At 62.8% G+C, this 114,709-nt stretch carries 94 protein-coding genes, 1 tRNA gene and 6 pseudogenes; 53 read left to right on the forward strand and 48 right to left on the reverse strand.

The genetic code is table 11. The annotated features are described in order from the left end of the window. The 4 genes from NKH29_RS23695 to NKH29_RS23710 form a co-directional block, all read right to left on the reverse strand. On the reverse strand, positions 1-446 hold a 446-nt coding region (locus tag NKH29_RS23695), incomplete at its 3' end, for an ABC transporter permease subunit (protein ID WP_352483946.1). Then, a complete protein-coding gene (locus NKH29_RS23700) occupies positions 446-1,177 on the reverse strand; it encodes an ABC transporter permease (RefSeq protein ID WP_036244431.1) in 732 nt (243 codons plus the stop codon). The genes NKH29_RS23700 and NKH29_RS23695, both read right to left, overlap by 1 nt. Positions 1,178-1,303: 126 nt before the next feature. Beyond that, positions 1,304-2,098, reverse strand: a complete 795-nt coding sequence (locus tag NKH29_RS23705; RefSeq protein WP_353000687.1) for a transporter substrate-binding domain-containing protein — start codon at positions 2,096-2,098, stop codon at positions 1,304-1,306. A gap of 54 nt (positions 2,099-2,152) precedes the next feature. After that, complete coding sequence (locus NKH29_RS23710) at positions 2,153-2,962, reverse strand: ABC transporter ATP-binding protein (protein WP_023718026.1); 810 nt, start codon at positions 2,960-2,962, stop codon at positions 2,153-2,155. A gap of 218 nt (positions 2,963-3,180) precedes the next feature. Here NKH29_RS23710 and NKH29_RS23715 point away from each other — a divergent pair, with 218 nt between their 5' ends. Genes NKH29_RS23715 through NKH29_RS23725 form a run of 3 tightly spaced genes read left to right on the forward strand, consistent with a single transcriptional unit; the run spans position 3,181 to position 6,371 of the window. Continuing rightward, positions 3,181-4,029 carry a dimethylarginine dimethylaminohydrolase family protein gene (locus NKH29_RS23715; RefSeq protein ID WP_031193690.1) on the forward strand — a complete coding sequence of 283 codons (849 nt, stop codon included), beginning with the start codon at positions 3,181-3,183 and terminating at the stop codon, positions 4,027-4,029. Next, positions 4,026-5,606 carry a 5-guanidino-2-oxopentanoate decarboxylase gene (locus NKH29_RS23720; protein ID WP_023718024.1) on the forward strand — a complete coding sequence of 527 codons (1,581 nt, stop codon included), beginning with the start codon at positions 4,026-4,028 and terminating at the stop codon, positions 5,604-5,606. Before NKH29_RS23715 ends, NKH29_RS23720 begins: the two co-directional genes overlap by 4 nt. Before the next feature lie 57 nt (positions 5,607-5,663). Further along, positions 5,664-6,371 (forward strand): SDR family NAD(P)-dependent oxidoreductase, encoded by a 708-nt coding sequence (locus NKH29_RS23725; RefSeq protein ID WP_023718023.1) that lies wholly within the window; start codon positions 5,664-5,666, stop codon positions 6,369-6,371. Positions 6,372-6,461: 90 nt separating this feature from the next. Here NKH29_RS23725 and rpsA read toward each other — a convergent pair whose 3' ends face one another. The 4 genes from rpsA to aroA form a co-directional block, all read right to left on the reverse strand. Further along, positions 6,462-8,159 (reverse strand): 30S ribosomal protein S1, encoded by a 1,698-nt coding sequence (rpsA, locus tag NKH29_RS23730; protein ID WP_352495728.1) that lies wholly within the window; start codon positions 8,157-8,159, stop codon positions 6,462-6,464. Positions 8,160-8,365: 206 nt separating this feature from the next. Beyond that, on the reverse strand, positions 8,366-9,016 hold the full coding sequence (gene cmk / locus NKH29_RS23735; protein ID WP_352591552.1) for a (d)CMP kinase: 651 nt from the start codon (positions 9,014-9,016) through the stop codon (positions 8,366-8,368). A gap of 111 nt (positions 9,017-9,127) precedes the next feature. Continuing rightward, entirely contained in the window at positions 9,128-9,325 is a 198-nt protein-coding gene (locus tag NKH29_RS23740) for a DUF6881 domain-containing protein (protein WP_352495730.1), read from the reverse strand. Further along, positions 9,322-10,680 (reverse strand): 3-phosphoshikimate 1-carboxyvinyltransferase, encoded by a 1,359-nt coding sequence (aroA, locus tag NKH29_RS23745; protein ID WP_353000689.1) that lies wholly within the window; start codon positions 10,678-10,680, stop codon positions 9,322-9,324. Before aroA ends, NKH29_RS23740 begins: the two co-directional genes overlap by 4 nt. A gap of 194 nt (positions 10,681-10,874) precedes the next feature. Here aroA and NKH29_RS23750 point away from each other — a divergent pair, with 194 nt between their 5' ends. The 3 genes from NKH29_RS23750 to NKH29_RS23760 all read left to right on the forward strand — a co-directional run bounded on the left by NKH29_RS23750 (position 10,875) and on the right by NKH29_RS23760 (position 11,927). Continuing rightward, positions 10,875-11,264: a TIGR02300 family protein gene (locus NKH29_RS23750; protein ID WP_023718020.1), complete on the forward strand. Its 390-nt coding sequence runs from the start codon at positions 10,875-10,877 to the stop codon at positions 11,262-11,264. A gap of 162 nt (positions 11,265-11,426) precedes the next feature. After that, a tRNA-Ala gene (locus NKH29_RS23755) sits at positions 11,427-11,502 on the forward strand. 221 nt (positions 11,503-11,723) lie between these two features. Further along, positions 11,724-11,927 carry a hypothetical protein gene (locus tag NKH29_RS23760; RefSeq protein WP_352548929.1) on the forward strand — a complete coding sequence of 68 codons (204 nt, stop codon included), beginning with the start codon at positions 11,724-11,726 and terminating at the stop codon, positions 11,925-11,927. A 131-nt stretch (positions 11,928-12,058) separates the two neighbouring features. Here the strand turns inward: NKH29_RS23760 and NKH29_RS23765 are convergent, their stop codons facing one another. Continuing rightward, positions 12,059-12,256, reverse strand: a complete 198-nt coding sequence (locus NKH29_RS23765; protein ID WP_031193688.1) for a hypothetical protein — start codon at positions 12,254-12,256, stop codon at positions 12,059-12,061. A gap of 1,287 nt (positions 12,257-13,543) precedes the next feature. Then, positions 13,544-13,951 (reverse strand): hypothetical protein, encoded by a 408-nt coding sequence (locus NKH29_RS23770; RefSeq protein ID WP_023718016.1) that lies wholly within the window; start codon positions 13,949-13,951, stop codon positions 13,544-13,546. Positions 13,952-14,137: 186 nt separating this feature from the next. On the opposite strand from NKH29_RS23770, the gene NKH29_RS23775 reads away from it, so the two are divergent. The 7 genes and pseudogenes from NKH29_RS23775 to NKH29_RS23805 all read left to right on the forward strand — a co-directional run. Further along, positions 14,138-19,843: a HAMP domain-containing protein gene (locus NKH29_RS23775; protein WP_352483997.1), complete on the forward strand. Its 5,706-nt coding sequence runs from the start codon at positions 14,138-14,140 to the stop codon at positions 19,841-19,843. A 52-nt stretch (positions 19,844-19,895) separates the two neighbouring features. Further along, positions 19,896-21,935 carry a PAS domain-containing hybrid sensor histidine kinase/response regulator gene (locus NKH29_RS23780; RefSeq protein ID WP_245278536.1) on the forward strand — a complete coding sequence of 680 codons (2,040 nt, stop codon included), beginning with the start codon at positions 19,896-19,898 and terminating at the stop codon, positions 21,933-21,935. A 78-nt stretch (positions 21,936-22,013) separates the two neighbouring features. Then, positions 22,014-22,901: an alpha/beta fold hydrolase gene (locus NKH29_RS23785; RefSeq protein ID WP_352640724.1), complete on the forward strand. Its 888-nt coding sequence runs from the start codon at positions 22,014-22,016 to the stop codon at positions 22,899-22,901. A gap of 203 nt (positions 22,902-23,104) precedes the next feature. Continuing rightward, on the forward strand, positions 23,105-24,604 hold the full coding sequence (locus NKH29_RS23790) for a helicase HerA domain-containing protein (RefSeq protein ID WP_352495732.1): 1,500 nt from the start codon (positions 23,105-23,107) through the stop codon (positions 24,602-24,604). Positions 24,605-24,983: 379 nt separating this feature from the next. Further along, positions 24,984-25,340: pseudogene (locus tag NKH29_RS23795) on the forward strand (serine hydrolase); the annotation flags it as partial. Between the two features lie 143 nt (positions 25,341-25,483). Then, a complete protein-coding gene (locus NKH29_RS23800) occupies positions 25,484-26,113 on the forward strand; it encodes a serine hydrolase (protein ID WP_353000718.1) in 630 nt (209 codons plus the stop codon). Positions 26,114-26,380: 267 nt separating this feature from the next. Further along, a pseudogene (locus NKH29_RS23805) lies at positions 26,381-26,850 on the forward strand (ATP-binding protein); the annotation flags it as partial. A gap of 288 nt (positions 26,851-27,138) precedes the next feature. On the opposite strand, the gene NKH29_RS23810 reads toward NKH29_RS23805, so the two are convergent. Together NKH29_RS23810 and NKH29_RS23815 are read right to left on the reverse strand one after the other, a co-directional pair. Then, complete coding sequence (locus NKH29_RS23810) at positions 27,139-27,978, reverse strand: hypothetical protein (protein ID WP_352495733.1); 840 nt, start codon at positions 27,976-27,978, stop codon at positions 27,139-27,141. A 418-nt stretch (positions 27,979-28,396) separates the two neighbouring features. Next, positions 28,397-28,791: pseudogene (locus NKH29_RS23815) on the reverse strand (ABC transporter permease subunit); the annotation flags it as partial. Between the two features lie 142 nt (positions 28,792-28,933). Here NKH29_RS23815 and NKH29_RS23820 point away from each other — a divergent pair. Both NKH29_RS23820 and NKH29_RS23825 read left to right on the forward strand, forming a co-directional pair. Next, positions 28,934-29,533, forward strand: a complete 600-nt coding sequence (locus tag NKH29_RS23820; protein ID WP_352483956.1) for an ANTAR domain-containing response regulator — start codon at positions 28,934-28,936, stop codon at positions 29,531-29,533. 2 nt (positions 29,534-29,535) lie between these two features. Continuing rightward, positions 29,536-30,771: a CmpA/NrtA family ABC transporter substrate-binding protein gene (locus NKH29_RS23825; RefSeq protein ID WP_353000691.1), complete on the forward strand. Its 1,236-nt coding sequence runs from the start codon at positions 29,536-29,538 to the stop codon at positions 30,769-30,771. A 243-nt stretch (positions 30,772-31,014) separates the two neighbouring features. Here the strand turns inward: NKH29_RS23825 and NKH29_RS23830 are convergent, their stop codons facing one another. Beyond that, positions 31,015-31,143: a hypothetical protein gene (locus NKH29_RS23830; protein ID WP_352448433.1), complete on the reverse strand. Its 129-nt coding sequence runs from the start codon at positions 31,141-31,143 to the stop codon at positions 31,015-31,017. Between NKH29_RS23830 and NKH29_RS23835 the strand changes: the two genes are divergently transcribed. The 8 genes from NKH29_RS23835 (at position 31,130) to NKH29_RS23870 (ending at position 42,376) form a co-directional block, all read left to right on the forward strand. Continuing rightward, entirely contained in the window at positions 31,130-32,446 is a 1,317-nt protein-coding gene (locus NKH29_RS23835; protein ID WP_353000693.1) for a CmpA/NrtA family ABC transporter substrate-binding protein, read from the forward strand. The two genes, NKH29_RS23830 and NKH29_RS23835, sit on opposite strands and share 14 nt — an antisense overlap. 84 nt (positions 32,447-32,530) lie before the next feature. Continuing rightward, positions 32,531-33,427, forward strand: a complete 897-nt coding sequence (gene ntrB, locus NKH29_RS23840; protein ID WP_352448435.1) for a nitrate ABC transporter permease — start codon at positions 32,531-32,533, stop codon at positions 33,425-33,427. 11 nt (positions 33,428-33,438) lie between these two features. Then, positions 33,439-34,236 (forward strand): ABC transporter ATP-binding protein, encoded by a 798-nt coding sequence (locus tag NKH29_RS23845; RefSeq protein WP_353000695.1) that lies wholly within the window; start codon positions 33,439-33,441, stop codon positions 34,234-34,236. Positions 34,237-34,783: 547 nt separating this feature from the next. After that, positions 34,784-36,085 (forward strand): MFS transporter, encoded by a 1,302-nt coding sequence (locus NKH29_RS23850; RefSeq protein WP_352483961.1) that lies wholly within the window; start codon positions 34,784-34,786, stop codon positions 36,083-36,085. Positions 36,086-36,104: 19 nt separating this feature from the next. Continuing rightward, entirely contained in the window at positions 36,105-38,555 is a 2,451-nt protein-coding gene (gene nirB / locus NKH29_RS23855; RefSeq protein WP_353000697.1) for a nitrite reductase large subunit NirB, read from the forward strand. Between the two features lie 66 nt (positions 38,556-38,621). Next, positions 38,622-38,951 carry a nitrite reductase small subunit NirD gene (gene nirD, locus NKH29_RS23860; RefSeq protein WP_352483963.1) on the forward strand — a complete coding sequence of 110 codons (330 nt, stop codon included), beginning with the start codon at positions 38,622-38,624 and terminating at the stop codon, positions 38,949-38,951. Between the two features lie 3 nt (positions 38,952-38,954). Further along, a complete protein-coding gene (locus NKH29_RS23865; RefSeq protein ID WP_353000699.1) occupies positions 38,955-41,786 on the forward strand; it encodes a nitrate reductase in 2,832 nt (943 codons plus the stop codon). Between the two features lie 104 nt (positions 41,787-41,890). Continuing rightward, on the forward strand, positions 41,891-42,376 hold the full coding sequence (locus tag NKH29_RS23870; protein ID WP_023717999.1) for a hypothetical protein: 486 nt from the start codon (positions 41,891-41,893) through the stop codon (positions 42,374-42,376). A gap of 27 nt (positions 42,377-42,403) precedes the next feature. Here the strand turns inward: NKH29_RS23870 and NKH29_RS23875 are convergent, their stop codons facing one another. After that, positions 42,404-43,435 carry a hydroxyacid dehydrogenase gene (locus NKH29_RS23875; RefSeq protein WP_352483965.1) on the reverse strand — a complete coding sequence of 344 codons (1,032 nt, stop codon included), beginning with the start codon at positions 43,433-43,435 and terminating at the stop codon, positions 42,404-42,406. A 177-nt stretch (positions 43,436-43,612) separates the two neighbouring features. On the opposite strand from NKH29_RS23875, the gene NKH29_RS23880 reads away from it, so the two are divergent. Continuing rightward, positions 43,613-45,049 carry an aldehyde dehydrogenase family protein gene (locus NKH29_RS23880; RefSeq protein ID WP_352483998.1) on the forward strand — a complete coding sequence of 479 codons (1,437 nt, stop codon included), beginning with the start codon at positions 43,613-43,615 and terminating at the stop codon, positions 45,047-45,049. A gap of 46 nt (positions 45,050-45,095) precedes the next feature. Further along, positions 45,096-45,677 carry a DUF1349 domain-containing protein gene (locus tag NKH29_RS23885; protein WP_352548921.1) on the forward strand — a complete coding sequence of 194 codons (582 nt, stop codon included), beginning with the start codon at positions 45,096-45,098 and terminating at the stop codon, positions 45,675-45,677. A 40-nt stretch (positions 45,678-45,717) separates the two neighbouring features. Here the strand turns inward: NKH29_RS23885 and NKH29_RS23890 are convergent, their stop codons facing one another. Beyond that, entirely contained in the window at positions 45,718-46,470 is a 753-nt protein-coding gene (locus tag NKH29_RS23890) for an SDR family NAD(P)-dependent oxidoreductase (protein ID WP_352483967.1), read from the reverse strand. Between the two features lie 330 nt (positions 46,471-46,800). Here NKH29_RS23890 and NKH29_RS23895 point away from each other — a divergent pair, with 330 nt between their 5' ends. Next, positions 46,801-48,072, forward strand: a complete 1,272-nt coding sequence (locus tag NKH29_RS23895; RefSeq protein ID WP_353000701.1) for an O-antigen ligase family protein — start codon at positions 46,801-46,803, stop codon at positions 48,070-48,072. Between the two features lie 124 nt (positions 48,073-48,196). Here NKH29_RS23895 and NKH29_RS23900 read toward each other — a convergent pair whose 3' ends face one another. Beyond that, complete coding sequence (locus tag NKH29_RS23900) at positions 48,197-49,438, reverse strand: polysaccharide biosynthesis/export family protein (protein WP_156948041.1); 1,242 nt, start codon at positions 49,436-49,438, stop codon at positions 48,197-48,199. A gap of 175 nt (positions 49,439-49,613) precedes the next feature. After that, on the reverse strand, positions 49,614-50,291 hold the full coding sequence (locus tag NKH29_RS23905) for a sugar transferase (RefSeq protein WP_292659405.1): 678 nt from the start codon (positions 50,289-50,291) through the stop codon (positions 49,614-49,616). A 557-nt stretch (positions 50,292-50,848) separates the two neighbouring features. Between NKH29_RS23905 and NKH29_RS23910 the strand changes: the two genes are divergently transcribed. From NKH29_RS23910 to NKH29_RS23945, 8 genes are all read left to right on the forward strand, one after another. Then, positions 50,849-51,169: an exopolysaccharide production repressor protein gene (locus NKH29_RS23910; protein ID WP_352790654.1), complete on the forward strand. Its 321-nt coding sequence runs from the start codon at positions 50,849-50,851 to the stop codon at positions 51,167-51,169. A 398-nt stretch (positions 51,170-51,567) separates the two neighbouring features. Further along, positions 51,568-52,590, forward strand: a complete 1,023-nt coding sequence (locus NKH29_RS23915) for a glycosyltransferase family 2 protein (protein ID WP_352483969.1) — start codon at positions 51,568-51,570, stop codon at positions 52,588-52,590. Positions 52,591-52,846: 256 nt separating this feature from the next. Then, the gene (locus NKH29_RS23920) at positions 52,847-53,248 is read left to right on the forward strand and encodes a hypothetical protein (RefSeq protein ID WP_023717989.1); all 402 of its coding nucleotides are present in this window, start codon (positions 52,847-52,849) and stop codon (positions 53,246-53,248) included. 136 nt (positions 53,249-53,384) lie between these two features. Then, positions 53,385-54,251, forward strand: a complete 867-nt coding sequence (gene exoK / locus NKH29_RS23925) for an endo-1,3-1,4-beta-glycanase ExoK (protein ID WP_352483971.1) — start codon at positions 53,385-53,387, stop codon at positions 54,249-54,251. 85 nt (positions 54,252-54,336) lie between these two features. Next, positions 54,337-55,668, forward strand: a complete 1,332-nt coding sequence (locus tag NKH29_RS23930; RefSeq protein ID WP_023717987.1) for a UDP-glucose dehydrogenase family protein — start codon at positions 54,337-54,339, stop codon at positions 55,666-55,668. A gap of 31 nt (positions 55,669-55,699) precedes the next feature. Next, positions 55,700-56,779: a glycosyltransferase gene (locus NKH29_RS23935; protein WP_023717986.1), complete on the forward strand. Its 1,080-nt coding sequence runs from the start codon at positions 55,700-55,702 to the stop codon at positions 56,777-56,779. A 187-nt stretch (positions 56,780-56,966) separates the two neighbouring features. Continuing rightward, entirely contained in the window at positions 56,967-58,136 is a 1,170-nt protein-coding gene (locus NKH29_RS23940; RefSeq protein ID WP_352548919.1) for a glycosyltransferase, read from the forward strand. Then, positions 58,133-59,596 carry a lipopolysaccharide biosynthesis protein gene (locus NKH29_RS23945; RefSeq protein WP_023717984.1) on the forward strand — a complete coding sequence of 488 codons (1,464 nt, stop codon included), beginning with the start codon at positions 58,133-58,135 and terminating at the stop codon, positions 59,594-59,596. Before NKH29_RS23940 ends, NKH29_RS23945 begins: the two co-directional genes overlap by 4 nt. A gap of 222 nt (positions 59,597-59,818) precedes the next feature. Here NKH29_RS23945 and NKH29_RS23950 read toward each other — a convergent pair. Further along, a pseudogene (locus NKH29_RS23950) lies at positions 59,819-60,871 on the reverse strand (polysaccharide pyruvyl transferase family protein); the annotation flags it as partial. A 291-nt stretch (positions 60,872-61,162) separates the two neighbouring features. Here NKH29_RS23950 and NKH29_RS23955 point away from each other — a divergent pair. The 6 genes from NKH29_RS23955 (at position 61,163) to NKH29_RS23980 (ending at position 68,775) form a co-directional block, all read left to right on the forward strand. Beyond that, positions 61,163-62,335 carry a glycosyltransferase family protein gene (locus NKH29_RS23955; RefSeq protein WP_353000704.1) on the forward strand — a complete coding sequence of 391 codons (1,173 nt, stop codon included), beginning with the start codon at positions 61,163-61,165 and terminating at the stop codon, positions 62,333-62,335. 11 nt (positions 62,336-62,346) lie between these two features. Continuing rightward, the gene (locus NKH29_RS23960; protein WP_352483973.1) at positions 62,347-63,342 is read left to right on the forward strand and encodes a glycosyltransferase family 2 protein; all 996 of its coding nucleotides are present in this window, start codon (positions 62,347-62,349) and stop codon (positions 63,340-63,342) included. Beyond that, positions 63,342-64,292 (forward strand): glycosyltransferase family 2 protein, encoded by a 951-nt coding sequence (locus NKH29_RS23965; protein WP_353000706.1) that lies wholly within the window; start codon positions 63,342-63,344, stop codon positions 64,290-64,292. The genes NKH29_RS23960 and NKH29_RS23965 overlap by 1 nt, the downstream gene beginning before the upstream one ends. Continuing rightward, a complete protein-coding gene (locus NKH29_RS23970; protein ID WP_352790637.1) occupies positions 64,282-65,232 on the forward strand; it encodes a glycosyltransferase family 2 protein in 951 nt (316 codons plus the stop codon). Before NKH29_RS23965 ends, NKH29_RS23970 begins: the two co-directional genes overlap by 11 nt. 76 nt (positions 65,233-65,308) lie before the next feature. Then, positions 65,309-66,205: a UTP--glucose-1-phosphate uridylyltransferase GalU gene (gene galU / locus NKH29_RS23975; protein ID WP_352790635.1), complete on the forward strand. Its 897-nt coding sequence runs from the start codon at positions 65,309-65,311 to the stop codon at positions 66,203-66,205. A 149-nt stretch (positions 66,206-66,354) separates the two neighbouring features. Continuing rightward, positions 66,355-68,775 carry a polysaccharide biosynthesis tyrosine autokinase gene (locus NKH29_RS23980; RefSeq protein WP_352591603.1) on the forward strand — a complete coding sequence of 807 codons (2,421 nt, stop codon included), beginning with the start codon at positions 66,355-66,357 and terminating at the stop codon, positions 68,773-68,775. A 65-nt stretch (positions 68,776-68,840) separates the two neighbouring features. On the opposite strand, the gene NKH29_RS23985 is transcribed toward NKH29_RS23980, so the two are convergent. After that, positions 68,841-70,121 carry a glucoamylase family protein gene (locus NKH29_RS23985; protein WP_353000708.1) on the reverse strand — a complete coding sequence of 427 codons (1,281 nt, stop codon included), beginning with the start codon at positions 70,119-70,121 and terminating at the stop codon, positions 68,841-68,843. A gap of 166 nt (positions 70,122-70,287) precedes the next feature. Between NKH29_RS23985 and NKH29_RS23990 the strand changes: the two are divergent. Beyond that, positions 70,288-71,353 (forward strand): annotated as a pseudogene (locus NKH29_RS23990) (sensor histidine kinase). A 164-nt stretch (positions 71,354-71,517) separates the two neighbouring features. After that, a complete protein-coding gene (locus NKH29_RS23995; RefSeq protein WP_352495744.1) occupies positions 71,518-71,706 on the forward strand; it encodes a hypothetical protein in 189 nt (62 codons plus the stop codon). A 109-nt stretch (positions 71,707-71,815) separates the two neighbouring features. Here the strand turns inward: NKH29_RS23995 and NKH29_RS24000 are convergent. Then, a pseudogene (locus NKH29_RS24000) lies at positions 71,816-72,148 on the reverse strand (BA14K family protein); the annotation flags it as partial. A 222-nt stretch (positions 72,149-72,370) separates the two neighbouring features. On the opposite strand from NKH29_RS24000, the gene NKH29_RS24005 reads away from it, so the two are divergent. After that, entirely contained in the window at positions 72,371-72,538 is a 168-nt protein-coding gene (locus NKH29_RS24005) for a Thivi_2564 family membrane protein (RefSeq protein ID WP_023717974.1), read from the forward strand. A 102-nt stretch (positions 72,539-72,640) separates the two neighbouring features. On the opposite strand, the gene NKH29_RS24010 is transcribed toward NKH29_RS24005, so the two are convergent. Beyond that, a complete protein-coding gene (locus NKH29_RS24010) occupies positions 72,641-73,405 on the reverse strand; it encodes a metallophosphoesterase family protein (protein WP_352640700.1) in 765 nt (254 codons plus the stop codon). A gap of 128 nt (positions 73,406-73,533) precedes the next feature. Beyond that, entirely contained in the window at positions 73,534-75,441 is a 1,908-nt protein-coding gene (locus tag NKH29_RS24015; protein ID WP_352790632.1) for a propionyl-CoA synthetase, read from the reverse strand. A gap of 171 nt (positions 75,442-75,612) precedes the next feature. Here NKH29_RS24015 and NKH29_RS24020 point away from each other — a divergent pair, with 171 nt between their 5' ends. Continuing rightward, the gene (locus NKH29_RS24020; protein WP_352790630.1) at positions 75,613-76,410 is read left to right on the forward strand and encodes a DUF2259 domain-containing protein; all 798 of its coding nucleotides are present in this window, start codon (positions 75,613-75,615) and stop codon (positions 76,408-76,410) included. Between the two features lie 282 nt (positions 76,411-76,692). On the opposite strand, the gene dhaK is transcribed toward NKH29_RS24020, so the two are convergent. From dhaK to NKH29_RS24090, 14 genes are all read right to left on the reverse strand, one after another. Further along, a complete protein-coding gene (dhaK, locus tag NKH29_RS24025; protein ID WP_352790629.1) occupies positions 76,693-77,679 on the reverse strand; it encodes a dihydroxyacetone kinase subunit DhaK in 987 nt (328 codons plus the stop codon). A gap of 26 nt (positions 77,680-77,705) precedes the next feature. Then, positions 77,706-78,128 carry a hypothetical protein gene (locus NKH29_RS24030; RefSeq protein ID WP_352790627.1) on the reverse strand — a complete coding sequence of 141 codons (423 nt, stop codon included), beginning with the start codon at positions 78,126-78,128 and terminating at the stop codon, positions 77,706-77,708. 9 nt (positions 78,129-78,137) lie between these two features. Further along, positions 78,138-79,739: a phosphoenolpyruvate--protein phosphotransferase gene (gene ptsP, locus NKH29_RS24035; protein ID WP_352790626.1), complete on the reverse strand. Its 1,602-nt coding sequence runs from the start codon at positions 79,737-79,739 to the stop codon at positions 78,138-78,140. After that, positions 79,723-80,025 (reverse strand): HPr family phosphocarrier protein, encoded by a 303-nt coding sequence (locus tag NKH29_RS24040; RefSeq protein WP_023717966.1) that lies wholly within the window; start codon positions 80,023-80,025, stop codon positions 79,723-79,725. Before NKH29_RS24040 ends, ptsP begins: the two co-directional genes overlap by 17 nt. A gap of 22 nt (positions 80,026-80,047) precedes the next feature. After that, complete coding sequence (dhaM, locus tag NKH29_RS24045) at positions 80,048-80,437, reverse strand: dihydroxyacetone kinase phosphoryl donor subunit DhaM (protein WP_172220312.1); 390 nt, start codon at positions 80,435-80,437, stop codon at positions 80,048-80,050. Then, entirely contained in the window at positions 80,434-81,036 is a 603-nt protein-coding gene (gene dhaL / locus NKH29_RS24050; protein WP_352483978.1) for a dihydroxyacetone kinase subunit DhaL, read from the reverse strand. Before dhaL ends, dhaM begins: the two co-directional genes overlap by 4 nt. Before the next feature lie 81 nt (positions 81,037-81,117). Continuing rightward, positions 81,118-82,761 carry a dihydroxyacetone kinase subunit DhaK gene (locus NKH29_RS24055; RefSeq protein ID WP_352483979.1) on the reverse strand — a complete coding sequence of 548 codons (1,644 nt, stop codon included), beginning with the start codon at positions 82,759-82,761 and terminating at the stop codon, positions 81,118-81,120. Between the two features lie 67 nt (positions 82,762-82,828). After that, a complete protein-coding gene (locus NKH29_RS24060) occupies positions 82,829-83,842 on the reverse strand; it encodes an ABC transporter ATP-binding protein (protein ID WP_352790624.1) in 1,014 nt (337 codons plus the stop codon). Then, complete coding sequence (locus tag NKH29_RS24065) at positions 83,835-84,947, reverse strand: ABC transporter ATP-binding protein (protein ID WP_352495753.1); 1,113 nt, start codon at positions 84,945-84,947, stop codon at positions 83,835-83,837. Before NKH29_RS24065 ends, NKH29_RS24060 begins: the two co-directional genes overlap by 8 nt. Before the next feature lie 3 nt (positions 84,948-84,950). Beyond that, positions 84,951-85,151 carry a hypothetical protein gene (locus NKH29_RS24070; protein WP_023717960.1) on the reverse strand — a complete coding sequence of 67 codons (201 nt, stop codon included), beginning with the start codon at positions 85,149-85,151 and terminating at the stop codon, positions 84,951-84,953. Beyond that, the gene (locus tag NKH29_RS24075; RefSeq protein WP_023717959.1) at positions 85,148-86,098 is read right to left on the reverse strand and encodes a carbohydrate ABC transporter permease; all 951 of its coding nucleotides are present in this window, start codon (positions 86,096-86,098) and stop codon (positions 85,148-85,150) included. The genes NKH29_RS24070 and NKH29_RS24075 overlap by 4 nt, the downstream gene beginning before the upstream one ends. Further along, positions 86,095-87,042 carry a carbohydrate ABC transporter permease gene (locus NKH29_RS24080; protein WP_031211681.1) on the reverse strand — a complete coding sequence of 316 codons (948 nt, stop codon included), beginning with the start codon at positions 87,040-87,042 and terminating at the stop codon, positions 86,095-86,097. The genes NKH29_RS24075 and NKH29_RS24080 overlap by 4 nt, the downstream gene beginning before the upstream one ends. Positions 87,043-87,164: 122 nt before the next feature. Continuing rightward, the gene (locus NKH29_RS24085; RefSeq protein ID WP_353000710.1) at positions 87,165-88,496 is read right to left on the reverse strand and encodes an ABC transporter substrate-binding protein; all 1,332 of its coding nucleotides are present in this window, start codon (positions 88,494-88,496) and stop codon (positions 87,165-87,167) included. Positions 88,497-88,708: 212 nt separating this feature from the next. Next, on the reverse strand, positions 88,709-89,398 hold the full coding sequence (locus NKH29_RS24090; protein WP_352483983.1) for a PIG-L deacetylase family protein: 690 nt from the start codon (positions 89,396-89,398) through the stop codon (positions 88,709-88,711). A gap of 26 nt (positions 89,399-89,424) precedes the next feature. Here NKH29_RS24090 and NKH29_RS24095 point away from each other — a divergent pair, with 26 nt between their 5' ends. The 5 genes from NKH29_RS24095 to nhaA all read left to right on the forward strand — a co-directional run bounded on the left by NKH29_RS24095 (position 89,425) and on the right by nhaA (position 96,302). Then, a complete protein-coding gene (locus tag NKH29_RS24095) occupies positions 89,425-90,315 on the forward strand; it encodes a DMT family transporter (RefSeq protein WP_352640679.1) in 891 nt (296 codons plus the stop codon). Positions 90,316-90,390: 75 nt separating this feature from the next. Then, a complete protein-coding gene (gene hrpB, locus NKH29_RS24100; protein WP_353000712.1) occupies positions 90,391-92,973 on the forward strand; it encodes an ATP-dependent helicase HrpB in 2,583 nt (860 codons plus the stop codon). A 91-nt stretch (positions 92,974-93,064) separates the two neighbouring features. After that, positions 93,065-94,390 carry an ActS/PrrB/RegB family redox-sensitive histidine kinase gene (locus tag NKH29_RS24105; RefSeq protein WP_352717814.1) on the forward strand — a complete coding sequence of 442 codons (1,326 nt, stop codon included), beginning with the start codon at positions 93,065-93,067 and terminating at the stop codon, positions 94,388-94,390. A 63-nt stretch (positions 94,391-94,453) separates the two neighbouring features. Continuing rightward, positions 94,454-95,017: an ActR/PrrA/RegA family redox response regulator transcription factor gene (locus NKH29_RS24110; protein WP_023676342.1), complete on the forward strand. Its 564-nt coding sequence runs from the start codon at positions 94,454-94,456 to the stop codon at positions 95,015-95,017. 91 nt (positions 95,018-95,108) lie between these two features. Then, positions 95,109-96,302: a Na+/H+ antiporter NhaA gene (gene nhaA / locus NKH29_RS24115; protein ID WP_353000714.1), complete on the forward strand. Its 1,194-nt coding sequence runs from the start codon at positions 95,109-95,111 to the stop codon at positions 96,300-96,302. 49 nt (positions 96,303-96,351) lie between these two features. Here the strand turns inward: nhaA and NKH29_RS24120 are convergent, their stop codons facing one another. The 7 genes from NKH29_RS24120 to NKH29_RS24150 all read right to left on the reverse strand — a co-directional run bounded on the left by NKH29_RS24120 (position 96,352) and on the right by NKH29_RS24150 (position 103,878). After that, the gene (locus NKH29_RS24120; RefSeq protein WP_352483988.1) at positions 96,352-97,779 is read right to left on the reverse strand and encodes a gamma-aminobutyraldehyde dehydrogenase; all 1,428 of its coding nucleotides are present in this window, start codon (positions 97,777-97,779) and stop codon (positions 96,352-96,354) included. Between the two features lie 25 nt (positions 97,780-97,804). Then, a complete protein-coding gene (locus tag NKH29_RS24125; protein WP_352483989.1) occupies positions 97,805-98,620 on the reverse strand; it encodes an ABC transporter permease in 816 nt (271 codons plus the stop codon). Then, the gene (locus NKH29_RS24130) at positions 98,610-99,560 is read right to left on the reverse strand and encodes an ABC transporter permease (protein ID WP_353000720.1); all 951 of its coding nucleotides are present in this window, start codon (positions 99,558-99,560) and stop codon (positions 98,610-98,612) included. The genes NKH29_RS24125 and NKH29_RS24130 overlap by 11 nt, the downstream gene beginning before the upstream one ends. Before the next feature lie 14 nt (positions 99,561-99,574). Next, positions 99,575-100,573, reverse strand: coding sequence for an ABC transporter ATP-binding protein (locus tag NKH29_RS24135; RefSeq protein ID WP_352483990.1), 999 nt, complete (start codon positions 100,571-100,573; stop codon positions 99,575-99,577). A gap of 182 nt (positions 100,574-100,755) precedes the next feature. Then, a complete protein-coding gene (locus tag NKH29_RS24140; protein WP_352483991.1) occupies positions 100,756-101,910 on the reverse strand; it encodes an ABC transporter substrate-binding protein in 1,155 nt (384 codons plus the stop codon). A gap of 198 nt (positions 101,911-102,108) precedes the next feature. Beyond that, positions 102,109-103,035, reverse strand: a complete 927-nt coding sequence (locus NKH29_RS24145) for a LysR family transcriptional regulator (RefSeq protein WP_023717947.1) — start codon at positions 103,033-103,035, stop codon at positions 102,109-102,111. Positions 103,036-103,101: 66 nt separating this feature from the next. After that, a complete protein-coding gene (locus NKH29_RS24150; protein ID WP_352484001.1) occupies positions 103,102-103,878 on the reverse strand; it encodes a DeoR/GlpR family DNA-binding transcription regulator in 777 nt (258 codons plus the stop codon). Between the two features lie 435 nt (positions 103,879-104,313). Between NKH29_RS24150 and NKH29_RS24155 the strand changes: the two genes are divergently transcribed. Together NKH29_RS24155 and NKH29_RS24160 are read left to right on the forward strand one after the other, a co-directional pair. After that, the gene (locus NKH29_RS24155) at positions 104,314-105,198 is read left to right on the forward strand and encodes a phosphotransferase family protein (protein WP_023717944.1); all 885 of its coding nucleotides are present in this window, start codon (positions 104,314-104,316) and stop codon (positions 105,196-105,198) included. Then, positions 105,195-107,648 (forward strand): GcvT family protein, encoded by a 2,454-nt coding sequence (locus tag NKH29_RS24160; RefSeq protein WP_352483992.1) that lies wholly within the window; start codon positions 105,195-105,197, stop codon positions 107,646-107,648. The genes NKH29_RS24155 and NKH29_RS24160 overlap by 4 nt, the downstream gene beginning before the upstream one ends. A gap of 18 nt (positions 107,649-107,666) precedes the next feature. On the opposite strand, the gene NKH29_RS24165 is transcribed toward NKH29_RS24160, so the two are convergent. Next, positions 107,667-108,299: a class I SAM-dependent DNA methyltransferase gene (locus tag NKH29_RS24165; protein ID WP_023717942.1), complete on the reverse strand. Its 633-nt coding sequence runs from the start codon at positions 108,297-108,299 to the stop codon at positions 107,667-107,669. A 104-nt stretch (positions 108,300-108,403) separates the two neighbouring features. On the opposite strand from NKH29_RS24165, the gene NKH29_RS24170 reads away from it, so the two are divergent. Next, on the forward strand, positions 108,404-109,306 hold the full coding sequence (locus NKH29_RS24170; protein ID WP_352483993.1) for a phosphotransferase: 903 nt from the start codon (positions 108,404-108,406) through the stop codon (positions 109,304-109,306). Here the strand turns inward: NKH29_RS24170 and NKH29_RS24175 are convergent. The 3 genes from NKH29_RS24175 to ilvD form a co-directional block, all read right to left on the reverse strand. Then, complete coding sequence (locus tag NKH29_RS24175) at positions 109,303-110,223, reverse strand: DMT family transporter (protein ID WP_352483994.1); 921 nt, start codon at positions 110,221-110,223, stop codon at positions 109,303-109,305. The two genes, NKH29_RS24170 and NKH29_RS24175, sit on opposite strands and share 4 nt — an antisense overlap. A 114-nt stretch (positions 110,224-110,337) precedes the next feature. Further along, positions 110,338-111,612: an amidohydrolase family protein gene (locus tag NKH29_RS24180; protein WP_352495764.1), complete on the reverse strand. Its 1,275-nt coding sequence runs from the start codon at positions 111,610-111,612 to the stop codon at positions 110,338-110,340. Positions 111,613-111,640: 28 nt separating this feature from the next. Next, positions 111,641-113,485: a dihydroxy-acid dehydratase gene (ilvD, locus tag NKH29_RS24185; protein ID WP_352483996.1), complete on the reverse strand. Its 1,845-nt coding sequence runs from the start codon at positions 113,483-113,485 to the stop codon at positions 111,641-111,643. A gap of 282 nt (positions 113,486-113,767) precedes the next feature. Between ilvD and NKH29_RS24190 the strand changes: the two genes are divergently transcribed. Next, the gene (locus NKH29_RS24190) at positions 113,768-114,241 is read left to right on the forward strand and encodes a VOC family protein (RefSeq protein WP_023717939.1); all 474 of its coding nucleotides are present in this window, start codon (positions 113,768-113,770) and stop codon (positions 114,239-114,241) included. 38 nt (positions 114,242-114,279) lie between these two features. On the opposite strand, the gene NKH29_RS24195 is transcribed toward NKH29_RS24190, so the two are convergent. Then, positions 114,280-114,709 (reverse strand): ISAs1 family transposase (locus NKH29_RS24195; RefSeq protein ID WP_353000716.1); only part of this gene is annotated, 430 nt, incomplete at its 5' end.

A 114,709-nucleotide genomic window follows, 5' to 3' on the forward strand; every position in this document is an offset into this window, starting at 1 on the left:
TACGAGATCGTCAGAGAAAGAACGGCGTAGGGCCATGCCTGCCTTAGAATGGGCCAGAGGAACGACTCGCGTATCCACGGAAATTGCGGAAACAGCGAACCCAGTCCGTAGTAGAGCAGCCAGAGCTGGAGCAGCAGCGGCGTGCCGCGAACAATCGTGCAGAACACCTTGGCCGGCACGCTCAAGATCGGCGGGCCGATCACCTGCGCCAGGCCGAGGGGGATGGCGAGCGCGATGCCCAGAGCCGACGTTACCACAAGCAGCCAGATGGTCCGCCATATGCCTTGCAAAGCCAGCGGCAGATAGGTGGGAAGCCAATCCCAGCGCATGAGGAAAATCGATGCCAGTACGACAACCAGCGCGATCAGGATCAGAGCTATGCGGTGTGGCTGCATCCAGAGCGAGGCCCGTGCGGCGGCGTCAATGACCGGGGTTTCGGTCGCCATCAGTGCGATCCCGCGATCGACGGCATGCCGCGTCGCGCCCAGCGCTCAACCCGCCCGATGACGACGTTGGAGACGAGGGTCAGAACGAGATAAAGCGCGCCCGCCGCCATGAAGAAGGTGAAATAAGCCTTCGTCGCGCCGGCTGCCGTCCGTGTGGTTTGGGTCAGTTCATTGACGCCGACGATCGCGAGAAGCGCGGTGTCCTTGGTGGCGATCAGCCACAAATTTGCCAGCCCCGGAATGGCGAAGGGCAGCATCGCCGGCAGCGTTATACGCCTGAGAAGCAGGCCGGGAGGCATTCCATAGGCCCGCGCGGCTTCGATCTGGCCTTGCGGAACGGCGCGGATTGCGCCGCGCAAGACTTCGGTGGAGTAGGCGCCCTGCACGACCCCGAGCACGCCTATGCCGGCGACAACCCCGTTGATGTCGATCGCGGCATAGCCGAGCGCGGTAAGCAACTGGTTGATGAGGTCGGTACCAGCGAAATAAAGCAGCAGGATCAGCACCAGCTCGGGCACGGCGCGGACCACTGTGGTGTAAACTTCCAGCAGGTCACGGACCACCGGCCCGCCATAGAGCTTGCCATAGGCGCCGCCGACGCCGATCAAAAGACCAACCCCAAAGGAACCGAAAGCAATTCCGACGGAGTTTGCCAGCCCATGCAGAAGGCTGAGACCCCTGCCGTTCGGCGGTTCGAAGGACAGCAATTCCAGCGAACTGGCTCCGAACATGGTGGCGAGAACGTCGCTCAGCTTATGTCCCCTGGACTTGCGGGTTGAGGCGCCAATGATGCGTCAAGCCGGACATGCCCACCGCGACGACGGCGGCTAGGCATGCCCGGCTTGACGCCGTTGCCGTCAGTTGGACTGCGACGCTTCGCCGTAGATGTCGAAATCGAAGTACTTCTTGGTGATTTCGGCATATTTGCCATTGGCCCGAATGGCCTTGATGGCGGCATTGATCTTGTCCTTGAGCTCGGTGTCGCCTTGGCGCATGCCGGCGCCGACGCCCGGCCCGAGCACTTCAAGGTCCGGCGCGACATAACCCTTGAGGTCGCAGCACGCCTTGCCTTGGTCCGACTTCAAAAACGCGTCGAGCGCGATCGAATCGGCCTGAGTGGCATCGATCCGGCCGGCGGCGAGATCCTGATTTGCCTCGTCCTGCGTCTGGTATTCCTTGATTTCCGCAGCGTCGGTGAAGTGCTTCTTGGCGTAGGCGGCGTGCACCGTAGACACCTGAACGCCGACTATCTTGGCTTTCAACCCCTCTGGCGTCGCATCGAATTTCTGATCCTTGGCGCCGATCACCGCAGTCGGCGTGTTATAGTATTTGTCGGAGAAGTCGATTTCCTTCTTGCGCTCGTCGGTAATGGACATCGAATTCATGATCGCATCGATCTTCTTGGTTTTAAGCGCCGGGATGAGGCCGTCCCACGGGACTGGCGTCAATGCGCAATCCAGCTTGGCTTCGCCGCAAATGGCGTTGACGATGTCGACTTCCCAGCCACCCCACTTGCCGGAAGCATCCTGCGAGTAAAACGGCGGATAGGCTTCCGGCGAAAAACCCACCTTGATCTGTTCGGCGCTTGCCGAAAATGCGCCCGACAATGCGATCAGCGTGGCCGCGAGCGCCGTTTTGAGAAAAGGTTTCATTTTTCAGTTCTCCCGTTTTTTGGTTTTGACGTTCCCGTCTGCTTTTCTCGCAAGTCATCCAACATTGCGCAGAAACTGCTTCAGCCTTTCGGATTTTGGTGCGCCGAAGATCTGTTCCGGCGGCCCTTCTTCCTCGACCAGCCCGTTATGGAGATAGACGACATGCGTCGCCACCTCGCGGGCAAACTTCATCTCATGCGTGACCAGCACCATGGTGCGGCCTTCGCGCGCCAGGTCGCCGATCACCTTCAGCACTTCGCCGACCAACTCCGGGTCGAGCGCCGAGGTCGGCTCATCGAACAGCATGACGCGCGGATTGATGGCCAGCGCCCTGGCTATCGCTGCGCGCTGCTGTTGGCCGCCCGACAGATAGGCGGGGTAGACGTCGCGTTTTTCGGCCAGGCCGACGCGGGCGAGCAGCTTTTCCGCCTCGCCGATCGCTACATCGCGCTTGACGCCGAGCACATGCACGGGAACCTCGATGACGTTCTCGATCAACGTCATGTGGCTCCAAAGATTGAAGTTCTGGAAGACCATGCCGAGCTTGGAGCGGATGCGTTCGATCTGCTTGCGGTCGGCGGGCACGGTGTGGCCGTGGCTGTCGGCCTTCAGCTTTATCTCTTCGCCATTGACGCGGATGATGCCGCTGGTCGGGTTCTCCAGGCAATTGATGCAGCGCAGCAGCGTCGACTTGCCCGAGCCGCTGCCGCCGATGATGGCGATCACCTCGCCATCGCGCGCCGACAGCGAAACGCCCTTCAATACGTGCAGCTTGCCGAAATTCTTGTGCAGGTTCTCGACGTGGATGGCTTCGGCGGCGCCGTTCTGCACCGTATGCTTCAGGGCGGTGGCCGGCGCTGTCATCGTCGCGGTGCCCCGCGGAGCAGCCGAGGCAGTCCTTGCTGGAATTTATTACCCATTACCCGTCACTGGACAGCGTTCCGATTCTCAAGATGGACCGTTCCGCTTGCCTCCGTCAACCGCAGTTTTTGGACCATTGATCACGGCCTGCCGAGTGGCTATTGGCAGGAGGGAGCGCGTTTCAGGAGAATTTAGTGGGCAAAGCATACGGGTCGCAGTCGATGGCCGGGCCGCTGCAGCGCGTGCTGATGCGCTCCGCCGCCAGCGCCATGCATCGGGCCGAAGCACTGGAATGGCACTACGGTCCCGGCTTCGATCCGCAAAAAGCGGCGGCCCAGCATGAAGCGCTGGCCGGGCTGATTTCCGGCTCAGGCGCCGAGATCGAATGGCTGAGCGACGCCGATGACGGGCTTGCCGATTCTGTCTTTACCCACGATCCCTCGCTGATGACCGACCATGGCGCGGTCATCCTTGCCATGGGCAAGGCGCTGCGCCGGCCCGAGCCCGGCCTGCACGAGGCAGCTTATGGGCGCATGGGCATACCTGTCCTCGGCCGTATCGAGACTCCCGGCCAGGTCGAGGGCGGCGACTGCGTGTGGATGGATGCAAACACACTGGCGGTCGGCCGCGGCGTACGCACCAATCAGCACGGCATCCAGCAGCTCTCCAACCTGCTTTCACCCAAAGGCATCCAGGTCTATGGCTTCGACCTGCCGCTCTGGCAAGGCGAGGACGCCTGCCTGCATCTGATGTCGGTGATCAGCCCGCTCGCCGACGATCTGGCGCTGGTCTATGGGCCGCTCCTGCCGGTCGCCTTCCACCAGATGCTGCGTGCGCATGGCATTCGCCTGGTCGAGGGCGACGCCGACGAATTCTTCGCCTCGAGCGGGCTCAGCCTGAACGTCCTGCCGACCGCGCCGCGCCAGGTTATCGCCGTTGCCGGTTTTCCGAAGACGGCGGCTGCCATGCAGGCCGCCGGCTGTACGGTCTCGACATTCGAGGCCGATGCGCTGTGCATTGCCTGCGAGGGCGGCCCAACCTGCCTCACGCGCCCGGTGCTAAGACAATGACGACGATCGGCGAAGCGCTCATCACCTTGCTGGAAGCGCACGGCGTCGACACCGTCTTCGGCATTCCCGGCGTGCACACGGTCGAGCTCTACCGCGGGCTTGCGCGGTCGAAGATCCGTCACGTCACGCCGCGCCACGAGCAGGGCGCCGGCTTCATGGCTGACGGCTATGCGCGCGCCAGCGGCAAGCCGGGTGTCGCCTTCGTCATCACCGGGCCGGGGCTGACCAACACCATCACCGCCATGGGCCAGGCGCGCGCCGATTCGGTGCCGATGCTGGTAATCTCGGGCGTCAACGCCACGCCGACGCTGGGCAAGGGCCTTGGCCATCTGCATGAACTGCCGGACCAGCGCGGCATGATGGAGAAGGTGGCGCTGTTTTCGCACCGTGTCACCGAGGCCGGCGAATTGCCCGGCGTGCTCGCCCGCGCTTTTGCACTTTTTTCATCCTCGCGTCCGGGGCCAGTGCATATCGAGATCCCGACCGATGTCATGACCATGCCCGCCACCGGCATCGTGGCGCTGCTGCGGAATTCGGCCCCGCCCGAGCCGGGCGCCGCGGTGATCGCTGAGGCAGCCAGGCTTTGCGCTGCCGCCCGCCGGCCGCTTATCCTGGCCGGCGGCGGCGCCAAAGCTGCCGAAGCGCCGTTGCAGCGCCTGGCCGAGAGGTTGGGAGCGCCGGTCGTCCAGACCGCCAATGCGCGCGGCCTGCTCTATCGCCATCCGCTTGGCGTGCCGGCCAGCCCCAGCCTGAAGGCGGTGCGTGCGCTGATGGCCGATGCCGACCTGGTCATCGCCGCCGGTACCGAATTCGGTCCGACCGATTATGACGGCTATGGCGACGGCGGTTTTGTCCTACCCGCCAATCTGATCCGCATCGACATCGGCGCCGACCAACTTACCAGGCGGCCGGCCCGGATTTCGATCCAGGCCGATTGTGGCGCAGCGCTCGAGGCGCTGCATGCCGAACTCGGCATGGGCCAGGCGCAATCAGGCGACGGCGCCGCTCGCGCGGCCGCGACGCGGCAAGCGGCCTTTGCCGAGATTGGCCCAGCTATGCAGGCGCAATTGCGCGCCGTCGAGACGATCCGTGATGCGCTGCCTGGCTCGATCATCGTCGGCGATTCGACCCAGCCGGTCTACGCCGCCAACCTCTATTACGATCACGACCGGCCGGGCGGCTGGTTCAACGCCGCTACCGGCTTCGGCGCGCTCGGCTATGGCCCGCCGGCGGCGATCGGTGCTGCCCTTGCCAGGCCTGAGGCGCCGGTCGTTTGTCTCACCGGCGACGGCGGCTTCCAGTTCACCCTGCCGGAACTGGGCGCCGCGCTCGACGCGGCGGCGCCGGTGATCTTCGCCGTCTGGAACAATCGCGGCTACCGCGAGATCGAAACCTCGATGCTCGATGTCGGCGTCGAGCCGGTCGGCGTCTCCCCGGCACCGCCGGATTTCTGCAAATTGGCCGAAGCCTATGGCATTGCCGCCGAGCGGATTTCCGGCGCCGGCGGCTTGGCGGACGCGCTACGGCGCGCGCGGGCGGCTGGACGACCCTACGTCATCGAGATTTCGGTTGAGTGATCGCGCGAAAGGCGCGACCTTCCGCATCGGCGGCGCGCAACGACGGAGCGGTCGAATATGACGGAAACACTGGACGGCAGACATATCGTGGTGACCGGCGGCACCGGGGCGCTTGGCGGCGCGGTCGTAGGGAAACTGCTGGAGCAGGGCGCGATTTGCCATGTGCCCAATGCCCACGCTGCCGCGCCTGCCCATTTTCCCTTCCCGGCACATGACCGCGTCAGGCTGGCGCACAATGTCGACCTCGCCGACGCTGCCAAGGTCGATGCCTTCTATGCTAGCGTTCCGGATTTGTGGGCATCGGTGCATCTGGCCGGCGGCTTCACCGCCGCACCGGTCGAGAAGATCGAGCCCGCCTCCTTTGCCGAGATGATGGACACCAACGCCCGCACCACCTTCCTGTGCTGCCGCGCGGCGATACGCTCGATGCTGGAATCTTCCGTATCGGGCCGCATCGTCAATGTCACCGCGCGAGCCGGGCTCGATCCGCGGCGCGGCTCCGGCAAGGTGGCTTACGCTGCCGCCAAGGCGGCGGTCGCCGCGATGACCGTGGCGATGGCCGAAGAGCTGAAGGGCAAGGGCATACTGGTCAACGCCGTGGCGCCCTCGACCCTAGACACGCCGGCCACCCGGGCTGACATGCCGGGCGCCGATTTCAGCAAATGGGTCAGCTTGGAAGCAGCCGCGGAGGCCATTGCCTACCTCGCTTCGCCGGCCAATCTGGCGATGAGCGGCACGCTGGTGCCGCTTTACGGCAGGGCCTGAAATTCAGGTCGGGTGCAAAAAAAGCCCCGCCGGATCGCTCCGGCGGGGCTTTTTGTTTCGTTTACAACCTGCGCGAGGCGCAGTGTTGGCTTAGCTGCCCTGCTTCTTCAGCGCGGCACCCAGGATGTCGCCCAGCGAAGCGCCGGAGTCAGTCGAACCGTACTGGGCGACCGCTTCCTTCTCTTCGGCGATTTCCAGCGCCTTGATCGAGACCTGCAGCTTGCGGGTCTTCTTGTCGAAGGCGATGACGCGGGCGTCGACCTTCTGGCCGACAGTGAAGCGCTCGGGGCGCTGCTCGTCGCGGTCACGGCTGAGGTCGGAGCGCTTGATGAAGGTCTCGATGCCGCTGTCGACCAGCCGCACTTCCAGACCGCCATCCTTCACGCCGATAACCTCGCAGGTGACGACTGCGTTCTTGCGCAGTTCGCCTGACGTCGCCGCTTCGCCGACCGTGTCCTTGGCCAGCTGCTTGATGCCGAGCGAGATGCGCTCCTTGTCGATGTCGACGTCGAGCACCTGCGCCTTGACCATGTCGCCGCGATTGTACTCCTCGATCACCTGCTCGCCCGGACGGGTCCAGTCGAGGTCGGAAAGGTGGACCATGCCGTCGACATCGCCTTCGAGGCCGATGAACAGGCCGAACTCGGTCTTGTTCTTGACCTCGCCCTCAACCTGGCTGCCGACCGGATGGCTGCGCGCGAAGGCCTCCCACGGGTTCTCCAGCGTCTGCTTGAGGCCGAGCGAGATGCGGCGCTTGGCCGGATCGACTTCGAGCACCACCACGTCGACTTCCTGCGTCGTCGACAGGATCTTGCCGGGATGCACGTTCTTCTTGGTCCACGACATTTCCGAAACGTGGATGAGGCCTTCGATGCCCGGCTCCAGCTCGACGAACGCGCCGTAGTCGGTGATGTTGGTGACAGTACCCTTGATCTTCTTGCCGATCGGGAACTTGGTGCCGATCTCGGACCACGGATCGCTCTCGAGCTGCTTCATGCCGAGCGAGATGCGGTGGGTTTCCTGGTTGATGCGGATGATCTGCACCTTGACCGTCTGGCCGATATTGAGGATTTCGGTCGGATGGTTGACGCGGCGCCATGCCATGTCGGTGACGTGCAGCAGGCCGTCGATGCCGCCGAGGTCGACGAACGCACCATAGTCGGTGATGTTCTTGACGACGCCTTCGACCACCTGGCCTTCTTCGAGGTTCTGCACGATTTCCGAACGCTGTTCGGCGCGGCTTTCCTCGAGCACTGTGCGGCGCGACACCACGATGTTGCCGCGGCGGCGATCCATCTTGAGGATCTCGAAGGGCTGCGGGTTGTGCATCAGCGGCGAGACGTCGCGGATCGGGCGGATATCGACCTGGCTGCGCGGCAGGAACGCAACGGCACCGTCGAGGTCGACGGTGAAGCCGCCCTTGACCTGGTTGAAGATGACGCCTTCGACGCGTTCGCCCTTGGTGAACTTCTCTTCGAGACGGACCCAGCTCTCTTCGCGGCGAGCCTTTTCGCGCGACAACATGGCTTCGCCAAGCGCGTTCTCGATACGCTCGACATAGACCTCGACCGTGTCGCCGACCTTGAGCGTCGTGTCCTTGCCCTTGACGCCGAATTCCTTCAGCGGCACGCGGCCTTCGACCTTGAGGCCGACGTCGATGATAGCCATGTCTTTTTCAATGGCGGTGATGACGCCCTTTACGACCTGACCTTCGCCGGAATGGCCGGCGGAAAATGATTCTTCGAGCAGGCTCGCGAAATCATCGCGAGTGGGATTTGCAACTGACATAGGTTCTCCTGGATTGCCCCGCAATCTGTCGCGAGGCGGGCGCCGTGGGTTAGTGTTGCGTTGGCCTGCCGGCGTTCCGGGCAAAAAGCCCTTGGCCGCCTTTGGGCGGCAATTCCGGCGCATGAAGAATGCTGGCAGGCTGGTTCATGCCCGATATGGGAATTCTTTTTGTCGCCGGCAATCGGCGGCGGCAGGAAAACCCAGCCTCAGGCATTGTTTCTCTTGGCCAGGACGTCGTCGATGATCGCCCGTGCTGCCAGAAACGCGGCTTCTATAGCCATTTCCGACGTGTCGAGCAAGTGCGCATCGGCTGCCGGTTTCAAGGGCGAGTCCATGCGGCCCATGTCGCGCTCGTCGCGGCGCACGATATCGGCAAGGATTTCCTCGAAATTGGCAGTGCCGCCAATGCTCTCGATTTCATCCAGCCGCCGCTTTGCCCGCACCTCGGCACTGGCCGTGACATAGAGTTTTACGTCGGCATCGGGACAGACGACGGTGCCGATGTCGCGACCGTCGAGCACCGCGCCCGGCGGGGCTTTTGCAAAGTCGCGCTGCTTGTCGACCAGTATGCGCCGCACTGACGGGATGACAGCCACTTTCGACGCCGCCTCGCCAACGGCATGTGCCGAAAGCACGGCGCGGTCGAGTTTTGCCAGATCGACCTGGCGAGCCGCGGTTTCAGCGGCCGAGACATTGTCGAGCGGCAGGCCCAGCCGAAGCAGCGAATGCGCTACCGCGCGATAGGTAAGGCCGGTGTCGAGCAGGTTCAGCCGGTAGTGATCGGCGAGCCGTCGGGCAAGGGTGCCCTTTCCAGCGCCTGCAGGTCCGTCGATGGCGATGGTGAAGCCTGTCGTCATTCGAAACCTCGATGCAAGTGCCTCACTCCATCGGCGCTCGAAGTCAACCGCGTTGACCTCCGAGGCCTCGAACTGATTGTCGGAGTTGATTTCTGTGAGATCGGGAAAGCCTTATACGGAATTTCTGGTGCCCCCGATCTCAATATCCTCCGACCCGTCGAGGGCAGCGCCGCGAATTGCAAAACCCACGGAGCCATCGGCATAGAACTCTATAGTCCGGTTCTGGAAATTGTCGTCGGCAACTTCATACCAGAGATGGGACGGCTCCTCCGGTATGCTATGTTTCCAATGAACGTAAAAGTATCTCACTCGATCGCCGCACCGAGCCTCTTCATCAGGCCCATGAATTCCGGAAAACTTGTCGCGATCATCGCTTGATCATCGATGGTCACGGGTTTTTCCGTCGCCAGCCCCATAACCAGAAAACTCATGGCTATGCGGTGGTCGAGATGGGTCTGGACGATGGTGCCCTGTCCGTTGGGGTGTTGGCCGAGGCCCTTGCCGCCAGGTTTTCCGCGCACGGCCAGCGTGGCCTCGCCCTCGCTGCAATCGACGCCGTTGAGCTTCAGCCCGTTGGCGACCGCCGACAGCCGGTCGGATTCCTTCACCCGCAGCTCTTCAAGCCCGAGCATGAGCGTTTCGCCCTCGGCAAAGCTCGCCGCCACGGCAAGCACCGGATACTCGTCGATCATAGTCGGCGCCCGTTCGGGCGGCACGGTGACGCCTTTCAGTTCGGAATAGCGTACGCGCAGGTCGGCGACGTCCTCGCCGCCTTCGTTGCGCGGATCGATTATGTCGACCCAGGCGCCCATTTCCTGCAGCGTCAAAAGAAGGCCCGTGCGCGTCGGGTTCATCAGCACGTTTTCGATGGTGATGTCCGAGCCCGGCACGATCAGCGCGGCCACCAGAGGAAAGCCGGCCGAGGAGGGGTCGCCAGGCACCGCGATGGTCTGGCCGGTGAGCTTGCCCTGGCCTTCGATGAAAATGTGGCGCACGCCGCGCTCGTCGGTCTCGACCGACAGATTGGCGCCGAATCCCTTGAGCATCTTTTCGGTGTGGTCGCGCGTCATCACCGGCTCGATGACCGTGGTGATGCCCGGCGTGTTCAGCCCGGCCAGCAGCACCGCCGACTTGACCTGCGCCGAGGCCATCGGCACGCGGTAGGTGATCGGCGCGGCGTGCTTGGGCCCGCGCAGCGTGATCGGCATGCGGTCGCCGGGTGTCGCCTTCAGCACCTGCACGCCCATCTGGCGAAGCGGTTCGAGCACGCGGCCCATCGGCCGGCCGGACAGCGAGGCGTCGCCGATGAAGGTGGTTTCCATGTCATAGGTGCCGACCAGGCCCATGGTGAGGCGGGAGCCCGTGCCGGCATTGCCGAAATCGAGCGGGCACTCCGGTTGCAGCAGCGCGCCATTGCCGGTTCCGCGGATCACCCACTCAGTGCCATGCTTCTCGATATGAGCGCCCATCGCCTTCATGGCAGCGCCCGTACGCATCACGTCCTCGCCTTCCAGTAGTCCGGTGATGCGGGTTTCGCCGGAGGCCAGCCCGCCAAACATGAAGGAACGGTGCGAGATCGACTTGTCGCCCGGCACCCGTGCCGCGCCGGAAAGACCAGATGATTTTCGGGCGGTGGCCTGCTTCGGGGCGGCAGTGTGCGACATGGTTCTTTCCTGGAAACGCCGGCGGCCGGCCATTTTCTTGTGGTTTGCGCGGTCTCCTATCATGGCGGATCGAGATGGTCATCCCCTTGGTACGAAGGCCTTCGAATTCAAGCTTTTTGGGACGCCGGCTTTTCGCTTTGACAGCGCCGTAAACTCTGGTTAAGGGGACCAAACTTTCATCGACGAGGCTTGCTGTGGCAAAACCCGAACTTGGCACCAAACGCATCGACCCGGAGACGGGTCGAAAATTCTATGACTTGAACAAGGACCCGATCGTCTCGCCTTACACGGGCAAGAGCTATCCGCGCTCCTATTTCGAGGAAGGCAAGATAGCCGCCCTCGAGGAGGAAGAGGAAGTTGCCGAGAAGGAAGTGGACGCCGAGGAGGAAGAGGGCGTCGAGGTCGTCTCTCTCGAAGAGGCGGACGAGGACGCGAAGGCCGACGAGCTTCCCGATCTCGGCGATGACGAGGACGACGTTGACCTTGGCGATGACGAGGATGACGCGTTCCTTGCCGACGAGGAGGAAGAAGACGACGACGTTGCCGACATGATCGGCGTCGGCGAAGACGACGACGAAGTCTGAGCGAACCGCATTCGCCGGCTTTCGCGGCGCTGCCTAGAAAAAGCGGTTCTTGAAGGCTTGATATTGACTGAAGGCGGGGTTAGAAGCCGCCTGCACTAACGACGCGGTCTCAACCCGCGCCGGATCTCTTCGCCGGAAACGGCGCCGGCGAACTGCCGGAGTGGGGCCATAGCTCAGTTGGGAGAGCGCTTGAATGGCATTCAAGAGGTCGTCGGTTCGATTCCGATTGGCTCCACCAAAAGTTCTTTCACGTTTTCAGAAAATTAGTTTCCACCCCCTGAGGGGCCCTTGCCTTGGAAAGGTCCGGGGCACCGCCAGCGCACCGCACAAAACATTTTTCAGGTCCGAAGCAGCAATGCCTGACAGCGGTGGACAAGATATCGATCTTGGCGCCAGTAGCTTGCGTTCATGCACGCCCGGCGGCAAGGATATCGCGGCAACATCGTATGTGGGGGCAATATGGAATCGGAAAACTCGCTGCTCGGGATCTTCATCTCCTGGATGCCGATGCTGATTTATCTCGCAGCAAGCCTTTGGGTTTCTATCTGGCTCACGTTCAAACTCATCCACGTTCAGCAAGCGATGGTGCAGGCGCAAGAAGGCATCTTGACCAAGTTGACTGATATCGACAACCGCATGTCTGGTAAGCCGAGCCAAGACTGAGGTCCGAAGCTACTGTTCCCCAACTGTTTTCAGCTGCAGCGGTCGACCGGGATACCGCTAATTATACCGGCCAATTGGATGCGGTGGCTCGACGGCGCCCGGTATCGCCACATGAAAATCGGTCTTTTGGACTAACGCTTCATTTTGTCGATACGCTCGCTAAGAGCCTTCACCGCTGCCGTATTTTCCCGAATTTCTTTGGCGATCTCTTTCGCGGCGTTTGCCATGACGATCCTTGAGCGGTTTGCCATCCAAAGCAGAAACGCCATAAGAATCAGGAAAGGGATGCCAACGAGAAGTGCTCGCATTATTGCAGCTTGGTGGCTCATTTCGCTTTCTCCGAGCCGTAGGCTGCCACGCCGTCGACGATCTTCGTGATGTGCTGAGCTTCTGCCATCGGTTCCCTCTTCAGCTGTGACGGACGCCAGCGATAATCGCGTTTATCGGTAGTCACCCCCAAGCCGGAATCGATTCCCTTTTGGGCCGAGGCCGAGCGGCTTCAATTCGTCCAGATCGAACACTGAACCACTTGACCCGTTGCCTGATCACGAACCCTTTTCGAAAACACGCGATGGAGGCCCATTGCGCGTGATCTAGCTTCCTTCGTCGCAACGTAATCGGGATAGCCGACATGCCACTGCCAGAGGAAGTTTGGTGGGGCAGGTTTCCACGTAACCTTGGATCCAAAGGCCGCATTGTCCGGATCTGTTCTATCGAACCGGCAGTCGACGGCTACGGGCATCATGCCCTTCTTAGCCATTGCGTCGGAAACCCCGTAAGCAGTTCGCTTCGTAAGCCATCCATCCGCGCCGCTAGTCGAAACTGTAGTGCACCCTGCCAGAGATATGCTCGACATCAAAAGCCCGATGGCCAATGCGTTGCCTGCGAATGATCGCCGAGGTGCCAACCTGATTCTGTTTCATACCCGATCCCCACAACTGAAAGTAGTGCAGGCTAGATGGGGATACGGCGCGAAACAAGGGAGCGCGCCTCTTCTTTGGTTCGGCCGGTCGTGCGCCGTGCGCGGTGCGACAGGCGAGCGGCGAGCGGCAAAATTTCAAACTGAGACACTATCTAACTGCCACCTAATACAGGTTCTTTGAGCTAACTCCCCCTGGCGCGCGTACTGGTCGCGAATCCCATTCGTCGCGCGCTATTGGAGTCTGGATATAGTGCGCCAGAATCCAGGGTCGCGTCCCGTCTGTTTCCGGTCTGTTTTCAGGCATGAAATTCCCTTGCCCGGGTCGCTGTTCCTTCACTGTTTTCAGTGCGCATCGGACACTGTTCCGCCGCTGTTTTCAGCGAGAGTGCCAACTGTTTCCTAACTGTTTTATCAGTTGCAGCGCTTAACCGAAATCGTCCATTAAATTGGACTAAGCCATCGTCGCATATAACTGGCTTGGAAATGACTCCCCCACTCTTTGCGCTCCCGGGCTGCCCGCCGCCTATCGCGGAACCTAGCTGAGACTAGTGTAGTCGGCCGCCCGGCTTGGGCTCGCCGGTCCAAAAGTAGTGAGCCCGTGCCCGGTCAGTGCATTTTTCTGGCTGTGGTTTGAACCGCGAGCGCCGGGTCTGAACCAGGCAGCGGGCTGAAATGACCGCTGAGCAAAACTCCGTTACTTGTTGCAGTTCTGCATATCCGACGTCATGGCGCCGCTGGGGGTATTGTTGTCGGTATCGCTGCCCGCCGTATCCTTGCAGCGGTCCTCCATACCGTTTGTCTGCGGCGTGGTGGCGTTCGTTGCGTTCGGATCGATGGTGTTCGGGGTAGTTGCGCTGCCGGTCCCGATGTTGCCGCCGGAAGTGCCTGTGTTGACGCCGGTATTGCCATCGGCGCTACCGGTCCCGGAGCCCATCGATTGTGCCATGGCAGATGTGGCCAGGCCGATAGCAAGTAGGAATGCAGAGAGAATTTTCATCATCTTAGTGTCTCCATCGAGTTGCATCGCTCTATCGCGATCTATACCCAACGAGAGTTTTTTCGAGATGTTCCGTTTGGCATAAATAGTGATCGATACAACCATTATGGATCTTTGTTGCTCGTCGTTTCGTGAATGCGGCTGCGAAATTCCTGCCGCATAGCGGCAATTTCGTCTGGAACCAAATCGAGCATGCCGCGTTATTGCGCTTGCGGGGAGTTGTGTCGGCCGCAGGGGACAGTTTCACCAGGACATTCAAGAAATCCGTGAGCTGGGAGGGGCGCTGTGAGCGTGCTTGCATCCACAAGGCAATTGGACCACCGTCAAATACTGAACGCGCTGAAGGCTTTTCGGAGCGGTGATTTCTCCGTTCGCATCGATAATGTCTACACCGGCCTCGATTCCGAGATCGCCGACACCTTCAACGAAATCGTAGAACTCAACGATCAGGTCACGCGCGAGTTCGAACGCCTCAGCAAGGTCGTCGGCAAGGATGGCCGGATCGGCGAACGCGGCCGTGTCCGCAACGCTACCGGCAGTTGGGAATCGAGCGTCCGTTCCGTCAACGATCTGATCGAGGACATGGTTCAGCCGACGGCCGAAGTGGCGCGCGTCATCGGCGCGGTCGCCAAAGGCGACCTGTCGCAGACGATGATGGTCGAAATCGACGGCCGGCAGTTGCGCGGCGAATTCCTGCGCATCGGCAAGATCGTCAACACCATGGTCGGGCAACTGGCCTCCTTTGCCTCGGAGGTGACGCGCGTGGCGCGCGAGGTCGGCACCGAAGGCAAGCTCGGCGGCCAGGCCCGCGTGAAAGGTGTGGCCGGGACCTGGAAGGACCTGACCGACAACGTCAACGCCATGGCGACGAACCTGACCGGGCAGGTGCGCAACATCGCCGAGGTGACGACCGCCGTCGCTTCCGGCGACCTGTCGAAGAAGATCACCGTCGATGTGAAGGGCGAAATCCTCGAGCTCAAGAACACCATCAACACGATGGTCGACCAGCTCAATTCCTTCGCCTCGGAAGTGACGCGCGTTGCGCGCGAGGTCGGTACAGAAGGCAAGCTCGGCGGCCAGGCGCGCGTCGAAGGTGTCGGCGGCACCTGGAAGGACCTGACCGACAACGTCAACCTGATGGCAGAGAACCTGACCGGCCAGGTGCGCAATATCGCCGAGGTGACCACTGCTGTGGCGCTTGGCGACCTGTCGAAGAAGATCACGGTCGACGTCAAGGGCGAGATCCTCGAGCTGAAATCAACCATCAACACCATGGTCGACCAGCTGAACTCATTTGCCGGCGAAGTGACGCGCGTCGCCCGCGAAGTCGGCACCGAGGGCAAGCTCGGCGGCCAGGCGCAGGTGCGCGGCGTTGCCGGCACCTGGAAGGACTTGACCGACAACGTCAATTCGATGGCCGAGAACCTGACCGGCCAGGTCCGCAACATCGCCGAGGTGACGACCGCGGTTGCTTCGGGCGACTTGTCGAAGAAGATTACCGTCGCCGTGCAAGGCGAAATCCTCGAGCTCAAGGACACCATCAACACGATGGTCGACCAATTGAACTCCTTCGCCTCGGAAGTGACGCGTGTGGCGCGCGAGGTCGGCACCGAAGGCAAGCTCGGCGGCCAGGCCGAGGTGAAGGGCGTCGGCGGCACCTGGAAGGATCTGACCGACAACGTCAACCTGATGGCCGCCAACCTGACCGGCCAGGTGCGCAACATTGCCGAGGTGACGACCGCCGTGGCCCGCGGCGACCTGTCGAAGAAGATCACCGTCGACGTCAAGGGCGAAATCCTGGAGCTCAAGGACACCGTCAACACGATGGTCGACCAGCTCAATTCCTTCGCCTCGGAAGTGACGCGTGTGGCGCGCGAAGTGGGATCGGAAGGCAAGCTCGGCGGCCAGGCGCATGTCGAGGGTGTCGGCGGCACCTGGAAAGATTTGACCGACAACGTCAATGCCATGGCCGGCAATCTGACCGTGCAGTTGCGCGACGTGTCCAAGGTGGCGACGGCAATTGCGACCGGCGACCTCACCCAGAAGATCACGGTCGATGCATTGGGCGAGATCCTGCAGATCAAGGACGTCATCAACACGATGGTCGACCAGCTGAATTCCTTCGCCTCCGAGGTGACGCGCGTGGCGCGCGAAGTCGGTTCCGACGGCAAGCTCGGCGGCCAGGCGCAGGTGCGCGGCGTTGCCGGCACCTGGAAGGACCTGACCGACAACGTCAATGCGATGGCCGCCAACCTGACCGGGCAGGTGCGCAACATCGCCGAGGTGACGACTGCGGTGGCGCTTGGCGATCTGTCGAAGAAGATCACGGTCGACGTGCGCGGCGAGATCCTCGAGCTGAAGGACACCATCAATACGATGGTCGACCAGCTGAATTCCTTTGCCTCGGAAGTGACGCGCGTGGCGCGCGAGGTCGGCACCGAGGGCAAGCTCGGCGGCCAGGCGCAGGTGCGCGGCGTTGCCGGCACCTGGAAAGATCTGACCGACAATGTGAATTCGATGGCCGAGAACCTGACCGGCCAGGTTCGCAACATCGCCGAGGTCACCACCGCAGTGGCGCGCGGCGACCTATCGAAGAAGATCACCGTCGACGTCAAGGGCGAGATCCTGGAGCTGAAATCGACCATCAACACCATGGTCGACCAGTTGAACTCCTTTGCCGGCGAAGTGACGCGTGTCGCCCGCGAGGTCGGCACCGAGGGCAAACTTGGCGGCCAGGCACGGGTGGAGGGCGTCGCCGGCACCTGGAAGGACCTGACCGACAACGTCAATCTGATGGCGACGAACCTGACCAACCAGGTGCGCGGCATCGCCGATGTCGTGACCGCGGTCGCGCAAGGCAATCTCAAGCGCAAGCTGACGGTCGATGCCAAGGGCGAGATCGCCTCGCTCGCCGACACCATCAACGGCATGATCGAGACGCTTGCGACCTTCGCCGACCAGGTCACCAACGTCGCCCGCGAAGTGGGCATCGAAGGCAAGCTCGGCGGCCAAGCCCGTGTGCCCGGCGCTGCCGGCCTTTGGCGCGACCTGACCGACAACGTCAATCAGCTCGCCGCCAATCTGACCACGCAGGTGCGCGCGATTGCCGAGGTGTCGACGGCGGTGACCAAGGGCGATTTGACCCGCTCGATCAGCGTCCAGGCCTCCGGCGAGGTCGCGGCGCTGAAGGACAACATCAACGAGATGATCCGCAATCTGAAGGACCAGACGCTGAAGAATGCCGAGCAGGACTGGCTGAAGACCAATCTCGCCCGGTTCTCGCGCATGCTGCAGGGCGAGCGCGACCTGGCCACGGTCTCGCGTCTCATCATGTCCGAACTCGCGCCGCTGGTGAATGCGCAATATGGCGTGTTCTACGTGACCAACCGCGACGAGGATGAATTCTATCTGGAACTCGCCGCCTCCTATGGCGCCGAAAGCAAGGCGGAGATCAAGCAACGCCTCGATCTGCGCGAAGGCCTTGTCGGGCAAAGTGCCGCCGACAAGCGCGCCATCATGCTGGACAATGTGCCGCCGAATTTCCTGCGCGTCACGTCGGGCCTTGGCAATGCCGCGCCGGCCAACGTGATCATTCTTCCGGCTCTGTTCGAGGACGAGGTGAAGGCCGTCATCGAACTCGCCTCGTTCAGCGAATTCCGCGACACGCACCAGTCATTCCTCAACCAGCTGATGGAATCCGTCGGCATCGTTCTCAACACCATCGCCGCCACCATGCGCACCGAAGGCCTGCTCAAGCAGTCGCAGCTGCTGACCTCGGAGCTGCAGGCGCGTCAGACCGAGCTGACCAAAAAGCAGGAAGAGCTGCACGCCACCAACGAGGAGCTGCAGGAAAAGGCGCAGCTGCTCGAGAACGAAAAGAAGCAGGTGGAGAACAAGAACCTCGAAATCGAGATGGCGCGCCGTGCGCTGGAGGAGAAGGCCGAGCAGCTGGCGCTTACCTCGAAATACAAGTCGGAATTCCTCGCCAATATGAGCCACGAACTGCGTACGCCGCTGAACTCGCTGCTCATCCTTTCAAACCTGCTCGCAACCAACCAGCAAGGCAATCTCAACGACAAGCAGGTCGAGTTCGCGCGCACCATCAACTCGGCCGGCACCGACCTTTTGAGCCTCATCAACGATATCCTCGATCTGTCGAAGATCGAATCGGGTACCGTCTCGATCGATATCAACGACATGCCGGTGGTGCATCTTCGCCAGCATATGGAGCGAACCTTCCGGCAGCTGGCGACCGACAAGGGGCTTGGCTTCGCCATCAACGTCGATCCCGAGCTTCCGGAGACCGTCCGCACCGACGAGAAGCGCTTGCAGCAGATTGTGCTCAACCTCTTGTCGAACGCGTTCAAGTTCACCTCCGAGGGCGAAGTCAGCTTGAATTTCCGGGCCGAAAAGACTGGCCGTCACAACGGCTCGGTGCAACCGATGGAAGCGCTCGCTATCGCGGTCACCGATACGGGCATCGGTATTCCGCAGGACAAGCAGAAGCTGATTTTCGAGGCCTTCCAGCAGGCCGACGGCACCACCAGTCGCAAATATGGCGGCACCGGGCTTGGGCTCTCGATCAGCCGGGAGATCGCCCGGCTGATCGGCGGCGAATTGCGGGTCGAGAGCACGCCGGGCAAGGGTTCGACGTTCACGCTGGTCATCCCGTTCGACGGACCTCGGATGGCCTTGGCCCCGCAAGCGGCCTTGCTGCCGGCGATGGAGGTGGTCGCGACGACGGCGCAGCCGAGCCCGCCATCCTCCGAATTGCTTGATGACCGCGATACGATCTCACCGGAAGATAGGGTCGTGCTGATCGTCGAGGACGACCCGACCTTTGGCGGTTTGCTGCTCGGCCTGGCGCGTTCGGCCCGGCTGAAGGGCGTCCTGTCGACCGCGGGCTCTGGCACGCTGGCTTTGGCCCGCAAGCTGGTTCCCGATGCGATCACGCTGGATCTCGGACTATCGGATATCGACGGCTGGGTGTTGTTCGATCTGCTTCGCCATGACCCGAAAACCAAGGACATTCCCGTCCATGTCATCTCGGGTGCCGAAGATATCGAGGTGCTTGCCCGCAAGGGCGCATCCACCATTTCAACCAAGCCCGTGTCGGCGGACGAACTGATGAAGGTCTTCCAGGACATTCACTCCAGAAAGCTCCGCGTCCAGCGCCGCGTTCTGATTGCCGATACCGATCCCGAGCGCCGTCTCTCGTTGATCGAGGCGATCCGCGACGGCGTCACCTCGGTCACCGCGATCGGCCGCGTCGCGGCGAATGCCGACGACATCGGCATCGCCGGCTATGATGCCGTTGTGCTCGGCCTTGGCCGCTCGGCCAAGGACAACGCCCAGATGCTGGATGAGATTGCCGTCCTGTTCGGGCAGTCCGTGTCGCGACTGTTGTTCTTCGCGCCGCATCCGGAAGCGCTGCAACAGTCGCTCGCCTTGCATCCGGCATTGGCGGACGTTCCGCGGGCGGAGAATTTCGCGCAGCTGGCTCTCCTGATATCCGCAACGCTCCCGGGGCGAGGCCACGACAGTTCGGCAGCCGAACAGCCGGATAAATTCGACCTCGCCGGCGCAAAGGTCCTCATCGTCGACGACGACATCCGCAACATCTATTCGCTCACCAGCGTTCTTGAGACCTATGACATCCAGGTGCTGCACGCGGAGCGCGGTAGGGAAGGTATTGCGCTTCTGGAGCAGAGCCCGGATATCGACGCCGCATTGATCGATATCATGATGCCGGAGATGGACGGCTACGAGACGATGCGGCAGATCCGCGGCATGCCGGCAATCGCCCATATCCCGTTGATCTCGGTTACCGCCAAGGCAATGAAGGGCGACCGGCAGAAGTGCCTCGACGCCGGCGCCTCTGACTATATCGCCAAGCCGGTCGACCTCGACCTGCTGCTGGCCTTGCTGCGTGTCTGGATCGGCCGCTCGCGATCCCGTGTCCATCGTCCGGAAAAGACGCTCATGGCAGTGAACTGACGGCCGCTCGATGCAGAAACTGTCGAGAAACGGGGCGAGGAAGCTGGAGGTTATGGCCCCGGCGACAGGGCCGGCAAAGGCGCGCATCCTGGCCGTGGATGACGACGAGCGCAATCTGCTGGCGATCGGCGAGGTTCTGGCCCCTGTCGGCGAAGTCGTCTGCGTGCAGTCGGGCGAAGAGGCGCTGCGCGCTCTGCTGAAAGAGGATTTCGCAGTCATCCTGCTGGATGTGCTGATGCCTCGGCTGGACGGCTACGAGACCGCTGGATTGATTCGCCAGCGCGAGCAATCCAGGCGAACGCCGATAATCTTTCTCACCGCCATCAACAAGGAAGACGCCCACATGCTGCGCGGCTATGACGCCGGCGCGGTGGATTACGTGTTCAAGCCCTTCGACCCGGCCATGCTGCGTTCCAAGGTAGCCGTGTTCGTCGAACTTCATGAGAAGACGCTCGAAATCCAGCAAAAGGCGGCTGCCGAGCAACGGCTGCTGGCCCAGGCACTGCAGGCGCAGCAGGAAAAACTCGAGGCCGAGCGGGCGCTGCGTAGCGCCCAGGAGCGGCAGCATGCCATTTTGAGCTCTCTTCCGGTCTGCTTCCACGCAAGGGCGGCGGAGCCGCCGTTCGGCGCCAGCTTTGTGACTGAAGGGGTCGAACGCTTGACCGGCTTTCCTGCCGAACGGCTGACCTCCGATCCAGGCTTCGGCCTAAGCCGGGTTCATCCCGACGATCTGCCGAGAGTGAGGCAAGCCCTGCTCGCAGCCAAGGCCATCGGCTCCTACACCTGCGAATTCCGCTGGCAATGCGCCGACGGCAATTACCGGATTTTCCTCGACCAGGGCGTCCTGTCGAACGGTTCCGATGGCCAGAGGCCCGAGATCCTCGGCACATTGCTGGACGTTACCGAGCGGCGCGAGCTTGAGAACCAGCTGCTGCAATCGCAGCGCCTCGACGCGATTGGCAAGCTTACCGGCGGCCTGGCGCATGATTTCAACAATCTGCTTGCCGCAATTCTCAGCGGATTGGGATTGCTCGAGCGCCACGCCGAGTTCGATGGACAGGCCAGGCAAGTTCTGGAACTGACGCGCCGGTCGGCAAAACAAGGCGCCGAGCTCGTCAACCGCATGCTTGCGTTCTCGCGCCGCCAGACACTGAGGCCGCAGGCCGTGCGCCTCGCTGCGCTTGGCGGCACCATGAACGGGTTGGTGGCCCCGGTTCTGGGCGGCCTGATCCGTTTCGATTGGCTTGTCGACGACACGGTGTGGCCGGCGCATGTCGATGCCGGCCAGCTGGAGCTGGCGCTGATGAACCTGGTTTTCAACGCGCGCGATGCCATGCCGTCCGGCGGCACGATAATCGTGGAGGCGCAAAATCGAACGCTAGGCAGTGCAGCCGAGGATATTTCGGCGGGCGACTATGTCGTGGTCACCGTCAAGGATACGGGGTCGGGCATACCGGCCGACATTCTCGCCAAGGTCGTCGAACCGTTCTTCACCACAAAACCGGTCGGCAAGGGCACTGGCCTCGGTCTGAGCACGGTGCATGGCTTCGTCAAGCAATCGGGCGGCACGCTCCGCATTGAGAGCACCGTCGGCAGTGGAACATCCGTCCAGCTCTGGCTGCCGCGTTCAATCGAGCGCCCGGTGGAAATCGCCGACAAGTCCGATGCCGACAACACCGTCGTGAATGCCGGCGAGGACTATCCGTCGGTCCTGCTGATTGACGACAGCAATGTACTGCGGGAACTGACGGCGCAATCGCTTCGCCAACATGGCTTTGCGGTTACCTGCGCCGGGGGCGGTGCGGAAGCGCTGGCGATGATCGAGCGGGCGCCGTACGATTTCGATGTCATCGTCACCGATTTTGCCATGCCGCTCGTCTCGGGGCTCGAGGTCATCCGGTTCGCCCGCAATCTGCGGTCCGATTGGCCGGCGGTGATGATAACCGGATATGCCGACGCCGACGCGATCGCCGACCGGCCCCCCGACGTGCCGCTGCTCGGCAAACCGCTGCGCGAAAAGGACCTGATGGAGAGCATTCTTGCAGCGGCTGCGCGCGCCGGATCGCCGAGGGCCAAGCAGGCCAGCCGGTGAAAGGCGGACCATTGGAACCTGATCCATGGGTTGCCGTTGGGTAGGTCTCTGGCTGCGCTAGGATCGGAGGAGAGACTGATGGCGACAGCGGACTGGCCTCTTCCTGAACGCTTCACCTTTCAAGGGAACTCGATCGCCTGGGGCGCGATGGGCGAGGGCTCACCCGCGGTATTGCTGCATGGCACGCCTTTCTCATCGTCGGCATGGCGTAGAATTGCGCCTTTGCTCGGCCAACAGAGGCGAATCTATTGCTTTGACATGCTCGGCTATGGTCGATCTGATAAACCCGATAGCGACGTGTCTCGTGGCATTCAGAACGAGCTTTTCGCGGCCCTTTACGATCATTGGGGCCTGCGTGCCCCCGATGTCGTCGCGCATGATTTCGGCGGCTCAACAGCGTTACGCGGTCATTTGCTCAATGGGCTCGACTATCGGTCGCTGGTGCTGATCGATCCGGTCGCAATCAGCCCGCAAGGCTCACCACTTGTTCAGGCCGCCAAGAAACACGAGGCGGTCTTTTCCGGCCTTCCGCACTACATTCATGAAGCAATCCTGCGCGCCTATATCGGCGCCGCCGTAGCGAATGCGCTGCGCGAGGAAGAGATGGCGCTCTACCTCGCGCCGTGGCTGGGAGCCGAAGGTCAAAAAGCTTTCTGGCGCCAGGTCGCTCAGATGGATGACAAATACTCGCAAGAGGTCGAGTGGCGCTACGGCGAGATTCGTTGCCCCGTTGCCATCCTGTGGGGCGAGGACGACCAGTGGATTCCCATCGATGACGGTCGCGAGCTCGCGCGCCGCATTTCGAGTGCTTCCTTCCATGTCGTGCCGAACGCGAAGCATCTTATGCAGGAGGACGCGCCGGAAGCGATCGTGGCGACAGTGCTTGGCTTCTGGCGAGACCTGGAGGAGCGGGCAAATGTCCGCAAAAAACCGGCTTCGGCCGCTCGATCTCCATCGCGTCAATGAAGGCTTTGGGCGATCGGTTTGATCCGGTTGCCGATGCCAAGGACAGGAATCCACCCCTTAGCGGCAGTCTCGAATCGAAACGGTACGTTTCGTATCTTTGACCCTAGCAGCATCCAGCCTGTGCGCAACACGGAGCGCCGGCCATGGCGCGCTCGACGGGCTGTGATGCGGTTGATAAGCCCTCTCCCCAAGGAGAGTCGGACATGACCGTTGCGATCGAGATGGGCCAGACGAGCGCGGGCGCCCCGGCGGCGCTGGATCTTGAGGAACTGCTGGCGACGCGGCTTCTGGTGCAGGGCAATTCGGGTTCCGGCAAATCCCATCTGCTGCGCCGGCTCTTGGAGCAGAGTGCGCCCTGGGTACAGCAGACCATCATCGATCCCGAAGGCGACTTCGTCACGCTTGGCGACCGTTTCGGCCATCTGGTGATCGATGCCGAGGAGCATACCGAGCGCGGCCTGCAGAGCGCCGGCGAGCGGGCGCGCATCCACCGCGTCTCCACGGTGCTCAATCTCGAAGGGCTCGACGCCGAGAACCAGATGCGGCGCGCCGCCGCCTTTCTCGGCGGGCTGTTCGAGGTCGCCCGCGACCACTGGTATCCGATGCTGGTGGTGGTAGACGAGGCGCAGCTGTTCGCGCCGGCGGTTGCCGGCGAGGTTTCCGACGAGGCGCGCAAACTCTCGCTCGGCGCCATGACCAATTTGATGTGCCGTGGCCGCAAGCGCGGGCTGGCCGGCATCATCGCCACCCAGCGGCTGGCCAAGCTCGCCAAGAACGTCGCCGCCGAGGCTTCCAATTTCCTCATGGGCCGGACTTTTCTGGACATCGACATGGCGCGCGCCGCCGATCTTCTCGGCATGGAGCGGCGCCAGGCGGAGGCTTTTCGCGACCTCGAGCGCGGGCAGTTCATGGCGCTCGGCCCGGCGCTGTCGCGCCGTCCGCTCGGTCTGCGCATCGGCCCGACCGATACGAGTCCGCGCAACGCGACCCCGCGCCTGATGCCGCTGCCGGAATCGGCGCTGGAGGATGCCCGCGCGATCATCCTGGCGGCCCCGCCGCCGGAAACCGTCCGGCCGCAGCGCCGCTCCTCGCCGGACCTGCTCGATCAGCTGATGGCGGCGAAATCGGCGGCGCTGGAAATCCGCCCCGAACCGGTGGAGCCGCCGATCAGCGCCGAGGATCTGGCGGAGCGGCGCGAGCGCGTCGACCGGGTGCTGCGCGCCGTGCTGGCGCAGCCCGATGCCGGCTTCCGCGTCATCGGCGTGCTCTATCAGGAGTTCGTCGTCCGCTGCCGCATAGAAGGCCTCGCCTCGGTCGTGCCGGACCTGCCGGAGTTCCGCCGCATGCTGACGCGCGCCCGCGCCGGGCTCGGCTCCGACATGATAGGCGACGATGCCTGGCAGGACGTCTCGGCGCGCGCCTCGCTGCTGCCCGAGGACATGCAAGGCGTCTTCATGATGATCGCCCGCGCGGCGAAGGAAGGCTGGCCCTGCCCGAGCGACGCCGCGATCGCCCGCGCCTACGGCTCGCACTCGCTACGCCGCGCACGGCGCCTGCTGACCTATATCGAGGAGCAGAGGCTGATCGTGTGTCAGCTTGACGGGGGCGGACGGCGGACGGTGACGCTCGTGGAGCTGGCCTGGGCGACGGCGCCGGGCGATCCGAATGCGGTGGAGGCGGAGCAGCGGAGTGCGGTGGGGTGAGGCGGCGGCCGAGCGCGGTCTTCATCATACGACGACGATTGGCGCGACGCAGATCCGCTATTGTAAGTTGTTCGACGCTACAGCACTCCCTCTTGCCGACGGCGCTTTACATATCTTCTAAATTACCAGCGGGTCGGTTTGTCAATGAAGAGATCAGCCGCGATCAACTGACGAAGACAAGAAATACGGCAGGACTGTAGCGCAAATATCCGCCGAACCTACGCTACCTCCGCCGATTACCCCTTCGGTTCATTCTGTTGACATCTCCTGCTTCTGGAGAGATGGTAAGATACTACGCGGCGGCCCTTTTTCCGAAGATTTTATTCTGCAGCTTTATCAAAGGATTTTGGCAATGCGTTTGTCTCGATCGCGCCGACTTATGGCCATCGCTTTGACGGCAATCGCAGCCGTCACCCTTCCCTCTTATGGACATGCCGAGGACAAGCTGCTGACGGAAGCGGTGCAGTTCAACGGTACGATCCTGTATCTCTCCACCAAGGTGCCTGGCCTGATCTTCGGCGCCGTCCGCAACGGCGAGACGGCCTTGGCCGGTTTCGGCAAGATTGCCGACGGGAGTGAAAAAGTGCCCGACGGCGACACAATGTTCCGCATCGCGTCCGTGAGCAAAGTGTTCTGCGGCGGTGTGCTTTCCTCGCTGGCGATCGACGGCAAGGTACAACTCACCGACCGGCTGCAGGATCGCCTTGGCTGGGACGTCACGCTCCCGGAGAAGGACGGCCGCGCCCTCCGCCTGATCGATCTCGTCGCGCAAGCTTCCGGCCTTCCGCGGGAGGTGCCAGTGGCCGAGGCGCCCCCTCAGACCCTTTCTCTACGAACACCAAAGAGGCGCAGATTGCCGCCCTCAAGGACAATCCGCTGCTGTTCGCGCCGGGCACCGCCGTTCTCTATTCGAACTTCGGATACGACCTCCTCGGAGCGGCGCTCGCGAATGTCTCTGGAAAGCCTTATGCCGAGGTCCTTCGAGAGCGTGTCCTCGATCCCCTCGGCATGAAAGACACGGTTTTCAACCCAAGACCGGAGGACGAGCCGCGCCTGATGCAGGGCCATAACTTCGACGGCAGCCCCATGCCAATCGTGCCGACGAGCACAGCCATGGAGTGCGCCGGTGGATTGTACTCGACCGCGGGCGACCTGCTGCGCTGGATGAACTGGCATGTCGACAACAAGCCTTCCGCGGCCGACGCCGAGTTGCGCCTTTTGAACCACGCGGCTTTTTTGTACCGGGACGGGCTCGCGTCGGTGATGGGGCTGGATGACGGTGGGCCGATGGACGCCATGGGTCTCGGATGGGTCATCATGCTCCCTAACGAGCATCGCCCGCTCATCCTCCAGAAGAGCGGCGGCCTGCAAGGGATGTTTCTCTATGTTGCGATTGCACCGACACGCGGCGTCGGCGCTTTCTTCGTCATGAACGAATTCAATGCCGCCGGCTTCATGGCTGGGGTCAAGACGACGAACGATCTCGTCGCAGAGATCGCTCCACGCTGATTTTCTCGCTGATCGGGAGGACGTGCGTGATGATTGGCGCTATGGAGGGGCCTGACGGACGGCATATTTCCCGGCAAGGCAAGCGCGACATCGGCTATTTCCGGCCGACCGCTTAGCCTCCTGAGGATGACCTTTGCCGGCTTCATCGCTGCTCACGGCCTGCTCATGCTGCGGCCAAGGTTCTGCCTCTCGCCTCTTCGGCATCCCGCTTTCGTAGCCGACCGCGAATGCCGCGCTGCTCGCAGTCCCGACACCATCAGCCGCCTCTTGGCGCAGCCTGATGCCGGCTTCCGCGTCATCGGCGTGCTCTATCAGGAGTTCGTCGTCCGCTGCCGCATCGAGGGCCTCGCCGCGGTCGTGCCGGACGTGCCGGAGTTCCGCCGCATGCTGACGCGCGCCCGCGCCGGCCTCGGCTCCGACATGGCAGGCGACGACGCCTGGCAGGACGTCTCGGCGCGCGCCTCGCTGCTGCCCGAGGACATGCAAGGCGTGTTCATGATGATCGCCCGCGCCGCTAAGGAGGGCTGGCCCTGCCCGAGCGACGCCGCGATCGCCCGCGCCTACGGCTCGCACTCGCTACGCCGCGCCTGCTGACCTACATCGAGGAGCAGGGGCTGATCGTGTGTCAGCTCGACGGGGTTGGACGGCGGACGGTGACGCTGGTGGAGCTCGCCTGGGCGACCGCGCCGGGCGATCCGAATGCGGCGGAGGCGGAGCAGGGGAGTGCGGTGGTGTGAAGCGGCGGGGCAGGCGCACTGAGAAAGCGCCGCTGGATCAGGCCGGGGTGAAGTCTGCTTTGCGCCGCATTAACGTCATTCTCCATTCGAAGCGCTCAGGCCGGAAGCTGCCGTGCGTAAGACGCCCAGTCGTTGCCCGCCGCGGATAAGTTTGCAGCTGGACAATAATGGCCAGCCGGGGCGATCCCGGTATTTAGCGTTGCTTCGGCGAGTCAATACTGAGCCTGCGCTTACGCGTCATCCCTCTCGACAAGACCAACGGCTGGACGCGATCGAGCGCAGGCGGGTTCAGTTGGTGCTGGTTGTGGCGGTGAACCCGCACTGCTTCTGTTCCATATCGATCTGCTTCGTGATGCGGACGGCGTTCTGTGCGTAGGCCTCCGTTACGGAGCCACTATTCACGGTCTTGTCCTTCAGCGGACTCACGCCTGCGCAGAGGTGGAAAACATGCGGCTCGGTGGACTTCGCGGCTCCGTTTTCGGGCGCGATCCAGTAGACGACATCCTGACCGGCGGGGTGGCTCGCGTCCCGCGTCGCCGCCGCCACCGCAGCGGTGTCCGTCGCGATCGCCTGCGCCTGAGCGGCGACGTCGGGCGAACAGGCGGTGGTGGGCTGCCCCGACTTGATTTGAGCTGCGCATGCGTTCATATCCTGGGTGTACTGTTCGACCGATGGGGGTTTGAAACTGATCCCCATGACCGTCGCGAGCACGGCCAGCGCAGCGCCGATGCCGCCGGCAACCTTCTTGGTCTGCGGATCCATGTTTTTGTCGGTGAGGATCAGGAAAACCAGCGGGAGGAAGGCAATCAGCGTGATGATTGCGCCGAGCTGGTTTTGGAAGAAGAACCTGGCCGCGTCGGATGCACGGGCCGGATCGTGCCTGTTGGCCGCCTTCCACAGCAAGTTGCCGGCGATTGCGAAAATCGCGATGCCGACCAGAAGGCCGATGATCAGCGGCAGGTGTCCCTGGTCGAACTTGTTCTGGCGAAGCAGAATAATCCCGTAGATCTCGCCGCCAATGGCGACGATCCACGAGAGTGCGGCGAAAAGGCGAAGACGCGTGGCGGAGGACTTCTGGCCCTGCGTCGCTTGCCAATCCTTGGTAACGTCTGGCTTGTTGTCGGTCATCGACCAGATCCCCTGATATCGACACTTCTGCAGGCGGCAACCCGCCCTGCGCAGCGTCATTGAACGAACGTCACCTGCCTCAGCGACGCGGCGAAAATGTGAGCGCCACGGCAGGCCTCCCCATCCATATTGCGCATGAGTGAATCCGTCCATACCCACGGAGGCAGACGCCTGTGCGGCGATGGCTCCGTTCTTCTTAATCTCTGGCTCGAACTTGACGCTGCCTTGCCTCGCTTCCCTGGCGATCCGGTAGAAGCCGCGGTGGTCACAGGACCGACGTCGGCAGATCCGAACTGAGGCCGGATCGATGGTCCAAGGGCCTAAAAGCGGCCAGTCCGCTTGCGTGAAAAGCAGCCATTCAGGATTTGGTCTGCGACGGTCGGCTTAGGGTCAAAAGCAGCTGGTGGTGTCGCGCCCCCTATCTCTCCTCCACAAGCCGCAAACAAGCCGCCGCCACAAACAGCACGATCAGCCCAACAAAATCCGCCGCGTGCCTTCCGGGGCATCTGCAGGTCAGCAGCGTCGTCAGTACGGTGAGGATCAGCGCGCCGATGATTGTGCCGATGTAGCCGCCGCGGCCGCCGAAGATCGAGGTTCCGCCGATCACGGCGGCGGCCACCGAAGGCAGCACCAGCGGTTCGGCAAGCGACGGCGCCTTGACCGGGCCGATGTAGAGCAGTGCCGGCGAGCAGGCCCGAGATGACGTAGAGCGGTGATCGCCTGCCAATAGCGGACGCCGGACAGGCGCGTTGCCCGTTCGTTGTCGCCGACGGCATCGAGCAGAAGGGCAAGGCCGGTCCGGCTCAAGGTGAAGGCCGGTGCCGAGCCCGCGACGTCAAGTTCGTCGCCACGGCCGTCGCGTCCAATGCCTCAGGCGGCGCCTGAACGCTGGCTTTGTTTGCGTGAATCTCGCCATGCCGCATTGCACAATCGCCTCGCCTGCGCAAAATGCGGCATGATCCGCAAATCCCTCACTGTCCTGGTGATCGATGAAAACCACATCCGCGCTTCGATAATCGAGGCAGGACTGCGGGAGGCCGGGCATCAGCAGGTCACGGTCATCCATGACGTCGCCGGCATAGCGCGGCGGATCGCCGAGATCGAACCCGACGTGATCGTCATCGACCTCGAAAATCCCAACCGCGACATGCTCGAAAACATGTTCCAGCTGTCGCGCGTGGTGAAGCGGCCGATCGCCATGTTCGTCGATCGCTCGGATCAGGCTTCGATCGAGGCAGCGGTGGAGGCGGGGGTCTCAGCCTATGTCGTCGACGGCCTGCGCCAGGAGCGGGTCAAGCCGATCCTCGACATGGCGATCAGCCGCTTTAACGCGTTTTCGCGCATGGCGCGCGAACTGGAGGAGGCCCGCAGCGAATTGGAAAGCCGCAAGGTGATCGATCGCGCCAAGGGCATATTGATGAAGTCGCGCGGCTTGTCGGAGGACGCGGCCTATACGCTGCTGCGCAAGACCGCCATGAACCAGAACCGCAAGATCGGCGAAATCGCCCAGAGCCTGGTGACGGCGGCAGGCCTTCTGGATCCCGAGGAGAGTTGACGATGGCGGCCGAGCACCGGATCAATGCTGGCTTCATGCCGCTCTTCGACAGCGCTGTCCTCGTTGCGGCAAAGGAAATCGGCTTCGCGCTGCGCGAAGGCATCGATCTGACGCTCAACCGGGAAACATCCTGGGCCAACATCCGTGACCGCATCGCCATCGGCCATTTCGATCTCGCGCATATGCTGGGGCCGATGCCGATCGCCTGCAATCTGGGGCTGACGCCGCTCGCCTCCGACACGGTCGTGCCGTTCTCGCTCGGCCTTGGCGGGAATTGCGTCACGGTTTCGAACGCGGTCTGGGCGGGCATGGCCGCGCACGGCGCCCGACCCGACCTCGATCCGGCGCGGGCCGGCAGGGCGTTGGGGGCGCTGATCCGCAAACGGGCGAATGCCGGCGGCGATCCGCTTCGCTTCGCCGTCGTCCATCCGCACTCCGGGCACAATTACGAACTGCGCTACTGGCTCGCCGCCTGCGGCATCGACCCGTCGCATGAGATCGAAATCGTCATCGTGCCGCCCCCCTTCATGGCGGACGCGCTCGCCGCCGGCAGGATCGACGGCTACTGCGTCGGCGAACCCTGGAACAGCGCCTCTGTCGTCGCCGGCACCGGCCATATCGCCACGGTCAAGGCGGCCATCTGGAAGACCAGCCCGGAGAAAGTCATCGGCGTGCGCAAGGCATGGGCGGAAAAACAGCCGGACGCGCTTTCGGCCCTGCTGCGCGCGCTGCATCATGCGGCGCGCTGGTGCCAGGATCCGGCAAACCGTGGCGAACTCGCGGCCCTGATGGCGCAGCCGGCCTTCCTCGGGCTTGCGCCGGCGCTGCAGATGCCGATCCTCAGCGGGCATCTGGCGCTCGGCGGCAGCGCCGAACTCAGTGTCGGCGACTTCTTTCTGCCCTTCAACAAGGCGGCGAACTTCCCGTGGAAGAGCCATGCGCTGTGGTTCTACACGCAGATGGTGCGCTGGGGGCATGTCGCGCACACGCCGGAAAACCTCGCTATTGCCCGCGACTGCTACCGCCCCGATCTCTACCGCTCGGCGTTGAAGCCGCTTGGCGTGGCGCTTCCCGGTGCCAATGCCAAGGTCGAGGGCGCGCTGAAGGCCGCGACTCCGGTCGGTTCGGCGGGGGCAAGCCTGGTGCTCGGTCCCGATGGTTTCTTCGATGGCCAGATCTTCGATCCCGACGAGATCGACGCCTACATTGCCGGGCAGAAATTGGCGCGCGCCGTCTGATCATTTCGGCGCCATTCTTGTGCGCTGCACAAAAAATGTGCGTGCAACTGCGCTAATGAACAATCTTTGGCTTGCTCGCCCAGCGGGCCGGCGCGCCGACGATTTTGGCAAGTCATTGATCTCATTGATGTTTGTCATCCATTCCGAAACTGGCACGGTTCCTGCGTTGCAATAGGCAGACTCTTCTCGGGTCACGGAATAGGCGTCCAATGGCGGGCGCTACAGGCAACGCTGCCGCTCAGGTCAACACGCGATCCCGGATGGACGGACGCGCGCGGCCTGGCCGGCGGCTTTTTTGTTTTGGTCGAACACGCAATCGACGGCGCCGATCCCAAGCCGCGCCCAACCGGAGATGACGATGACGAAAAGCACCAATAGCCATTCCGCCCAAACGGCGATCAGCCGCCGCGATTTCCTGAGGATCAGCGCGGCCACCGCGGCAACGCTGGCCGCGGCGCGTGCGCTGCTGCCCTCCGGCGCCTATGCGGCGCCCGCCGCGCCGGAAGTCACCGGCGCCAAGCTCGGCTTCATTGCGCTGACCGATGCGGCACCGCTGATGATTGCCAAGGAAAAAGGCCTGTTCGAGAAATTCGGCATGCCCGACGTCGAGGTGCTCAAGCAGGCCTCCTGGGGGGCGACGCGCGATAATCTGGTGCTCGGCGGCGAAGCCAACGGCATTGACGGCGCCCATATCCTGACGCCGATGCCTTATCTGATGCACACCGGCAAGGCGACGCAAAACAAGCAGCCGCTGCCGATGGCGATCGTGGCCCGGCTCAACTACGACTGTCAGGGCATTTCTGTCGCCCAGGAATATGCCGGCACCGGCGTCGGCCTCGACGCCTCAAAGCTGAAGGACGCCTTCGCGGCCAAGAAGGCCGCAGGCAAGGAGGTGAAGGCCGCCATGACCTTCCCGGGCGGCACGCACGATCTTTGGCTGCGCTACTGGCTGGCCGCCGGCGGTATCGATCCCGACAAGGACGTATCGACCATCGTCGTGCCGCCGCCGCAGATGGTCGCCAACATGAAGGTCGGCAACATGGACGTGTTCTGTGTCGGCGAGCCGTGGAACGAGCAACTCGTCCACCAGGGCGTCGGCTTCACCGCCGCCACCACGGGCGAGCTATGGAAGGGGCATCCGGAAAAGGCGCTCGGCCTGCGCGCCGCCTTCATCGACAAGTATCCGAACGCCACCAAGGCGATCCTGATGGCCGTCATGGAAGCCCAGCAATGGTGCGAGGCAAAAGAAAACAAGGACGAGATGGCCGCCATCATCGGCAAGCGGCAATGGATGAACGTGCCGACCGCCGACATAATCGGCCGCCTCAAGGGCGACATCAATTACGGCAATGGCCGCGTCGCCAACGGCACCGATCTCTACATGAAGTTCTGGCAGGGCGGCGTGTCCTATCCCTTCAAGAGCCACGACTCCTGGTTTCTCGCCGAAAACATACGCTGGGGCAAGTTCGCGCCGACCACCGACATCAAGGCGCTGGTCGACCAGGTCAACCGTGAGGATCTGTGGCGTGAGGCGGCCAAGGATCTTGGTGTCGCCGCGGCCGATATTCCGGCGTCTTCATCGCGCGGCGTCGAGACCTTCTTCGACGGCAAGATCTTCGATCCGGAGAACCCGTCCGCCTATCTCGACAGCCTGAAGATCAAGGCATCGGCCTGAACGGTGCAAACGGCGCTCGCGCCGTTTGTCGCCACAAGCGCAACGGCGCCGCTTGTCGCCAAATGCCAAAGGAGCGTTCGAGAAATGTCTATCCAAGCCATCGAGGACCGCAAGGTGAAGCCGTTCCCCGCACCGGCCAAGCCCGCCGAGGTCATCGCCTTGACCGCCAGGGCGCGGCGCCGCTTCGACCCGGCCGCGATCGCCGCCAAACTGGCCAGCACGCTGGTGCCGCCGGTCATCGTCATTACCATTATGCTCGTCGTCTGGCAGGTCGCCTGTTCGTCGCCCACAGCCAGCCTGCCACCGCCGAGCCAAGTGTGGAACGAGGCCTATGACCTGATCGCCCACCCGTTCTTCGACAATGGCCCGCAGGACATCGGACTCGCCTGGCGGGTGCTGATGTCGCTGCAGCGCGTCGCCATGGGCTTCGGCCTGGCAGCAATCGTCGGCGTCGCGCTCGGCGCGCTCGTCGGCCAGTCGATCTGGGCGATGCGCGGTCTCGATCCGGTCTTCCAGATCCTGCGCACGGTGCCGCCGCTCGCGTGGCTGCCGCTGTCGCTGGCGGCGTTCCGCGATTCCAGCCCGTCGGCGATCTTCGTCATCTTCATCACCTCGATCTGGCCCATCATCATCAACACCGCGGTCGGTGTCCGCAACATCCCCGAGGACTACCGCAACGTCGCCCGTATCCTCCGGCTCAATCAGTTCGAGTTCTTTGTGAAGATTATGGTGCCGGCGGCCGCGCCCTACATCTTCACCGGCTTGCGGATCGGCATCGGCCTGTCCTGGCTCGCCATCGTCGCCGCCGAAATGCTGACCGGCGGCGTCGGCATCGGCTTCTTCATCTGGGACGCGTGGAACTCGTCGCGCCTGCCCGACATCATTGTCGCGCTCGCCTATATCGGCGTCACCGGCTTTTGCCTCGACCGCCTGGTCGCGGCAGTCGGCGTCTTCGTCACCCGCGGCACAACGGCAAAGTGAGGAGAGGGACGATGACGGCCTATCTGAAACTCGACCACATCGACAAATCCTTCGCCCGCGGCAGCCAGGTCAGCGACGTGCTGAGGGACATCCGGCTGACCATCGACAAAGGTGAATTCGTCTCGATCATCGGCCATTCAGGCTGCGGCAAGTCGACCTTGCTCAACCTGATCGCCGGCCTGACCAAGGTCTCGGCCGGCGCCGTGCTGCTCGAGGACAAGGAAGTCGACAGCCCTGGCCCGGAACGCGCCGTGGTGTTCCAGAATCACTCGCTGCTGCCCTGGCTCACCGTCTACGAGAACATCAATTTGGCAGTCACGAAGGTCTTTGGCCGGAGCAAGAGCCGGGCCCAGCGGCATGAATGGATCATGCGCAATCTCGATCTCGTGCAGATGGCGCATGCCAAGGACAAACGTCCGGCCGAGATTTCGGGTGGCATGAAGCAGCGCGTCGGCATCGCCCGGGCGCTGGCCATGGAGCCGAAGATCCTGCTGCTCGACGAGCCCTTCGGCGCGCTCGACGCGCTGACGCGCGCCCATCTTCAGGACGCGGTGATGGATATCCATTCGAGGCTCGGCTCGACGACCGTTATGATCACCCACGATGTCGACGAGGCGGTGCTGTTGTCCGATCGCATCGTCATGATGACCAACGGCCCGGCGGCCACCATCGGCGAGGTTCTTCCCGTGCCGCTGGCCCGGCCGCGTCGGCGCATCGAGCTTTCCTCCGACCGCACCTTCCTGCGCTGCCGCGAGGCGGTGCTGAAATTCCTCTACGAACGCCACCGCTTCGTCGAAGCCGCGGAGTAAGGCAATAACCGGAAAACTCGTCATCATCATTGGCAATCTGCATCGGCAATGGGCAATCTACCGCATTGCGCAAATATTATGCTGCTGTGCAAGGCATTCTGACTAATCTTTGATCCGCTGCCGAGCTTGGTCAAAAGTCGCGCGGCTGCGGTTCACATTGGTTTCATTCGATAATTCAGAGCGCTGTCGAATTGGCACGCTTCCTGCTTTTCAACATGTAGGTCCGCAAGGGCCAAGTGACACGGCGTCCAATGGCGGGCGCCACAGGCAAAGCTGCCGCTCAGGTCCACACGCGCTCCCGGAACTCCGGACGCGAAGACCTGGCCGGCGGCTTTTTTGTTTTGACGCAATCGACGGCGCTGGTCCCAAGCGGCGCCCAACCGGAGACGACGATGACGAAACGGATCGGAACTGGCGCGTCCCTCGCGGACTTCACGCGCCGCGATTTTCTCGCCGTCAGCGCGCTGCGGGCGATGCCGCGCCGCTGACAGTCGCGAACGAACAGCACAAGGGCGGTGCTTCCCACGCCGCTAACCGGAGCCAGAAAATGACCGCAAATCTCCCAGCCGCGCCCAGCCAGGACAGTGCTCCCCGGCAGGCGCTTGTCATGTCCACCATCGCCTTCACCGTCTGCTTCGCGGTGTGGACGATCTTTTCAATCATCGGCGTGCGCATAAAGCAGGAGCTGGGGCTGAACGAGACGGAGTTCGGCCTGCTCGTCGGCACGCCGATCCTCACCGGCTCGCTCGTGCGTATGGTGCTCGGTGTCTGGACCGACCGTTTTGGCGGACGGCTGGTATACACCGCGACCATGCTTGCGGCGGCGGTCGCGACCTTTCTGCTCGCTTTTGCGCACACCTACGGGCAGATGCTGGTCGCTGCGCTGGGCGTCGGGCTCGCTGGCGGTTCCTTCGCCGTCGGTGTCGCCTATGTCTCGCGCTTCTTCCCGGCCGGCAAGCAGGGCACGGCGCTTGGCATTTTCGGTGTCGGCAATGTCGGCGCCGCGGTCACCAAGTTCCTGGCACCGTTCGTGCTTCTCTCCTGGGGCTGGCAGTCGGTCGCGCTGATCTGGGCGGCAGCACTCGTCGTCATGGCCGCCGTCTTCTGGTTCACGACCGGCGACGATCCGGTCATCCGCGAGCGCCGCGCCGGCAAGGCCGCGCCCTCGAGAAGCTTCTGGCAGGAATTCGCGCCGCTCAAGAACCTGCAGGTCTGGCGCTTCGCCTTCTATTATTTCTTCGCCTTCGGTGCATTCGTGGCGCTCTCGCTATGGCTGCCCCGCTACCTGATCGGCGTCTACGGCTTCGGGCTTGCGACCGCCGGTATGATCGGCGCGGCCTATTCAATTCCGGCAAGTATTTTCCGCGCCTATGGCGGCGTGCTTTCCGACCGGATCGGCGCCCGCACCGTGCTCTACTGGACCTTCGCTGTCAGTGCCGCCGCGACTCTCGTTCTGTCTCTCCCCTCGGCAGACTACGTCGTGCGCGGTGTCAGCGGGCCGATCGCCTTCCATTTCGAGGTCGGCCCGCTCGCCTTCATAGCCGTTGCCTGTGTGCTCGGCTTCTTCATGAGCCTTGGCAAGGCTGCCGTCTACAAGCACATCCCGGCTTACTATCCGCAGAGTGTCGGCGCGGTCGGCGGCGTTGTCGGCATGATTGGCGGGCTCGGCGGCTTTATCCTGCCAATCGTCTTCGGCGCGCTCAACGACCTCACCGGCGTCTGGTCGAGCTGCTTCATGCTGCTCTTCGTCATCGTCGCCACCTGCTTTGCCTGGATGCATTTTTCCATCCGGCGGATGGAGCGCACGGCGTCTGACGAAGCTTCAGGCCTTTCCTACGCGGCTGAGTGAGACCGGAGTGGATCAGGACATGACCGAGAAACTCGTTATCATTGGCAACGGCATGGCCCCCGGGCGCATGCTGGAGCACCTCCTGGAAAAGGCGCCTGGGCGCTACCAGGTCACCATCTTCAACGCCGAGCCGCGCGTGAACTACGACCGCATCATGCTGTCGCCGGTTCTGTCGGGCGAAAAGGCCTATGAAGAGATCATCATCCATGGCGACGGCTGGTACATCAAGCACGGCATCACCCTCTACAAGGGCCACAAGATCGTCGCCATCGACCGGCAGGCAAAGACCGTCACCTCCGATCATGGCGTGACCGAGCCCTTTGACAAACTCGTCATCGCCACCGGCTCGGTGCCGTTTATCATTCCGGTGCCGGGCCATGACCTGCCGGGCGTGCTCACGTATCGCGATCTGGACGACGTCCGGGCCATGATGCTTGCCGCCCAGTCGCGGGCCAAGGCTGTGGTCATTGGCGGCGGCCTGCTCGGGCTCGAGGCAGCAGCGGGCTTAAATGCGCAAGGCATGGACGTCACCGTGCTGCATGTCATGCCGACGCTGATGGAGCGTCAGCTCGATCCGGCCGCCGGATATCTCCTGCAGCGCGCCGTCGAGCAGCGCGGCATCAAGGTCATCACCAAGGCCAACACCCAGGCGATCACCGGCAACGGCAAGGTCGAGCGGGTGGAGCTTGCCGACGGCACTGTCATTCCCGCAACGCTCGTCGTCATGGCCGTGGGCATCAGGCCGAACGCGGTCCTGGCGAAGGAAGCCGGCATTGCCGTCAATCGCGGCATTGTCGTCGACGCCGGCATGCGCAGCAACGATCCCGACATCTATGCAATCGGCGAATGCGCCGAGGTCAACGGCCAGGTCTACGGGCTGGTCGCGCCGCTCTACGAGATGGCGCGCGTCGCCGCCAGCCATCTGGCCGGCAATGAGGCAGCGGCTTTCGTCCACATGGACACGCCGACCAAGCTCAAGGTCACCGGCATCGAACTGTTCTCGCTCGGCGACTTCGCCGAGGGCGATGACCGCCAGGAGATCGTGCTGCGCGATGCGGCGGCCGGCGTCTACAAGCGCCTGGTGCTCAAGGACGACCGCATCATCGGCACAGTGCTCTACGGCGAGACGGCCGACGGCGCCTGGTTCAACGACCTCAAGAAGAAGCAGACCGATATATCCGAGATGCGCGATACGCTCATCTTCGGCCAGTCCTACCAGGGAGGCGCCCCCCTGGACCCTATGGCGGCCGTTGCAGCCTTGCCGGATGATGCGGAAATCTGCGGTTGCAACGGCGTATGCAAGGGAAAGATCACCGGCGCGATCACGGCCAAGGGCCTGACCTCGCTCGACGACGTGCGCGCGCACACCAAGGCGTCTGCCTCCTGCGGCTCGTGCACCGGACTGGTCGAGAAGTTGATGGTGCTGACCATCGGCGACAAATACAACCCCGCGGCGGTCCAGCCGATGTGCAGTTGCACCGCGCTTGGTCATGACGAGGTCCGCCGGCTGATCAAGGCCAAGGGCCTGAAGACCATTCCCGCCGTCATGCAGGAGTTGGAATGGAAGACCTCCTGCGGCTGCGCCAAATGCCGGCCGGCGCTAAACTATTATCTCGTCTGCGACTGGCCCGACGAATACGCCGACGACTACCAGTCGCGCTTCACCAACGAGCGCGTTCACGCCAACATCCAGAAGGACGGCACCTATTCGGTGGTGCCGCGCATGTGGGGCGGCGTCACCAACGCCGCCGAATTGCGCGCCATCGCCGACGTCGTCGACAAGTTCGAGATCCCGATGGTCAAGGTCACCGGCGGCCAGCGCATCGACATGCTCGGCATCCGCAAGGAAGACCTGCCGGCGGTGTGGGCCGATCTCGGCCAGGCTGGCTTCGTCTCCGGCCACGCCTATGCCAAGGGGCTGCGCACCGTAAAGACCTGCGTCGGTTCCGACTGGTGCCGCTTCGGCACGCAGGATTCGACCGGTTTGGGCATCCGTATCGAAAAATTCATGTGGGGCTCGTGGACCCCTGCCAAGGTCAAGATGGCGGTATCGGGCTGTCCGCGAAACTGTGCCGAGGCGACCTGCAAGGATGTCGGCGTGATCTGCGTCGATAGCGGCTACGAGATCCATTTCGCCGGCGCCGCCGGGCTCGACATCAAGGGCACCGAAGTGCTCGGCCTGGTCAAGACCGAGGACGAGGCGCTGGAGCATATCGTGGCGTTGACGCAGATGTATCGCGAGCAGGGCCGTTATCTCGAGCGTATCTACAAATGGGCCAAGCGCGTCGGCATCGCCGAGATCAAGCGCCAGATCATGAACGATGGCGAGAAGCGCAAGGCCTATTTCGCGCGCTTCGTCTTCTCGCAGAAATTCGCCCAGGTCGACCCGTGGTCGGAACGTGCTTCCGGCAAGGACAAGCATGAATTCCGGCCGATGGCTTCGGTCGGCTTTGCGCAGGCGGCGGAGTAGGCGCGTGTTCCCGAAAAGTGGAATGCGGTTTTCGGACAAGAACACGCGCAAAAGAGGAATAGCCACATGAATTGGGTATCCATCGGCACGCTCTCGGACATTCCGCGTCGCGGTGCGCGCTGCGTCGCCACACCCGAAGGAAAGATCGCCGTCTTCCGCACGGCCGACGATCAAGTCTTCGCCATCGACGACCATTGCCCGCACAAGGGTGGGCCACTCAGCCAGGGCATCGTCCATGGCACGGCGGTGACCTGTCCTTTGCACAATTGGGTGATCTCGCTCGAGACAGGCAAGGCGCTCGGCGCCGACGAGGGCGTGGTGCGCACCATTCCGGTGCGGATCGACGGCGAGCGGCTGTTCATTGCGCTGGAAGCGCTGGCCAGCCGCGCGGCGTGAACCATGCAGATTGATGAAGCGCGCGAGGTGAGGACCACCTGCCCCTACTGCGGGGTGGGTTGCGGCGTGCTGGCGAAGGTCGCCGCGGACGGTGAAATAACCGTTCGTGGCGACCCGGACCACCCGGCGAATTTCGGCCGCCTCTGCTCCAAAGGCTCCGCACTGGCCGAGACCATCGATCTCGACGGCAGGCTGCTTCATCCGGAAATCCACGGCCGCCGTACCGGCTGGGACCAAGCGCTCAATCTAGTCGCTTCGACCTTCTCGCAAACCATTGCCGAACACGGCCCCGATTCGGTCGCCTTTTATGTTTCCGGCCAGTTGCTGACCGAGGACTACTACGTCGCCAACAAGCTGATGAAGGGGTTTGTCGGCTCGGCCAATATCGACACCAATTCGCGCCTGTGCATGGCCTCGTCGGTCGCCGGCCACCGCCGCGCCTTTGGCTCGGACACGGTTCCGGGAAATTACGAGGATCTGGAACTTGCCGACCTGATCGTGCTCGTCGGCTCCAATCTCGCCTGGTGCCATCCGGTGCTCTATCAGCGCATTGCCGCTGCCCGGGAAAAGCGGCCCGAGATGAAGGTGGTGCTGATCGACCCACGCCGCACCATGACATCGGATATCGCTGACATGCATCTGGGGATCGCGCCCGATGGCGACGTCGCTTTGTTCACAGGGCTGCTCGCCTATCTCGGCCAGCATAACGCGCTGGACCGTACCTATATCACGGCGCACACGACCGGATTCGGGCAAGCGCTTTTCGCTGCCTCGGCGCTCGACCTTGCCGGCATCGCGGCTGCCACGGGTCTCAGTGAGGACGAACTGTCCCGCTTCTACAGCCTGTTTGCCGCGACGGCGAAGACGGTGACCGTCTACAGCCAGGGCGTAAACCAGTCGTCTTCGGGCACCGACAAGGTCAACGCCATCATCAACTGCCATCTCGCCACCGGCCGCATCGGCAAGCCCGGCGCCGGGCCGTTTTCGGTGACCGGCCAGCCCAATGCTATGGGCGGCCGCGAGGTCGGCGGCATGGCCAACATGCTGGCCGCCCACATGGAGATCGAAAACCCCGAGCACCGCAACCGCGTGCAGCGCTTCTGGAACGCGCCGACCGTCGTCGAAAAGCCCGGCCTGAAAGCGGTCGAGATGTTCCAAGCGGTGGCCGACGGACGCATCAAGGCGCTGTGGATCATGGCGACCAATCCGGTCGATTCGATGCCGGACGCCGATACCATCGAGGCGGCGATCAAGGCTTGCCCGTTTGTCGTTGTCTCGGACGTGCTGGGCGAGACCGACACGGTCCGCCATGCTCAGGTCCGGCTGCCGGCGGCGGCATGGGGCGAGAAGGACGGCACCGTCACCAATTCGGAGCGCCGCATCTCGCGCCAGCGGGCTTTTTTGGCCACGCCCGGCGAGGCAAGGCCAGATTGGTGGATCATCGCTGAAGTCGCCAGGCGGATGGGGTTTGCCGAAGCTTTTTCGCATGTGTCGGCGGCCGACATCTTCGCCGAGCATGCGGCGTTGTCGGGTTTCGAGAATGACGGCGCGCGCGATTTTGATATAGGCGCGTATGGCGCGATTGATTCAGGGACCTTTGAGAAATTGGCGCCATTCCAATGGCCAGCGCCGAGCCAAGGCACCCCCCTCTGGCCTGCCGGCCATCTCCCCCTCAAGGGGGGAGATTGGATGTCGCCACCGGTTTCGCCAATCGTTACCATTGCTGAAAAGGCGGTGCCGGCAAAACTGCCAATCTCCCCCCCTGAGGGGGAGATGGCCGGCAGGCCAGAGGGGGGTGCGTGGCGCCAGCCGGAGGACAAAAGCACCCGCTTCTTTGCCAACGGCAATTTCTACACACCCGACGGCAAGGCACGCTTTATTGCCATCCGCCCAACCGCCCAAACCCGCACCAGCCTGGACTACCCGTTGGTGCTCAACACCGGGCGCGTGCGCGACCACTGGCACACCATGACGCGAACCGGCAAGAGCCCGCGCCTGTCGCAGCACATGGCCGAGCCTTTCGTCGAAATTCACCCGGCTGATGCGCAGCACTACGGCATCGGCGATGCCGATATTGTGCGCGTCTCGACAGCTTATGGCGAGGTCGTGGTCCGCGCGCTGGTGACAGGGCGCCAACGCCAAGGCTCTGTGTTCGTGCCGATGCACTGGACCGATCAGTTTTCCGCGCGCGCGCGCGTCGATGCCCTGGTCGCGCCGACGACTGATGCGATTTCAGGCCAGCCGGCTTCAAAGAACGTTGCCGCCCGAATCGAGCGGTTCGCCGCCACGGCCTTCGGCTTCGCGGTGCTTGCGGAACGGCCCGCATCCATCGACGCCGATTATTGGAGCCTCGCCCGCTGCCCCGCCGGCTGGCGCCTTGAAATTGCGCTGCAGGACAGCCGCGACTGGACCGGGTTTGCCGCCGCGCTGTTCGGCCCGGAAGGCGAGGCGCTCGCCTATCACGACATTGCCGGCGGGCACCATCGCTTCGCCCGTTTCGCGGGCGGTCGGCTGGTCGGCGCGCTCTATCTTGCGCCTACCCCGGTAGCGGTGTCGCGCGGCTGGGCGGCCGAACAACTGAGTGCCGACCATGCCGATCGGCAGGCGCGGCTGGCGATCGTCGCCGGCAGGCCTGGCGGCAAGAGCGTCGACCGCGGCGCCACCGTCTGCGCCTGTTTCGGGGTCGGTGCCAACCAGATCGCGGAAGCGGTGCGCGGCGGCTGCACCAGCGTCGCGGCAATCGGCGCCGCCCTTCACGCCGGCACCAATTGCGGCTCCTGCCGCGCCGAGATCAAGACCATTATCGACGGGCGGCGTCTGCAAGCTGCAGAGTGAATGCGCCGAGGAACTCTGCCGCGCCGCTGCATGATGCTTACTAGCAATTTACAAACCATAGGCTACCACCGTTCTGACTTCGATTCGTTCGGAACGGGAGCCCCATGAGTAAGGCCCTGACCTCATTCGCGCTTGCGGCCGTGCTGACGGCTTTGCTGATGGCGCTCAGCCTGGCGGTGGCCAGGCATGGCTATCCCTATGGCGCGATCGGCGCCAAGCGCTTGAGTGACGTCGCCGATGCAGGGGCATTCATTCCGCTCGCGGCGGTCTACTTCCTCAGCGCACTGCTGATGATGGTTCTGCCGATCAGGCTCGCCGGCATCGTCCTGACGCATGCCGCCGATGCAATCTTCTGGACGGTCATCGTGTTGTTCGCGGTCATCGTTGGATGTCTCGCCGCCAGATTTGCTTTCGGTCAGCACGATGTGCTCTCGGCACTGCTGAACTGGCGGTTCCTGTTTGTCGCAGCCATCGTCGGATGCCATCTCTTCATCAACGAACTGCGGCGCAACATCCTGTTGAGAAGCCTGTTCTTCGTCGTCTTCGCCGCTGCGACACTGGCCTGCCTGTTTTGGTCCTTCACGATCTGAGCATGTGCGACCGTCGGGACAGACGGCTTAATTCTTGTCGACCGGCTTTGAGCGCATTCGCGAAACGGTCTCACGCTCGGCCCGCTTCGAACGCATCGGCGGCAGGCCGCGGTCGACCAGGTCCATGTCTTCCAGCACCATGTCGCCCATCCGCTTGAAAGCGATGTCGAGTGCGCCGGCCCGGTGGGCGGAGCGCAGGAACCCCGGCAATGTGCGGACCGGGTGATCTTGGGCCAGCGGCTCCTCAGGAAAAACATCACTGGCGGCGACGATGTGGCCGCTGCGGACAGCATCCATCAGTGCCGGAAAATCGACCACGCCAGCCCGGCTGAGTAGGATGAAAGCGGATCCCTCGCGCATCCTGGCAAAGGCTTCGGCGCCGAGGAAACCCTGGTTTTCGCTGGTCACCGAAGTGACGACGAAGACGAAATCGCTGCTCGACAGGACTTCATCGAGCGAGGCCGGCTCAACGCCGTTCTCGATCAGGATCGACGGCGGCAGCCACGGGTCGAAGACTTTTGTCCGCGTGCGAAAACCCGTCAAAAGCCGGTTGAGCGCGCGGCCGAGATCGCCGAAGCCGATGATGCCGACATCCGCGCCGGAAAGAAGCCGCGCCGTCCGGTTGCCGTCGCCGCCCCACAATTCCTTGCCTTGACGAAAAGCGAGGTCGGCATCGACGATGTCGCGGGCAAGGTTGAGCGCCATGGCAAGGCCGAGCTCGGCCACCGGTTCGGCAAAGACCAGCCCAGTGGTGACGACATGGATGCCGCGCGAAAACAGCGTCTCATATGGCATGTTGTTGATGAGGTTGCTCTCGACATTGAAGATGCAGCGCAGCGCCTTCATTTTTTCCAGTGTCTCTGGCGCGATCGGCGGCTGGCCGACAATGTAGCGCGCCTCGCCAAGGATATCGGCCGGCAGCGCCGCGACACCTTCGGGCGATGTTTCGACGATGCGGTATTTCGACCGAAATTTCGTCAGCGCAGCCGGCGTGAAGATCAGGTCGAGCGTGCGTGGATGGGGTGCGCTGATCACCAGCGGCAACGCGTTGTCGGACATGATACTTTTCCTCCCGTGCGATCCACGACGCACCATACTGGAATCATCTTTTCCAGCCCGACCCCTATCACATGCCTGTCGAGGAGGAGAAGTTTGCCCGCCTTTCGGCCTTGCGGTGTGGCGGTCGGTGGTCCAGATAGACGGCGATCGAAGGACGACAAGGAAGACAGCGACATGATCCCGTTTCGAAAGAACCTCATCGATGGCGAGTGGGTGGGCGATGCCGGCTCCCGCAATATCAACCCGTCCAATCTCGACGACGTGGTCGGCGAATATGCATCGGGAGGCGCCGAGCACGCCCGGCAGGCCATCGCGGCGGCGAAGGCGGCATTTCCGGCATGGTCCCGATCGGGCCTGCTGGCACGCCACGCGGTGCTGAGGAAGGCGTCGGACGAGATCACCGCGCGGAAAGATGAAATCGGCCGGGCCTTGGCGCGCGAGGAAGGCAAGACGCTGGTCGAGGGCATTGGCGAGACTGTGCGGGCTGCCCAGATATTCGACTTCTTCGCCGGCGAGACGCTACGCCTGTCGGGCGAGCTGGTGCCAAGCGTGCGGCCCGGCGTCGGCGTCGAGATCACCCGCGAAGCGGTCGGCGTCGTCGGCATCATCACGCCGTGGAATTTCCCGATCGCCATTCCGGCCTGGAAAATCGCTCCGGCGCTGGCCTACGGCAACACTATCGTCTTCAAGCCGGCGGAACTCGTTCCGGAGAGCGCCTGGACAATTGTCGACATCCTGCACCGCGCCGGACTGCCCAACGGCGTGCTCAACCTGGTGATGGGCAAAGGTTCGGTGGTCGGCCAGGCCATGCTCGACAGCCCTGATCTCAACGCCATCACCTTCACCGGCTCGGTCGGCACCGGCAAGCGCGTGGCCGCCGCCAGCGTCGAGCACATGCGCAAGTTCCAGCTCGAAATGGGCGGCAAGAACCCGCTTGTCGTGCTCGATGATGCCGACCTTGCCGTCGCCGTCGACTGCGCGGTCAACGGCGCCTACTTCTCGACCGGCCAGCGCTGCACGGCGTCGTCCCGCCTGGTGGTGACGGACGGCATCCATGACCGCTTCGTCGAGGCGATGAAAGATCGCCTGGGCAAGCTGGTCATCGGCGACGCTCTCGATGCCAAGACCCAGATCGGGCCGGTGGTCGACCAGAGCCAGCTCAAACAGGACGAGGACTATATCGCCATCGGACGTCGGGAAGGTGCCGATCTCGCTTTCGGCGGTGAGCGGCTCGATCGCGAAACCCGCGGCTTCTATTTGCAACCGGCGCTGTTCACCGAAACCACCAACGCCATGCGCATTTCCCGTGAGGAGATTTTCGGACCTGTCGCTAACGTCATCCGCGTCAAGAATTATGATGAGGCGCTGGCGGTGGCCAACGACACGCCGTTCGGGCTGACGTCCGGCATCTGCACCTCGAGCCTCAAGCATGCCACGCATTTCAAGCGCAATTCGGAAGCCGGCATGGTCATGGTCAACCTGCCGACGGCGGGCGTCGACTTCCACGTGCCCTTCGGCGGGCGCAAGGGGTCGAGCTATGGCCCACGCGAGCAGGGCCGCTACGCCGCGGAGTTCTACACGACCGTGAAGACCGCCTATACATTCGCTGGCTGATCACGGCGGCACTCATCCGGGACCAGCCAGGCAGGCGAGCAAATCGATGGCATCTGAAAATACGGACCTGACCTGGCTCAATCCGCCGCCGCACCACGAGTTCGGCGACAATACGGTGCATGTGCGGACCGGCAAGGAGACCGACTTCTGGCGAGAGACGTTCTACGGCTTCTGGCGTGACAATGGCCATTTCCTCTATCGTGAGGTCGAGGGCGATTTCAGCGCCGAAGTCACGGCCAAGGGGCACTATGAGGTGCTTTACGACCAAGCCGGGCTTATGGTCCGCCTGAGCGAGACCCATTGGATCAAGGCCGGCATCGAATACACCGACGGGCTGATGTATTTTTCCGTCGTCGTCACCAACGATGCCTCCGACTGGTCGCTGGCCAATATTCCGGCCGACCCGGACGGCGTCAGGATCCGCTTGACGCGTCATGCCGAGACGATCCGTGTCCAGTATCTGGACGCGACCGACAAACATTGGAAGCCGGTGCGGCTTGCCTATTTCCCGCCGTCGAAAACGGTCGATGTCGGCATGATGTGCTGCTCGCCGCAGCGCGAGGGCTTCGAGGTCACATTCAGCGACTTTTCGATCGGCCCGCCGATCTCGCGGCAGCTTCACGACTGAGGCGCCGCGATCCGGTCGGGCGGTTTGCGTCCGGCCGGCCTCAGTAGGTCGCCCGGCCGCCGGAGACGTCGAAGACGGCCGCCGTCGTGAACGAGCATTCCTCGGACGCGATCCAGCAAATCAGCGCCGCCACCTCCTCGACCTCGCCGAACCGCGCCATTGGTATTTTGGACAGCATGAAGTCGATGTGCTGCTGGCTCATCTGCTGGAAGATCGCGGTGCGCACGGCCGCCGGCGTGACGCAGTTCACCGTTACCCTGGTCTTGGCCAGTTCCTTGCCGAGCGATTTGGTCATGCCGATCACCGCGGCCTTGGAGGTGCTGTAGGCCGAGGCGTTCGGGTTTCCTTCCTTGCCGGCAATCGAGGCGATGTTGACGATCCTGCCGTAATTGCGTTCGAGCATATGCGGGACCAGCGCTTTGTTGCAGAAGAAGACGCCGTTGATGTTGATGTCGATGACCCGGCGCCAATCCTCTACGGAATACTCCCAGGTCGTCATGTTCGGTCCGGTGATGGCAGCGCTGGTGACAAGGACATCGACTGCGCCAATCGCTTCGATCGTCTCTCGGGCGGCGGCTTCGACCGCTATGGGGTCGGCGACGTCTAAGGTGACGCTGTGCAGGCCTGGAACAATGGCCTTGGCCTGCTCGATCTGGGCGGCATCGCGATCCCAGACCGAAACACGCCCGCCTTCCTTAGTGATCCTTTGCGCGACGGCAAGGCCGATGCCTGAGGCGCCGCCGGTGATAACAGCAGATCGTCCGGCAAATCGTCCCGCGAAACTCATCGGCATGTGGTCTTCCTCCCAATCGGCGGCGAATGTGAAGTCAACGGCGGACAAGTTCAAGCGCGGACTTGCAGCCTCCGAACAGCTTCGTGATGGGCCAGCACCAGGCAATTGAACGGCACTGCCTCCTGGCCAAATCGTCTCGTCCGGCATGGGAGAACTGCAGGAACGACTTCGCCCAGTTTGTCATCCGGGTGACATGCAGCGCCGGATGCGCTATATTGCACTGCACAATGCGAGCGCCTGCAGGCGAGGCTCCCATCGATCCAATGAATCGACCCATGAGCGGCCCATGAAATCGGCATTGAGCTGCAAGGGCGGAAAACCGATACCGAGATGAAGATTCCAAAATCTCTGTTGATCGATCCGGACAAGAACACGGTCTATGGCAGCTTTGCCGTTGCAGTCTCGATCTGGGCGTTCTCCTACTCGACCATTCTCGGCCAGGCCATGATCCTGGCCTATTATGCAGTCTGGCTGCCGCTCATCCTGGTCGACTACCGGAAAATATTAAGGCACGCTTCCAGCGCCTGGCTTCCGCTGGCGTTTGCAGCCTATGTCTGCTTCTCGGTGTTCTGGTCGGCAGCTCCCGGCACCACGGCAAGGACGGCCGTGCAATATTGTTCCCATATCGCATGCGCCTACATTGCCGCGCGCACGGTCAGCGTCCGGACCTTGACCATAGGCGCCCTAATAGGGATTTTCGTCGTCCTGCTCTACTCGCTCAAGGTCGCGAGTTATTCCTACGACGTTCTCGACGGGACATACAATTTCGTCGGCGCTTTCAGCTCCAAGAACCAGATCGGCTTTGTCGCATCGCTTGGCATCTATTTCTGCGTTGTCTACCTGGCCTTTCTCAGGCGCGGCCGCATAGGTTTTTTGTTGATTGTACCAATCGTCCTTCTGTCGGGCTATCTGCTGGTCGTGTCGCATTCGGCCACTTCGATGGCATCGACCCCGGCGGTTCTCGCCCTGGTCGCGCTGCTTTCCATGGGCAAGCTGCTTTCGCTCCGCCATCGCCGGGTCATTTTCGTGATCGGTGCAGGCGGGCTGGTCGCCTGCACCGTGATTGCGCTGAATCTCGGGCTAATGGACTTTGTCCTTGGCCTCTTCGGCAAGGATTCGACGCTCACCGGACGAACCTACCTCTGGCAGCAGGGCTGGAATGCCGCGCAGCAATCGCCCATCCTCGGCGTCGGCTACGCGGCGTATTGGGTGCAGGGCTTCTCCGAGGCCGAGCGGCTGTGGAATGAATTCTACATCGCCGCCCGAAGCGGCTTCCACTTCCACAACACCTACATCGAGACCTTGGTGGAACTCGGCTTCGTCGGAGCGACACTGCTGTCGCTGATCATCCTGCGCACGCTCTGGGGGCACGTCTCGGCGCTGATATTCAGGACATGGCAAGCCGAGTCTGTGATTCTCGCAGGCGTCATGGTGCTTTTGTTCATCCGCTCCTTCGTCGAGGTCGAGACCCTCAATCCCTACATCATGGGATCGTTCCTGCTGTATTACAGCTACTTCAAGCTGGTGAAGGTGCCGTCCGTCGCCCGTTCCCGGTGGAGCGCCGCGAACCATCTCGAGGAACCGGACGCCGTGCGAGGCTAGAGCGGGCCGATCCGGGCTGTTCGTCGCCCAAAGGCCGCCTTGTTTTCTGATCCATAAAATACGAAGCCCAAAACCCCGCAGGCCGCCGCCTGCGAGGTGGGTGCTTCGCTCCGGTGGAAAGAAGCTACTGGATGGCCAGGGGCGCCGGTTTGACCTTGATCACGTCCCCGGGCAGTACCGGCGTGTCTTCGTCGGCGGTGATTTCGCTGGTCTTGCCGTCGACCACCCGCACCAGGGAAAACGACATGGCGGCTGGTTCGTTGTTGCCATAGAATTGCGGCATGGGGTTGCCCGACAGGGCTTCGGTCATCAAGCCTTTTTCCATATTCAGCTTCAGCGTCGCTTCGTTGAGGTCGGCTTCCGTCTGTTGCCGGTCGGTCGCGAGGGTGGAGTTCTGGGTGTTCTCCAGATCGATAGCGTCCTGAGTGGCCTTGCTGATCGACTGCTTGGCCGTGAGAATCGCCGTTTCGTAATCCAGTATCTGGCCTTCGAGGTCGGCGATGGTTTGCTGGGAATTCAAAACCCGGGTGTTGACGACCAGGCCTTTTTGCGCCAGCGAGCCGATACCGTTGAGCTGCTCCTTCGCCAGATCGACCTGCTTCTGCTGGTTGACGATCTTTTTCTGCAGCGAATCGATCTCGCTCTGCAGCAGCGCCTTCAAGTCGTCGAGCGCCTGCAAGCGTAGGTTGAGTTTCTTCTGGTCGGCCGCCAGGATCGCCGTCTCATCGGCAACGATGCTGGGCAGCTTCGGATCGTCGGCCACTTCTTTCGGCACTTCGAATGACGGTTTGTTCGCCAGTTCCGCTTCGATGCGGGCGCGCTTGACGATCAGCCTGACCTGTTGGTCTTGAAGTACGTCGAAATTGCCCTTGGCATTGATCAGGTCGCGGTCGTAGCGCTGCCCGCTCTCCGAGTTCCGCCGCGTTCCGCCGGCAATGCTCATCGCTTTCAGCACCGTCAGCCCAGGCACGCAAGGATACTGTCCGGGCGATTGCACCTCGCCAGAAATATAGAACGGCCGGTACTGCGCCATTTCGACGGAGGCCTCGGGCTTGTCAGCCAGGGCGAGCTTACGCTGTAGCGCCTCGCCGAGCGATGCCGCGATCTCCGAGGTCGTCTTGCCGGATGCGGGCATCTCGCCGACGAACGGCACCGACAAGGTTCCTGCCGGCCCGACCGTGTATTCTCCATTGATGGCCGACCAGTCACGGAACGTGCCTTCGACGGTCTGCCATTCCGCTACGCGGATGGTTAGCTTGTCTTGTGCTCCAAGCCGATAGTCATCGGCGAAGGCAAACTGCGGCAGGGCCAGCGACAGGCCGGTCGCCAGCGTGAGGCAAGTCGTCAAAAGTCGTACTCGCCGCATGCGTCTGGAGAGAATGCCGGTGCAAAAGATATCGATTATATCTGCTTTCAACTGAGCGTTTCCGATCTGGTTTGCCCCGCCCGATGCCTGAGTCCCGATGCCTGAGTCCCGGGGCCTGAGTTCCGGGCTCGAATTCTGGACAGTCGCTCCTCGATGCACGGCCAGCAAGCGGCCGTCAGTAGCAGCCTCGCGACATCCAGACCGCAGGTACGGTCTTGATGATGATGCGAATGTCTTCGAACATCGACCAGTTCTCGACATAGTGTCGATCGAACGCGACGCGGCTGTCGTAGGAAACATCGTTGCGTCCGCTAACCTGCCAGAGCCCGGTCAGGCCGGGGCGCGATTTCAGGTAATAGACGGCCGAATTGCCATAGATCTCCAACTCATCGCGTACCACGGGACGAGGCCCAACCAGGCTCATATCCCCCTGCAGGATGTTGATGATCTGCGGCAACTCATCGAGGCTGAGCTTCCTCAGCACCGCTCCGACGCGCGTGATCCGCGGGTCGTTCTTCAACTTGCGGGTCGCTATCCATTCGGCGTTGGCCTCCGGATTCGCGGCGAGATAGGCAGCAAGCACCCGCTCGCCGTCTGGAACCATAGTGCGGAACTTGAGGCACGGAAAAATCCGTCCTCCGCGGCCGATCCGGCTATGACCATAGAAAATCGGCCCGCCATCGGAAAACCTGACAAGCAGCGCTATCATCACGAACAGCGGGCTGAGAGCGATCAGGCCGATCAGCGAACCGGCAATATCGAAGCTGCGTTTGAGCAGGCCGCCGATCGGCGGCGGAAAATCGACGCCGGCCTGCGAAAAATCCGCGTCGGCCGGCTTGGCTACGTCCCTCATGCGTAAACTCCATACGTTGAACGGATGGTTTAGCGCACGATACCAAAAAAATGCTGCAGCGCAACACACAATTTCCCAGCCGGCTGTAATAGTCGCGTCATGAACTGACTAAATAATGAACTCGTCCTGCACAAAATTTTGCCTTTATGTCGCAAAGGCGACAGATTATGGGCAATTTTGGAAAATCTAGTCCAATTTTGGGGCTGATTTTGGGCGAATCGCTCTTTATACCCGGTTGTGGAGCTTTGCCGTCACTTAGAAGTTCAAAATATCGACTGATGTTATGATAAGATACTGGTCAATATTATAAATCTTACTGGAGCGAGTCGATATCCGTCAATCAGTGGTGATGCCGACGTGTGCATTGCACCATGGCAGAGGCGATCCTGAGGATTCGCTTAAAATTATTCCGTAGCTGCCCTTGCCGCCTATTGCTCGCCTCAATAGAGTTGCAAATTGTTTCTGTCGGAGTATGGACAGATTGGGCAAGGCCGGAAGCAACCGGCCAGAAGCGGGCAACCTAAACAAGCTCGCAGAGTTTAAGGGAGGTGCTCGGGGTGGGCTTGTCGACATTTTTTCCCGAGCCGGTTGATGGGCTATCGGGTATGTCACTGCCAAAGTTCATTATCGGAATGTGTTTTGCGCTGGCGATCGTGGTCGTCTGGTCCTATTTGGGCGGCGCCTCGCTCGGCACGACGCTTTTTCGCGTCATCGGCTGCGCCATAGTCATCCAACTCGGTTATTTTCTGCTGGTCTTTGCCATGGTCGCAAGAAATGCCCCGACCTCGGCCGACAAAATTCGCGACGCAGAACGAAAGCTGAGTTCGAACGAAGCGGCCGAAGGCGAGAAATTAAGCGCCAGGAGAGGCCTTCACTGATTTCGGGCGTTGGCCTCCAGCAACACGCCGCAAGTCGGCATCCCGTTTCTTCAATTCCTCGATGCTCCCGGCCTCCACCAAGCGGCCGCTCTCCATCGCCACGACCTACTCGGCAGTGACTGGTTGGCCAACTGAGCGCGCCAGTGGCTTGATCCGGGCCGTGCAGGAGCGGCTCTGCCAAGCGGCGCCTTTCGGGAGCTATCCCGATTGCGGCTCGCCGCCTGCCCAGCCGCGTCATGACACCCAGCCAAATGAAAAACTGGACGGCGCCGATGATTTTGGCGATGCTTGCTTCGCACTTGCAGCATAGGCATTTGGGCCGATGCATGTCAGACGGGCGGTGAGGCATTGAGCGGGGAGGGCGAGGAAATCCGCAACGATTTCTGCAATCGAGAGGCATGTCCATGACATCATCCCAAGTCTGCGTGATCATCGCTGCCCGTAACGCGGCGCGGACAATCCCGGCTGCCATTGCATCGGCATTGCGCGAGCCGGAGGTTGCGGAAGTCGTCGTCGTCGACGACGCGTCCACCGACGATACCGCGAAAGTCGCCCATGCAGCCGACGACGGCACGGGCCGCCTTTCCGTCATCCGCTTCGACGTCAATCGCGGCCCCTCCTTTGCCCGCAACGCCGCGATAGCCGGTTCCAGGTCGCCGTTCATCAGCATCCTGGACGCTGATGATTTCTTTTTCGAAGGCAGGTTTCACAGACTGTTCGCCAGCACCGATTGGGATTTCGCGGCAGACAACATCATGCTTGTCAGGGATGACGCGGCAACCGACGTCTCGAAAATCGTCGCTCCACCGTTTTCGCCCGAGCCGGAATTCCTCGATTTCGAGGGTTTCATCGACGCCAACATCTCCAGGCGCCGTGTGCAACGAGGGGAACTGGGCTTCCTCAAACCCGTGATCAGCCGCGCCTTCCTCGATCGGCATGAGCTGCGCTACGACGAGAAGCTGCGCCTTGGCGAAGACTATGAACTCTATGCGCGCGCGGTTGCGCATGGCGCGCGCTTCAAGGTCATCAAATCCTGTGGCTACGGCGCGATCGTGCGCGCCGATTCGCTGAGCGGACGGCACAACACCCAGGATCTGAAGCATCTGGCCGATGCCGACCTGGCACTGCTTGCGATCGACAGTTTGCCGGAGGCATCGAAGGCTGCGCTGAGAAGGCACGAGCGGCACATTCGCGACAAATACCGGTTGCGGAAGTTCTTAGACGTGAAGACTGAGCGCGGGCTGGCGCCGGCTGTGGCCTATGCCTTGGCCGGCTCGTCCAACCTCACGGCCGTCGTCCGCGGCGTTGCCTCCGACAAGCTGGATGCGCTGTTTCGCCGCGCTGGCTTCGCCGCTAAGCGTCAGCATGTGCCGCCGCTGCGCTTCCTCATGGCCGGAACCAGCACAGCCGGCGAAAGCTAGGCTCGTCAACGTGGCGATCGCCTTACCTCGGTCGGCTCGCACCATTTCGACGCGATTTATGAGTTTACGATCTAGGTGGTTGCCTATGCGCGCGGGGAATGGCAATCTATGTTGCGGTGCAGCAATTTTGGACGGCCAACCGAACTGGCCCGAGACATCCCCTGTCAGAGGAGCTGGACGATGCGAGAAATGTCTTTTGAACGTGGACGGGCGCCAAGGCCGGTCATCATCTCGACGATGATGGGGCGCTGACTGCATGGCCTCGATCTTTCGCTTCCGATCGAGAGATCCGGCGCGCGACACGCAGACCGACACCGCGCGACTCGATCGCTTGGCGAAGCTGCTGGACCAGATCGCGGCCGAGGTCGAGGCGGAGAAGAACGGACTTGAGAACCGCTACAGGACAACGGCCACCAATGCCGCCTTCCTGGTCGAGGCCATGGAAAACGGGGCGGTCTCCTCCCGCAGGTCTTCCGAAGTTGGCGAACTGACCAGGTCGATCCTGAATTGCGAGCGGCGCATCGCTGCGCTCTCGCGCCAGAAGCAGATGATGAAGGATCTCCGTCATTCGCTGGATGAAATCTTCGAGGAGGATCGGCAGAACGGCCCAGACATAAGGACCGATTTTGTGAAACCCGCCGGTCCCGGCACAGGTTGAGCGAATATCCCGGAGTCGGCGCAATGGTTTTGGGCACGCTACACGGAGCCTAGGAGCGACAGAGGTCAAGATTAGCTTGTTTCGTCACGGTTCGAACGATCGCTTTGGGGGCGCACAGCACAAAGGTGAGTTTGATATGAACGCAGATCCTAAAAGCACGTCCACCCCGGCAACCGGCGGCACCCCGTTCACGCGCCCGATCCCAGGCAAGCTGCGGCGGCTCCGTTCAGACGGCGCGTTTCTGCTGATCGTTCTCGGCAGCCTGGTTGCGGGCCTGGTGCCCGTCCGCGCCCAGGATCTCCCAACCGCGCCGTCCTTTGTCGATGATTTCACCAGCCTCAGTCGCGCGCGCTGGTACATTTCCGACGGCTGGACGAACGGCAAGCATCAGAACTGCACCTGGTCCAAAAGCCTGATCGGCCTTTCCGACGGCATGCTGACGCTCGGTTTCGAGAAGCGCAAGCTGAAGGATCGCGAATTCGCCTGCGCCGAGATCCAGACCAAGCAGCGCTTCGGCTACGGCACCTACGAGGCGCGGATGAAGACCGACACGGGCTCCGGCGTCAACGCGGCATTCTTCAGCTTCGTCGGCGATGCCGACAAGCAGCCGCATGATGAAATCGACTTCGAGGTGCTGACCAAGGACACGTCCAAGGTCCAGGTCAACGCCTACATAGCCGGCAAGGGCAAGAACGAGAAGCTGGTCGACGTCGCCGGGGGCACCGACAAGGCCTTCAACGACTACGCCTTCGTCTGGGAAAAGGACCGGCTGCGCTGGTACGTCAACGGCAAGCTTGTCCACGAGATCACCGATCCGGCGAAGCTGCCCACCCATTCGCAAAGAATCTATTTCAGCCTGTGGGGCAGCGATACGATGAAGGGCTGGATGGGGCCGTTCTCGGATCCGGGCCGCAAGCTCGCCATGCAAGTGGACCGCGTTGCATTCACCGCACTCGGCCAGCCCTGCCAATTCCCGGAATCGCTGGCATGCAAAACGAACTAGAAGCGCATCTGAACCCGCCGGGCCGAAGGTGGTCCGAGCCCGAAGCTCGAACAGGCCCCGAAGCCTTGAACAGGAATGAAACCGAATGAATTTGACTGTCTTTGGAATCGGCTATGTCGGTCTTGTACAGGCGGCGGTGCTTGCCGAAGTCGGCCATCAGGTGGTCTGCGTCGACATCGATGCAAAAAAGGTCGAGCGGCTCAACCAGGGTCATGTCCCGATCTTCGAGCCTGGGCTCGAAAACATGGTCAAGGAGAACCATGCCGCCGGCCGCATCAAGTTCACCACCGACGCCGCCGCGGCGATCAAGCATGGCCAGATCCAGATGATCGCGGTCGGCACGCCTCCGGGCGAGGATGGTTCGGCAGACCTGAAATATGTGCTGGCCGTCGCCGAGGCCATCGGTCGTGAGATGGACGCGCCCAAGATCGTCGTCGGCAAGTCGACCGTGCCGGTCGGTACCTGCGAAAGGATAAAGGCCAGGATTGCCGAGACGCTGAGGGCGCGCGGGCGCGAGGATCTGGCTTTCGACGTCGCCTCCAATCCGGAATTCCTCAAGGAAGGGTCCGCTGTGAGCGACTGCATGAAGCCCGACCGCATCATCGTCGGCACCAGCAACGAGGACACCGAGGCGGTGATGCGCGAGCTCTACGCGCCGTTCAACCGCAACCACGAAAAGATGATCGTGATGGACGTGCGCAGTGCCGAGTTTACCAAATACGCGGCCAATTGCATGCTGGCGACCAAGATCAGCTTCATGAACGAAATGGCCAATTTGGCCGAGCAACTGGGCGCCGACATCGAGGAGGTCCGCAAGGGCATCGGCAGCGACCCGCGGATCGGCTACCACTTCATCTATCCGGGCCTCGGCTATGGCGGCTCGTGCTTCCCGAAGGATGTGCGCGCCCTGATCAAGACCGCCGAAGCCATCAAGTTCGACGCCAAGCTGCTGCGTGCCGTCGAGGAGCGCAACAACCAGCAGAAGTCGGTCCTGTTCGAGAAGGTGGACCGCTATTTCAAGGGCAATCTCAAGGGCAAGACCTTTGCGCTGTGGGGCCTGGCCTTCAAGCCCAATACCGACGACATGCGCGAAGCCCCGGCCCGCACGCTGATGGAGGCGCTCTGGGCCGCCGGTGCCAATGTGCAGGCCTACGATCCCGAGGCGATGCAGGAATGCCAGGCGATCTACGGGTTGCGCGACGACCTGCAGCTGTGCGGCACCAAAGAGGCCGCTGTGCGAGGTGCCGACGCGCTCTTGATCGTGACCGAGTGGAAGAGCTTCAGTGCGCCGTCCTTCGATGCATTGAAGGACGCGCTGACCACGCCCGTCATCTTCGACGGACGCAACCTCTACGACCCCAAGGTCATCGCCCGCCACGGCATCGAATACCACAGCATCGGCAGAATGGCGGCGTGACGATAGGGCGGTCCAGCAAGGAGCCAGGTCCATGAAAGTTCTGTTTGCAGGCGGCAACGGCTACACGCCGCAGTTCAGCGGTGGCGTTCAGTCGAGCACGCACCATCTGGTCGAGCAGCTGCGCGAGCACGGTCATGACGCCTCGGTCCTGGCGGCACTGTTCGGTGATGGCATGTTCGGCTTCAAGGCGCGCGCCAAGATGAAACTGCTTCGCCAGCGTGCGGTCATCGACAGCTATCCCGGCTATCCGGTCGTGCGGGCGTGGTTTCCCTGGGAGGCGGCGCGCTTCGCGGTCGAACGGCTCGATCCCGATGTCGCCGTCGTGCAGTGCCACAAATCGGTGCCGATCGGAAAGGCGCTGCAGGCGCTCGGCGTGCCGCTGGTGGTCTATCTGCGGAACGTCGAATTCCACGAGCTGGCCGGCGACCTGCGCGAATTGCATTCGGCGCTTTATATCGCCAACTCCGAATTCACCGCGCGCACCTATAAGGAAAGGTTCGGCATCGACTCGACCGTGATTCCGCCGACCATCAATCCCGGGCTCTACAGCACCCCGACGACCGGCGAATTCGTCACGCTGATCAACCCTTACAATGAAAAAGGGTTCGAACTCGCCGTGCGCATCGCCGGCCAATGCCCCGAAATCCCGTTTCTGTTCGTCGAAAGCTGGAAGCTCGACGACGACCACCGGGCGCAGATCGAACGGACCATCGCGCCGCTGCGCAACGTCAGGCTGGAAAGCCGTACCAGCGACATGAAGACGGTCTATGGCCGCACCAAGATCCTGCTGGCGCCCAGCAAATGGGAAGAGGCCTGGGGGCGCGTGGCATCCGAGGCCCATTGCAGCGGCATTCCGGTCGTCGGGTCCCGCCGCGGCGGCCTGCCGGAAGCGATCGGCGCCGGCGGCGTTGTACTTGACTATGACGCACCGCTCGACGACTGGGTCGCCGCAGTCAGGCGGCTATGGAGCGACAAGGCCGAGTACGACCGGCTGTCGGCGGCGGCGCAGCTGTTTTCGGAGCGGCCGCAAATGAATCCAGACATTCAGTTCGCGACCTTCCTCGGCGTTCTCGACAACGCCAGGCAAGGCGCGCTGGAGCATGCCGCCTGATGCATTTCGTCCAAAACCATGCACGTTCCCCAAAAGCCGGCTCTCGCGCCTGACCGGGGTGGGAGCTGCTTTGGGACAACGGCACGCACAACACCAGACGCTTGGGGCGCCTCGCACGGCGGCGACGGGCTTCAGCCCTCATCCGCGCGAGCAGATCGCCGACCGGCCTCGAAAGATCGTCCATTCGATGAAGATTTGCTTCGTAGTTGATAAGTTCCCCTCTTTATCGGAGACCTTCGTCCTCGACCAGATAGAAGGGTGCCTCGAGCGCGGCATGCAAGTCGGCGTCGTCTGCAACGAGACGTCGTTCGGCAAGGACAGCAACATCGACGATCGCCGCTGGCAGGCGCTGCCTGGCAAGGTCGTCTGCTGGTGGGGCGGACTGGGGCGCTTTCGCCCGATGCTCAGGAGATGGTCGGGCAGGTTCTGGGATAAGCTCTCGACCGCTATCGACATCGCCTTTGCGCGCAAATTGCAGAACGCCGATGTGATCGTCGCGCATTTCGGCAATAACGGCATGCGCGTTGCCCGCGCCATGAAACGAGGCCGGATTTCCGCTCCGCTGGTGACCATATTCCACGGCCGCGATGTCGGCGAACCGCTGCATGACGACACGCTCACGCGCTACAAGGTTGTCTTCGACAAGGGCGTTCTCCAGCTCCCGGTGAACGCGTTTTTCCGCGACGCCCTGATCGGCGTCGGCGCACCCCCCGCGCAAGTCATGGTTCACCATATGGGCGTGCGGCCCGGTGAGATCGGCTACCATTGGCGTTCCTGGGACCGGGACACGCTGTCCTTCATCTCGGTCTGCCGGCTGACCGAAAAGAAGGGCATCGAATTCGCCCTTCGGGCGCTCGCCAGCCTGCCGCAGCGTGACTGGGTCTATGCGGTGATTGGCGGCGGCGAATTGCTGGAAGAGTTGAAGAAGCTCGCCGTAAATCTCGGCATTGCCGACCGGGTGACTTTCCTCGGGCCGCGTCCGCACGCCGAGGTCAAGCAGCGCCTGCGCGACGCCCACGTATTCCTGCTGCCCAGCGTTGCTGCACAGGACGGCGATCTCGAGGGTATTCCGGTGGCGCTGATGGAAGCTATGGCCGCCGGGCTGATTGTTGTCAGCACCTATCACTCGGGCATCCCCGAGTTGATCGAGGATCAGGAGACAGGCTTCCTCGCACCGGAGCGAGACGTTGCGGCGTTGGCCCGCAAGCTTGTCTGGGTGGCCGAGAACCCGGACAAATGCGAGCGCATCGCACGTGCGGCGCGCCGCAAGATCGAGCAGGATTTCAACGCGGACCTGCTCAACGAACGTTTTGCGCAGATCGTTGCTCAACTGGCCGAAGCCAGGCGCCCGGCATGAACGCCAACCCGCCCCCCCAGTTCGGTCGCGTCGCTCTGCGCGGCGGCGTGGTGACGATCGGCGCGCAAGGCTTCAAGATGGCGATCCAGTTTCTCTCGGTCATCGTGCTTGCGCGTCTGCTGGTCCCCGAGGATTTTGGTCTCGTGGCTTCCGTCGGGCCGATCGTGGCCTTTGTCGGATTGCTTCAAAACCTAGGCCTGCAGCAGGCTGTGGTCCAGCGCAAGGACATCAGCACCGAACAGCTCAACCAGGTATTCTGGATCAGTGCGCTGGTTGGGCTGGGCAGTGCCGTGGTGGTGGCATGCCTGGCGCCCGCCATCGCCGCCTTCTACGGCGATCAACGCATGGTCGGGATCACCATCGGCTCTGCCTTGCCGCTGCTTCTTGGCAGCCTCGCCGCGGTGCCGCTGGCGCTGATGAACCGTCATTTGCGCTTTGGCCAGCTCGCGCTGAACGATGTGATAACCGCCGCTGCCGGACTTGCGACTACCGCAATCGCCGCCTATGCGGGACTGGGCTACTGGTCGCTGGTCATCGGCCCGGCGGTTTCGGCTGTTGTCGCGCTGGCCGCGGCATGGCAGGTGGCGCGCTGGACGCCGTCGCGGCCGGACCTGAAGGTCGATACCGACATATTGTCCTTCGGCGCCAATCTGACCGGCTTCAATCTGGCCAACTTCTTCTCGCGCAATCTCGACAACATCCTGATCGGAAAATATTCGGGCGCGATCGAACTCGGCTACTATGACCGCGCCTATAAGCTCCTGCTGTTTCCGCTTCAGAACATCAACCAGCCGCTGACACGCGTGATGGTGCCGCTGCTGAGCCGCATCCATGAGGACAAGGCGCGGTTTCGCGACATCTATGTGCGGACCAATTGGATGCTGGCGGCCATCACCATGCCCGGCATCGCGGCGCTGACGCTGACGTCCGACCAGGTCGTCGGGCTTCTCTTCGGCGAGCGCTGGACAGCGGTGGCGCCGATCTTCGCCTGGCTGGGCATCGCCAGCCTGATCCAGTCCGTCTCAAGCACCACCGGATGGATCTTCATCTGCCAGGGCAAGACCAAGACCATGTTCCACTGGGGCATCTACTCGTCGCTGACGACGGTCGCCGCCTTCATCATCGGCCTGCACTGGGGCGCCGTCGGTGTCGCCGCGGCCTACGCGATCAGCGGCTATATGCTGCGCGTCCCGGTGCTTGCCGTTCTTGTCCACCGGGTCGGCCCGGTGACCGCAGCCGACTTCCTGATCATGCAGGGGCTTTTCATCATGTCGTCGCTGCTTGCCTGGTCCGTCTACCGGGAGTTGCCCGTATCGCTGACCGGCCAGTCAGACCTGCTCGCGGTGGTCCTGGCGGTTGCCCTCAATTATTCGATCGGCCTGATCCTCATGCTTGCCCTTCGCCAGTCGCGCAGTGCGTTGTTCACCACGCTTTCCAGCGCCATGCGCAACGCCCGCTAGGCAGGCAATAACCGGCCTCAAAAGCTCACCTGCCGACATCGCCGACGCATGCTCCTCAAGCACTGCCTGAAGGCTCGTCCTGCGATAGAGGTCGAGATTGGCGGTAAGTCTGCCGAGCTTCTCGCTCGCTTCCTCGGGCGTTACCGTGTCGATGTCGAGCAGCAGGTCGGCGACGCCGATCCGCTTGGCGAGTTCCTTGGTCTTGAATTCATAGGCGATCGGCAGCACCGGCGTGCCGACGCAGAGCGACATGATCATCATGTGCATGCGCGTCGCGACGACGAAGTCGAAGCCTTTCACCAGGGCCATCAGTTGCTCCGGCGTGTGGAACGAAGCGTCCACGCTCACATGCTTGGCGATCTCCGGATCGAGTTCGGCAACGATCGCCCGCGCCGTCTTGGAATCGTCATGGGCGTATTCCGGCACGCCCTGGCAGGTAGAGACGAAGGTCACCTGCTTGGCGTGGTCCCTGACCAGGATGGTCGCAATCTCGCGGATCGAGTCGATGTAGCGGCGCATGCCGCCCTCGCCGTCGCTGACATAGTTCCAGTGACGGACGGAAATGGCGACGCGGCCGGTGACAGTCGCCGACTGGCCGGAGGCCAGAAAACTTCCGATCCTGTCGGTATCGGCCAGCGCAAAGACGGCGTCGGCCACGACGTGGCATTTGCCGGGGTCTTTCACCATGTCCACAATGTGGCCTCTCGAACGTTCATCGCGCAGCAGGATGAGCGGGCTCCGGTCGAAGATCGGGCTCAACTCCTGGCGATTGTAACTTTTGTTGAACGGGCCGAGCGATTGCGTGAAGAAGACCGGGTCCTTGCCCAGAATCGCGTCGATCCGGAATTGATTGAGGCGCCGTTCCAGATTGTAGGTCTCGACGAGATAGGTTCCGCCTGTCGTGACCACGAGGTCGGCGTCTTTGTAGATCTTGAGACCACGGCGATTGCTTGAGCTGAACAAACGCCCGAGAACGCCGCGGATGCCGAACCGCCGCAGGGCATTGAGTACGAGCCGATTGTAGATCGGCTTGATCAGGTTCTTCAGCCCACTGCCGTATTTGTAGCGGAACAGCGATTCCGACAGCAGCTTGTGGAATTCGAGATCTGGATACTCCTTCTTCGTGTAGAGCCTCGCCGCCACCTCCGGCTGGCTGTCGAAGACGTAGAACTGGATATCGTCCTGCACGATCGTCTTGAAAACATGGCGAATCGCCAGGAGAATCGCTGCGTCTCCGGTATTCAGGCAGACGGTGTTTTCAACCGCGATCTTCATTGAATGACCTCATTTCGTGAGTAGTCCCGCGGTTCGGTCGACGGATGCCGAGGTGCGGGTTGGCCGAAAATGCTGCACGCCAAGGATGGTCCTCGCGTCGTGATTATTGGCGCGCAGCCCAATGGCAGGGCCAACGCGCGGTCCATGCGGCCCAAGCAGAGCGAGATTAACCCATCGATTTTGCAGTGCAACAAAAAATGTGGATCTTTGCTACGCTGCACCAAAAATGTTGCGATGCAGCAAGAGCTGTACTAGCATTGTCGCGGGCGGGCCAACAGCGGTCGAGTTTTCATGCTGCATGTCTTGTACTTGGTACACGACGTCTCCGACCCGGCAGTGCGCCGGCGGATCATAATGCTCAAGGCAGGCGGCGCCCAGGTTACGCTGGCGGGCTTTCGTCGAACGGCAAGCGCGGTTGCTGATGTCGAGGGCTTGCAGCCGATCGATCTCGGCCCGACGCGTGATGGCCGATTCGCCCAGCGTCTGGCGGCGATCATGAAGGCGGTGGTCTCGACCGGCTCCAAGCTGGGTTCAATGCAACGGCCCGACCTCATTATCGCGCGCAATTTGGAAATGCTGGCGCTTGCCCGGCGCGCCAGGTCGGCTTTCCAGGCAACGGTGCCGATCGTCTACGAGTGCCTGGACATCCATCGTCTGCTGCTTCGCGACGATCCGCTGGGCTGGGCGATGCGCGGTGCGGAACGCTTCCTGGCCAGGGATGTGAAGCTTCTGGTGACCAGCTCTCCGGCCTTCATCGCCAACTATTTCAAGCCGTTCGGACAGATTGCCGCGCCGGTCGAACTGCTCGAAAACAAGTATTTCGAGCCAGCCGCGGCTTCCCTGGATGACCGCATGACGGAGGAGAATCCTGTTGCGCCGCCTTGGCGAATCGGCTGGTTCGGGGCGCTCCGCTGCCGCCGCTCCCTGGAGCTTCTGGCCGAATTTTCGCGCCGCCTCGACGGCCGCTTCGAAATCGTCCTCAGAGGCCGCCCGGCGTTGTCCGAATTTCCCGATTTCCACGGTTTTGTTGAATCGGAACCCTGGCTCTCGTTTGGCGGACCCTATCGCAATCCGGAGGATATGGAGGCGATCTACCGCGAGGTTCACTTTTCCTGGGCCATCGACTTTTTTGAGCAGGGCCTGAATTCCGAATGGCTGCTGCCCAACCGTCTCTATGAGGGCTGCCGCTTCGGAGCCGTGCCGATCTCGATGGGCAACACCGAGACCGGCCGGTTCCTCGATCGGCAAGGCATCGGCGTTCTTTTGCCAGAAGCCACGCCCGAGGCGCTCGAAGCTGCCCTCGGCACCATGGAGCAGCATCGGTTCGAGACATTGAGGGCACGTGTTCTCGCCCGCAATCCGCGCACCTGGAGCTACGACCGCGCCGATTGCCGGGCGCTCGTCGAAAAACTCCGCGGCCTTGCCGCGGCGCCCGGTCCATATGCTGCCGAAGCATTGGCATAGAAGGACGGCCGATGACGCAAACCGAAACGCTCCCATCCTGCATGATCGTGGTTCCGTGCCTGAACGAAGCGCCCCATATCGGCGCGTTGCTTCGAGAGCTCCGCCCTGCGGCCAAGAGGCTGGGCGCCGTGATCATCGTTGCCGATGGCGGCAGCACGGACGGCACCAGGACGATCGTCGCGGATATCGCCGCAAAAGATCAGCGGGTGGTCCTGCTCCACAATGAAAAGCGTTTGCAGAGCGCGGCGATCAATCTCGCCGTTGCCAGGTTCGGGGAGGGCGTCGACTATCTCATTCGCATCGACGCGCATGGCGGCTATCCCGCCGACTATTGCGACCGGCTGGTCGAAGAAGCGCAGGCCACCGGGGCGGATTCGGTCGTCGTCTCGATGCTGACCAGTGGCAGCGGCATGGTGCAGAAGGCGGCGGCCGCGGCCCAGAATTCCAGGCTCGGCACGGGCGGCTCCAAGCATCGGCACCTTTCGGCGGGGGAATGGGTCGATCATGGCCACCATGCGCTGATCCGGATATCGGCCTTCACCGCGGTCGGCGGCTATGACGAGACGTTCAGCCACAATGAGGATGCCGAACTCGACTATCGGCTCCGTCAGGCCGGTTACCGGATCTGGATGACCGGTAAGACACAAATGGTCTACTACCCGCGCTCCTCGCTGAAGGGCCTCTATTTTCAGTATCTCGGCTATGGCCGCGGGCGGGCGAAGAACGTTCTCAAGCACCGCATGATCCCGAAGATCCGGCAGATGGTGCCGCTTCTGGTGTTTCCCGTGGTTCTTCTCGCCGCCTTTTCCTTCGTCCACTGGCTGGCGGCCGTGCCGCTTTTGCTATGGGTCTCGGTCTGCCTTGGCTACGGCTTCTGGACCGCGGTCAGTCAGCGCAAACCCGACATTGCGCTTGCCGGGGTCTCGGCAATGGTCATGCATTTCGGCTGGTCGGTCGGCTTCTGGCTGCAGCTGCTAGCACCGCGACCGCAGCGCGGGGTAGCGTGATGGACCCGGTCAAGAAAAATCGAAGCATCGATATTTGCGTCTGCACATTTCGCCGGCCGGAGCTTGTCGACACGCTCCGCTCCGTAGCAGCCATGGATATGCCCGCGGGATTCGATGTCGGTGTCATCATCGCGGACAACGACGATACGCCGACGGCCGAAACGCTGGTCGCCAAGCTAGCGGGGGAGTTGAAGCTGCCGGTGACCTACCGGCACGCCCCGGCCCGCAACATTTCGATCGCGCGCAACGCTTGCCTCGATGCCAGTGCGGCGGATTTCGTCGCCTTTATCGACGACGACGAGACGGCCACCGCTGGCTGGCTTGCCGAACTGGTGGCGGCGGTGGAAGCAACTGGTGCTGCGGCCGTGCTCGGGCCGGTGCAAGCCCGTTACCTGCCGGATGCGCCCGACTGGATGCGCAAAGGCGATTTCCACTCGACCTCGCCGGTCTGGGTGCGCGGCGAGATCCGCACCGGCTACACCTGCAACGTCCTGCTCAGAATTGGCGCTGAGAGCCTGCGCGGCCGGCGCTTCAGCCTGGCACGTGGCCAGACCGGCGGCGAAGATACGGAATTCTTCGACCAGATGGTCAAGGCCGGCGGCAGTATCGCCTTTTCGCCAGAGGCTTGGGTCGATGAAGTGGTGCCGCCTGCCAGGGCGGCATTCGACTGGCTCGGCCGCCGCCGGTTCCGCGTCGGGCAGACGCATGGTCACCTCCTGGGGCGCAACGCGCGCGGCCTTTCCCGGCTCAAGCAGGTCGGCATTGCCGCGGCAAAGGCCGGCTATAGTTTCCTGTCGGCAATTCCGGTCGCCATCGACCCCGTCCGACGGAACCGCAGCGTCCTTCGCGGCATTATGCATGTCGGCGTCGTCAGCGGCCTCGTCGGGGTTCGTGAAATCCGCCAATACGGCCTGTCTTCGCCGCAGCAAGGGGGCAAGCGTGCAGCCTGACGTGAGCTTCGTGATTGCCGCCTACAATGCCGAGGCGACGATCGATCGGGCGATTGCCAGCGCCGTCGCCCAGCGCAATGTCAGCGTCGAGGTCATCGTCGTCGACGACAAGTCGCGCGACCGGACGCTCGACCTGGCGAGATCCTACCCCGAAGATATCGTACGCGTTGTCGCGCTTGAGCAAAATCGTGGCCCCGGCGGCGCCAGGAACGCCGGCCTTGAGCTTGCCCGCGGCAGGTGGGTCGCGGTTCTCGATTCGGACGACGCGGTCTATCCCGGGCGAATCTGCACCATGATCGAACGCGCGGAGAAAGCGGGCGCCGAGATCGCGGTCGATAATCTGCAGGTCGTTCGCGAAGATGGCGTTGCCGAAGAGACGATGTTCCCGGCCGACTATCTGGAAGGCCTCGGTGAAATCTCGCTGGCGGATTTCATCGGCGGCAATGTCCTCTTCGAATCGAGGTTCAATCTCGGCTACGTCAAGCCGATCTTCCAGCGCCGGTTCCTGAACGAGAACGGGCTTCGTTACGATGAAAGCCTGATCATTGGCGAAGACTATATCCTCCTGGCCAGTGCGCTGGCCAAAGGCGGCAAATGCGTGGTCGAGCCGACCACGGGCTATATTTACCACATTCGCACCGGTTCCATCTCCCGGGTGCTCGAACTTCATCACGTCGAGGCGATGCGCCGGGCCGATGCCACCTTCGCCGCGACCCATTCCATGGATGCTGCGGCCGCGGCGGCGTTCGCCAGGCGCGCTCGCAGCCTGCGGCGGGCGGCATCATTCCTGTCGCTGGTTCAGCACATCAAGGCGCGGTCCCCGCTCAAGGCGATATGGACGGCGCTCAGCGATCCGGCGGCGGTTCGGCATATGAGCATGCCGATCGCCGTCCGGCTGCGAAGGGTAGCGGCACAGTTTGCCGTGGTGGCGGGGAGGTAAAGGGCTGCAGGCGAATGAAGACAAATTTCGCCGCCTGCGACAGGGTTGAAATCGATCTCCTCAGAAGGAACATGCAATGAAAAAAGTCAGGAAGGCAGTCATACCGGTGGCGGGGCTTGGAACGCGGTTCCTGCCGGCGACCAAATCCGTGCCGAAGGAAATGCTGCCGGTGGTCGACAAGCCTGTGGTGCAATATGCGGTGGACGAGGCATTCGAGGCCGGCATCGAGCACATAGTCTTCGTCACCGGCCGCAACAAGGCGGTGATCGAGGACTATTTCGATCTGCATCCTGAACTGATCGGAACCCTGGAGCAGAGCGGCAAGAAGGCGCAGCTCGAATCGCTCGAGAGCCTGCTTCCCGTCGCCGGCGCGACGAGCTTCATCCGTCAGCAGTCGCCGCAAGGCCTCGGCCACGCCGTCTGGTGCGCGCGAGAGGTCATCGGCGACGAACCTTTCGCGTTGCTGTTGCCGGATATGGTGTCCTTTGGCGGGCGAGGGTGTCTTGCCGAAGTCGCCGATCTTTATGCGCAGACTGGCGCAAACGTTATCGCCGTCGAGCGTTGCGATCCGACCGAGACCAGCAAATACGGCATTGTCGGGCGCGGCGCGGATGTCGGCACCGGCTTCGAGGTGACGGCCATGGTCGAAAAGCCGGCACCGGCCAACGCGCCGTCGAACTTCTACATCAACGGCCGCTACATCCTGCAGCCCGAGATATTCTCGCTGCTGGGCAGCCAGCAACGCGGCGCCGGCAACGAGATCCAACTGACCGACGCAATGGTGCGTCTCGCACAGACGCAGGCCTTCTTCGCCCAGCCTTTCAACGGCCGCATGTTCGACTGCGGTTCGAAGGAGGGCTTCATCCAGGCCAATGTCGCTTTCGCGCTGGCGCGTGAGGACATGAAGGGTCCGATCTTCGAGATGCTGCAGGAATTCGTCCGGTCGCATCAGCGTCGGGAAGAAGCCGCATAATGTCCATTTTTTCGAGGCATTGTGGGTGCGGCTGATGACGCAGGACAGGCCGTTGCGCCGCGCGTAACGCGCACTGTCCGGCGCAAGGTTTGCACCCTATGTGCCGATCTTCGAGGCGGTAGCGCCTGCAAACTAGAATTGGACCGAAGATGAACTATGCCAATTTTCCTGTCGACAAGAGGACGCCATTGCCGACTTCGAGTGCGGCAAACGCCGAAGACTTCATCGACATCGAGCGTCTGCTTGGCATGGCCGCGCGGCAGGCGAAAGTGGTTGCCGCCTGCGCCATCATCGGTCTCTTTCTCGGCGTGCTCTATTTGCAGACCACGCCTCCTACCTATGTGGCGACGAGCAGCGTGCTGATCGACGAAGGATTGAACAAGGTCGTCGACGATATTTCGGCGGCGTCGGTCAGCATGCAGACCGACTCCGCCGTTCTGAGCCAGATCGAAATTCTACAGTCGGCCAGGCTGGCGGGGGTGGTCGTCGACAAGCTGAAGCTCGATCAGAACGACGCTTTCATGAACCCTCCGACATCGGCCCTGTCTAAGGTCGCAAGCTTTGTACGCGGTATCATCCAGTCTGTCCGCCCCAAGCGCGCCGCGAGCACAACCGATGTCACTCAGCTTGATGCCGCGACGCGTGACGCGATCACCGCATCGTCGTCGTCCCGCGACTACGCAATCTTCAAACTGCAGAACCAACTCGATGCCGAGCGGATCGGCCGAAGCTTTGTCATCAGCATCTCCTTTCAGGCGACGGATCCGGCGCTTGCGACCGCCATCACCAAGGCCTATGCCGACGCCTATCTCGCCGATCAGCTTGATGCCAGCTTCGACGCGACCGAGCGGGCGGCTGTCTGGCTGCAGGGCCGGCTGACCGAGCTTCGTGAGAGCTCCCAGGCGGCCGCACTGGCGGTCGAAAAGTTCAGGGCCGAACATGGATTGGCCGTCAATGACGGCCAGCTGATCAGCGACAAGCAACTGTCCGATCTCAACACTCAGCTGATCGTCGCACAGGCCGATACCGCACGTGCCGGCGCCCGCTATCAGCAGTACAAGTCGATCGTCGAAAGCGGGTCGGACAATGCGTTCAAGGACGCCGCGATATCGAACGACCAGCCGAGCAGCTCCGTCATCACGACGCTGAAGAACCGCTATCTCACAGTCGCCAAGCGGCAGCAGGACGTCGAAGCCAATTTCGGCCCGCAACATCCGCAGGCCGTCGCGCTCGCCAAGGAGAAGGCCGACATATCGGCGCAGATTTTCGGCGAGCTGAAGCAACTGACCGAAAGCTACCGCAACGAATACGAGGTCGCTCTGGCGCGCGAAACCGCGCTCCGTGCAAATGTCGCCCTGGCGGCAGGCAAGAGCTCCATCGACAACCAGTCGCAGGTCAAGCTGCGTGAACTGGACCAGAAGGCGACGGCGCTCTCGACACTCTACCAGACATTCCTGAACCGCTATGAGGAGGCCGCCCAACAGCAATCCTTCCCAGTCGGCAAGATCCGGGTCATCTCGGACGCGACGATGCCACAGTCGGCCGCAACCCCGCGAACGGCCATCGTGCTGGGGCTTTCGCTGGCGCTTGGCATAATGATGGGGGCAGGGGTTGGTGGTCTGAATGAATTCAGGGAACGCTTCTTCAGGACCGGCGAGGATGTGCGCGACCGTGTCGGCCTCAAATTCCTCGGCTATCTCCCGGTCATCGGCAAGGCTGGCAAGGATGACCAGCGCAATGGCGGTCAGCCTGACGTCAAAGTCGTTGAATCCAAGACCGCCAAGTCGTCCAAATCCCAGCCCTCCAAAACATTGTCGGCAGCCGAAAAACGTGCGCGCATGCGGGTAACCGTTGATGCACCGGCATCGATGTTCTCCGAGACGCTGCGCAACGCAAAGATCGCCTTTGACGTCGTGATAGAAGGCCAGGGCAGCCGGGTCATCGGCGTGGTCTCGGTGCTTCCGGGCGAAGGCAAGTCGACGGTGGCGGCCAATCTTGCCGGGCTGCTTGCCGCCAACGGATCGAAAACGCTGCTGATCGACGGCGACTTGCGCAATCCCGGCCTCAGCCGCAGCCTCGGCATGGAGGCCGAGCAGGGCTTGATGGAAGCGGTGGTGAGCGGGCAGACCTGGCAGTCGGTCGGCAAGATCGACCGGCAGACCAAACTGGTGATCATCCCGGCCGTCCTGCGTGGCCAGTTTTCGCATACCAGCGAGCTTCTGTCTTCGGCCGGCATGCGGCGCTTCATCGACAACGCCAAGGAAACCTTCGAGTACATCATCGTCGATCTGCCGCCGCTCGGGCCTGTCGTCGACGCCAAGGCCTTCGCTCCGCTTGTCGACGGCTTCGTGCTGGTCACCGAGTGGGGACGCACGCCGCGTGCGATGGTGCAATCGATGCTCAGCTCGGAACCCTATATCGCGAAGAAGATCATTGGCGCGGTCCTGAACAAGGTCGAGCTGAAGAAACTCGCCAAGTATGGCGCGATCGGCGGCTCGGAAAAATTCTTCGACAAATATTCGAGCTATTATCTGGAAAAATCAGAAGCGCGCACAAAGGCGGCTGCCTGAGTGCGGTCCGCGCGTTTCGAGCATTTTTGCACCGAAGCGGAATCACCCGGCGTCGCAAAGATCTATTAGGGTGTTGACATTCTGAGATGCTTGCTGATGAAGCTAAGCCTCTCCAAGCCTCTGCGCACTTCCGGCGCCCTCATGAAAAGCCGCCACAACAGCCCTGTACGATGGTTCTCGATCATCGCGATGATCGGCCCCTGATTGATCGCCAGATAGGTTCGGGAGTACCAGTTGCGGCTTTCGCAAAACGCGTCAACAAAGCCGAAGCGGCCCCATATGCGTTTTCGAGGCTTGCCCAGGAAGCCACGCAGTGCGCGCATCGCCTCCGCCGGGGCATAGGGAAAGCTCGACAGGGCAGCAGACGGAGTGATCACGCCAAAGTCCCTGTCGGGTGCATGCGCGACGTATCCTCGCGGCCCATGGCTCGCGGTCAGACCCCAGCAGTCCGGTCCATATCCCAAATGGCTATGGGGATTGCGAACGCAATGCCGATAATTGATCTGCGTATGACTGACGTTCTGTTGCCAGTAATCGGCGTAGCGGTCACTTAGGCCCCGGGGATCGAGCCCGCAGAAAGAATAGTGCGAAAAGAAGAGCGGGCCACCAGAATTCATTCCCAACGGCAGCACGATCCCGTCATGGTCGCGCCCGTTTCGAAAGCCAAGTCCTACAGCAAAACCCTCGTGATAGATTCCCGGATCAATAGGGTGGCGCGCCGATCCCGCCGCCAGCACGAAAGTGAGCAGGCATTCGTTCCAACCCCTGATCGGGCTGTCCATCGCCCAGCCAAAATTAGGGCTCCAATGCCACATGAGTTGCCGAGCGCCGCGTGTAAACCAGTTCCATTCGGCCTGTAGCAACAGCGCGTCCACGCGCTGGCGCAGGCGCACTTCGCCAGTTGTCCTCCCGGCGAAATACTCACGGGCGCAAATCAGACCCTGAAACAGGAAGGTGGTTTCGACGAGATCAGCGCCGTCGTCCTTGCGACGAAACGGGATCGTCGCACCAGTTCGCCCGTTGATAAAATGCGGAAAAACGCCGTGGTAGCGCGGGGAGTTCTCCAGGAAATCGAGCATGCCGTGCAATCGCAGCAAAGCCGCGGTGCGGTCGATCCATCCCCGCTCGACCGCAACGATGATGGCTGCAATGCCAAAACCGGCCCCCCCGATCGTCACCAGATCGTTGGCAGGATCACCTGTGGTCTTTTGCCGGTCGCGGGCAAGACCGCTGACGGGATGCGCGCCTTCCCAGAAATAGCGCACCGTCTGCCGCTGCACGACATCCAACAGCGCATCATCGTCGAGCTCGAGAGTATTTTCCGGGAGGTCGAGTGCTGGAATCATCGAGCCGGTGTTAGTGCCTCGGGTGTCCTAAGGCCATTCCTAAAACAATTGTGCGCACGGACCGGCCGCTCACTCGTGTCAGGCCGATTCAATTCGCGACAGGTGCTTGGCGACCCGGTAGAAAGAAAATCAAGGGGAAACAGCCCCTGGATTGGCCTCGAAGCCTATGTTCCATCCCATTGCGAATATCGAAGACGCGCAGACGCTGGCGCAGGCCATCGTCAATACGATGGTCGAACCCTTCCTCGTTCTCGATGAGAACTTTCGCGTGCTGGCGGCCAACCACTCCTTCTATCAGACCTTCAGGGTCGACCCCGAGCAGACGCACGGCTCGCTGCTCTACGCGCTGGGCGACGGCCAGTGGGACATTCCAGCGCTTCACCTGCTCTTGGAGACGATCATTCCCGAGAAGACCGCCATGGACGGCTTCGAGGTCGAGCATGATTTCCCCGATATCGGCCGGCGCACGATGCTGCTCAACGCGCGGAAGGTCCTTTACGACCACAGTTCAGCCGCGACCATCCTGCTCGCCTTCAATGACATCACGGCGCGCCGCGCCATAGAAAGGGAAAAGGAAGAACTTCTCGGCCGCACCGAAGACCTGCTGCGGCAGAAGGATGTGCTGCTGCGCGAAATGGAGCACCGGGTCGCCAACAGCTTGCAGATCATCGCCAGCATTTTGCTGCTGAAGGCTCGGTCCGTCACCTCAGATGAAACGCGGCAGCACCTGAAGGATGCCCATCAACGCGTGCTGTCGGTAGCAGAAGTGCAGCGGCATCTCCATGCCTCAACCGGTGCCGACGAAATCGAGGTTGGTTCTTATCTGTCCAAGCTTTGCAGCAGTTTGGCCGCTTCGATGATCGGGGAAGCACAGGCTATTGCTGTAAACGTTATGGCGGAAAATGGAAGGATAGATTCCCAGAAGGCGGTCAGCCTTGGCCTGATCGTTACCGAGCTCGTTCTCAACGCCATCAAGTATGCATTCTCGACAGAAAAGGTCGCTGATCTTGGTGACCTATGAGACCGATGCGGAGGATTGGAAGTTGACCGTATCGGACAACGGGTGGGGCAAACCCGTTCGCGACATTCCAGGTGCGGGACTGGGGACAGCGATCGTCGAGGCGCTTGTCAAACAGCTTGAAGCACGCATTGACACGGTCACGGGCAATACTGGCACGACGATTGCCATTACCAGAGCGACGTTCACGTCGCGGATGCCGAAAGCAGCATAGTTTGGTGCTTGGCATGCGTTTCAAGCGGCTGTTCCGAATATCGCCTTGAAGGTCGTGTCCCCTCAGGTGGTGTAGCTCGAACGTTGCGAAGCCGCTCGCGAGCGGCTGCCGCTGATGTTCCTATTCTCTGTGCTATAGGTTCCGTTTAATTGAAGAAGAAACCAATGCAGCGGACGGTGACAGTAATCGAGAAAATTACGGGCCGGGTGATCGGCGCGTATCCGATCGATCTTTCGGGCCAGGATCACCAGACTTCCGATGATCAGTATTTTGCCAAAGCGTTCGAAGCCGCCGTCGACGGCGGCCTCATTGCCGAGGCTGAAGCGCACGCTGTCGAATTCCGTCTGGAATAGACACTCAAGCCGAGATCCACGCTACTTTCGCTTTTCCATCGCCGCCTTGGCGCCGCTACGAAAACCCCGCGCGATGCGAGGTTGTTGATGCGGTCAAAAACCTTACGTTTCAGTACGGCGAATTACACTGCTGCCGAGGGCCATAGCTAGGCTGGAATGTATCGTCTGAAGCTCGATAGCTCCGGTATCGGTCGTAGCACCACTGTACATGCGAATCGCCGCGATCGACCGGGTTCTGGTTGTTGTTAATGATCACGCCGCTGATCACCGCGCCGGCAGCGAAGGCCGCCAGAGGAAACCAGTAGTCACCATGACGGCGATAACCGCGATGGTATTCACGATAGCCGCGATGACCGATCCAGTTTACGCCATCGTTGCGCGAAAAATTGCGATTGCGGTTGGATTTCCGCTTCATCCACGGCTTGTAGTCGACCGTCGCCACATATCTTGTTCATAAATCTCCTTTGAAGGAATGGTTGATATCCCTTCTCGGATTTAAAACGATTTAAAGAGGTTAAGGTTCTGTGGCGTGCCAGACAGCCTTCGACACCGCCAGCCAGGCTGTTCGAATCACTTGTCAGGTGCTACGGCTCGAACAAGCATGGGCAATCTTCACTCGACGCGGTGTGCTGGCTTTTTTCTACGTTTCATACAGTGAGGGACAATGGCCGGCACTCCGTTGATCAGCATTCTGATCACTTTCCTTGTCATCATTCTGGTGCTGTATCTGGTCAATCGGCTGCCGCTTGATGGTCGCACTCGTCAGATTGCCCAGATTGTCGTGATCATTATTGGCATCATTTCGCTGCTGAAGTACCTCGCAGTGTTTTAAGCCATCACGGTTGGGATATGCGACGCTGCTTGCGTCCGAGCGAGCAAGACAACCCAGCGCTTTACACCCACTCATGAGCAGGCGGCTTGAGACCTTCCCGCTCTAGGAAAATATCAGCCTCGCGCGGTTGTCGACGATCCTGAGGGCGGCCAGCTGGCCGGTTTGGAAGGCGCCGGTGTCTATGCCAAGCCGGCGTCCCTCGAGCTTCGGAATGTCGACCGGCGTATGCCCGTGCACGACATAACGTTCGAGAAGATGCGCGGCTTCGAAGAACTCCGAGCGGATGTTGAGCAGGTCGTCCTCGTCTTGCGCGGCCAGCTCGATGCCGGGCCTGATGCCGGCGTGTACGAACACGAATTTGGCCGAATAGACCATGACCGGCAGCGCACGCATGAAGCTGACATGGCCGGCTGGAATGATCTCCCGAATGCGCCGGTCGACCTCCTCGCTTGAACCGTAGAGATCGGCCATGCGCGACGGATCAACGCCGTAGGAAAACAGCGTTTGCAGGCCACCTATCGCCAGCCACGACTCTCTCGAAATGATCCCGTCGAGGTAGTTCAGCATCACGACTTCGTGGTTGCCGGCAAGGCAGATGCGCTGGAAGCCTTGGAGTGGCGGCGCCAGCAGATGATCGAGCACGCGCGCCGACTGGGGGCCACGATCGACGTAGTCGCCGAGCATGATGATGAGCTTGCGCCTTTCGAAAGACGCAGAATCGACCAGGATGTTCTGCTCCAGGGAGCGAAGCTCCTTATAGCAGCCATGCACGTCGCCGATCGCATAGACGACCGTGTCCTGCAGATCCATCTCGAGCCGCTGGCGCGCCACGGTCCGGGGCTTTCTCGATCGCTGGAACAAGGTCACGAATGGCGTCTCGTATGGCTATGAATGCGCCTCGATCTCGAAACAACCTGGCGACGCAGCGCGTGGATACCATGTCTGGCACCGGTCGTTCCATACCGGAGCTTCGGACGCAACTCGGCTTCGGCGTCTTACAGGCCGATGCCACGGCCGTTCAGCGCGGCGGTGATCTCGTCGAGGATGGCGGGGTCGTCGATCGTCGCCGGCATGCTCCATTTCTCCTTGTCGGCGATCTTCTGCATGGTGCCGCGCAGGATCTTGCCGGAGCGCGTCTTCGGCAGGCGCTTGATCGTCACCACCGTCTTGAAGGCGGCGACCGGGCCGATCCGTTCGCGCACCAGCGCGACCACCTCGTTTTCGATGATGCCCGCGTCGCGGTCGACGCCGGCATTCAGCACGACGAAGCCGAGCGGAACCTGGCCTTTCATCGCATCGGCGATGCCGACGACGGCGCATTCGGCAACGTCGGGATGCGCGGCCAACACCTCCTCCATGGCGCCGGTCGACAGCCGGTGGCCGGCGACGTTGATGATGTCGTCGGTGCGGGCCATGACATAGAGATAGCCGTCCTCGTCCATCATGCCGGCATCCGCCGTTTTGTAGAAGCCGGGGAACTCCTCGAGATAGGCTTGGCGAAACCGCTCGTCGGCATTCCACAGCGTCGGCAGACAGCCGGGCGGTAATGGCAGTTTGACCACAACGTTGCCCAGTGTGCCGCGCTTGACCGCATGCCCGGCATCGTCGAGCACGCGAATGTCGTAGCCGGGCATCGGCATGCCGGGCGAGCCGTATTTGACAGGCAGCAGGCCCAGTCCGGCGGGATTGATGGTCATCGGCGAACCGGTCTCGGTCTGCCACCAGTGGTCGATCACCGGCAGGTTCAATTTCTGCTCGGCCCATTTGATGGTTTCCGCATCGGCGCGCTCGCCGGCAAGGAACAGCGTGCGGAACCGGGACAGATCGTGTTTCGGGACGAACTCGCCCCTCGGGTCCTGTCCCTTGATGGCGCGGAAGGCGGTTGGCGCGGTGAAAAGTGCGACCACGCCATGCTCGGCGATCACACGCCAATAGGTGCCGGCATCGGGCGTGCCGACCGGCTTGCCTTCGAACAGCACCGTCGTGCAGCCATGCAGCAGCGGGCCGTAGACGATGTAGGAATGGCCGACCACCCAGCCGACGTCCGAAGCCGCCCAGAACACTTCGCCGGGTTTCACACCGAACTCGTTTTCCATCGACCATTTCAACGCGACCATGTGGCCGCCATTGTCGCGCACGATGCCCTTTGGCTGGCCGGTCGTGCCGGACGTGTAGATGATGTAGAGCGGATCGGTGGCAAGCACCGGAACGCAGTCGACATTGGCACCCGCGGCCCGCTCCCGCGCCACAGCGTCGGCATAGTCGATGTCGTAGTTTTCCCTGAGCTCGCAGCGCAATTGGTCGCGCTGCAGGATGAGGCAGGCTTCGGGCTTGTGCCGCGACATCTCGATCGCCTTGTCGAGCAGCGGCTTATAGGCAACGACACGCGCGGGCTCCAGGCCGCAGGACGCCGAGATGATCAGCTTCGGCTTGGCATCGTCGATGCGCGTGGCGAGCTCATGTGAGGCAAAACCGCCGAAGACCACTGAATGCACGGCGCCGATCCGCGCGCAGGCAAGCATGGCGAAGGCTGCTTCCGGCACCATCGGCATGTAGATGATGACGCGATCGCCTTTTTGGATGCCGCGATTCTTGAGTACCGAGGTCAGTGCGACCACCTCGCGCTTCAACTCGGCATAGGTGAATTTCCTGATTGTGCCCGAAATCGCGCTGTCATGAATAAGCGCTATTTGGTCGGCGCGGCCGTCCGCCACATGACGATCGACGGCATTGAAGCAGGTGTTGCACGAGGCACCATTGAACCACCGGCCATAGACGCCGGCATTGGCATCGAACACGGTCTCGAAGGGCGAGAACCAGTCGATTGCGCCGGCGGCATCGGCCCAGAATTTTTCCGGGTCGCGTTTCCAGCCATCATAGACCTCGTGGTAGCGTGACGCCATCCAGCTTGCTCCCCAGGAATGTTTGCTGTCCTTGAAATAGCGTATGCTGCTTTCTGTAACCATGTATTTGTGCTTTTCGTTTGCCGTCGGTCTAATTCGGCCGCAAATGCAGGGTCGTCGTGGCCTGCGGGGCTGATACGGCCGAATTTTCGACATTGGGGGCAGGGCGCGATGAAACTGCGATACGAGCTTGGATTTGCCGTCGTTGCGACGCTGGCGTTCGCACTCGCTTCAGCTGCTCAGGCCGGCGATGCGGCGGCACGGCGCATCATCGGCTTTTCGCCCGACGGCAACTATTTCGCCTTCGAGCAGTACGGCACGCTCGATGCCGGTGCTTCGGATTCGGGCTGGTCGGAGATCGAAATCATCGACACCCGCACCGATGAGTTCGTCGGCGGCAAGCCGATCCTCATCGTTGACGAGACGGAGGATTCGACGCTGACACTTGCGCAGGCGAGGGCACAGGCCGCCGAGCTGGCAGCGCCGTTGCTGGCCAAATATGCCATCGCACTGCGCGGCGAGCGGACGGGCTTCGACAAATTCACCTTTCCCGACGACATGGTCGCCTACAACGACATTGCGCGCCTCGAGCAAGTCTCGCAGAAATGGCTTTGGCCGACTTATGACGAGCTTGGCATCTCGACCATCCAGCTCGACCAGATCCTTGCCGACAGCACGGCGGATTGTTCATCGAGTTTCGACAGGACGCAGCAAGGCGAAACGACCGGCAAGGCGCTCGGCTTTCGCCTGACGCTGCAGGGTCAGGACGGCAAGCCGATCAAGCTGCTGCATGAGGACAGGGCGGTGCCGGGTTCGAGGAATTGCCCGACTTCCTACAGCCTGTCGGAATCTTACGCATTCACCCCCGACCGCAAAGCAGGCGTGCTTGTCGTACTCGTGCAGCGTTTCAGCCAGGGATTTGAAGGGCGTGACCGCCGTTTCATAGCCGTGACAGGGCAGGCGCGTTGAGACAACCCGCTGAGAAATAATCTGCTACTCGAGTTGATTCCTAAAGCGGCAGCGCAGCGAGCATGAGGCAAACCCCGCCGGCGATCAGCAAGGCGGCTGCCAGCATTTTCCCATGACGCTCGAAACCTGTCGGCGCCCGATCCCAATTGTAACGCATGCCCCAACTCCGCAAGCCCGCTGAGTCCCTTATCTTACCTAGGGTGAGGAGGACAACAGTCTGGCGATGCACCACGCTGCTGCTGTCGGTCTTATCACCGACTATCTCTGAGGCATTCTCCGCCGCTACATGCCCCAGCGCAGCGCGGCGGTGTGCACAGGCGCATCCCAAAACACTGCCGTCTCGGCGTCGAACATGCTCAGCGTGATCGAGCAGCCGGCCATGTCGAGCGAAGTCACATAGGAGCCAACCAGCGACCGGGTCACCGTCACGCCGTGCTTCTCGAAGGTTTTGCGGGCGCTGTTGTACATCAGATAAAGCTCCATCAGCGGCGTGCCGCCAAAGCCGTTGACGAAGAGCAGCGCCCGGCCTTTGGCGCCGTCGCCCAGATCGCCGAGGATCGCGGTACAGATCTCCTCGACGATAGCGTCGGCGCTCTTCAACGTGTCGCGCCGCCTTCCGGGCTCGCCATGGATGCCGACCCCGAACTCCATCTCGCCGTCGCCGATGTCGAAGGTCGGCTTGCCCGCCGCCGGCACGGTGCAACTGGTCAGCGCCACGCCCATCGAGCGCGTTGCGCCGTTGACGCGCTCGCCCAGCGCCTTCAAAGACTCCAGTGGCATGCCTTGTTCGGCCGCCGCGCCGACGATCTTCTCGACCACCAGCGTACCGGCGACGCCGCGCCGGCCGGTGGTGTAGGACGAGTTTTCGACCGCGACGTCGTCATTGGTCACGATTTGCATCACGCCTTCCGACATTTCAGCGGCCATGTCGAAATTCATCACGTCGCCCTCGTAGTTCTTGACGATGAACAGGCAGCCGGCGCCCGTATTGACGGCTTCCACGGCCGCCATCATCTGGTCCGGCGTCGGCGAGGTGAACACCTGCCCGGGGCAGGCGGCATCCAGCATGCCGTGCCCGACGAACCCGCCATGCAGCGGCTCGTGACCCGAGCCGCCACCGGAGATCAGCGCCACCTTGCCCGATTTGAGCAGCTTGCGGCGGACAAATTTGTGTTCCTCGCCAAGCGCCAGAATGTCGGCATGCGCGGCAACGAAGCCGTCGAGGCTCTCGGTCAGCACCGTGTCGACCGAATTCAGAAATTTCTTCATGGCTGTCCTCCCGAAATAGCCCAGCGTCAGCTGCCCTTGCCGGCGATGCTGGTGATCTTCTGGATGAAATCATTGACCGCCCGGTCGAGCGCCGCATTCTGCTTATCGTCGCCGAAATCGGGAACGATCAGCGAGACATGGCGTGTCTTCCGCATGCCTGCGGCCAGCGACATCTTTCCCGGATGCGCCCGATGATATGCTTCAAGGAAATGATCACGTTCGGCCGGGCTGAAATGGCAGACGGAGAAGATAGCCGGCAAATGCTTCGATGGTATCGGCGTCGAATAGGCCGGGCTGGAAATCTGCGTGACGAAGCTGCGGTGCTTGCCGAGCGCGTCGGCGAGGCGCTGGCGCATGCCGGATGGGCGCTGGTCGATCACCTGCGACAGGATCGTCTTGTAGGCGCGGATAGTCTCTTCGGGGCCGGATTGCGACGCCTTGTCTGCCATGCCGGGGCCCTAGATCGAAACGTCCGCGATGGCCGCCTTGGCCATCGCGAGTTGGGCGGGAGCGACGGAGAGGTCACGCAGGCCGGTTTCGAGCAGCGCCGGGATCGAGGCGGGGTCGCCGCCGGCATCGCCACACAGGCTGACCGGGATATTATGCTCGCGGCCGAAGGCGGCAACGGAGGCGATCAGCCGGAGCACGGCCGGGTGCCTGACGGAATTCAGATGTGCGACAGAAATGTTGTCGCGAGCGGCGGCCATCACATATTGGGTCAAATCATTTGAACCGATCGAGAAGAAAGCGGCCTCGGCGAATACCTCCGGTACGATGGCCACCGACGGCACCTCGACCATGATGCCAAGCGGCGGCATTTTGTGCGCGATGCCGCGCGCGAAAAGGTCAGCCTGCTCTTCCGCGAACAGCGCCGTCGCGCGTTCATATTCTTCCGGGACGGCGATCATCGGGAACATCACCTTCAGATTGCCGTGCATGGCGGCACGTAGCAAGGCGCGGATCTGTATGCGAAAGACCTCCGGACGCGCCAGCGACAGCCTGATCCCGCGCAGGCCAAGGAATGGATTACATTCCTCGACGGTCAGGCCCGGCACAGGCTTATCGCCGCCAGCATCGACGGTTCGGATCGTCACCGGCCTGTCGCCTGCCCATTCCAGCACTTTGCGGTAGGCGCGATATTGCGTCTCCTCGTCCGGCAGCGTCTTGCCGACCAGGAATTCGGTCCGCATCAGCCCGACGCCGTCGCACGTCGCAGCATCGATGCTGTCGACATCGGACGGATCGGCGATATTCACCTGCACCCGGACCGCTATGCCGGTCTTCGTTGCCGCAGGCCTTGTCAGATAGGCTGCCGCTTTGCCGCGATGCGCCGCGAAAGACAACGACGATCGCCGGAATATGGCGATCTCCGCTTTCGAAGGTGCCAATACGATGCCGCCATGTTCGGCATCGAGCAGCGCGATTTCGGCAAGGTGAGCCGGCGAAGCACCGAGTTCGGCCGGCCCCAGCGCTACTATCATTGGCACGCCGCGCGAGCGCGCCAGCATGGCGACATGGCTTGCGGCACTTCCGGCTTTCAGCGCAATGCCGCCGCCCGCACTCCAGTCGGTTTCGAGGAAGCGCGTCGGTGCGATATCCTCGCCGTAGAGGATCGCGCCCGCCGGCGCGGCAATGTCGCCGCCCCCGGTCAGTGCGCGCAGCACCTGGTCGCGTATATCGCGCATGTCGGCGGCGCGGGCACGGAAATAGTCCTGCTCGGATGTTTCGTAGCCGGCGATTTCGGCGTCGAGTGCCTGCCGCCAAGCCACATCAGCGGCCATGCCCTCGGCGATGTGCGAAAAGGCCGGGGCGGTCAGCGCATCGTCCTCCAGCATGGCGAGCTGGAATTCGAGGATATCGGACGCCTCGCTGTCGCTGGTTTCGATCAATATCGCGAGCCGGCCTGCGGCAATGGAGATGGCGGCCTCAAGCGCCGCTTTCTCGTCCGCGGCAGTCGCCTTGCGGACATAACGCACAGCAGCCTGGTCGAGGTCGAACAGCGGCCCCTCGGCATAGCCGGCCGATGCCGAAATGCCCTGCAGCCTAAGCGGTTCGGGCATGGTCCTTGCCTTCGTCGAAATCGCGCCGCACCAGCTCGACCAGTGCCCCGACGGCCTCGCCGGCGCCGTCGCCTCTGGCCCTGATATGCAGGACAGTGCCTTTCGGCGCTTTCGCAGCCATCACCTTGACGATGCTCTTGGCGTCGAACCATGGCCCGTTGGCGGCGAGCGCAATCTCGACGTCGGCCGAAAACGTCTTGGCAAGCTTGGTGAACTTCACCGAAGGACGCGCATGCAGTCCCACCTCATGTGTGATCAGGACGCTGGCTTCGGCTGCTGCGGACATGCTTGTCAAAGTTCCCGTTCACTCACGACGGCGACAGTTCGTGCGCCGTCGCCACCACTTCCTTGAGCGAGGCGCCGCCGGAAGCCTCGGTCGCCGCCATCACCGCGCCTTCGACGATCGGCGCATTGCAGACGATGATCTTCTGGGCGCGTGGTTCGCCGATCATCTCGACCGCCATCTCGCTATTGGTCTCGGCGCCGCCGAGATCGACGAGGATGGCGACACCCGCCTCCGACCAGGCCTTGTCGATGGCGCCCATGATCGCCTCGACATTGGTTCCCAGCCCGCCATGGCCGTTTCCGCCGCACCATGCAAGCGGCACTTCGTCGCCGACCATCTGCCGCACCATATCGGCGGTGCCTTCGGCGACCAGCGGCGAATGCGATACGATGACGATGCCGACATTGCTCATGCGCGCCTCTCGATTATCTCGGCTACGGCCCGCACCAGAAGCGCGGTCGAGCGTGCGCCGGCATCCATATGACCGATCGAACGGTCGCCAAGGAAGGAGGCGCGCCCACGCAACGCCTTCATCGGCACGGTCGCCTCGGCTGCGTTGTCAGCGACCTCGGCGATGTCCGCTGCCGCCCTTCCCTGCAGCAGGGCCTCATGCACCGGCTGCAGCACATCGAGCATGGTTTTTTGCCCGGCCTGCGACTTGCCTCTGGCGGCCACCGCTTCGATCGCCTTGCCGAAGGCCGCAGCCAGATTGGCGCGATCCGGCGCGGCGGAAATCTCCTTGCCGAGCGCCATGAAGAGCGTGCCGAACAGGGGTCCGGAGGCTCCGCCGACAGTCATCACCAGTTTGGTGCCGATCGCCTTCAGCGCCTCGGGCAACGGCTTTGCCGCGAACGCGCCGGCCTCGGCCCGCACGGCCTCGAAGCCGCGTTTCATGTTGAGCCCATGGTCGCCGTCGCCGATCGCCTGGTCGAGCCCGGTCAGCTCTTCGGCATGGGCGGCGATGGTGTTTGCCGCCGCCTCGATTAGCCTGGAAAGATCCGCTACCGCCATATCACCCATGCTCCTGGCCTCCGCGCTGCCGGCAGTACGAGAAAATTGCATATCCGGCAATTGAAGCATTCTTTTCCCCAGTCAAGCGGGTTCGAGCAACGCAGCGAGGGCAGTGAAGACCTCGGCGATGGCAAAGGCGCCGGGGTCGACCACGCCGTCGAGCTGGCTGCCAATATAGGCGGACCGCCCGGCCTTGGCCTTGCGCATGGCCGCGGTGGCCTCGGCGCCGCGTCGCGCCGCGACCGCCGCGTCCTCCAGACTGCCGCTATCCAACGCCCTCAAGGCGGGTTCCAGGGCATCGATCATCGTGCGATCGCCGACCCTCGCTCCGCCATGGAAGGACATCCGATCCAGGCCGACGAGAAGCGCCTTGGGAAGCGTTTCGCCAGATTTCGACGCCTGCGCGGCGGCGGTTAAGAAGATCGACAGCAGCACGCCACTGGAGCCGCCCATGCTGGTACTCAGTATGTCGCCGACGGTGGCGAGCGTTGCGGCAGCGTCGGCGAGCGGCAGTGTCTCAAGGCGGCTAAGCACGCTCCGCGCACCGGCCGCCACAGTCGATCCGGTGTCGCCGTCTCCCGCCTTGGCATCCAGTCCGTTCAACGCGCCTTCAAGCGAGATCAGCCGTTCGCAGACCGCGACAACCAACTGCTCGGTGCGTGCATCCTGGCTGGCTTTTGACGCGTTGTTCGGGCCGGTGGCTTTGGCCACCGGCACGACGCTCACTGGGCGAACGGCTCTTGCCGGCAGCCAGGCGTGAGGGCCGACCGGCGCCCGCAAGGCTACTTCGCGAGGCGCATCGAGCCGGATCAGCGACAGGGAAAAGCCGTTCATGTTGAGCGCCGTCATAAGCTGCCCGGGCCCGATCGTCAGCGTCACCTTTCGTGCCAGCGGTGAAGCCAACACCGCATTGGTGACAAGCAACATTTCCAGCGGCGGCACCGAACCGAGATTGTTGATCAGCAAGGCGTAGTCACTGGCGGGATCGAGCCGCGCGGCAAGGCGCTCCGACATGATCGCAACCAGCCTTTCGGCACTTTGCACCGCAATCCGCTCAACGCCCGGTTCGCCATGAATGCCGAGGCCGAGTTCGGCGTCGTCGGCGCCAAATCTTTCGTCATGGCTCTGGCCGGGGATCGAGCAGGACGACAGCGATATGCCGAGTGAAACGATGTCCACCGCCGCGGCCCGCGCCGTAGCGGCAACCGTCGCCAGATCGTTGCCGGCTTCCGACAGGTGGCCGGCGATCTTGTGCACGAACAAGGTGCCGGCAACGCCACGCGGCTGGGCAATATCCGGCAGGGCAATGTCGTCGGCGACGATCACCATCTCGACGCGGAAGCCTTCGGCGCGCGCCTTCTCGGCTGCCAAGCCGAAGTTGAGGCGATCACCGGTGTAGTTCTTGACGATCAGCAGGCACCCGGCGGGACCGCTTACCGCGCGGATGGCGGCCAATACTGCTTCCACGCTCGGCGAAGCAAAGATCTCGCCTGATACTGCCGCCGTCAGCATGCCCACGCCGACGAAGCCGGCATGCGCGGGTTCGTGCCCGGCCCCGCCGCCGGAGATGATGCTGACCTTGCTCTTATCCCAGTCCGCACGGAGGACGACCTTGATTTCGGGATAGCCGTCGAGGCGAGCGAGATCGCCGGCGCCGGTCGTGCCGAGAAAGCCGTCCAGTGCCTCAGTTACGATCGTATCCCTGCGATTGAAAAAATGCTTCATCGAATTGGTCCAGTCCGGTGCCCGAAATTGCCGGTTGAAAGGTGCCAGGAAAACACTCGCGCAGCGCTCACATCAGCCGTCGCCCATCGGCGCCGAAATACAGCGGCGAGCGATAGCGGATCATGATCTTGTCGCCCTGCGCCAGGTCGGTGTCGGGGTCGGTCAGCGTCACCAGCTTCTTGGTCCCCACCGTCACGTGCAGATGGTTCTGGTCGCCGAGATGCTCGACCCAATCGACGACGCCGTCGGCATGGCCGTTCGCCGCCTTCTCGATCGAAAGATGTTCGGTGCGCGCTCCGATCGTCTTGGTTCCCGCCGGCGCGCCGCCATCCGGCAGCAGTCCGACCGGCAACAAATTGATTGCCGGTTGGCCTAGCCTTGCCGCGACGTGAAGGTTTGCCGGCTCAGAATAGATCGTGCGCGGCGAACCGATCTGCACCAGCACGCCGTCGGCGAGAATGCCGATGCGGTCGGCCATGGTCATCGCTTCGATCTGGTCGTGGGTGACGTAGAGCATTGTGGCGCCGAGTTCGGCCTGGATGCGCTTCAGCTCGAGCCTGAGATCGGCGCGCAGTTTGGCGTCGAGCGACGACAGCGGCTCGTCCATCAGGTAGATCGACGGCTTGCGCACCAAGGCGCGGCCGATGGCGACGCGCTGCATCTCGCCGCCCGACAGTTTGATCGAGCGATTATTCAGCTTGTGGTGGATGCGTACCATCTTGGCCACATCGTCGACGCGGCGGCGGATCTGGTCCTCCGGCATTTTCCGCGCCGGCGAGCGCAGTGGAAAGGCGAGGTTGTCGTAGACCGACAGATGCGGATAGAGCGAATATTGCTGGAAGACGAAAGCGGTGTCGCGCTCGGCCGGCGACAGCGTCGTCGTGTCGTGGCCGGCAATATGGATCGAGCCCGCTTCCGGCCGCTCCAGCCCGGCGATCAGCCTGAGCGTCGTCGTCTTGCCGGCGCCAGTCGGCCCGAGCAGCACGACGAATTCCCCGTCGGCGATATGCAGGTCGAGATTGTCGACGGCGACATGCTCGCCAAAAACCTTGGTCACGCCTTTGATGTGAACGTCAGCCATGATGCGCTCTCCCCTGGGAGGCCGACTCATGGATTTCGGTGCGCACCGCACGGCCGGATCCTTTTGCGAACAGCGACAGCCGCGCGCTGCTCAGCGCCAGGCCGACATGATCGCCCGGATTGAGCCGGATTTCGGCCGGTACCCTGGCCTTGATGATGCCGTCTGCCGTCTCCACCGCCACAATCTGCGTGGTGCCGAGATATTCGGTGCCATAAATGGCGCCGCGCAGCTTCGAAGCGTCATCGAAACGGATGTGCTCCGGCCGGATTCCAAGCGCCATCTCGGCCGGCGCAATATCCTCCCGCACCTCCGGCACGGCCACCTTCGCGCCTTGCACAACAATTTCCCTGGCGCCCTTTGAAAGGCCGCCGCCGAAGCCGAGGAAATTCATCGGCGGCGAGCCGATGAAGTCGGCGACGAACATCGTTGCCGGCCGGTCGTAGATTTCGCGCGGCGTGCCGAACTGCTCGATGACGCCATGGTTCATCACCGCGATCTTGTCGGCCATCGACATCGCTTCCATCTGGTCATGCGTGACATAGACGGTGGTGGCGTGGATGCGGTTGTGCAGGTCGCGCAGCTCATGGACCATCAGGTCGCGGAATTCGGTGTCGAGCGTGCCGAGCGGCTCGTCCATCAGGAAACACTTTGGCCGCCGCACGATGGCGCGGCCGAGCGCTACGCGCTGGCGGTCGCCGCCGGCAAGCCCGGAGACGGATTTGTTGAGCAGATGGTCGATCCGCAAAAGCTTCGCCGTCTCTTCCACCCTGGCCCGGATTTCAGCACCTGGCATGCCTTGCGCCAGCAACGGAAAGCCGATGTTCTTTCTCACATTCATGTGCGGATAGAGCGCGAACAGCTGGAAGACGAAGGCGATGTCGCGCTCGCGGGCACGCCGCATGGTGACGTCCTCGCCGCCAAGCAGGATCTTGCCGCCGGTCGGCAGTTCGAGCCCGGCGATCATACGAAGCGTCGTCGTCTTGCCGCAGCCCGACGGCCCCAGCATGACGAAGAACTCGCCGTCTTCGACGACGAAGTTGGAATCCTGCACGGCGACGAAATCGCCGAATGCCTTCCTCAGATGTTCGACCCTGATCTCGGCCATCGTCTACTCCGGAAATTTCGAGACGATGATGAACATTGCCGTGCCGGCCAGCATGGTGATGAAGGAATAGGTGTAGAGCGCCAGCGCGAAGGGCTGGAACAGCATCAGGAAGCCGATCGCGATGATCGCCGTGGCGACGTTTTCCATCAGCCCGCGCCTGGCCCAAACGGGCCAGCGCGATTTGCGTTTTGCGGTCAGGTTCATTTGCGCACCGCGCCGAAGGTGATGCCGCGCAGCAATTGCTTGCGAAGCAGGATGGTGAAGACCAGGATCGGCACCAGGAAGATCGTTGTGCCGGCCGCGACCGCCGGCCAGTCCTGGCCGCCTTCGCCGATGATGGTCGGGATGAAGGGCGGCGCGGTCTGCGCCGTGCCCGAGGTCAGTAGCGCAGCGAAGGCATATTCGTTCCAGGCAAAGATCAGACAGAAGATGGCGGTTGCGGCAATACCGGTGGTCGCCTGCGGCAGTACCGTGCGCCAGAACGCCTGCAGCCTGGTGTAGCCGTCGATCATCGCCGCTTCTTCATATTCGCGCGGGATCTCGTCGATGAAGCCTTTTAGCAGCCACACTGCCAACGACACGTTAACCGCCGTATAGAGCAGGATCATGCCGAGAGCCGTGTCCGACAGGCCAAGCTCGCGATACATCAGGTAGATTGGGATGGCGACAGCGATCGGCGGCATCATCCGCGTCGACAGGATGAAGAACAAAAGGTCGTCGGCGAGCGGCACCTTGAAGCGCGAAAAACCGTAGGCCGACAGCGTGCCGAGGAACACTGCGCAAAAGGTTGAGCCGAAGGCGATGATCAGCGAATTGACGAAGCGCGGCATGAAGTTCGAGGGGCCGGCGATCACCATGTTGCGCTTGCGCACCGTCTCGTCGCAAAGGCCCGTCGCCGGCCCCAGCGAGTTGATGTATTCCGGCGTCTGCCTTGTCCGCGTCGTGAACAGGTTGCAGTAGCCCTCAACGCTGGGCTGGAACAGGATCTTCGGCGGATAGGCGATCGAATCCGGCGGCGTCTTGAAGCTGGTGGCGAAGATCCACAGCAGCGGCACGATCGAGATCAACGCGTAGGCGACGATGATCGTGCCGGCGACGCGCTTTGACGTGGCCGAGGGTGCGACGACCGAATGGGCTGACGTCAGGCTCATCTCTGCTTCACCTTGTTGAGCGCCTTGACGTAGATGTTCGCCAGGCCGAACACCGCGACGAACAGGATGATGGCGAAGGCCGAGGAATAGCCCGTCCGCCAGCTTTCGAAGGCCTGCCGCTTCAGCGTGATCGAGGCCACTTCGGTGGTCGATCCCGGCCCGCCACCGGTCAGCAAATTGACCATGTCGAACATCTTGAAGTTCTCGATTCCGCGAAACAGCACCGCCAGCATGATGAAGGGCAGCGCCATCGGCAGCGTGATCGACCAGAACTGCCGCCAGTTGGAGGCGCGGTCGACCTCGGCCGCTTCGTAGATGTATTCGGGGATCGAGCGCAGGCCGGCGAGGCAGATCAGCATCACGTAGGGAGTCCACATCCAGGTATCGACGATGATGATCGACCATGGCGCCAGCGACACGTTGGACAGCATGCTGATCTCGGTTGCCGGAATGCCGGTGACGAACGAAACGGCGTAGGCGAACAGCCCGATCTGCGGCTCGTAGAGGAAGCGCCAGAAATTACCGACCACCGCCGGCGACAGCATCATCGGCACCAGGATGATGGTCGTCCAGAAGGCGTGGCCACGAAACTTGCGGTCGATCAGCCAAGCCAGCGTAAAGCCGATCAGCGTCTGCAGCAGGATGGTCCAGAACACGAAATGCGCCGTCGTCTGCATGGCGATCCAGATGTCCTGGTCAGCGAGGATGCGCTTGTAGTTGGCCAGCCCAAGGTTCTTCACCACCTCGTTGGGGCGATTGGCGCGAAAGTTGGTGAAGGACAGATAGATCGCCCAGAACAGCGGGAAGATATTGATGGCGAGAAGCAACAGGATCGTCGGCGAGATGAACAGCCAGGCGAGGCCCTTGTCGCTGATGCCCCGGACCTTGCGGGCCAACGGCTCAGGCGTAGCCCGGGCAACGCTGTCCGCCGTCCGATTGAGCATGGTCAGTCCTGCTTCGGTCACTTGGATCGTCTCGACAATGGAATTTATCTGAACTGTGTCCCGTGCCAAGGGCGGCACGGGACGGTTCGGTCATGGGCTCGGGAGGAGCCGGTTACATCCGATTACATCTTGCCATCGTCCTGGAAGACCTCGGTCCAGTCCTTGACGAGGCCGTCGAGCGCGTCCTTGGCCGAGCCTTGCCCGGCAACGACATAGTCGTGGAAGCGCTTCTGCGATGCCTGCAGCAGCGGTGCGTAGCTCGGCTCGGCCCAGAAATCCTTCACGATGGCCATAGAGTCGAGGAAGGTCTGCGCATAAGGCTGGCTGGCCGGGAAGCCCGGGTCCTTGACGACCGCGTTGAGGCAGGAATAGCCGCCGAGCGACCACCATTTGGACTGCACGTCCTTGTTGGCGAACCATTTGATGTATTTGAGCGCGGCTTCCTGCTTGTCGGAATAGGAGACCACCGAGATGCCCTGGCCGCCGAGCTGGGCGAACTGGTCGCCGTGGGGACCCTTGGGATTGACGAAATAGCCGATCTTGTCGCCGCCGACATTTTCGTCCTTCTGCAGGCCTGGCCAGGTGAAGGCGAAGTTCATGTGCATCGCCACCTGGCCGGATTTGAAGGCGTCGACGCCTTCGCCCATGTAGCTGTTCGAGGCGCCGGGAGGGGTGCAGCAATCATAGAGCGCCTTGTAGAACTCCAAGCCCTTCACCGATTTATCGGAGTTGACGAAACCTTCCATCTCGTAGGGCTTTTTCGGATTTTCATACTGGAAGCCGAAGCTGTAGAGTACGTCCATGGCACCCATGGTGATACCTTCCGAGCCGCGCTCGGTGTAGATCGACGCGCCATAGACGGTCTTGCCGTCGATCTCGCGCTTCTGGAAGAATTCGGCGATCTGCCTCAGCTGGTCGAAGGTTGTCGGCGGGCCGAGATCCCAACCGTATTTCTCCTTGAATTCCTTCTGCAGTTCCGGCTTGGAGAACCAGTCCTTGCGATAGGTCCAGCCGACGACGTCGCCCATAGCCGGCAGCGCCCAGTAATTCGGCGAGTTCTTCGGCCATTCCGAGTAGCCGACGACAGTCGCCGGCACGAAATCGTCCATGCTGATCTTCTCCTTGTCGAAGAAGTCGTTCAGCTTGACGTAATGGCCGTTCTCGGCGGCGCCGCCGATCCACTGGCTGTCGCCGATGATCATGTCGCACAGCTTGCCGTGCGAATTCAGCTCGTTGAGAAAGCGGTCGGCATAGTTGGTCCACGGCACGAATTCGAATTTCATGCCGATGCCGGTTTCCTTGGTGAAGTCCTTGGACAATTCCACGAGCGCGTTAGCCGGGTCCCAGGCTGCCCAGCAAAGCGTCAGATCTTCTGCCTGCGCGACGTTCGAAACGGCTGTCGACGCGAGGAGTGTCGATGCCAGTCCCAACGCCAGTTTCAAGGTCGATTTCATGCCTTCCTCCCATTTGCGAAACGCGTCCGGATGACGGTTTCAAGAGCCCGCTAAACCCCTCCTCCGGGGCCTAAACACAACGGCGCGGCAACACGTCGGATGTTTAGTAATTTGTTTAGTGATGCAATTTTTACTAAACAAGGCAAGCGAATTCGTTGCTGCACCGCAGCATGCTGGATAGGAAAGCAACGTGAGAAGTTGCGGCGACCTGCCTAGGTCACCGTCTTGTTGCTGACCGCCACCGGACGGATCACTGGGGCCGGCGGCAGCAGCGCGCGGATATCGGCGAAGGGGAAGACCGGCTCGAAGCGGAAGGCCTCGGCGAACGATCCGGCTGGGCCGTTGCACTGGCCGGCGCGAAAGGCGTTCTGCGTGCGCGCCGCGTCGACGAAACGCTCGGGATCCTGCGACTGGTGCGCCCGGATCGCCTCCGCCTTGAGATCGAAATGCCTGGAGATATCGACGTAGTGCGTTGGCGAAAACCCGGTGCCGCCGAGCGTGTCGGCATGCAGCACCGGCACCGAGAATGACGCTGCGATGCGCACGCTATCCGATAGCGCGCGGTGGTCGCCATGATAGTCGTTCGGCGCATGGGTGATCGCCAGATCCGGCCCTATCTCGCCGATCAGTGCTTTCAGCGCCGCGATCAGGGCGGCGTCCGCCACCAGCGCGCCATCGGGAAAATCGATGAAGCGCGGCGTCACGCCAAGCAGACCGGCCGCCGCCGTCGCCTCTTTGCGGCGCGTGCGGGCAAGCGCGGCCGGATCGCCGTAGCCGCCCCTGGCGCCATCCGTGGCTACGGCAAAAAAGAGTTCTGCGCCTTGCGCGGCATAGGCGGCCATCGTACCGAACATGAAGATCTCGATGTCGTCCGGATGCGCGCCAAGCGCCAATATCTTCACTCTCATCCCTCCCGGAAATGGAAAACGTGCCCAACGGAATTCTGCTCGCTCTCATCGCCTATGCAAGCTATTCGTGCAGCGACGCGGTTGTCAAAAGCCTGGGCGGGCAGTTCAACGTCTTCGAGATCGGCTTCTTCTCGACATTGTTTGCCGGCTGCTTTCTGCTCTTTGCCAGGCCGCCAGGCGAGCGTTGGCGCGATTTCTGGCGCACGACACGGCCTTGGGCGGTACAGGCCCGCGCCTGGGCCGGCATCGCCTCCGGCGTGCTCAGCGTCTACGCCTTCACCACCATCCCGCTGGCGGAAGTCTATGCGCTGATCTTCCTGGCGCCGCTGTTCGTCACCATCCTGGCCACGCTCGTCCTCAAAGAGAAGGTCGGCCCATGGCGGTGGCTGGCGGTCGTCGCTGGCTTTGCCGGGGTGATGCTGGTCGTCAGGCCTGGGTTTCGCGAGTTGCATCTTGGTCATCTGGCGGCGTTCATCATCGCCTTCCTGGCCGCCACCAATGTCATCCTGATGCGTTCGCTCGCCGCGCAGGAAAAGCGCACGACGATGCTCGGCGTGCTGATCGGCTACGGCCTGCTCTTCAACGGCGTCGGTGCGGCGGCTACCTCGTTCTCGCTGCCGGATGGCAGGCAATGGGCGTGGCTGGTGCTGGCCGGCGCCTTTACCGCCGGCGGTCAGTTGCTGCATCTGCTGGCGGTCAAATACGCGCCGGCCAACCGCATCGCGCCAACGCATTATTCGCAAATCGTCTGGGCGGTGGTTCTGGGCGCGCTGTTCTTCAGGGAATATCCCGATTTTCTGTCGCTGGTCGGGCTCGCCGTGGTCGGCGGCTCGGGCCTGCTGACGATGGTGCGCGAGGAGGTGCGGCTTGGCACGGTGCGCTGGAACCCTTTTTCGCGGACCCGACTTTGAGCTGGTACCAAGGTTGCGCGGCGACCGCCACCGCTGATATGCGATCGCTGCCAACTGGCTGCACATCATAGGACAATGACGACAAAACCTTTGCCGGACCTGCCGGTCTCCGCGGTCTTGCCGGCGCTCAATGAAGCGCTGAGCCATGGTAACAGCGCCGTGCTGGTGGCTCCGCCCGGCGCCGGCAAGACGACGCTGGTTCCGCTGACGCTGCTCGATGCGCAATGGCTCGGCGCCGGAAAGATCATCCTGCTCGAGCCGCGCCGCCTCGCCGCCCGCGCTGCCGCCCGCCGCATGGCCGAACTGCTTGGCGAAGAGCCCGGTGAAACCGTCGGCTATGCCATGCGCATGGAAAACCGGACTTCCGCGAAGACCAGGATCGTCGTCGTCACCGAAGGCGTGTTGTCCCGCATGATCCTCGACGATCCCGAGCTGCCTAGTGTCTCGGCGGTGTTGTTCGACGAGTTCCACGAACGTTCGCTCGACGGTGATTTCGGGCTGGCGCTGGCGCTCGACGTGCAGGGTGCGCTGAGGCCCGACCTCAGATTGCTGGTCATGTCAGCGACGCTCGATGGCGCGCGTGTCGCAAAATTGCTTTCCGGCGCGCCGGTGATCGAGAGCGCAGGCCGCGCCTTTCCGGTCGACATCCGCTATGACGAGCGGCCGGCCGGCGTCACCATCGAGGATGCCATGGCCAGGGTGATCCGCTCGGCGCTTGCCGGGGAGGAGGGCAGCGTGCTTGTCTTCCTGCCCGGCCAGCGCGAGATCGAGCGCACCGCCGAGCGGCTGGCGGGCAAGGTCGGCGCCGACACCGACATCGTGCCGCTCTACGGCATGCTCGACAACAGGACGCAGGACGCAGCGATCAAGCCGGCGCCGCCCGGCCGTCGCAAGGTCGTGCTGGCGACGTCGATCGCCGAAACCTCCATCACCATCGACGGCGTGCGCGTCGTCATCGATTCCGGCCTGTCGCGGCTGCCGCGCTATGAGCCGGCCAGCGGCCTGACGCGGCTGGAGACGGTGCGTGCTTCCCGCGCTTCCGCCGACCAGCGCGCCGGCCGGGCCGGGCGCACACAGCCGGGCGTCGCTATCCGGCTGTGGCGGGCCGAGCAGACAGCGGCACTGCCGGCCTTCACGCCACCGGAAATCCTCGAAGCCGATCTCTCCGGCCTGTTGCTCGATTGCGCGGCGTTCGGCGTTGCCGATCCGACGAGCCTGTCCTTCCTCGACCCCCCGCCGGCTCCGGCGCTCAACGAGGCAAGGGCGCTGCTGCGCGCGCTCGATGCCGTCGATGCGGCAGGGCGCTTGACGGAGGCCGGTGCCGCGATGCGCAAGCTGGCTCTGCCGGTCCGGCTCGCCCACATGGTCGCCGAGGCGGCAAGGACCGGCCAGGCGCTCGAGGCGGCGATGCTGGCCATGCTGCTCACCGAGCGCGGCCTTGGCGGCGATGGTGCCGATCTCGAACGGCGGCTGATGCGCTTTCATGCCGAAAGATCGCCGCGTGCCACCGCTGCCCGGCAGCTGGCCGAGAGGTTGGCAAAGCAGGCTTCACCCTCCCCCTCGACGGGAGGGTCGGCGAGCGAGCCGAGCGCAGCGAGACGAGGGAGACGCGGCGGGGTCGCCGATGGCGTGCCCGAACCGACCCCACCCCGGTCCGCTACGCGGATCGACCCTCCCCTCAAGGGAGAGGGCAGCACCGCCGGCGCTCTCCTCATCCATGCCTGGCCGGACCGGGTCGCTAAAGCGCGCGGCGAGCGTGGCCGCTTCGTGCTTGCCAACGGCTCCGGCGCCATGCTCGACGCCTCCGACCCGCTGGCCGGCGAGACCTGGCTCGTCGTCGCCGATCTGCAGGGTAAGGCGCAGAACGCCCGCATCACCGCGGCGGCGGCGCTCGACGAGGCCGACATCCGCACCGCGCTGGCGGAAAAGATCGAGACTCGCCGCGAGGTGAGCTTCGACCGCGATAGGCGCGCGGTGCGGGTGCGCGAAACGGCTCGGCTCGGCGCCATCACGTTGTCCGAACGCATGCTGCCGGCGCCGACCGGTGCCGACGCAGACAGCGCCATTCTCGACGCCTTGCGCGAACACGGCCTGTCGCTGCTGCCGTGGAGCAGGGAAGCGGAGACGTTGCGGCAGCGGCTCGGCTGGCTGCATCGCGGCCTCGGTGCGCCATGGCCCGATGTCTCCGATGCGGCGCTCGTCGAGCGCCTCGACGACTGGCTGCTGCCGTTCCTTTCCGGCGCCGCATCCTTTGCCGCGATCGATCCCAGCGTGCTTTCGCAAGGCCTGATGACGCTGGTACCGCACGAATTGCAGCGCAAGATCGACACATTGGCGCCGACCCATTTCGACGCGCCGTCGGGCAGTCGGCTGCCGATCCGCTATGACGGCGAATGGCCGGTACTGGCAATCCGCGTGCAGGAGCTGTTCGGCCTCGACCGGCATCCCGCGATCGCCAACGGCACTGTGCCGCTGACGCTCGAATTGCTGTCACCGGCGCGCCGGCCGATCCAGACGACGCGCGACCTGCCCGGGTTCTGGCGCGGCTCCTGGGCCGATGTGCGGACAGACATGCGCGGCCGCTATCCCAGGCATGTCTGGCCGGAGAACCCGCTTCTCGCCGCCGCAACGAGCCGCGCCAAACCGCGCGGTACCTAATGATTCCCGGACTGTTATCCCGAACGGAAGGCCAGCTTCGGCGCTTTTTCGGAAAAGACCTCCGGCTGTTTCCCCTCTATAATCATTGGCCATGATAAACATCCTGCACGCACCCGACTTCCAGCAAAGCCAGCGGCTGCGCCTCAACACGCTGATCAGGTTGCGCTGGCTTGCCATCGTCGGCCAGAGCCTGACCGTGCTTGTCGTCGCTTACGGGCTGAAATTTCCGCTGCCGGTCAGCATGTGTTTTGCGCTGATCGCTTGTTCGGCCTGGATGAACCTTTTGCTGACCTTCCGCTATCCGGCGGCGCATCGGCTTACCCCGCCCTCGGCCTTTGCCATCCTGACCTTCGACAGCCTGCAGCTTGCCGGCCTGCTCTACATGACCGGCGGCCTCACCAATCCGTTTTCGCTGCTGATGACCGTGCCCGTCGTCGTCTCGGCGACGTCGCTGCCGCTACGGCTGACCGCCATGCTCGGCGCGCTGGTGATCGTGGCGGCGACGCTGCTGGTCTTTTACCACCTGCCGCTGCCCTGGCATGAGGGCGCGCCATTGGCGATGCCGTTCATTTATGTCGCCGGCATGTGGATGGCGGTGTTCTGCTCCATCGCCTTTACCGCGATCTATGCCTTCCGGGTGGCCGAGGAGGCGCGGCTGCTTGCCAACGCGCTTGCCGCCACCGAACTGGTGCTGCAGCGAGAGCAACATCTCTCGGCCCTCGACGGCCTCGCCGCCGCCGCCGCGCACGAGCTCGGCACGCCGCTCGCCACGATCGCGCTTGTCGCCAAGGAGATGGAGAAGGCGCTTGGCGAAGATCCCAAATACGGCGAGGACGTGAAGCTGCTGCGTTCGCAGAGCGAGCGCTGCCGCGAAATCCTGAAGCGCCTGACCAGCCTGTCCTCCGAGAGCGAGGTGCATCTCTCGCGCCTGCCGCTGACCTCACTGGTCGAGGAAGTGACGGCACCGCACCGCGATTTCGGCATCTCGATTAAGCTTCGGCCGGGCGAGCGCATCGGCCCGGAACCGGTGGGCCGGCGCAATCCCGGCGTCATCTACGGCCTCGGCAATCTGGTCGAGAACGCCGTCGACTTCGCCCACAAGAATGTCACCGTGCGCTGGAGCTGGAACGAGGCCGTTGTCAGCTTCACGATCATCGACGACGGGCCGGGCTTTCCGCCCGAGATCATCGACCGCATCGGCGAACCCTATATGTCAACGCGACAAGGCACCGAAGCCGGCGGCGGCCTCGGCCTCGGCCTATTCATCGCCAAGACCTTGCTCGAACGCTCCGGCGCGACGCTCGATTTCCGCAATTCGAGCGAGCCCGGCGAGGGCGCTATCGTGCAGATATCGTGGCCGCGCAGCGTCTTCCTCAATCCCGAGCAGGCTTCGGCCACCATGTTCGACACGGCCTAAATTGGACAATAGCGTTGCGAAACTATATTTGCGTAAAAATCAGGCAGCAGGATTTTCAGCACGATGAGTACTGACGAAACGATTGGCGCAATGGTCGAAGGCGAGGACACCTCGCTGCTGATCGTCGACGACGACAAGCCGTTCCTGACGCGGCTTGCCCGCGCCATGGAAACCAGGGGTTTTGTCGTCGAGACGGCAGAGAGCGTCGAGGAAGCGGTTGCCAAGGCGCGCGCCAATCCGCCGGCCTATGCGGTGGTCGACATGCGGCTGGCCGACGGCAACGGCCTCGACGTCGTCGCCGCGATCCGCGAGAAGCGCGACGATGCCCGCGCCATCATCCTCACCGGCTACGGCAACATCGCCACCGCGGTGACGGCGGTGAAGCTCGGCGCTATCGACTATCTGTCGAAGCCGGCCGACGCCGACGACATCTTTGCAGCCCTGACCCGCACGGCGGGCGAACGCGCAGCACCGCCCGAAAATCCGATGTCGGCCGACCGGGTACGCTGGGAGCACATCCAGCGCGTCTATGAAATGTGCGACCGCAACGTCTCGGAAACCGCGCGCCGGCTGAACATGCATCGCCGCACGCTGCAGCGTATCCTCGCCAAGCGCGCGCCGCGCTAAAAGGCTCTGACTGCAGGCTTGCCCGGCCAGCGCTGTTTGCGCATCATCGCTTGGCGGTGTCGGACCTTGCCGCTGATACGACGGAGGCGACATGCAGGACGAAAAGCGGCTGGTCTCCATGCTGCGCGAATTCCTCGACAGCGAGGCGGCCGGCGGCCTCATCCTGATGGCTGCGGCGGCGCTGGCCCTGATCGTCGCCAATTCGCCGCTGGGCGAGGCTTATTTCTCCGCCCTCCACGCCTATCTCGGACCGCTCAGCGTCTCGCACTGGATCAATGACGGCCTGATGGCGGTGTTCTTCCTGCTGGTCGGCCTCGAGATCAAGCGCGAGATGCTCGACGGCCAGCTCTCGACTTGGCCGCGCCGCGTGCTGCCCGGCATCGCCGCCGCCGGCGGCATGGCGGTGCCGGCACTGGTCTACGTCGCCATCAACCGCAACGATCCGGCCGCTCTGTCCGGCTGGGCGATCCCGACCGCCACCGATATCGCCTTTGCGCTCGGAGTGCTGTCGCTGCTCGGCAGCCGCGTGCCGGGCTCGCTGAAGATATTCCTCACCGCGCTCGCCATCATCGACGATCTCGGCGCCGTGCTCATCATTGCGGTGTTCTATACCAGCGGCCTGTCGCTCGCCTATCTCGGCGCCGCCTTCTGGGTCATCGCGCTGCTGGTGGTGCTCAACCGCATGCGGGTGCTGACGTTGCTGCCGTACGTCTTGCTCGGCATCGTTCTGTGGGTTTTGGTGCTCAAATCGGGCGTCCATGCGACGCTTGCCGGCGTCGCGCTGGCCCTCACCATTCCATTGAAGATATCGCTGGGCAGCGGCCACGATCTCGACCATTCGCCGCTGCACCGGCTCGAACACGGCCTGCACAAAGTCGTCGCCTTTTTCGTCATTCCGATTTTCGGCTTTGCCAACGCCGGCGTCTCGCTCGGCGGTCTCAGCGCTGCCGCCCTGGCCGAGCCGCTGACGCTCGGCGTCGCCGCCGGCCTCGTCGCCGGCAAGCTGGTCGGCGTGTTCGGGTCTTCTGCGCTTGCCATCCGGCTCGGCTTCGCCGATCTGCCGGTCAATGCCGGCTGGCTGCACATGATCGGCATTTCGCTGCTCTGCGGCATCGGCTTCACCATGAGCCTGTTCATCGGCCTGCTCGCCTTCGCCAGCGACGTCGCTCTGCAGGACGCGGTCAAGGTCGGCATCCTCGCCGGCTCCTTCATCGCCGCGCTCCTCGGCGCCACCGTGCTGCTGGTGGCGCCGGCGGCGGACGGGACGGACGAGGCGGAAGAATAGTCGCGCCGCCACTTCCGGCCTTCAGGCCACCTTCTCCCGCATCTGGACCCTACCCGTGCGCAATCATGACGTGGCGGACGGCTGTATAATCCTCCAGCGCATAGAGCGACATGTCCTTGCCGTAGCCGGATTGTTTCAACCCGCCATGCGGCATCTCGTTTGTCAGCATGAAGTGGGTGTTGATCCAGGTGCAGCCATATTGCAGGCGGGCGGCCGTCGCCATGGCGCGCGAAACGTCCTTGGTCCACACCGATGACGCCAGGCCATAGTCAGAGTCATTGGCCCAGTTCACCGCCTCGTCGACTTCGGAAAAACGGGTGACCGAAACCACCGGGCCGAACACTTCGCGGCGCACGATCTCGTCTTCCTGCAGCGCGCCGGCGACGACGGTCGGCTGGTAGAAGAAGCCGGAGCCCTCGCCCGGCTTGCCGCCCGTGGTGATCTCGATGTGCTTGAGCTCAGACGCGCGCTCGACGAAGCTCGAGACGCGATCACGCTGGCGACGCGAAATCAGCGGGCCGATCTCGTTCTCGGTATCGTCGGGGCGATCATACTTGATGGTCGAGACCGCAGCGGAGAGGTCGGCGACAAGCTTGTCGTAGATCTTCTTGCCGGCATAGATGCGGCAGGCGGCGGTGCAGTCCTGGCCGGCATTGTAATAGCCGAAGGCGCGCAGACCGTTGACCACTGCACCGAGATCGGCGTCGTCGAAGACGATGACGGGCGCCTTGCCACCGAGCTCGAGATGTGTGCGCTTGACCGATTTGGCGGCGGCCTGCAGCACCTTCTTGCCAGTGGCGACGTCGCCGGTGATCGAGATCATGTTGACCTTCGGGTGGTTGATCAGCGTGTTGCCGACACTGTCGCCGCGGCCGAGCACGACGTTGACGACGCCTTCCGGCAGGATCTCGGCAAGGATTTTCGCAAGCTTCAGCGCGGTCAGCGGCGTCTGTTCCGACGGCTTGAAGACGACGGTGTTGCCGCCGGCAATCGCCGGCGCCAGCTTCCAGGCCATCATCATCAGCGGATAGTTCCACGGCGCAATCGACGCGACAACGCCGATGGCGTCGCGGCGGACCATCGAGGTGTGGCCGGGAATGTATTCGCCGGCGACCTGGCCGGGCATCGAGCGGACCGCACCGGCAAAGAAGCGATAGCAGTCGACGATCGCCGGGATCTCGTCATTAAGCACGGCATTGATCGGCTTGCCGCAGTTCAGCGCCTCGAGCGCCGCGAAATCCTGTGCCGCGGCCTCGATGCGATCGGCGATCTTCAGGAGATAGCCGGCGCGCTGCGCCGGCGTTGTGCGGGACCAGGTGACGAAGGCTTTTTCGGCGGCAAGCACCGCCGCCTCGATCTGCGCCGGGCTGGCCTCGGGCAGATTGAGGATGCTCGCCCCGGTCTTCGGGTTGAGGATCGGTTCCTCGGTCTCGGTGCCTTTTTCGAATTTCGAGCCGATCAGCATCTGCGTGTCCATGGAAGTCTCTCCCTTATGAACGAGATCATTTGCCCGAACCGGCGATCTGGTCGCCGTCGCGGGTCAGGTAATAGGCAGCGAGGATGGGAAGCAGCGTCACCAGCACCACCACCATGGCCACGACATTGGTGACCGGACGCTGGCGCGGACGGATCAACTCTTCGAGCATCCAGATCGGCACCGTCTGCTGCTGGCCGGCGGTGAAGGTGGTGACGATGACCTCGTCGAAGGACAGCGCAAAGGCAAGCATGCCGCCGGCCAGCAGCGCGGTTGCGATGTTGGGCAGCACGACATGCCGAAAGGTCTGGAAACCGTCGGCGCCGAGATCCATCGACGCCTCGATCATCGAGCCGGACGTGCGGCGGAAACGGGCGACCGCATTGTTGTAGACGACGACCACGCAGAAGGTGGCGTGGCCGAGGACGATCGTCCAGAACGAGAACGGGATTTCGGCCAGCGCGAAGGCCGAGCGCAGCGCAATGCCGGTGATGATGCCGGGCAACGCGATCGGCAGGATGACCAGCAGCGATATGGTTTCGCGGCCAAAGAATTTTGTGCGGGACACGGCGGCGGCGCAGAGCGTGCCGAGGACCAGCGCGATGGCGGTCGAGATCGCCGCGACCCGTACAGACAGCGACAGCGCCTGCCAGACGTCGGGGCGGTTCCAGGTGACGGCGAACCATTGCGTGGTCAGGCCCGGCGGCGGCCAGACGAAGCTCTTCTCCTCGGTGGTGAAGGCATAGACGAAGATCAGCAGAATCGGCAGGTGCAGGAAAAGCAGGCCCCCGGTGGCAGCGAGCTTCAGGCCGATCGGCGCGGATTGGCCGCGGTCAGAGCGCATCGAAGGCCCCCATGCGCTTTGCGCCCCAGAGATAGAAGCCCATGATGACGATCGGCACCACAGTGAAGGCGGCGGCGAGCGGGATGTTGCCGGCGGTGCCCTGCTGCGAATAGACGGCCTGGCCGATGAACAGCCGCGAGGTGCCGATGATCTGCGGAATGATGTAGTCGCCGAGCGTCAGCGAGAAGGTGAAGATCGAACCGGCGACGGTACCCGGCAATGCCAGCGGGAACAGCACGTTGCGGAAGGTCTGGCCGGGTGACGCGCCGAGATCGGAAGAAGCCTCGACCAGATTGCCCGGCACGCGCTCGAGGGCCGCCTGCACCGGCAGGATCATGAACGGCAGCCAGACATAGACAAAGACGATGAAGGTGCCGGTGGACGATACCGACAGCGAGTTGCCGCCGACGATCGGCAGCGACAGCCAGGCATCAAGCAGCCACAGAAGATGCAATTTGGTCAGCAGCCACGTCAGGATGCCTTCCTTGGCGAGGATCAGCTTCCAGGCATAGATCTTGACCAGGTAGCTCGACCACAGCGGCAGCATGACGCCGAGATAAAACAACGCCTTCCAACGGCCGCGCGCATAGCGCGCCGCGTAATAGGCGATGGGAAAGGCAATGACCGCCGACGCAAACGTCACCAGCGCCGCCATCGTTACCGTGCGCAGGATGATGTCGAGATTGGCGGCCTGCAGCAGGTCGCCATAAGTCTTCAGCGTGAACTCGCGGTTGATGAGGCCGGAGAACTCGTCGATCGAGAAGAAGCTCTGCAAAAGCAGCGCGAACAGCGAGCCGATATAGACGATGCCGAGCCAAAGAACCGGCGGCAGCAGCATGAGCAGAAGCAGGAGTTGGGGCCGGCGCCAGAAGAGGTCGGAGAGCGCGCCGCGCAGGCCGCCGCTTCCCGGCAGGATGGCGGGGGTCGTGGCCCGCGGCATGGCGGCGTCCAGGCTCATCCCAGCTCGTCCATCAGATGCAAATGCTCGCGGTTGAAGGTGAGCACCACCGCCTCGCCTTCCCGGGGCAAGGCAGCACCCGCCGGCACGATGGCATGCAGCCGCAAGCCTTCGGCATCGAGCGCCAGTCTTATCGTCGCGCCGAGATAGTTGGTCGACACCAGGCGAGCCGCAACGCCGTCGCCCTTGGCCGCCCGGCCGATGCGAATGGATTCAGGGCGCAGGCTGCCCCAGCGATGCTGGCCGGCATAGCGCTGGACGAAATCCGGCGGCAGTACGTTGGACGAGCCGACGAAATCGGCGACGAAGCGGGTCTTGGGGCGCTGGTAGATGTCTTCCGGCGTGCCGATCTGCATGATCTTGCCGTCGTTGAAGACGGCGACGCGATCGGCCATCGACAGCGCCTCGCCCTGGTCATGGGTGACGAACACGAAGGTGATGCCGAGCGCCTTCTGCAGCGATTTCAACTCCTCCTGCATGTTCTCGCGAAGCTTGAGGTCGAGCGCGCCGAGCGGCTCGTCGAGCAACAGCACCTTGGGCTGGTTGACCAGCGCACGGGCGAGCGCGACGCGCTGGCGCTGGCCGCCGGAAAGCTGGCCAGGGCGACGCGCGCCGTAGCCGGGAAGCCGCACCAGCGCCAGCGCTTCTTCCGCCGCCTTTTGCCGCTCCGGTCTGCCGACGCCCTTGACCATCAGCCCATAGGCGACGTTGTCGAGCACGTTGAGATGCGGGAACAGCGCATAATCCTGGAACACGGTGTTGACGTTGCGGCGATAGGGCGGCACGCCCTCGGCGCGTTCGCCGAAGATCGAGATCGAGCCCGCCGTCGGCTGCTCGAACCCGGCGATGAGGCGCAGGCACGTCGTCTTGCCCGAGCCGGATGGCCCGAGCATGGCGAAGAACTCGCCCGGCACGATGTCGAGATCGACCGCGTCGACGGCACGCACGCTGCCGAAATGGCGGGAGACTTTTTGGAAAGAAACGGCGGGGGTCATGGGTTGTCCTGATCTGTCAGGCTCATCAAATTCAGGGTAGCGCTGCCCCTCATCCGCCTGCCGGTACCTTCTCCCGTAGTGGACGGGGAGAAGGGAGGCGCTCCAACGCTGGCGACCCCCCGTTCTTCACGGGGAGAGGGTAAGGGTGAGGGGCAGCGCCGAGCTTCGTAGGTGAGACGAACTCACCGTCCGCCGATGACGCCGATATAGTCCGACACCCAGCGGTAATAGGGCACGCACTGGTCGTTCTGGGTGGCGCATTTCGAGACCGGCGTCTTCCAGAACTTGATCTTGTCGAAATTGTCGTAGCCGTTGGTCTTGCAGCCCTCTTCGCCGAGCAGTTCGTTGCCCTTGCAGGCGGCGGGCACCACCGGCAGCGAGCCGAACCAGGCGGAGACGTCGCCCTGCACTTTCGGCGACAGCGAATGCTCAATCCACATGTAGGCGCAGTTCGGGTGGGCCGCATCGGCCTCCATCATGGTGGTGTCGGCCCAGCCGGTGACGCCCTCCTCGGGAATGGTCGAGGCGACCGGCTTCTTGGCCGCGATCAGCGTGTTGACCTGATAGGGCCATGAACCGGAGGCGACGACGCCTTCGTTCTGGAAATCGTCGACCTGGATGGCAGCGTCATGCCAGTAGCGTCCGACCAGCGTACGCTGGACGCGCAGCAGGTCGAGCGCAGCCTTGTACTGGTCCTCAGTCAGTTCGTACGGATCCTTGATGCCGAGCTCCGGCTTGTGGGCCATCAGGTAGTTGGCGGCATCAGCAATGTGGATCGGCCCGTCATAGGCCTGGACGCGGCCCTTGTTCGACTTGCCGTCGGGTAGCTTCATTTCCTCGAACACGATGTTCCAGCTCTTCGGCACCTCCTTGAACACTTCGGTGTTGTACATCAGCACATTCGGCCCCCATTGGTACGGCACGCCGTAATGGACACCGCCGACGGTGAACCAGGGCGCATCCTTCAGCCGGTCGTCGACCGTCTTCCAGCTCGGGATGAGGTCGGTGTTGATCGGCTGGACGCGCTTGCCCGCAACCAGGCGCAGCGAGGCGTCGCCGGAGGCAGTGACAAGGTCGAAACCGCCTTCGTTCATCAACGAAACCATCTCGTCGGAGGTGTTGGCGGTCTTGACGTTGACCTTGCAGCCGGTTTCCTTCTCGAACGAGGTGACCCAATCATAGCCCTTGTCGGTTTCGCCGCGCTCGATATAGCCCGGCCAGGCGACGATATTGACCTCGCCTTCACCCTTGCCCAGCTCCTTGACCTGGGCGATGGCCTGGCCGGAGAAGGTCAGCGCGACCGTCAAGGCAGTGCATGATTTCAGCAATGAATTCATCGTCGATCTCCCATTTTGCATGACCTCGAAACCGGTTTCGGTTTTCGGAAAAGGTCATGCGCCCGTTCAAACGTTGGATGCGCGGCTCTAAGGGGCCGTGCTCCTGCGGCAGCTTTGTTCCCTGGCTCAAAAGTGCTGCGAAATTTCCGGTTTCGCAAATTCATTTATCAGAAAGCCGATATCGGTTTTTCCGATACATCACCGGCCGATCTTCTCGGGCCGTTGGCGCACCATGCGCTGCGACTGGGCAAGTCCGATGAAGTCGCGCGCCGCCTGCGGCAGGCCGGAGCCGCGCCGCCAGACCATGCCGACTTGGACGACCGGCAACGATCCCGAAATATCGCGCGATTCGATGCGGTCGCCTTCCAGCGACCATGGCCGGTAGACGAGGTCCGGCAGCAGCGCCACGCCGGCGCCGGTGGCGACGAGACTGCGCACCGCTTCGACCGAGCGGGTGCGGAATGCGACGTGCGGTTTGGCGCCGATCGCCGTCAGCAGCTTTCCGGTATTCTCCTCGATCTCGTCGACGGTCAGCATGATCAGCGGTTCCGAGGCGATATCGCCGATGCCGATGATGTCGGCACCGGCCAACGGATGGCCGAGCGGCAGCCACAGCCGGTAGGCCGAGACTTCGAGGATTTCGGACTGCAGCGCGGTGCGGTCGCGCAGGTTCGAGGTGACCATGACCGCAATGTCGAGCTTGCCGCCGATCAACAGGTGCTCGAGATAGTCGCCATTGTCCTCGATCGCCGAGACCTCGACACCCGGATAGGCGCGGCGGTAGCGGGCAAGAAGATCGGACAGCACATAGCCGGCGACCAGCGAGGTGACGCCAAGTTGCAGCCGCCCGCTTGCCGCGATCTGTTCGCCGAAGAAGGCGCGGCGCGCATCGGAAACGTCGGCAAGGATCTTCCTCGCATGGCGCAGGAACTGGTGGCCCTTGTGGGTGATGTTCAGCCCGCGCGGGTGGCGCTCGAACAGCTCGACGCCGAGATCGTGCTCCAGCTCCTTGATCGCCTCGGTGACCGAGGATTGCGAGATCGACAGATTCTGGGCGGCGCCCGACACCGTGCCTTGCTCGGCGACGGCGATGAAGAACTGCAATTGGCGGATGGTGAAAGCCATGGCCGGACTAAACACGGCAGAGGCGGCGCTGGGAAGTGGGTGCTGGTGCCGTTCTCCCGATAGAGCTCAGTCCTCGCTTCCGCCATCCGCAATGCTGAGCCGCGCGCCGGCCTGGGCAAGGGCGGCGGCGATGTCATGCGGCGGCAGACGGTCGGTCGCGAGTTCGGAAAAGCCGTCGAAGCCGCAGACCTGAACCAGACCCTGCCGGCCGAATTTGCTGTGGTCGGTGACGACAAGCGAACGCTGGCCGCGCGACAGCACCATGCGGGCGAACTCAGCCTCTTCGAGGTCATAGTCCATGACACCCGTGATGGCATCGACCGCGCCGGTCGAAATCACCGCGTGGCTGACGGAGAAGCGGCTGACGAATTCGATGGCTGAGACGCCGAAAGCAGCACCGGAATCGCTGCGCAGCTCGCCGCCGGCCATATAGACCTTGTTGCCGTTGACGGTGGCCAGCGTGCGGGCGATGTCGGAGGAATTGGTGACGACCGTCAGCCGCCGGTGGCCGAGCAGCTCGCGGGCCAGGAAGCTCGTGGTCGTGCCGGTGTCGAGCATGATCGACTCGCCGTCGCGGATGGTGGCAGCGACCATGCGGGCAATTGCCCGCTTGGCATCGGCGTTCTCACGCATGCGCCGCTCGAACGGCGCTTCGCCGGCAATCGACGGCAGGCCGACGGCGCCATGCATCTTGAGGATGGAACCATCGCTGGTCAGTGGCTTGACATCGCGGCGTACCGTCTCCAGCGAGACGCCCAGCCGGTCAGCCAGGCTGGCAATGGTGACGGTGCCTTCCTCCTTGAGGAGGCGCAGGATTTCGCCATGCCGCTTCGAGTGGCCCATCGGTTCCAACCGGTCGAATTGTTGCACCATTGACCGTTTCTACAGCATAAATGCCACTTACTCCAAGATATTTCGCAAAATTCGGGCAAAAAAGCAGAAAACACCACAATTTCGCGTTGACAACGTCTCCAGCCTGGCGCGACATTATCGCTGTGACAGGCTCGGAACGGAGGCCGACGGCTGAGCCGCACGAAAAATTGCCTGCCTGAACGCCTGGGAAATCCTCGGGTGCGAGGGAACCGAAAATTAGGATCCGCGGGGGCGGATGCCGGCGTCGAAGAACCCGGCACAAAGGGGCTCGTCGGTGCGGTGCGGGATACCGATCCCGAGATCTGCACCGACGAGATCTTCGCGTTGCCTCCATTCCTCCGTCCGATTGTCATCGCTGGCCAGCCATGACATGCGTGGAAAATTGACCCAATGTTGGACGAGATCGTGACTGTCGAAGACCGCATCCGCGCGCTGCCTTGCTGGACCGGCAGCATCGACATTGCGCCGCTGCCGGGCGGGTTGAGCAATGCCAATTACCTGGTCAAGGACGCGGCCGGGCGGCACGTCGTGCGCATCGGGCAGGACTATCCGTTCCACCATGTCTTTCGCGAGCGCGAGATGATGACCGCGCGGGCAGCACACGCGGCAGGCTTCGCTCCGGCCGTCCGCTACACCGGACCCGGCGTCATGGTGACGGAGTATCTCGGCGCCAAGGCCTATGTCGCGCAAGACGTGCGCGCCGATCTCGGCCGCGTCGCCGCGTTGCTGCGCGGTTTCCACCGGGAGATGCCCGGTCATGTCTCCGGCGCCGGCTTCATGTTCTGGGTATTCCACGTCATTCGCGACTATGCGCGCACGCTGGAGGAAGGCGGCAGCCGCAAGCTGGGCGAATTGCCACGCCTGCTGACGCTGGCGGACGAGCTCGAGCGCGCGCAAAAACTGCTGCCGATCGTCTTCGGCCACAACGATCTTCTGCCGGCTAACATAATCGATGACGGTCACAGGCTATGGCTCATCGATTTCGAATATGCCGGCTTCAACACCGCGATGTTCGACCTTGCCGGCGCGGCTTCCAATGCCGGCATGAGCGACGAGGAATCCTTCGCCTTCCTGACCGCCTACTTCATGAAGGAGCCGGACGAAGCGATACGGCGCTCGCACGCCGCCATGCAATGCGCGTCGCTGCTGCGCGAGGCGATGTGGGGCATGGTTTCCGAGCTCTACCTCGATGCGCCCGGCGTCGACTACGCCGCCTACGCCGACGAAAACCTGGCGCGGCTCGAAGCCGCCCTGGAAAACTACAGGACAAAATACGGGATGCGGCCATGACCTTGCCCGCCCAGGCCGGCATCGTCGTCATCGGCGGTGGCATCATCGGCTGTTCGACGGCCTATCATCTGGCGCGCGACCACAAGGCCGAAATCGTGCTGCTCGAACAGGGCAAGCTGACCTCGGGCTCGACCTGGCATGCTGCCGGGCTGGTCGGCCAGCTGCGCTCGTCGGCGTCGATCACGCGGGTGCTCAAATATTCGGTCGATCTATACAAAGGGCTGCAAGCCGAAACCGGCCTTGCCACCGGCTGGAAGATGACCGGCTGCCTGCGGCTTGCCACCAATGCCGACCGCTGGACCGAGTATAAGCGGCTGGCAACGACGGCAAAGAGCTTCGGCATGGACATGCATCTGCTGTCGCCGACCGAGGTCAAGGAAATGTGGCCGCTGCTGGAAACCGGCGACCTCGTCGGCGCTTCTTGGCTGCCCAGCGACGGTCAGGCAAGCCCTTCCGACATCACCCAGTCGCTGGCCAAGGGCGCGCGCATGCACGGCGCAAAATTGTTCGAGGAGGTGCGGGTCACCGGCTTCGAAATGAGAGACGGCCGCATCACCGCGGTGAAGACCAGCAAGGGCGATATCGCCTGCGACAAGGTGGTGAACTGCGCCGGGCAATGGGCGCGGCAGGTGGGTGCGCTCGCCGGCATAAACGTGCCGCTGCAGCCGGTGAAGCACCAGTACATCATCACCGGGAGGATCGACGGCTTGGCGACCGATGCGCCGACGATTCGCGACCCCGATCGCCGCACCTATTTCAAGGAGGAGGTCGGCGGGTTGGTGATGGGCGGCTACGAGCCGAACCCGCAGGCCTGGACGACCGGTCTGCCCGGCGGCGATGTGCCGGACGATTGGGAGTTCCGGCTGTTCGACGATGATTACGATCATTTCGAGCAGCATATGAGCCAGGCGATCGAGCGTGTCCCGGCGCTCACCAATGTCGGCGTCAAGCAGATGATCAACGGTCCGGAGAGCTTTACGCCGGACGGCAATTTCATCCTCGGTGTGGCGCCGGAATGCCCCAATATGTTCGTCGGCGCCGGCTTCAACGCCTTCGGCATTGCATCCGGCGGCGGCGCCGGCTGGGTGCTGGCGCAATGGGTGGTCGACGGCGAGGCGCCGCTCGATCTGTGGGTGGTCGACATCCGCCGCTTTTCCGATCTGCACCGCGACCGGCAATGGGTCCGAGACCGCACGCTGGAAGCCTACGGCAAGCACTACACGATCGGCTTCCCGCACGAGGAATATGTCAGCGGCCGGCCACGCATCGTTTCGCCTTTATACGAACGGCTGCAAAAACATCGCGCCGTGTTCGGCTCGAAACTTGGCTGGGAGCGGCCGAACTGGTTCGCGCCGGAAGGCATCGAGCCGAAGGACCTCTATTCGATGGGCCGGCAGAACTGGTTTTCACCCGTCGGCGACGAGCACCGCCACGTGCGCGAAAAGATCGGCATTTTCGACCAGTCGTCTTTCGCCAAATACGAAATGACCGGTGCCGACGCGCTGAAGGCGCTGGACTGGATCTGCGCCAACGACGTTGCCAAGCCGGTCGGCCGGCTGACCTACACGCAGCTCCTCAACACGCGCGGCGGTATCGAGGCCGATTTGACCGTGGCGAGGCTCGATGAGGAGAAATTCTACATCGTCACCGGCACCGGTTTCCGCACGCATGATTTCTCCTGGATTGCCGATCATATCGGCAGCGAGTTCGACGTGACGCTGACCGACGTCACCGAGGAGTTCGGCACATTGTCGCTGATGGGGCCGCGCGCCCGCGACGTGCTGTCAGCGGTGACCGATGCCGACGTCTCGAACGCCGCCTTTCCGTTCGGCCATGTTCGCGAGATCGCCATTGCCGGCCACGTCATTCGGGCACTGCGCGTCACCTATGTCGGCGAGCTCGGCTGGGAGCTGCATGCGCCGATCGCGGCGACGGGCGAGGTTTTCGACGCGCTGATGACGGCGGGCGCTGTCCACAACATTCGCCCGGTCGGCTATCGGGCGCTAGAATCGCTGCGGCTGGAAAAAGGTTACCGCGCCTGGGGCGCCGATATCACGCCCAACGACACGCCGCAGGAGGCCGGCCTCGGCTGGGCGGTGAAGCTCAGGAAGAACACCGATTTCCTCGGCCGGCGGGCGCTTGAAAAGCTCGACGGCGCGGCGCTCAGGAAACGTTTTGCCGGCTTCACAGTCGATGATCCGGATATCGTGCTGCTCGGGCGTGAGACCATCCTGCGCAATGGCGAGGCCGTCGGTTATCTCACCAGCGGCGGCTATGGCTACACCGTCGGCAAGAACATCGGCTACGGCTATGTGCGCAATGCCGATGGCGTCGGCGATGATTTCCTCACCTCCGGCGATTACGAGCTGGTGGTGGCGATGGAACGGACGCCGGCTAAAATCCACCTCGAGCCGCTTTACGATCCGGCGGGAGCAAAGGTGAAGGCCTAGAGCCTTCCGGTTTCAGCCTCAGTTCACGATGAGCACCAGCCCCCGGCTGGGCACCGTATCGGCCTCGCCTGGCATCGAGACATAGGGCGGCGTCTCCTCGGCGCGGGTGACGGTGCCTTGCGCCTCGAGCTCGGCGATCCGCGCGGCAAAACCCGCATCCCACAGCGTGTTCTTCACCGTCAGCACGATCACCCCGCCCGGCCGGCAGATGCGGATCAGCTCGTCCAGACCCTCGGCCCCGACATGGCCGGACGTGAAGACGCCGGCTGAGATGATCCCGGCATAGGCATCGTCCACGAAAGGCAGCGGCGCGCCAAGCGCCAGGCAATGAAGGGCCGAATAGACGCCTTTGCGCGCGGCTTGCGCCAGCATGCCTTCCGAAATGTCGAGCGCCTCGACCTGCGGATAACCGGTGATGGCAAGCCATTCGCCGATGAGCCCGGTGCCTGCGCCAGCATCGAGGAGAGGAGCGGCGCCGCGCGGCAGATGGCGGGCCAGCAAGGCAAGGCAGATGGTCGGATGGCGATAGCCGGCCGCCGACATGTCGGCGTCATAGGTGCCGGCCCAGCTGTCGTAGAGCGCCGCGACGTCTTCCGGTCGCTTCGCCGCATAGGCTGCGGCGAGCGCGCTCTGCTGTTTGCTGTCCGTCATCGCTTTCCGTCGCCTGGTATCGATCTGCGACGCGATCATAGCCAAACGGCGAAAACTGTGGAACCGTCGTCGCGACAATAAAGACTGGAAAAGGAGCGAAAGCCATGGCGGACGACCAGGCACGCGCCGCACTTGCGGCCATTCCGATGCTGGCCGGTTATGACGGCCCGCTGGAACGGCTCGGCGGCCTGACCAACCTCGTCTTCAGGGGTAAGGATTTCTGCCTGCGTATCCCCGGCAAGGGTACCGAGGAATACATCAACCGCGCCAACGAGGCAGTGGCGGCGCGGGAAGCGGCGAAGGCCGGCGTCAGCCCGGAAGTGCTGCATGTCGATGCCGAGACCGGCGTGCTGGTGACCCGCTTCATCGCCAGCGCCGAGACGATGTCGCCGGAAAAATTCAAGACCCGACCGGGCAGCCCGGCACGCGCCGGCAAGGCCTTTCGCAAACTGCACACATCCGGCGCGGTGTTCCCCTTCCGCTTTGAACTGTTTGCGATGATCGATGATTATCTGAAAGTGCTGTCGACCAAGGACGTCGCCCTGCCTGCCGGCTACCACGATGGGGTCCGCGAAGCGGAAACCGTGCGCTCGGCACTTGCGGCTCATCCTCTGCCAATCGTCGCCTGCCACTGCGATCCGCTCTGCGAAAACTTTCTCGATACGGGCGACAGGATGTGGATCGTCGACTGGGAATATTCCGGGATGAACGATCCGCTCTGGGATCTCGGCGACCTCAGCGTCGAAGGGCAATTCGACGCCGCGCAGGACGAGGAGATGATGCTGGCCTATTTCGGCGGCGAGCCGAGACCGGCGGAGCGCGCCCGCATCGTCATCTACAAGGCGATGTGCGACCTGTTGTGGACGCTGTGGGGCTTGATCCAGCTTGCCAACGGCAATCCGGTCGACGATTTCCGCGCCTACGCCGACGGCCGCTTCGCGCGCTGCAAGGCACTGATGGAGACGCCGGAATTTTCACGGCATCTCGCGGCGGTGCGCCAGGGTTAGTTCACACCCTTCGGCACGTTTTCGGGCGGCACCGTGTCGACCACCTTCTGGCGGTGGAAGATGAACAGGCCGGCCAGCACGACAATGGCCGAGCCGACCAGGATGCGTGGCCCAGGCACATCGCCGAAGAAGGCCGAGCCGAAGACCACTGCCCACAACAGCAGGCTGTAATGCAGCGGCGCCAAGGTCGAGGCAGGCGCAAGCTTCAATGCCCTGGTGATCATCAGATGCGCGCCGCAGGAGACAATGCCGAGAAGCAGCATGGCGCCGAAATCGAGCGAGGACGGCGTCTTCCAACTGCCGATGGTCAACGCAGCGCCGACCAGCAGCGTGCCGATGGTTTGCCAGGTGACCAGCGAGGTGTCGCTGGTGCCGCGCAGTCGCCGGTTGAGGATGATGGCGAAGGCAAAGGAAATGCTGCCGGCGAGCGCGAACATCGACGACAGCGAGAACGCGGCCGAAGACGGCTTCAGCATGATCAGCACGCCGCAGAAACCGACCAGGATAGCCGCCCAGCGGCGCCAGCCGACCCTTTCGCCAAGCAAGAAGTGCGACAGCGCCGCGACATAGATCGGCCCGGCCATGTAGAAGCTCATCACGTCGGCGAGCGGCAGATAGACGACCGCCGCGTAGAACAGCGCCGTGTCGAGCGTCGTCATCACCACGCGCAGCAGCTGCAGCTCCGGCCGCTCCATGCGAAACAGCTTGGCCGCACCCTGATGTGCAATCATCGGCCCGAGTATGAAAAAGGCGCCGATCGAGCGGATCAGCACGACCTGGCCGACGGAAAAACTGGCGACCAGCCACTTGCCCATCGCGTCGTTCAAGGCAAACAGGAAATCGCCGGCGAGCATCAGCAGGATGCCGGCCAGCAGCACGTTCCTGATCGTCGAGTTCTGGGCTGCGGGCTGCGCCATTCCGTTACCGGTTCCTCGCCGTGGGTACGGTGACCCGCGTCGTAGTCGCTAGCAGCGGCCGTGACGAGGCGAAAATCGAGAATTCGGTAAGACCAGCGCCGGAAATCGGCTGGTCTAAGCGTGGCGCCGATTCACGGTGCCCGGCCTTCCGGCGATCGAAAGCCGCGTGTCCTGCCGGCTCCGCTCGGCCACCACCTTGCCTTTGGCAATGACGCAGAGCCGCTCGGGGCGCAGGCGCAGCGCCTCGAGCGGGTTGCCGGCATCGAGAACGACCAGGCTGGCGCGCTTGCCGACGGCCAGGCCAAGGTGGTCGAGACCCATGATGGCGGCATTGACGTTGGTGACCATGTCGAAACAGCGCGCCATCTCGGCTGGGCTCGACATCTGCGCGACATGCAGGCCCATGAAGGCGACGTCGAGCATGTCTGCGGTGCCCAGCGAATACCAGGGGTCGAGCACGCAATCCTGGCCCCAGCCGACGCGGATCCCGTGCGCCAGCATTTCCTTGACCCGCGTCAAGCCGCGGCGCTTGGGAAAGGTGTCGTGGCGGCCCTGCAGCATGATGTTGATCAGCGGATTGGGGATCGCCGAAACGCCGGCCTCGGCGATCAGCGGCAACAGCTTCGAGACGTAGTAATTATCCATCGAATGCATCGAGGTGAGGTGCGAGCCGGCCACTCTGCCCTGCAATCCAAGCCGCTGCGTCTCATAGGCAAGCTGCTCGACGTGGCGCGACAGCGGATCGTCGGTCTCGTCGCAATGCAGGTCGACCATCAGGCCGCGCTCGGCCGCGATCTCGCAGAGCTCGGTGACGGAGCGCGTACCGTCGGCCATGGTGCGCTCGAAATGCGGGATGCCGCCGACGACATCGACGCCCATGTCGAGCGCGCGGGTGGTGTTGTCGCGCGCCGTCGGCGAGCGGTAAAACCCGTCCTGCGGGAAGGCGACCAATTGCAGGTCGATATACGGCGCAACCGTCTTCTTCACGTCGAGCAGCGCTTCCACCGCCAGCAGGCGATCGTCGCAGACATCGACATGGGTGCGGATGGCGAGCAGGCCCATCGACACCGCCCAGTCGCAATAGGCAAGCGCACGGTCGCGCACCGCCTCGTGGGTCAGAAGCGGCTTCAGCTCGCCCCACAGAGAAATGCCTTCGAGCAACGTGCCCGAGACATTGATGCGGGGAATGCCGAGCGAAAGCGTGGCGTCCATATGGAAATGCGGATCGACGAAAGGCGGCGAGACCAGATTGCCATGGGCATCGATCGCCGTGCCGGCGCTGATGTTGAGCTCAGGCTCGATCGCCGCGATCGTCTCGCCGACGATGCCGATATCGGCGATCCTGCCGTCGGGCAGCGTCCCGCCGCGCACCACAAGGTCGAAATCCATTTATCGCCACCTCGTTGAAGAATGATGCCTATTCCGGCACGTACCGCACCGCACCCTTGGCAGCACTGGTTGCCATTGCCGCATAGGCGCGCAAGGCCGTCGTTACCTTGCGCTTGCGCTTTTCCTCGGGCTTCCAAGCGGCTGTTCCCTTCGCCTCCATCGCCGCGCGACGGGCGATGAGTTCCGCGTCGTCGACAGCCAGCCGGATGGTGCGGTTGGGGATGTCGATCTCGATCGTGTCGCCTTCCCTGACCAGCCCGATCAGCCCGCCTTCCGCCGCTTCCGGCGAGACGTGGCCGATCGACAGGCCGGAGGTGCCGCCGGAAAAACGCCCGTCGGTGATCAGTGCGCAGGCTTTGCCGAGACCCTTCGATTTAAGATAGCTGGTCGGATAGAGCATTTCCTGCATGCCGGGGCCGCCGCGCGGCCCTTCATAGCGGATGACGACGACATCGCCGGCCTTGACCTCGTTCGACAGGATCGCCTTGACGCTGGCGTCCTGGCTTTCGAACACTCTTGCCGGACCGGTGAATTTCAGGATCGATTCATCGACGCCGGCAGTCTTCACGATGCAGCCGTCGAATGCGAGATTGCCTTTCAGCACGGCGAGGCCACCATCCCTTGAGAAAGGATGTTCGGCCGAGCGGATGACACCTTTCTCGCGGTCGAGATCGAGATCATCCCAGCGGCGGTCCTGGCTGAACGCGACTTGCGTCGGCACGCCGCCGGGTGCCGCCAGGAAGAAATCGCGGACATTCTGGCTGGTGGTGCGCGAGATATCCCAGTGGTCGAGCGCTTCGCCGAGGCTCGCGGTGTGCACCGTCGGCAGGTCGCGGTTGATCAGCCCGGCGCTATCCAGCTGGCCGAGGATCGCCATGATGCCGCCGGCGCGGTGGACATCCTCCATGTGGACGTCGGCCTTGGCCGGAGCCACCTTGCAAAGCACCGGTACCCGCCGCGACAGCCGGTCGATGTCCTCCATGGTGAAGTCGACCTCGCCCTCATGTGCTGCGGCAAGGATGTGCAGCACGGTGTTGGTCGAACCGCCCATGGCGATGTCGAGCGTCATGGCGTTCTCGAAGGCGCCCTTCGAGGCGATGCTGCGCGGCAGCGCGGTGTCGTCGTCCTGCTCGTAATAGCGCTGGGCGAGATCCACGATCAGATGGCCGGCCTCGACGAACAGGCGCTTGCGGTCGGCGTGCGTCGCCAACGTCGAGCCGTTGCCGGGTAGCGAGAGGCCGAGCGCCTCGGTCAGGCAGTTCATCGAATTGGCGGTGAACATGCCCGAGCACGAGCCGCAGGTCGGGCAGGCCGAGCGCTCGATGATCTTGACGTCCTCGTCGGAGATCTTGTCGTCGGCGGCGGCGACCATGGCGTCGACTAGGTCGAGCGCCTGGCTCTTGCCGGCGAGCACCACCTTGCCGGCCTCCATCGGTCCGCCGGAGACGAAGACAGTCGGGATGTTGAGGCGCAGCGACGCCATCAGCATGCCCGGCGTGATCTTGTCGCAATTCGAGATGCAGACCATGGCGTCTGCGCAATGCGCGTTGACCATGTATTCGACGGAATCGGCGATCAATTCGCGCGACGGCAGCGAATACAGCATGCCGTCATGGCCCATGGCGATGCCGTCGTCGACGGCGATGGTGTTGAATTCTTTGGCGACGCCGCCGGCCTTCTCGATCTCGCGGGCAACCAGCTGGCCGAGGTCCTTGAGATGGACGTGGCCCGGCACGAACTGGGTGAAGGAATTGACCACGGCGATGATCGGCTTGCCGAAATCCGAATCCTTCATCCCGGTGGCGCGCCACAGGCCGCGGGCGCCGGCCATGTTGCGGCCATGGGTGGTGGTGCGGGAACGGTAGGCGGGCATTGAACTGTCCTTGCTGTCTGCGTCGCACCCAAAGGTGCGGAAAACCGGAATTGAGCCGCAGGCCTTATAGACGCCACGCTCTGGTCTGGCCACAATTTTGCGCTGCGCCAGGTAGCGGAACGAACGGCCAGCCAAAGACGCAGCCGGTCCAGACCGCAAAAAAGTCAGAGGTGCTGTCGGATCGTGTTTTACTCGAGCGTCCTTGGGCAGACGGCAGGAGCGGGGCATCAATCACCAGCCGGCCGTTTCGAAAGCAAACAAACCAGCCCGAGGAGCAAGAGAATGCAAAAGATCACCACCTGCCTGTGGTTCGACGACCAGGCCGAGGAGGCCATGAACCACTACGTTTCCATCTTCAAGAATTCGAAGGTGCTGAGCGTGATGCGCTGGCCCAAGGGCAGCGGCGATCGTGAGGGCAAGGTGCTGATGGTCTCATTCGAGCTCGACGGCGTTCCGTTCCAGGCCCTCAACGGCGGCCCGCAATTCAAGTTCACCGAGGCGGTCTCGCTCTCCATCGACTGCAAGACGCAGGAAGAGGTCGACTATTTCTGGGACAGGCTCATCGCGGGCGGTGGCGAGCCCAGCCAGTGCAGCTGGCTGAAGGACAAATTCGGCCTCTCCTGGCAGGTCGTTCCCGAGCAGCTGCCCAAACTGCTGTTGGACCCCGACAGGGAAAAGGCCGGCCGCGTGATGCAGGCGATGATGCAGATGACCAAGATCGACGTCGCCAAGATCGAAGAGGCGGCCAAGGCGTGAACGAACGCGATCTTCCCTTCTCCCCCTGTAAGGCAGGGCTATCGCATATGAGTGATGGCATTGATGAGATAGTCGTCGTTCCAGGCGCATTTCTTGATGCGATGGCTGATGGGAACTTTGGCAACATCGGCGGCCTGAAGGATGTTTCTGGCGAGGCGATTGAGAAGGGCTGTGTTGGCGGGAGCATTGTCCTTGCGGGCACGGCTGAGATCCTCATCGAGATGGACATCGAGCATCCAATGCAGGCCGTTCTCGATCTGCCAATGAGCTCTGGTGAGGTCGAGCGCCCGCTGCGGCGACATGAGCGTGGAGGCCATGAACAGGCGCATCAAAGGTCTGGCCTGATCGCGCCGGCTGGTGATGCGGATGAAGGCCTGGTGGCCAGGCATCAGCGGCTCGGCCGCCGCCACGATCTCGGCCTGCCGCCACTCGTTGCGGCCGTGGCTGGTCTCGGTGCGCTCGGCAATG

The sequence above is a fragment of the Mesorhizobium sp. M1295 genome (genome assembly GCF_040318135.1).
Taxonomy (GTDB): domain Bacteria; phylum Pseudomonadota; class Alphaproteobacteria; order Rhizobiales; family Rhizobiaceae; genus Mesorhizobium.

Excerpts from the sequence above, each read along its gene's own strand:
- NKH29_RS24135 (WP_352483990.1), bottom strand. The coding sequence starts at position 100,573 with ATGACCCCCGCCGTTTCTTTCCAAAAAGTCTCCCGCCATTTCGGCAGC.
- exoK (WP_352483971.1), top strand. The coding sequence starts at position 53,385 with ATGAACGCAGATCCTAAAAGCACGTCCACCCCGGCAACCGGCGGCACC.
- NKH29_RS24145 (WP_023717947.1), bottom strand. The coding sequence starts at position 103,035 with ATGGCTTTCACCATCCGCCAATTGCAGTTCTTCATCGCCGTCGCCGAG.
- NKH29_RS24060 (WP_352790624.1), bottom strand. The coding sequence starts at position 83,842 with ATGGCTGACGTTCACATCAAAGGCGTGACCAAGGTTTTTGGCGAGCAT.
- ptsP (WP_352790626.1), bottom strand. The coding sequence starts at position 79,739 with ATGCCCGAACCGCTTAGGCTGCAGGGCATTTCGGCATCGGCCGGCTAT.
- NKH29_RS23720 (WP_023718024.1), top strand. The coding sequence starts at position 4,026 with ATGACGACGATCGGCGAAGCGCTCATCACCTTGCTGGAAGCGCACGGC.
- NKH29_RS23820 (WP_352483956.1), top strand. The coding sequence starts at position 28,934 with ATGATCCGCAAATCCCTCACTGTCCTGGTGATCGATGAAAACCACATC.
- NKH29_RS23825 (WP_353000691.1), top strand. The coding sequence starts at position 29,536 with ATGGCGGCCGAGCACCGGATCAATGCTGGCTTCATGCCGCTCTTCGAC.
- NKH29_RS23875 (WP_352483965.1), bottom strand. The coding sequence starts at position 43,435 with ATGTCCGACAACGCGTTGCCGCTGGTGATCAGCGCACCCCATCCACGC.
- NKH29_RS23920 (WP_023717989.1), top strand. The coding sequence starts at position 52,847 with ATGGCCTCGATCTTTCGCTTCCGATCGAGAGATCCGGCGCGCGACACG.
- NKH29_RS23945 (WP_023717984.1), top strand. The coding sequence starts at position 58,133 with ATGAACGCCAACCCGCCCCCCCAGTTCGGTCGCGTCGCTCTGCGCGGC.
- NKH29_RS24140 (WP_352483991.1), bottom strand. The coding sequence starts at position 101,910 with ATGAATTCATTGCTGAAATCATGCACTGCCTTGACGGTCGCGCTGACC.
- cmk (WP_352591552.1), bottom strand. The coding sequence starts at position 9,016 with ATGACGACAGGCTTCACCATCGCCATCGACGGACCTGCAGGCGCTGGA.
- NKH29_RS23935 (WP_023717986.1), top strand. The coding sequence starts at position 55,700 with ATGAAAGTTCTGTTTGCAGGCGGCAACGGCTACACGCCGCAGTTCAGC.
- dhaK (WP_352790629.1), bottom strand. The coding sequence starts at position 77,679 with ATGAAGAAATTTCTGAATTCGGTCGACACGGTGCTGACCGAGAGCCTC.
- NKH29_RS24150 (WP_352484001.1), bottom strand. The coding sequence starts at position 103,878 with ATGGGCCACTCGAAGCGGCATGGCGAAATCCTGCGCCTCCTCAAGGAG.
- NKH29_RS23915 (WP_352483969.1), top strand. The coding sequence starts at position 51,568 with ATGTCCATGACATCATCCCAAGTCTGCGTGATCATCGCTGCCCGTAAC.
- NKH29_RS24020 (WP_352790630.1), top strand. The coding sequence starts at position 75,613 with ATGAAACTGCGATACGAGCTTGGATTTGCCGTCGTTGCGACGCTGGCG.
- NKH29_RS23765 (WP_031193688.1), bottom strand. The coding sequence starts at position 12,256 with ATGAGCCACCAAGCTGCAATAATGCGAGCACTTCTCGTTGGCATCCCT.
- NKH29_RS24055 (WP_352483979.1), bottom strand. The coding sequence starts at position 82,761 with ATGAAGCATTTTTTCAATCGCAGGGATACGATCGTAACTGAGGCACTG.
- NKH29_RS24190 (WP_023717939.1), top strand. The coding sequence starts at position 113,768 with ATGCAAAAGATCACCACCTGCCTGTGGTTCGACGACCAGGCCGAGGAG.
- NKH29_RS24120 (WP_352483988.1), bottom strand. The coding sequence starts at position 97,779 with ATGGACACGCAGATGCTGATCGGCTCGAAATTCGAAAAAGGCACCGAG.
- NKH29_RS23995 (WP_352495744.1), top strand. The coding sequence starts at position 71,518 with ATGCAGCGGACGGTGACAGTAATCGAGAAAATTACGGGCCGGGTGATC.
- nirD (WP_352483963.1), top strand. The coding sequence starts at position 38,622 with ATGAATTGGGTATCCATCGGCACGCTCTCGGACATTCCGCGTCGCGGT.
- nirB (WP_353000697.1), top strand. The coding sequence starts at position 36,105 with ATGACCGAGAAACTCGTTATCATTGGCAACGGCATGGCCCCCGGGCGC.
- NKH29_RS24080 (WP_031211681.1), bottom strand. The coding sequence starts at position 87,042 with ATGCTCAATCGGACGGCGGACAGCGTTGCCCGGGCTACGCCTGAGCCG.
- aroA (WP_353000689.1), bottom strand. The coding sequence starts at position 10,680 with ATGTCGCACACTGCCGCCCCGAAGCAGGCCACCGCCCGAAAATCATCT.
- NKH29_RS24170 (WP_352483993.1), top strand. The coding sequence starts at position 108,404 with ATGGCGGACGACCAGGCACGCGCCGCACTTGCGGCCATTCCGATGCTG.
- hrpB (WP_353000712.1), top strand. The coding sequence starts at position 90,391 with ATGACGACAAAACCTTTGCCGGACCTGCCGGTCTCCGCGGTCTTGCCG.
- NKH29_RS23810 (WP_352495733.1), bottom strand. The coding sequence starts at position 27,978 with ATGACCGACAACAAGCCAGACGTTACCAAGGATTGGCAAGCGACGCAG.
- NKH29_RS23835 (WP_353000693.1), top strand. The coding sequence starts at position 31,130 with ATGACGAAAAGCACCAATAGCCATTCCGCCCAAACGGCGATCAGCCGC.
- NKH29_RS23780 (WP_245278536.1), top strand. The coding sequence starts at position 19,896 with ATGGCCCCGGCGACAGGGCCGGCAAAGGCGCGCATCCTGGCCGTGGAT.
- NKH29_RS23940 (WP_352548919.1), top strand. The coding sequence starts at position 56,967 with ATGAAGATTTGCTTCGTAGTTGATAAGTTCCCCTCTTTATCGGAGACC.
- NKH29_RS24110 (WP_023676342.1), top strand. The coding sequence starts at position 94,454 with ATGAGTACTGACGAAACGATTGGCGCAATGGTCGAAGGCGAGGACACC.
- NKH29_RS23700 (WP_036244431.1), bottom strand. The coding sequence starts at position 1,177 with ATGTTCGGAGCCAGTTCGCTGGAATTGCTGTCCTTCGAACCGCCGAAC.
- NKH29_RS23705 (WP_353000687.1), bottom strand. The coding sequence starts at position 2,098 with ATGAAACCTTTTCTCAAAACGGCGCTCGCGGCCACGCTGATCGCATTG.
- NKH29_RS23725 (WP_023718023.1), top strand. The coding sequence starts at position 5,664 with ATGACGGAAACACTGGACGGCAGACATATCGTGGTGACCGGCGGCACC.
- NKH29_RS24030 (WP_352790627.1), bottom strand. The coding sequence starts at position 78,128 with ATGGCAGACAAGGCGTCGCAATCCGGCCCCGAAGAGACTATCCGCGCC.
- rpsA (WP_352495728.1), bottom strand. The coding sequence starts at position 8,159 with ATGTCAGTTGCAAATCCCACTCGCGATGATTTCGCGAGCCTGCTCGAA.
- NKH29_RS23760 (WP_352548929.1), top strand. The coding sequence starts at position 11,724 with ATGGAATCGGAAAACTCGCTGCTCGGGATCTTCATCTCCTGGATGCCG.
- NKH29_RS24015 (WP_352790632.1), bottom strand. The coding sequence starts at position 75,441 with ATGGCGTCACGCTACCACGAGGTCTATGATGGCTGGAAACGCGACCCG.
- NKH29_RS23930 (WP_023717987.1), top strand. The coding sequence starts at position 54,337 with ATGAATTTGACTGTCTTTGGAATCGGCTATGTCGGTCTTGTACAGGCG.
- nhaA (WP_353000714.1), top strand. The coding sequence starts at position 95,109 with ATGCAGGACGAAAAGCGGCTGGTCTCCATGCTGCGCGAATTCCTCGAC.
- dhaM (WP_172220312.1), bottom strand. The coding sequence starts at position 80,437 with ATGAGCAATGTCGGCATCGTCATCGTATCGCATTCGCCGCTGGTCGCC.
- NKH29_RS23980 (WP_352591603.1), top strand. The coding sequence starts at position 66,355 with ATGAACTATGCCAATTTTCCTGTCGACAAGAGGACGCCATTGCCGACT.
- NKH29_RS23960 (WP_352483973.1), top strand. The coding sequence starts at position 62,347 with ATGACGCAAACCGAAACGCTCCCATCCTGCATGATCGTGGTTCCGTGC.
- NKH29_RS23710 (WP_023718026.1), bottom strand. The coding sequence starts at position 2,962 with ATGACAGCGCCGGCCACCGCCCTGAAGCATACGGTGCAGAACGGCGCC.
- NKH29_RS24070 (WP_023717960.1), bottom strand. The coding sequence starts at position 85,151 with ATGAACCTGACCGCAAAACGCAAATCGCGCTGGCCCGTTTGGGCCAGG.
- NKH29_RS23865 (WP_353000699.1), top strand. The coding sequence starts at position 38,955 with ATGCAGATTGATGAAGCGCGCGAGGTGAGGACCACCTGCCCCTACTGC.
- NKH29_RS23790 (WP_352495732.1), top strand. The coding sequence starts at position 23,105 with ATGACCGTTGCGATCGAGATGGGCCAGACGAGCGCGGGCGCCCCGGCG.
- NKH29_RS23845 (WP_353000695.1), top strand. The coding sequence starts at position 33,439 with ATGACGGCCTATCTGAAACTCGACCACATCGACAAATCCTTCGCCCGC.
- NKH29_RS24175 (WP_352483994.1), bottom strand. The coding sequence starts at position 110,223 with ATGGCGCAGCCCGCAGCCCAGAACTCGACGATCAGGAACGTGCTGCTG.
- NKH29_RS23885 (WP_352548921.1), top strand. The coding sequence starts at position 45,096 with ATGGCATCTGAAAATACGGACCTGACCTGGCTCAATCCGCCGCCGCAC.
- ilvD (WP_352483996.1), bottom strand. The coding sequence starts at position 113,485 with ATGCCCGCCTACCGTTCCCGCACCACCACCCATGGCCGCAACATGGCC.
- NKH29_RS23890 (WP_352483967.1), bottom strand. The coding sequence starts at position 46,470 with ATGCCGATGAGTTTCGCGGGACGATTTGCCGGACGATCTGCTGTTATC.
- NKH29_RS24180 (WP_352495764.1), bottom strand. The coding sequence starts at position 111,612 with ATGGATTTCGACCTTGTGGTGCGCGGCGGGACGCTGCCCGACGGCAGG.
- NKH29_RS23850 (WP_352483961.1), top strand. The coding sequence starts at position 34,784 with ATGACCGCAAATCTCCCAGCCGCGCCCAGCCAGGACAGTGCTCCCCGG.
- NKH29_RS24005 (WP_023717974.1), top strand. The coding sequence starts at position 72,371 with ATGGCCGGCACTCCGTTGATCAGCATTCTGATCACTTTCCTTGTCATC.
- NKH29_RS23965 (WP_353000706.1), top strand. The coding sequence starts at position 63,342 with ATGGACCCGGTCAAGAAAAATCGAAGCATCGATATTTGCGTCTGCACA.
- NKH29_RS23985 (WP_353000708.1), bottom strand. The coding sequence starts at position 70,121 with ATGATTCCAGCACTCGACCTCCCGGAAAATACTCTCGAGCTCGACGAT.
- NKH29_RS24065 (WP_352495753.1), bottom strand. The coding sequence starts at position 84,947 with ATGGCCGAGATCAGGGTCGAACATCTGAGGAAGGCATTCGGCGATTTC.
- galU (WP_352790635.1), top strand. The coding sequence starts at position 65,309 with ATGAAAAAAGTCAGGAAGGCAGTCATACCGGTGGCGGGGCTTGGAACG.
- NKH29_RS24105 (WP_352717814.1), top strand. The coding sequence starts at position 93,065 with ATGATAAACATCCTGCACGCACCCGACTTCCAGCAAAGCCAGCGGCTG.
- NKH29_RS23770 (WP_023718016.1), bottom strand. The coding sequence starts at position 13,951 with ATGGTTGTATCGATCACTATTTATGCCAAACGGAACATCTCGAAAAAA.
- ntrB (WP_352448435.1), top strand. The coding sequence starts at position 32,531 with ATGTCTATCCAAGCCATCGAGGACCGCAAGGTGAAGCCGTTCCCCGCA.
- NKH29_RS23715 (WP_031193690.1), top strand. The coding sequence starts at position 3,181 with ATGGCCGGGCCGCTGCAGCGCGTGCTGATGCGCTCCGCCGCCAGCGCC.
- NKH29_RS24130 (WP_353000720.1), bottom strand. The coding sequence starts at position 99,560 with ATGCCGCGGGCCACGACCCCCGCCATCCTGCCGGGAAGCGGCGGCCTG.
- NKH29_RS23905 (WP_292659405.1), bottom strand. The coding sequence starts at position 50,291 with ATGAGGGACGTAGCCAAGCCGGCCGACGCGGATTTTTCGCAGGCCGGC.
- dhaL (WP_352483978.1), bottom strand. The coding sequence starts at position 81,036 with ATGGCGGTAGCGGATCTTTCCAGGCTAATCGAGGCGGCGGCAAACACC.
- NKH29_RS24085 (WP_353000710.1), bottom strand. The coding sequence starts at position 88,496 with ATGAAATCGACCTTGAAACTGGCGTTGGGACTGGCATCGACACTCCTC.
- NKH29_RS23895 (WP_353000701.1), top strand. The coding sequence starts at position 46,801 with ATGAAGATTCCAAAATCTCTGTTGATCGATCCGGACAAGAACACGGTC.
- NKH29_RS24165 (WP_023717942.1), bottom strand. The coding sequence starts at position 108,299 with ATGACGGACAGCAAACAGCAGAGCGCGCTCGCCGCAGCCTATGCGGCG.
- NKH29_RS24040 (WP_023717966.1), bottom strand. The coding sequence starts at position 80,025 with ATGTCCGCAGCAGCCGAAGCCAGCGTCCTGATCACACATGAGGTGGGA.
- NKH29_RS24160 (WP_352483992.1), top strand. The coding sequence starts at position 105,195 with ATGACCTTGCCCGCCCAGGCCGGCATCGTCGTCATCGGCGGTGGCATC.
- NKH29_RS24125 (WP_352483989.1), bottom strand. The coding sequence starts at position 98,620 with ATGCGCTCTGACCGCGGCCAATCCGCGCCGATCGGCCTGAAGCTCGCT.
- NKH29_RS23870 (WP_023717999.1), top strand. The coding sequence starts at position 41,891 with ATGAGTAAGGCCCTGACCTCATTCGCGCTTGCGGCCGTGCTGACGGCT.
- NKH29_RS23785 (WP_352640724.1), top strand. The coding sequence starts at position 22,014 with ATGGCGACAGCGGACTGGCCTCTTCCTGAACGCTTCACCTTTCAAGGG.
- NKH29_RS23900 (WP_156948041.1), bottom strand. The coding sequence starts at position 49,438 with ATGCGGCGAGTACGACTTTTGACGACTTGCCTCACGCTGGCGACCGGC.
- NKH29_RS23955 (WP_353000704.1), top strand. The coding sequence starts at position 61,163 with ATGCTGCATGTCTTGTACTTGGTACACGACGTCTCCGACCCGGCAGTG.
- NKH29_RS24075 (WP_023717959.1), bottom strand. The coding sequence starts at position 86,098 with ATGAGCCTGACGTCAGCCCATTCGGTCGTCGCACCCTCGGCCACGTCA.